This window comes from Veillonella parvula, assembly GCF_032577575.1.
Taxonomy (GTDB): Bacteria; Bacillota; Negativicutes; order Veillonellales; family Veillonellaceae; genus Veillonella.
Genome location: NZ_JAWFVO010000002.1, coordinates 57672 through 173014, shown reverse-complemented (window position 1 = coordinate 173014; position 115343 = coordinate 57672). Strand labels below are relative to the sequence as shown.

At 38.4% G+C, this 115343-nt stretch carries 110 protein-coding genes, 4 tRNA genes and 2 riboswitches (2 of these 116 cut by a window edge); of the genes, 89 read left to right on the top strand and 25 right to left on the bottom strand.

Going from position 1 to position 115343, the window contains the following annotated elements:
- Positions 1–1086, bottom strand: the 5' portion of a protein-coding gene (locus E7K77_RS04745; protein ID WP_325306334.1) for a hypothetical protein. 312 nt of this gene lie to the left of the window's left edge; only the first 1086 of its 1398 coding nucleotides appear in the window; it begins with the start codon at positions 1084–1086; the stop codon falls past the left edge of the window.
- A gap of 524 nt (positions 1087–1610) precedes the next feature.
- Between E7K77_RS04745 and glmS the strand changes: the two genes are divergently transcribed.
- The 9 genes from glmS (at position 1611) to E7K77_RS04700 (ending at position 10140) form a co-directional block, all read left to right on the top strand.
- The gene (glmS, locus tag E7K77_RS04740) at positions 1611–3443 is read left to right on the top strand and encodes a glutamine--fructose-6-phosphate transaminase (isomerizing) (RefSeq protein ID WP_325306332.1); all 1833 of its coding nucleotides are present in this window, start codon (positions 1611–1613) and stop codon (positions 3441–3443) included.
- A 56-nt stretch (positions 3444–3499) separates the two neighbouring features.
- On the top strand, positions 3500–4486 hold the full coding sequence (gene trpS / locus E7K77_RS04735; protein ID WP_227065540.1) for a tryptophan--tRNA ligase: 987 nt from the start codon (positions 3500–3502) through the stop codon (positions 4484–4486).
- 36 nt (positions 4487–4522) lie between these two features.
- Positions 4523–4999: a hypothetical protein gene (locus E7K77_RS04730; protein WP_008602920.1), complete on the top strand. Its 477-nt coding sequence runs from the start codon at positions 4523–4525 to the stop codon at positions 4997–4999.
- Between the two features lie 261 nt (positions 5000–5260).
- Positions 5261–6073, top strand: coding sequence for an amino acid ABC transporter substrate-binding protein (locus E7K77_RS04725; protein WP_227065538.1), 813 nt, complete (start codon positions 5261–5263; stop codon positions 6071–6073).
- 123 nt (positions 6074–6196) lie between these two features.
- Positions 6197–6853, top strand: a complete 657-nt coding sequence (locus tag E7K77_RS04720; protein WP_004693858.1) for an amino acid ABC transporter permease — start codon at positions 6197–6199, stop codon at positions 6851–6853.
- A gap of 152 nt (positions 6854–7005) precedes the next feature.
- Positions 7006–7761 carry an amino acid ABC transporter ATP-binding protein gene (locus E7K77_RS04715; protein WP_004693856.1) on the top strand — a complete coding sequence of 252 codons (756 nt, stop codon included), beginning with the start codon at positions 7006–7008 and terminating at the stop codon, positions 7759–7761.
- Positions 7762–7769: 8 nt separating this feature from the next.
- Complete coding sequence (locus E7K77_RS04710; RefSeq protein WP_325306330.1) at positions 7770–9041, top strand: hypothetical protein; 1272 nt, start codon at positions 7770–7772, stop codon at positions 9039–9041.
- Positions 9042–9210: 169 nt separating this feature from the next.
- A complete protein-coding gene (locus E7K77_RS04705; protein WP_004693853.1) occupies positions 9211–9657 on the top strand; it encodes a universal stress protein in 447 nt (148 codons plus the stop codon).
- A 192-nt stretch (positions 9658–9849) separates the two neighbouring features.
- Positions 9850–10140, top strand: coding sequence for an ArsR/SmtB family transcription factor (locus E7K77_RS04700; RefSeq protein WP_060919415.1), 291 nt, complete (start codon positions 9850–9852; stop codon positions 10138–10140).
- 59 nt (positions 10141–10199) lie between these two features.
- Here the strand turns inward: E7K77_RS04700 and E7K77_RS04695 are convergent, their stop codons facing one another.
- Complete coding sequence (locus E7K77_RS04695; RefSeq protein WP_325306329.1) at positions 10200–11189, bottom strand: AEC family transporter; 990 nt, start codon at positions 11187–11189, stop codon at positions 10200–10202.
- A gap of 382 nt (positions 11190–11571) precedes the next feature.
- On the opposite strand from E7K77_RS04695, the gene modA reads away from it, so the two are divergent.
- The 3 genes from modA (at position 11572) to E7K77_RS04680 (ending at position 13906) form a co-directional block, all read left to right on the top strand.
- Complete coding sequence (gene modA / locus E7K77_RS04690) at positions 11572–12360, top strand: molybdate ABC transporter substrate-binding protein (protein ID WP_012863881.1); 789 nt, start codon at positions 11572–11574, stop codon at positions 12358–12360.
- 239 nt (positions 12361–12599) lie between these two features.
- Positions 12600–13268, top strand: coding sequence for a molybdate ABC transporter permease subunit (gene modB / locus E7K77_RS04685; RefSeq protein WP_316138735.1), 669 nt, complete (start codon positions 12600–12602; stop codon positions 13266–13268).
- 8 nt (positions 13269–13276) lie between these two features.
- Positions 13277–13906 (top strand): ATP-binding cassette domain-containing protein, encoded by a 630-nt coding sequence (locus tag E7K77_RS04680; RefSeq protein ID WP_101928935.1) that lies wholly within the window; start codon positions 13277–13279, stop codon positions 13904–13906.
- A 135-nt stretch (positions 13907–14041) separates the two neighbouring features.
- On the opposite strand, the gene cytX is transcribed toward E7K77_RS04680, so the two are convergent.
- Positions 14042–15241: a putative hydroxymethylpyrimidine transporter CytX gene (cytX, locus tag E7K77_RS04675; protein ID WP_316138734.1), complete on the bottom strand. Its 1200-nt coding sequence runs from the start codon at positions 15239–15241 to the stop codon at positions 14042–14044.
- Between the two features lie 52 nt (positions 15242–15293).
- Positions 15294–15399, bottom strand: a riboswitch (TPP riboswitch).
- Positions 15400–15480: 81 nt separating this feature from the next.
- Positions 15481–15575: riboswitch (TPP riboswitch) on the top strand.
- A gap of 63 nt (positions 15576–15638) precedes the next feature.
- Here cytX and thiW point away from each other — a divergent pair.
- Genes thiW through thiM form a run of 3 tightly spaced genes read left to right on the top strand, consistent with a single transcriptional unit; the run spans position 15639 to position 18482 of the window.
- Positions 15639–16118: an energy coupling factor transporter S component ThiW gene (thiW, locus tag E7K77_RS04670; protein WP_038125779.1), complete on the top strand. Its 480-nt coding sequence runs from the start codon at positions 15639–15641 to the stop codon at positions 16116–16118.
- Positions 16118–16951, top strand: coding sequence for a bifunctional hydroxymethylpyrimidine kinase/phosphomethylpyrimidine kinase (gene thiD, locus E7K77_RS04665; RefSeq protein ID WP_316138733.1), 834 nt, complete (start codon positions 16118–16120; stop codon positions 16949–16951). Before thiW ends, thiD begins: the two co-directional genes overlap by 1 nt.
- Before the next feature lie 13 nt (positions 16952–16964).
- Positions 16965–18482: a hydroxyethylthiazole kinase gene (thiM, locus tag E7K77_RS04660; RefSeq protein WP_316138732.1), complete on the top strand. Its 1518-nt coding sequence runs from the start codon at positions 16965–16967 to the stop codon at positions 18480–18482.
- Between the two features lie 266 nt (positions 18483–18748).
- Here thiM and rbr read toward each other — a convergent pair whose 3' ends face one another.
- Positions 18749–19294, bottom strand: coding sequence for a rubrerythrin (gene rbr, locus E7K77_RS04655; RefSeq protein ID WP_004693830.1), 546 nt, complete (start codon positions 19292–19294; stop codon positions 18749–18751).
- A gap of 751 nt (positions 19295–20045) precedes the next feature.
- Here rbr and E7K77_RS04650 point away from each other — a divergent pair.
- The 7 genes from E7K77_RS04650 to E7K77_RS04620 all read left to right on the top strand — a co-directional run bounded on the left by E7K77_RS04650 (position 20046) and on the right by E7K77_RS04620 (position 23945).
- Positions 20046–20249: a DUF951 domain-containing protein gene (locus E7K77_RS04650; RefSeq protein ID WP_004693828.1), complete on the top strand. Its 204-nt coding sequence runs from the start codon at positions 20046–20048 to the stop codon at positions 20247–20249.
- Between the two features lie 9 nt (positions 20250–20258).
- Complete coding sequence (gene selD / locus E7K77_RS04645; RefSeq protein WP_316138730.1) at positions 20259–21290, top strand: selenide, water dikinase SelD; 1032 nt, start codon at positions 20259–20261, stop codon at positions 21288–21290.
- Between the two features lie 160 nt (positions 21291–21450).
- Positions 21451–22050, top strand: a complete 600-nt coding sequence (yedF, locus tag E7K77_RS04640) for a sulfurtransferase-like selenium metabolism protein YedF (protein WP_316138751.1) — start codon at positions 21451–21453, stop codon at positions 22048–22050.
- Between the two features lie 115 nt (positions 22051–22165).
- Positions 22166–22423, top strand: a complete 258-nt coding sequence (locus E7K77_RS04635; RefSeq protein ID WP_316138729.1) for a DUF3343 domain-containing protein — start codon at positions 22166–22168, stop codon at positions 22421–22423.
- A gap of 118 nt (positions 22424–22541) precedes the next feature.
- The gene (locus tag E7K77_RS04630) at positions 22542–23249 is read left to right on the top strand and encodes an NAD(P)H-dependent oxidoreductase (RefSeq protein WP_316138728.1); all 708 of its coding nucleotides are present in this window, start codon (positions 22542–22544) and stop codon (positions 23247–23249) included.
- 155 nt (positions 23250–23404) lie between these two features.
- Positions 23405–23644 carry a GlsB/YeaQ/YmgE family stress response membrane protein gene (locus E7K77_RS04625; RefSeq protein WP_004693817.1) on the top strand — a complete coding sequence of 80 codons (240 nt, stop codon included), beginning with the start codon at positions 23405–23407 and terminating at the stop codon, positions 23642–23644.
- A 64-nt stretch (positions 23645–23708) separates the two neighbouring features.
- Positions 23709–23945 (top strand): CsbD family protein, encoded by a 237-nt coding sequence (locus E7K77_RS04620; RefSeq protein ID WP_325306324.1) that lies wholly within the window; start codon positions 23709–23711, stop codon positions 23943–23945.
- 78 nt (positions 23946–24023) lie between these two features.
- On the opposite strand, the gene ychF is transcribed toward E7K77_RS04620, so the two are convergent.
- On the bottom strand, positions 24024–25130 hold the full coding sequence (gene ychF / locus E7K77_RS04615) for a redox-regulated ATPase YchF (RefSeq protein ID WP_287531019.1): 1107 nt from the start codon (positions 25128–25130) through the stop codon (positions 24024–24026).
- 353 nt (positions 25131–25483) lie between these two features.
- Here ychF and E7K77_RS04610 point away from each other — a divergent pair, with 353 nt between their 5' ends.
- Complete coding sequence (locus E7K77_RS04610) at positions 25484–26656, top strand: class I SAM-dependent methyltransferase (protein WP_316597890.1); 1173 nt, start codon at positions 25484–25486, stop codon at positions 26654–26656.
- Between the two features lie 170 nt (positions 26657–26826).
- On the opposite strand, the gene E7K77_RS04605 is transcribed toward E7K77_RS04610, so the two are convergent.
- The 4 genes from E7K77_RS04605 to E7K77_RS04590 all read right to left on the bottom strand — a co-directional run bounded on the left by E7K77_RS04605 (position 26827) and on the right by E7K77_RS04590 (position 30898).
- Entirely contained in the window at positions 26827–27603 is a 777-nt protein-coding gene (locus E7K77_RS04605) for an ABC transporter ATP-binding protein (protein ID WP_287520489.1), read from the bottom strand.
- On the bottom strand, positions 27600–28607 hold the full coding sequence (locus E7K77_RS04600) for a FecCD family ABC transporter permease (protein ID WP_008602881.1): 1008 nt from the start codon (positions 28605–28607) through the stop codon (positions 27600–27602). The genes E7K77_RS04605 and E7K77_RS04600 overlap by 4 nt, the downstream gene beginning before the upstream one ends.
- Positions 28608–28620: 13 nt before the next feature.
- Positions 28621–29721 carry an ABC transporter substrate-binding protein gene (locus E7K77_RS04595; protein WP_325306323.1) on the bottom strand — a complete coding sequence of 367 codons (1101 nt, stop codon included), beginning with the start codon at positions 29719–29721 and terminating at the stop codon, positions 28621–28623.
- Positions 29722–29926: 205 nt separating this feature from the next.
- Positions 29927–30898, bottom strand: coding sequence for a diaminopimelate dehydrogenase (locus E7K77_RS04590; RefSeq protein ID WP_279008271.1), 972 nt, complete (start codon positions 30896–30898; stop codon positions 29927–29929).
- 291 nt (positions 30899–31189) lie between these two features.
- On the opposite strand from E7K77_RS04590, the gene E7K77_RS04585 reads away from it, so the two are divergent.
- The gene (locus tag E7K77_RS04585) at positions 31190–33412 is read left to right on the top strand and encodes an autotransporter outer membrane beta-barrel domain-containing protein (protein ID WP_316581476.1); all 2223 of its coding nucleotides are present in this window, start codon (positions 31190–31192) and stop codon (positions 33410–33412) included.
- A 255-nt stretch (positions 33413–33667) separates the two neighbouring features.
- Here E7K77_RS04585 and E7K77_RS04580 read toward each other — a convergent pair whose 3' ends face one another.
- Positions 33668–34897 carry an LL-diaminopimelate aminotransferase gene (locus tag E7K77_RS04580; protein ID WP_287531014.1) on the bottom strand — a complete coding sequence of 410 codons (1230 nt, stop codon included), beginning with the start codon at positions 34895–34897 and terminating at the stop codon, positions 33668–33670.
- 337 nt (positions 34898–35234) lie between these two features.
- Between E7K77_RS04580 and E7K77_RS04575 the strand changes: the two genes are divergently transcribed.
- The 6 genes from E7K77_RS04575 to rpsR all read left to right on the top strand — a co-directional run bounded on the left by E7K77_RS04575 (position 35235) and on the right by rpsR (position 40124).
- Positions 35235–36317: a hypothetical protein gene (locus E7K77_RS04575; protein ID WP_105086964.1), complete on the top strand. Its 1083-nt coding sequence runs from the start codon at positions 35235–35237 to the stop codon at positions 36315–36317.
- A gap of 9 nt (positions 36318–36326) precedes the next feature.
- Complete coding sequence (locus tag E7K77_RS04570; protein ID WP_120055580.1) at positions 36327–37502, top strand: MBL fold metallo-hydrolase; 1176 nt, start codon at positions 36327–36329, stop codon at positions 37500–37502.
- Between the two features lie 322 nt (positions 37503–37824).
- On the top strand, positions 37825–39009 hold the full coding sequence (locus E7K77_RS04565) for a multidrug effflux MFS transporter (protein WP_325306321.1): 1185 nt from the start codon (positions 37825–37827) through the stop codon (positions 39007–39009).
- Between the two features lie 142 nt (positions 39010–39151).
- Entirely contained in the window at positions 39152–39436 is a 285-nt protein-coding gene (gene rpsF / locus E7K77_RS04560; protein WP_004693799.1) for a 30S ribosomal protein S6, read from the top strand.
- 19 nt (positions 39437–39455) lie between these two features.
- Positions 39456–39854 (top strand): single-stranded DNA-binding protein, encoded by a 399-nt coding sequence (locus E7K77_RS04555; protein WP_004693797.1) that lies wholly within the window; start codon positions 39456–39458, stop codon positions 39852–39854.
- A 39-nt stretch (positions 39855–39893) separates the two neighbouring features.
- The gene (gene rpsR, locus E7K77_RS04550; RefSeq protein ID WP_004693795.1) at positions 39894–40124 is read left to right on the top strand and encodes a 30S ribosomal protein S18; all 231 of its coding nucleotides are present in this window, start codon (positions 39894–39896) and stop codon (positions 40122–40124) included.
- Between the two features lie 88 nt (positions 40125–40212).
- Here the strand turns inward: rpsR and E7K77_RS04545 are convergent, their stop codons facing one another.
- Positions 40213–40629: a MerR family transcriptional regulator gene (locus tag E7K77_RS04545; RefSeq protein ID WP_008602858.1), complete on the bottom strand. Its 417-nt coding sequence runs from the start codon at positions 40627–40629 to the stop codon at positions 40213–40215.
- 293 nt (positions 40630–40922) lie between these two features.
- Between E7K77_RS04545 and E7K77_RS04540 the strand changes: the two genes are divergently transcribed.
- The 12 genes from E7K77_RS04540 (at position 40923) to E7K77_RS04485 (ending at position 53847) form a co-directional block, all read left to right on the top strand.
- Positions 40923–42680 carry a 1-deoxy-D-xylulose-5-phosphate synthase gene (locus tag E7K77_RS04540; protein WP_024062106.1) on the top strand — a complete coding sequence of 586 codons (1758 nt, stop codon included), beginning with the start codon at positions 40923–40925 and terminating at the stop codon, positions 42678–42680.
- Between the two features lie 329 nt (positions 42681–43009).
- Positions 43010–43696, top strand: coding sequence for a carboxymuconolactone decarboxylase family protein (locus E7K77_RS04535; RefSeq protein ID WP_038125785.1), 687 nt, complete (start codon positions 43010–43012; stop codon positions 43694–43696).
- Between the two features lie 201 nt (positions 43697–43897).
- Entirely contained in the window at positions 43898–44557 is a 660-nt protein-coding gene (gene trmB / locus E7K77_RS04530) for a tRNA (guanosine(46)-N7)-methyltransferase TrmB (RefSeq protein ID WP_287526471.1), read from the top strand.
- A gap of 1 nt (position 44558) precedes the next feature.
- Complete coding sequence (locus E7K77_RS04525; protein WP_287526473.1) at positions 44559–45902, top strand: FtsW/RodA/SpoVE family cell cycle protein; 1344 nt, start codon at positions 44559–44561, stop codon at positions 45900–45902.
- 110 nt (positions 45903–46012) lie between these two features.
- Entirely contained in the window at positions 46013–47296 is a 1284-nt protein-coding gene (gene uraA, locus E7K77_RS04520) for a uracil permease (protein ID WP_278604930.1), read from the top strand.
- Positions 47297–47495: 199 nt separating this feature from the next.
- On the top strand, positions 47496–47960 hold the full coding sequence (locus E7K77_RS04515; RefSeq protein WP_287526477.1) for an NfeD family protein: 465 nt from the start codon (positions 47496–47498) through the stop codon (positions 47958–47960).
- A 36-nt stretch (positions 47961–47996) separates the two neighbouring features.
- The gene (gene floA / locus E7K77_RS04510) at positions 47997–48953 is read left to right on the top strand and encodes a flotillin-like protein FloA (protein WP_004693762.1); all 957 of its coding nucleotides are present in this window, start codon (positions 47997–47999) and stop codon (positions 48951–48953) included.
- Between the two features lie 8 nt (positions 48954–48961).
- The gene (locus E7K77_RS04505) at positions 48962–49618 is read left to right on the top strand and encodes a hypothetical protein (protein ID WP_105087136.1); all 657 of its coding nucleotides are present in this window, start codon (positions 48962–48964) and stop codon (positions 49616–49618) included.
- Between the two features lie 252 nt (positions 49619–49870).
- Complete coding sequence (locus E7K77_RS04500; protein WP_287509537.1) at positions 49871–50602, top strand: sortase; 732 nt, start codon at positions 49871–49873, stop codon at positions 50600–50602.
- A gap of 54 nt (positions 50603–50656) precedes the next feature.
- Positions 50657–51595, top strand: a complete 939-nt coding sequence (locus E7K77_RS04495) for a hypothetical protein (RefSeq protein WP_021147757.1) — start codon at positions 50657–50659, stop codon at positions 51593–51595.
- Positions 51596–51743: 148 nt separating this feature from the next.
- Positions 51744–52337 (top strand): DNA glycosylase, encoded by a 594-nt coding sequence (locus tag E7K77_RS04490; protein ID WP_008602839.1) that lies wholly within the window; start codon positions 51744–51746, stop codon positions 52335–52337.
- Positions 52338–52596: 259 nt separating this feature from the next.
- Positions 52597–53847 carry an MFS transporter gene (locus tag E7K77_RS04485; RefSeq protein WP_287526483.1) on the top strand — a complete coding sequence of 417 codons (1251 nt, stop codon included), beginning with the start codon at positions 52597–52599 and terminating at the stop codon, positions 53845–53847.
- A 77-nt stretch (positions 53848–53924) separates the two neighbouring features.
- On the opposite strand, the gene pepT is transcribed toward E7K77_RS04485, so the two are convergent.
- Positions 53925–55148, bottom strand: a complete 1224-nt coding sequence (gene pepT / locus E7K77_RS04480; protein WP_287526485.1) for a peptidase T — start codon at positions 55146–55148, stop codon at positions 53925–53927.
- A gap of 249 nt (positions 55149–55397) precedes the next feature.
- Between pepT and E7K77_RS04475 the strand changes: the two genes are divergently transcribed.
- From E7K77_RS04475 to mmuM, 3 genes are all read left to right on the top strand, one after another.
- Positions 55398–57335: an OPT family oligopeptide transporter gene (locus tag E7K77_RS04475; RefSeq protein ID WP_004697976.1), complete on the top strand. Its 1938-nt coding sequence runs from the start codon at positions 55398–55400 to the stop codon at positions 57333–57335.
- A gap of 351 nt (positions 57336–57686) precedes the next feature.
- Positions 57687–58472, top strand: a complete 786-nt coding sequence (locus tag E7K77_RS04470; protein ID WP_155086386.1) for a basic amino acid ABC transporter substrate-binding protein — start codon at positions 57687–57689, stop codon at positions 58470–58472.
- 76 nt (positions 58473–58548) lie between these two features.
- Positions 58549–59574: a homocysteine S-methyltransferase gene (mmuM, locus tag E7K77_RS04465; RefSeq protein ID WP_155086419.1), complete on the top strand. Its 1026-nt coding sequence runs from the start codon at positions 58549–58551 to the stop codon at positions 59572–59574.
- A 96-nt stretch (positions 59575–59670) separates the two neighbouring features.
- Here mmuM and E7K77_RS04460 read toward each other — a convergent pair.
- The 3 genes from E7K77_RS04460 to E7K77_RS04450 all read right to left on the bottom strand — a co-directional run bounded on the left by E7K77_RS04460 (position 59671) and on the right by E7K77_RS04450 (position 65119).
- Positions 59671–59761: transfer RNA gene (locus E7K77_RS04460), tRNA-Ser, on the bottom strand.
- A gap of 216 nt (positions 59762–59977) precedes the next feature.
- Complete coding sequence (locus E7K77_RS04455) at positions 59978–61213, bottom strand: FprA family A-type flavoprotein (RefSeq protein WP_004697979.1); 1236 nt, start codon at positions 61211–61213, stop codon at positions 59978–59980.
- A gap of 165 nt (positions 61214–61378) precedes the next feature.
- Positions 61379–65119: a phosphoribosylformylglycinamidine synthase gene (locus E7K77_RS04450; RefSeq protein WP_325306315.1), complete on the bottom strand. Its 3741-nt coding sequence runs from the start codon at positions 65117–65119 to the stop codon at positions 61379–61381.
- A gap of 267 nt (positions 65120–65386) precedes the next feature.
- On the opposite strand from E7K77_RS04450, the gene E7K77_RS04445 reads away from it, so the two are divergent.
- The 18 genes from E7K77_RS04445 (at position 65387) to E7K77_RS04360 (ending at position 83917) form a co-directional block, all read left to right on the top strand.
- A complete protein-coding gene (locus tag E7K77_RS04445) occupies positions 65387–66292 on the top strand; it encodes a LysR family transcriptional regulator (RefSeq protein ID WP_004693739.1) in 906 nt (301 codons plus the stop codon).
- 254 nt (positions 66293–66546) lie between these two features.
- Positions 66547–67122 (top strand): xanthine phosphoribosyltransferase, encoded by a 576-nt coding sequence (locus E7K77_RS04440; protein WP_004693737.1) that lies wholly within the window; start codon positions 66547–66549, stop codon positions 67120–67122.
- 27 nt (positions 67123–67149) lie between these two features.
- Positions 67150–67596, top strand: a complete 447-nt coding sequence (locus E7K77_RS04435) for a hypothetical protein (RefSeq protein WP_287509532.1) — start codon at positions 67150–67152, stop codon at positions 67594–67596.
- An 11-nt stretch (positions 67597–67607) separates the two neighbouring features.
- A complete protein-coding gene (locus tag E7K77_RS04430) occupies positions 67608–68048 on the top strand; it encodes a hypothetical protein (protein ID WP_287509530.1) in 441 nt (146 codons plus the stop codon).
- 433 nt (positions 68049–68481) lie between these two features.
- Positions 68482–68973 (top strand): 5-(carboxyamino)imidazole ribonucleotide mutase, encoded by a 492-nt coding sequence (purE, locus tag E7K77_RS04425; protein WP_101928953.1) that lies wholly within the window; start codon positions 68482–68484, stop codon positions 68971–68973.
- A 101-nt stretch (positions 68974–69074) separates the two neighbouring features.
- Positions 69075–69803, top strand: a complete 729-nt coding sequence (gene purC / locus E7K77_RS04420) for a phosphoribosylaminoimidazolesuccinocarboxamide synthase (RefSeq protein WP_021147770.1) — start codon at positions 69075–69077, stop codon at positions 69801–69803.
- A gap of 11 nt (positions 69804–69814) precedes the next feature.
- A complete protein-coding gene (purF, locus tag E7K77_RS04415; protein ID WP_287526491.1) occupies positions 69815–71233 on the top strand; it encodes an amidophosphoribosyltransferase in 1419 nt (472 codons plus the stop codon).
- Positions 71220–72281 carry a phosphoribosylformylglycinamidine cyclo-ligase gene (gene purM / locus E7K77_RS04410; protein ID WP_287526495.1) on the top strand — a complete coding sequence of 354 codons (1062 nt, stop codon included), beginning with the start codon at positions 71220–71222 and terminating at the stop codon, positions 72279–72281. Before purF ends, purM begins: the two co-directional genes overlap by 14 nt.
- Positions 72274–72897, top strand: coding sequence for a phosphoribosylglycinamide formyltransferase (gene purN / locus E7K77_RS04405; RefSeq protein WP_278470626.1), 624 nt, complete (start codon positions 72274–72276; stop codon positions 72895–72897). Before purM ends, purN begins: the two co-directional genes overlap by 8 nt.
- 24 nt (positions 72898–72921) lie before the next feature.
- The gene (purH, locus tag E7K77_RS04400; protein WP_287511236.1) at positions 72922–74451 is read left to right on the top strand and encodes a bifunctional phosphoribosylaminoimidazolecarboxamide formyltransferase/IMP cyclohydrolase; all 1530 of its coding nucleotides are present in this window, start codon (positions 72922–72924) and stop codon (positions 74449–74451) included.
- A gap of 145 nt (positions 74452–74596) precedes the next feature.
- Complete coding sequence (purD, locus tag E7K77_RS04395) at positions 74597–75859, top strand: phosphoribosylamine--glycine ligase (RefSeq protein WP_287511235.1); 1263 nt, start codon at positions 74597–74599, stop codon at positions 75857–75859.
- Positions 75860–76121: 262 nt separating this feature from the next.
- Complete coding sequence (locus E7K77_RS04390) at positions 76122–77264, top strand: isochorismate synthase (protein ID WP_287511233.1); 1143 nt, start codon at positions 76122–76124, stop codon at positions 77262–77264.
- 40 nt (positions 77265–77304) lie between these two features.
- Positions 77305–79068, top strand: a complete 1764-nt coding sequence (menD, locus tag E7K77_RS04385; RefSeq protein ID WP_325306310.1) for a 2-succinyl-5-enolpyruvyl-6-hydroxy-3-cyclohexene-1-carboxylic-acid synthase — start codon at positions 77305–77307, stop codon at positions 79066–79068.
- A complete protein-coding gene (gene menH, locus E7K77_RS04380; RefSeq protein WP_004693711.1) occupies positions 79065–79925 on the top strand; it encodes a 2-succinyl-6-hydroxy-2,4-cyclohexadiene-1-carboxylate synthase in 861 nt (286 codons plus the stop codon). Before menD ends, menH begins: the two co-directional genes overlap by 4 nt.
- A gap of 4 nt (positions 79926–79929) precedes the next feature.
- Positions 79930–80772, top strand: a complete 843-nt coding sequence (menB, locus tag E7K77_RS04375) for a 1,4-dihydroxy-2-naphthoyl-CoA synthase (protein WP_024061373.1) — start codon at positions 79930–79932, stop codon at positions 80770–80772.
- Positions 80773–80971: 199 nt separating this feature from the next.
- The gene (gene menE / locus E7K77_RS04370) at positions 80972–82378 is read left to right on the top strand and encodes an o-succinylbenzoate--CoA ligase (protein ID WP_128113994.1); all 1407 of its coding nucleotides are present in this window, start codon (positions 80972–80974) and stop codon (positions 82376–82378) included.
- Between the two features lie 13 nt (positions 82379–82391).
- Positions 82392–83543, top strand: a complete 1152-nt coding sequence (gene menC / locus E7K77_RS04365) for an o-succinylbenzoate synthase (protein WP_128113995.1) — start codon at positions 82392–82394, stop codon at positions 83541–83543.
- On the top strand, positions 83540–83917 hold the full coding sequence (locus E7K77_RS04360) for a PaaI family thioesterase (protein WP_024061370.1): 378 nt from the start codon (positions 83540–83542) through the stop codon (positions 83915–83917). Before menC ends, E7K77_RS04360 begins: the two co-directional genes overlap by 4 nt.
- Positions 83918–84154: 237 nt before the next feature.
- Here E7K77_RS04360 and E7K77_RS04355 read toward each other — a convergent pair whose 3' ends face one another.
- Positions 84155–84790, bottom strand: coding sequence for a hypothetical protein (locus E7K77_RS04355; protein ID WP_008602793.1), 636 nt, complete (start codon positions 84788–84790; stop codon positions 84155–84157).
- Between the two features lie 320 nt (positions 84791–85110).
- On the opposite strand from E7K77_RS04355, the gene E7K77_RS04350 reads away from it, so the two are divergent.
- From E7K77_RS04350 to E7K77_RS04340, 3 genes are all read left to right on the top strand, one after another.
- Positions 85111–85186: transfer RNA gene (locus E7K77_RS04350), tRNA-Asp, on the top strand.
- 21 nt (positions 85187–85207) lie between these two features.
- Positions 85208–85283, top strand: a tRNA-Phe gene (locus E7K77_RS04345).
- A gap of 12 nt (positions 85284–85295) precedes the next feature.
- Positions 85296–85381 (top strand) — tRNA-Leu (locus tag E7K77_RS04340).
- 404 nt (positions 85382–85785) lie between these two features.
- Here E7K77_RS04340 and E7K77_RS04335 read toward each other — a convergent pair.
- Positions 85786–86682 (bottom strand): hypothetical protein, encoded by an 897-nt coding sequence (locus E7K77_RS04335; protein WP_278466893.1) that lies wholly within the window; start codon positions 86680–86682, stop codon positions 85786–85788.
- Positions 86683–86950: 268 nt separating this feature from the next.
- Positions 86951–87688 (bottom strand): DUF4145 domain-containing protein, encoded by a 738-nt coding sequence (locus E7K77_RS04330; RefSeq protein ID WP_278466890.1) that lies wholly within the window; start codon positions 87686–87688, stop codon positions 86951–86953.
- Between the two features lie 205 nt (positions 87689–87893).
- Between E7K77_RS04330 and E7K77_RS04325 the strand changes: the two genes are divergently transcribed.
- Positions 87894–88535 carry a hypothetical protein gene (locus E7K77_RS04325; RefSeq protein WP_325306307.1) on the top strand — a complete coding sequence of 214 codons (642 nt, stop codon included), beginning with the start codon at positions 87894–87896 and terminating at the stop codon, positions 88533–88535.
- A 109-nt stretch (positions 88536–88644) separates the two neighbouring features.
- Here E7K77_RS04325 and pgtP read toward each other — a convergent pair whose 3' ends face one another.
- Complete coding sequence (pgtP, locus tag E7K77_RS04320) at positions 88645–90018, bottom strand: phosphoglycerate transporter PgtP (protein ID WP_325306306.1); 1374 nt, start codon at positions 90016–90018, stop codon at positions 88645–88647.
- Positions 90019–90230: 212 nt separating this feature from the next.
- On the opposite strand from pgtP, the gene E7K77_RS04315 reads away from it, so the two are divergent.
- Positions 90231–90443, top strand: coding sequence for a hypothetical protein (locus E7K77_RS04315; protein ID WP_278466883.1), 213 nt, complete (start codon positions 90231–90233; stop codon positions 90441–90443).
- A 101-nt stretch (positions 90444–90544) separates the two neighbouring features.
- Here the strand turns inward: E7K77_RS04315 and E7K77_RS04310 are convergent, their stop codons facing one another.
- Entirely contained in the window at positions 90545–91336 is a 792-nt protein-coding gene (locus tag E7K77_RS04310) for a carbon-nitrogen family hydrolase (RefSeq protein ID WP_278466881.1), read from the bottom strand.
- A 204-nt stretch (positions 91337–91540) separates the two neighbouring features.
- On the opposite strand from E7K77_RS04310, the gene E7K77_RS04305 reads away from it, so the two are divergent.
- The 13 genes from E7K77_RS04305 (at position 91541) to E7K77_RS04245 (ending at position 104269) form a co-directional block, all read left to right on the top strand.
- The gene (locus tag E7K77_RS04305; RefSeq protein ID WP_278466878.1) at positions 91541–92104 is read left to right on the top strand and encodes a nitroreductase family protein; all 564 of its coding nucleotides are present in this window, start codon (positions 91541–91543) and stop codon (positions 92102–92104) included.
- A 68-nt stretch (positions 92105–92172) separates the two neighbouring features.
- Positions 92173–92976 carry a polysaccharide deacetylase family protein gene (locus E7K77_RS04300; RefSeq protein ID WP_278466875.1) on the top strand — a complete coding sequence of 268 codons (804 nt, stop codon included), beginning with the start codon at positions 92173–92175 and terminating at the stop codon, positions 92974–92976.
- An 11-nt stretch (positions 92977–92987) separates the two neighbouring features.
- Positions 92988–93926, top strand: a complete 939-nt coding sequence (locus E7K77_RS04295; protein ID WP_004693677.1) for a phosphodiester glycosidase family protein — start codon at positions 92988–92990, stop codon at positions 93924–93926.
- Between the two features lie 8 nt (positions 93927–93934).
- Positions 93935–94882: a hypothetical protein gene (locus E7K77_RS04290; RefSeq protein WP_278466872.1), complete on the top strand. Its 948-nt coding sequence runs from the start codon at positions 93935–93937 to the stop codon at positions 94880–94882.
- A gap of 72 nt (positions 94883–94954) precedes the next feature.
- Complete coding sequence (locus E7K77_RS04285) at positions 94955–96130, top strand: glycosyltransferase family 9 protein (protein ID WP_278466870.1); 1176 nt, start codon at positions 94955–94957, stop codon at positions 96128–96130.
- Complete coding sequence (locus E7K77_RS04280; protein WP_004698343.1) at positions 96117–96443, top strand: hypothetical protein; 327 nt, start codon at positions 96117–96119, stop codon at positions 96441–96443. The genes E7K77_RS04285 and E7K77_RS04280 overlap by 14 nt, the downstream gene beginning before the upstream one ends.
- 543 nt (positions 96444–96986) lie before the next feature.
- Positions 96987–98339: a pyruvate carboxylase subunit B gene (locus E7K77_RS04275; RefSeq protein WP_008602782.1), complete on the top strand. Its 1353-nt coding sequence runs from the start codon at positions 96987–96989 to the stop codon at positions 98337–98339.
- 449 nt (positions 98340–98788) lie between these two features.
- The gene (locus E7K77_RS04270) at positions 98789–100129 is read left to right on the top strand and encodes a sensor histidine kinase (RefSeq protein WP_325306305.1); all 1341 of its coding nucleotides are present in this window, start codon (positions 98789–98791) and stop codon (positions 100127–100129) included.
- Complete coding sequence (locus E7K77_RS04265; protein ID WP_004693664.1) at positions 100126–100815, top strand: response regulator transcription factor; 690 nt, start codon at positions 100126–100128, stop codon at positions 100813–100815. The genes E7K77_RS04270 and E7K77_RS04265 overlap by 4 nt, the downstream gene beginning before the upstream one ends.
- 668 nt (positions 100816–101483) lie before the next feature.
- A complete protein-coding gene (locus E7K77_RS04260; RefSeq protein WP_004698370.1) occupies positions 101484–102581 on the top strand; it encodes a S1C family serine protease in 1098 nt (365 codons plus the stop codon).
- 358 nt (positions 102582–102939) lie between these two features.
- Positions 102940–103269, top strand: coding sequence for a PadR family transcriptional regulator (locus tag E7K77_RS04255; RefSeq protein ID WP_004693657.1), 330 nt, complete (start codon positions 102940–102942; stop codon positions 103267–103269).
- Positions 103256–103831, top strand: coding sequence for a DUF1700 domain-containing protein (locus E7K77_RS04250; protein ID WP_008602778.1), 576 nt, complete (start codon positions 103256–103258; stop codon positions 103829–103831). Before E7K77_RS04255 ends, E7K77_RS04250 begins: the two co-directional genes overlap by 14 nt.
- Before the next feature lie 9 nt (positions 103832–103840).
- On the top strand, positions 103841–104269 hold the full coding sequence (locus E7K77_RS04245; RefSeq protein ID WP_278466868.1) for a transcriptional regulator: 429 nt from the start codon (positions 103841–103843) through the stop codon (positions 104267–104269).
- Between the two features lie 276 nt (positions 104270–104545).
- Here the strand turns inward: E7K77_RS04245 and pyrE are convergent, their stop codons facing one another.
- Positions 104546–105133, bottom strand: a complete 588-nt coding sequence (gene pyrE / locus E7K77_RS04240) for an orotate phosphoribosyltransferase (protein WP_008602774.1) — start codon at positions 105131–105133, stop codon at positions 104546–104548.
- Complete coding sequence (pyrF, locus tag E7K77_RS04235; RefSeq protein WP_195213459.1) at positions 105130–105849, bottom strand: orotidine-5'-phosphate decarboxylase; 720 nt, start codon at positions 105847–105849, stop codon at positions 105130–105132. Before pyrF ends, pyrE begins: the two co-directional genes overlap by 4 nt.
- 188 nt (positions 105850–106037) lie before the next feature.
- On the opposite strand from pyrF, the gene E7K77_RS04230 reads away from it, so the two are divergent.
- Genes E7K77_RS04230 through E7K77_RS04215 form a run of 4 tightly spaced genes read left to right on the top strand, consistent with a single transcriptional unit; the run spans position 106038 to position 109105 of the window.
- The gene (locus tag E7K77_RS04230; protein ID WP_012863964.1) at positions 106038–106667 is read left to right on the top strand and encodes a 3'-5' exonuclease; all 630 of its coding nucleotides are present in this window, start codon (positions 106038–106040) and stop codon (positions 106665–106667) included.
- A gap of 14 nt (positions 106668–106681) precedes the next feature.
- Positions 106682–107344, top strand: coding sequence for a deoxyribose-phosphate aldolase (gene deoC, locus E7K77_RS04225; protein ID WP_278470455.1), 663 nt, complete (start codon positions 106682–106684; stop codon positions 107342–107344).
- A 53-nt stretch (positions 107345–107397) separates the two neighbouring features.
- Positions 107398–108699, top strand: a complete 1302-nt coding sequence (locus E7K77_RS04220; RefSeq protein ID WP_278470458.1) for a pyrimidine-nucleoside phosphorylase — start codon at positions 107398–107400, stop codon at positions 108697–108699.
- A gap of 10 nt (positions 108700–108709) precedes the next feature.
- On the top strand, positions 108710–109105 hold the full coding sequence (locus E7K77_RS04215; protein ID WP_004698320.1) for a cytidine deaminase: 396 nt from the start codon (positions 108710–108712) through the stop codon (positions 109103–109105).
- Positions 109106–109144: 39 nt separating this feature from the next.
- On the opposite strand, the gene E7K77_RS04210 is transcribed toward E7K77_RS04215, so the two are convergent.
- Positions 109145–109963, bottom strand: a complete 819-nt coding sequence (locus E7K77_RS04210) for a MetQ/NlpA family ABC transporter substrate-binding protein (protein WP_004698373.1) — start codon at positions 109961–109963, stop codon at positions 109145–109147.
- A 142-nt stretch (positions 109964–110105) separates the two neighbouring features.
- Positions 110106–111008: a 1,4-dihydroxy-2-naphthoate octaprenyltransferase gene (menA, locus tag E7K77_RS04205; RefSeq protein ID WP_278470461.1), complete on the bottom strand. Its 903-nt coding sequence runs from the start codon at positions 111006–111008 to the stop codon at positions 110106–110108.
- A gap of 242 nt (positions 111009–111250) precedes the next feature.
- Here menA and E7K77_RS04200 point away from each other — a divergent pair, with 242 nt between their 5' ends.
- The 4 genes from E7K77_RS04200 to E7K77_RS04185 all read left to right on the top strand — a co-directional run bounded on the left by E7K77_RS04200 (position 111251) and on the right by E7K77_RS04185 (position 114726).
- Positions 111251–112195 (top strand): hypothetical protein, encoded by a 945-nt coding sequence (locus tag E7K77_RS04200; RefSeq protein WP_278470464.1) that lies wholly within the window; start codon positions 111251–111253, stop codon positions 112193–112195.
- Position 112196: 1 nt separating this feature from the next.
- Positions 112197–112976 carry a hypothetical protein gene (locus E7K77_RS04195; protein WP_287526866.1) on the top strand — a complete coding sequence of 260 codons (780 nt, stop codon included), beginning with the start codon at positions 112197–112199 and terminating at the stop codon, positions 112974–112976.
- Positions 112977–113108: 132 nt separating this feature from the next.
- Positions 113109–113480: a RidA family protein gene (locus tag E7K77_RS04190; protein WP_004698345.1), complete on the top strand. Its 372-nt coding sequence runs from the start codon at positions 113109–113111 to the stop codon at positions 113478–113480.
- Position 113481: 1 nt separating this feature from the next.
- Positions 113482–114726, top strand: coding sequence for an L-cysteine desulfidase family protein (locus E7K77_RS04185; protein ID WP_325306304.1), 1245 nt, complete (start codon positions 113482–113484; stop codon positions 114724–114726).
- Positions 114727–114837: 111 nt separating this feature from the next.
- Here E7K77_RS04185 and E7K77_RS04180 read toward each other — a convergent pair whose 3' ends face one another.
- Positions 114838–115343: the final stretch of an MFS transporter gene (locus E7K77_RS04180; RefSeq protein WP_325306303.1), read on the bottom strand. The gene runs 682 nt beyond the window's last position; 506 of the gene's 1188 nt are visible here — the last part of the coding sequence; its start codon lies off the right edge, out of view; its stop codon occupies positions 114838–114840.

The window sequence follows — 115343 nt, the reverse complement described above, 5'->3', positions numbered from 1 at the left end:
TGCTTTCACTAGGGTAGATGTGTTCGGCATAGAGATTGCATTGTTAGAAAAGTCTACTTCAGCAGTGGTGTTGTTTACATAGAGGAACGCACCTGTAGCGTGAGTTGTGAGTGTGTTATTCTCTGCTTTCAGACGAGCAATACCGCTTTCAGCATCACCAGAGAAGCTTTGATATAGCATAAAACCATTGTCTTTGTAGCCAGTTACATTGGAGTTTGTAAGGGTTATGGAGTTTTTACCTTCTACGACGCCAATTTCACTGTTATTCGCTATGCCGTTGACATTGTTTACCATAATATTACCCGTGGAGTAGATAACAGGACTGCCTTCGCCAGATGTGGTGAGTTTTGCTGCTTCTGCGGTGATAGTGCCTTCTCCGCGATCTGTAGCAAGTGTAGCGGAGTGAGCCCCTTCAGTGGTGATAGTTAGATTTTTGCCATTTACAGTACCTTTGTAAGTAGCATCTAAACCACGAGAGGAATCGCTTTTTGTGTGAATATTAGTATTTTCTACGTTGATAACCGAGTTTTCACCAGTGGCAAAGACTGCATTAGAACCTTTAGAGTTAGATGTAATATTGCTACCCTTGATGTTGATTTGACTGCCGTCAATGCTGAGGACTACTGCATTTTGACCACGAAAATTGCTGTTATCATCGCTTGTAGTGTTACCAGTTTTATCAAATACGCTATTTTCGATGTTTACGACTGCTTTATTTTTACCGATAAAAGCATTCTGATCGGCTGTTGTGTTTGTCATCGACTCATGAGCAATAGATTTGTTTTCTGTAACGATAGTTGTGCCTTTGAAAGTATTAGGATCTACTTCGGCTTGTGGTTCCATACCATTAGGAGCACCGTTTGGAGGTGTGCTTCCTTGTGCGGAGGGTACTGTTTTAGTTTGTTCTGTTGAGGTTACAACTGCTACGTTAGTACTAGTTTGAGTCTCTACGGCTAAGGTTGGGATAACCGCTAATGTCGACAGAGCTGCACCAAGGACTGCAGGTAATACCCAACGACGCAATTTTCTATATGACAAACTATTCTTTTTAATTTTATGTTGCTTCTTTATAGTTGTTTTATTCATGATTATCATCTCCCAAATTATATACATACATTTTGAAAATACAACAAAATCTAATTGTGTAAAATTTAGAATGATAGAAGTATAATTTCTTACAATGAAAAGGACGTGAAGCATAGAATCAATCTTTTTTATTCCTTTTGAATTATCTGTGGTGGTTTACTTTTTATCGATTTTTTTAGTATAATATACGTCAGTACATATTTTATTTTGTACTGATTCTGCCGTATATCATAGAAAGGAATTCCAAATTCGTAAAGGCGAATAGCGCAAGTACCCGCGAAGGCAGTCGTTAGGGTAGACGAGGTGAAGAGTGATCGAGTCATCAGCGGATGCTCTTCCGGCATATTCATGTCGTAACAGGTATTAAAAAGCCCATCGGTAACGATGGGGACAAAGTATATCTGAATGAATTGTATTGAACTAATATTTAATTCATTAAATAGAATATTAATCTAGAACATTAATTAGTTAGCCTTAGTTTTTGCTGGGGCTAGAAATACCCCCAGTTATAGGAGGATATACGTATGTGCGGTATCGTAGGATACATTGGCTTTAATCAAGCATCTGATTTCTTGTTGGACGGTATGGCAAAGTTAGAATACCGTGGTTATGACTCTGCAGGTATTGCTGTTATCGGCCCTGAAAATGTAATTAAAATTCAAAAGAAGGTTGGCCGTCTTGCTAATCTTGAGGCAGTTGTGAAAGCAGATCCTAATGAAGGAACTGTAGGCATTGGTCATACACGTTGGGCTACACATGGTCGTCCATCCGATATGAACGCCCACCCTCATGCATCTGAAGATGGTAAATTTGCTGTTGTACACAACGGCATTATTGAAAACTACATGCCTTTGAAAGAAGAGCTCCTTGCAAAAGGGTACCATTTCAAATCTGAAACTGATACAGAAGTTGTAGCTCATTTGTTAGAGGATATGTACGATGGCGATTTCGTGGGCACCGTACGTCGCATGCTAGCTCGTGTTGATGGTGCGTATGCTCTTGAAATCATCTGCTCCGATGAGCCAGATAAAATCATCTGTACTAAAAAAGAAAACCCATTGGTTATCGGCCTTGGCAAAGGTGAAAACTTTGTAGCATCCGATATTCCAGCTATCATTAACTACACACGTGATACATACATCTTGAGCGATGGTGAATTAGCTATCGTAACTCGTGATAATGTATCCGTATTCGACCGTGAAGCTAACCCTGTTGATAAAGAGGTATTCCATGTAAATTGGAACGCTGAAGCAGCAGAAAAAGGCGGTTATGAGCATTTCATGTTGAAAGAGATTCATGATCAACCTAAAGCTGTTCGCGATACATTCGGTACACATATCGCTGAAGATGGTAAAACAGCAATCTTCGATGAGCTAAATTGGACTGCTGAAGATGTAGAAGCTTTCAATAAAATTCTCATCGTTGCATGCGGTACTGCATACCATGCAGGGCTTGTAACAAAACAATATATTGAAAACTTGGCGCGTATTCCGGTTGATGTGGAAATAGCATCTGAATACCGTTACAGCAACCCATTGACTGATGATAAAACATTATGTATCGTTATCAGTCAATCTGGTGAAACATCCGATACATTGGCGGCTTTGAAAGAAGCTAAACGCCTTGGTGCCAAATCATTGGCCATTACCAATGTTGTTGGTTCCAGTATTTCTCGTGAAGCAGATAACAAAGTTTACACATGGGCTGGCCCTGAAATTTCTGTAGCGTCCACAAAAGCGTACACTACTCAATTAGTAGCGGGCTTATTGTTCGCTGTATACCTTGGTCAATTGAATGGCAAGTTGAATCCAGCCTTAGCCGAAGAAATTCTTAGCGGCGTTAAAAACTTACCATCCTTGATTCATGAAATCTTTGAAGTAGACGAAGATATGAAAGCCTTTGCTAAACATTATGGCTTCAAATCTGATGCATTCTTCTTGGGCCGTGCTATCGACTATGCAGTAGCGATGGAAGGTGCTTTGAAGTTGAAAGAAATTTCTTACATCCACGCTGAAGCATATGCTGGTGGCGAATTGAAACATGGTACATTGGCTCTTATCGAAGAGGGCGTACCTGTTATCGCATTGGCTACACAAGAGGATGTTTACGATAAGATGATCAGTAATATCCGAGAGGTAAAAGCTCGTGAAGCTATTGTAATCGGTATTGGAATGAAAGGTGACGAAGAATTATCTAAACATGTAGACCACACAATTTATGTGCCTCGTGCGAATAAATTTATCGCTCCAATCTTAGCAGTTGTACCATTGCAACTATTGGCGTATTATGCAGCAATTACACGCGGTGCAGACGTAGATAAGCCACGTAATTTGGCTAAATCTGTAACCGTAGAATAATATATAACCAACAGTGCTTTGGCACTGTTGGTTTATTTCAATATAGGGAGACTATTATGGCAGTTATATTTTCCGGCATCCAACCAAGTGGGGAGTTAACACTTGGTAACTATTTGGGGGCTTTACGTAATTTCTTAGACTATCAAGATACTGATGAATGTTACTATTGTATCGTTAACCAACATGCGATTACGGTACCGCAAGATCCAAAAGAATTATTTCAAAACACTCGTAATTTGGCTGCATTGTACCTTGCGGTTGGACTTGATCCTAAAAAGGTAACATTGTTTGTTCAATCCGAAGTACCTGAGCATGTTAAGCTCGGTTGGGTTATGCAATCTATTAGCTATGTTGGCGAATTAGAGCGTATGACTCAGTACAAGGATAAGTCTCAAAAGCAAGGGGATTCTATTCCAACTGCATTGCTTACGTATCCACCGTTGATGGCGGCAGATATTTTGCTATATGGTACGAATTATGTTCCTGTAGGGGAAGACCAAAAGCAACATCTCGAGTTGACTCGTAATTTAGCAGAGCGTTTTAACCGTAGATTCGGTGAAACTTTCGTAGTACCTGATATCAAGGTCGGCGAAGGTGGTGCTCGCGTTATGAGCTTGCAAGAACCAACTAAGAAAATGAGTAAATCTGATGATAACCAAAATGCTACAATCCGTCTTTTGGATGCACCAGATTTAATCGTGAAAAAGTTGAAACGAGCTCAAACTGATTCTGATAATGCGGTTCGCTACGATAAAGAAAATAAACCTGGCATCTCTAACTTGATGGGAATTTACCGTGCTATTACAAAAGACAGCTACGAAGCTATCGAAGAAATGTACGCGGGTAAAGGTTACGGTGTATTTAAATCCGACATTGCTGATCTATTAGTAGCAACCCTTGAACCAATTCAACAACGTTACAATGAATTGATTACAAGCCCTGAACTGGATGTAATTCTTGATGAAGGGGCTGCTAAGGCGCATGCTAAAGCAAGTGTAATGTACCGAAAGGTAGAACAAGCTATGGGCTTGTGTCGTAAATAAAATCATATAGTAGACTTTCAATTTGTGAGGTAAACCATGACGAAACAAGAGGCGATGGAACGCTTTTCATCAGGTGCCGTACAACAGAGCTTAGAAATACATCGCGGTATACAGTGGACCGGTCGCATCATCGGTCTAGTTGCGTGTGCGTTGATTGTAAAATATATGCCCTCAGACTGGGCGGAACGTGTATGGTATTATCTGTTGTTGCTCGTGATATTATGGACCCTTCATAGATTAGGTGAAAGTCAAGCTTTTATCTGTGAAAAGGGCCTCGTGTTAAAACGTAGGCCCTTTTCTGTGAAAGAATACTTTCACAGTTTATTCTATGGGGATGAATATTTTGTCTTTGTTGATTATGAGCATATTATTGGATTCACTGAGGAATGGCGTGAGTTGCAAGCGATGAATGGTCATGGTGGGATCTATGTGATACCACTTGATCTGCATCAGGTGGCGTACAAGGATAAAATGGCGATGATTGAGGCCATTCATAAACATACGCAGTCATAACGTATATAAGTACGTAGCGTCATACAATATAGTCATACAGAAATATAAATATAGGACTACAGAAACATAAAGCAAATGAATCTAGAATCATAAACTATATATGTGGAGAGTCTGTAAAATAAAAAATGTAAAATTCATCGAATTAACTATTTACAACTTTAATGAACTAAAGTATAATACAATCATTAAGTACGGAATCTAAATCTGTATTGAACATATTATTAAGTAGTAAATAGGCGATAATTGCCGTGGAGGATAGTTATGAATTGGAAAAAGATGATGGCCGTTGGCCTTGCAACCGTGTCTATGATGGCATTTGTAACAGGTTGTGGTGGTGACGCTAAAAAAGCTAATACAGAATTGCCTAAGAAAGTTGTTATCGGTTTAGATGATAGTTTCCCTCCAATGGGCTTTAAAGATGAAAAAGGTGAAATCGTTGGCTTTGATATCGACATGGCTAAAGAAGCAGCTAAACGTGCTGGCATGGATGTAGAGTTCAAAGCTATCGACTGGTCTAGTAAAGAAGCGGAATTAAAATCAAAAAAAATTGATGCGTTGTGGAATGGCTTAACAGTTTCTCCTGAGCGGGAGAAAAATATTTTGTTCTCCAATACATATATGAAGGATAAACAATATGTCATTGTTCGTAATGACGATGATTCCATTAAAGGTAAAGCCGATTTAGCTGGTAAGGTAGTAGGCGTGCAACAAGCTAGTACTGGTGAAGCAGCATTGCAAAACGACCCAAGCGGTAAGACGGTTAAAGAGACAAAATCTTATGCGGATTTTGTAAGTGCCTTCATGGATCTTGGTATTGGTCGTGTTGATGCGGTTATTGCTGATGGTGTAATCGCTCGTTATCTCATGACAAAAGAACCTGGTAAATACAAAATCGTAGAAGGTACTGACTACGGTGTTGATAATTTCGCTGTTGGCTTCCGCAAAGATGATACTGCTTTGCGTGACAAAATTAATGGTATCTTAGCTGAAATGAAAAAAGACGGTACTGCTGATAAAATCGCTGAAAAATGGTTAGGCTCAGGCGCAGACTTAGATAAGAGCGATGCTAAATAGTACAATTCGTGATATACTAATAGTACTATGGTCAGTAGGTACAACTGATAATTAAAGAACGAAATGTACACTAGAGAAGCGGCCAGATGGCCCTTCTCTAGTCGTGTTTTGAAGGAGTCTTTCATGTTAGATTATTTATTGCAGATTATCCCAACTATCGCTGATGGTTTAAAGGTAACCGTATCGCTATTCTGTATTGTATGGATTTTATCTATTCCTGGTGGCATTTTAATGGCTATGTTACGCCTATCTAAATTGCCTTTAGTAGATAAGCTTGTCGATGCTTTCGTATATTTAATGCGGGGCACGCCGTTGATGCTACAAATCTTATTCGTCTATTATGCATTACCAATCATCACAGACGGTGCCATTCAAATGGATGATGCCACGGCAGCAGTTCTTACCTTCGTATTAAACTATGCAGCTTATTTATGTGAGATTTTCCGTGGGGGCATTCAATCTATCTCTCGAGGTCAGTACGAAGGGGCGAAAGTGCTTGGTTTTACCTATGCACAAACTATGCGTAAGATCATCTTGCCACAAATGTTTAAACGTGTATTGCCTCCTCTTGCGAATGAGACGATTAACTTATTGAAAGATACATCTCTTGTATATGTATTAGCGATGAATGATATTTTGCGTATTACAAAATCTATCGTACAACGTGACTTTGATATTTCTGCATTCCTCGTGGCAGCATTATTCTACTTGATCTTTACCTTTATTTTAACGAATATCTTCAACTACTTAGAACGAAGATTTGCTGTATACGAAGATTAATCTAATTCTATGATAGTTTGTCGTATGTAATGATGTAGCTAGTTTTATAGTTGAGATACTTTTATTTGATGCTATAGATGTGATTTTGTAGATGAGATATCTTTACTTGAGGTGTTGGTTATATACTTAATATGACGACGTAAGAGGTACTTATGACATTTGTAAATATGGAGCGTATTGAAAAACGCTTTAATAATCAATCAGTATTACGCGATGTGTCGCTCAAAATGAATAGAGGAGAAATCGTTTCTATTATCGGACCTTCTGGTTCTGGTAAATCCACATTTTTACGCTGTTTGGGCCAGTTAGAAACGATTGATGGAGGCTCTATTACCGTTGATGGTACAGTTCTTGCTAGTACTGAAAATGGGGTTGTAAAATACGCTTCTCCTCAAACTCAGCATGAATTATTGCTTCGTATGGGGATGGTATTCCAATCTTTCAACTTGTTCCCGCATATGACGGTATTAGATAATATTATGATTGCTCCACGTATGGTAAAAGGTATGAAAGATGATGAAATCTCACCGATTGCAGAGCAATTACTCAATAAAGTAGGGTTATGGGAAAAGCGTAATATGTATCCATCTCGCTTGTCTGGTGGTCAGCAACAGCGTGTAGCTATTGCCCGTGCGCTAGCGATGAATCCTGAAATTATGCTCTTTGATGAACCTACATCTGCTCTCGACCCAGAGCTTACTGGTGAGGTTCTTAAGACGATTAAACAATTGGCAGACGATCACATGACAATGATTATCGTAACCCATGAAATGAACTTTGCTCGAGAAGTATCGGATCGTGTTATCTTTATGGCTGATGGTGTTATCCAAGAAGAAGGAACACCAGAACAAATTTTTAATCATCCGCAGAACGAAAGAACGAAAGCGTTTTTGGATAATATGTTATAGGAGGTTCTATGAAGTTACGTTTATTTGCGGCAACCTTAGCTGTCATGGCTTTGGGAACGACTTCTATTATGGCGGAAGGTTTACAGAAGACGCCTGATACACCTTTATCTATTGTGGAATCTCAGAAGGATTCCGCATCTATTTTGCCAGAACAATACAAATCCTATGCTACTAAGATGAACACGGTGGTAAAGGATTACAAAAATGGTTATATGTTCTCGATTCCTTGGCGTGTAGCTGATGGTGTTATGATAGATATGGATGTGCGTAGTGAAAGCGAACATATTCAAGGGTATTCCTTCAATTTAGCGGGCCCTACGCAAGAGGATTCCTATACAGTATCTTTTACTAAGCGTAATAATACACCACAAGAAGGGGTGTCTCAAAAAGAATGGAATACAACTTGGTATGGTGTACCTATTAAGGGCATGTCTAATGAGGAGTATTTGAATATTTGGCGCCAACATAGCAATAACTTTGAGCATAACGATATTGTTGGTGGGTTCTTTACTAAGAAAGGTGCAGTTTCCGCACGCTGGGATAAGAGTACACCAAAATCTTATGCAGACATGACATCTACAGAGCCGGTTCAGTCTGTATTTGAAGCAGAATTTATCATGGAGAAAGATCCAACTCATCGGTACAATTTGTCTAGTACCTATGCTCCTGTTCGTGCAGAGTTTATGGAGCTAGGTTTGATGGAGCATACAATTCCATCCTTTGAATTGATCAATAAGCGTGGCTCTAATGCTATTAAAGGGGTAAAAAAAATATTAACCGGCACAAGCGATATCAGTGTTGCAGAAGGCATCAAATTTACCTATCCGAAAGGCTTTACCCGTCTTAATGAAAAGGGGAAGATTGCTTTCACTAAACATAATGTACGCCTCGATATTGAGTCCTTTACAATCCCAGTACAAGCTGTTAGCTCCGGCATGCCAACTATGATGGCTAAGCAGATGCTTGGTGATTATTATCTTAAACAATTGGTTGATGTGAACAAGGCCACGATTACTCGTTATGAAACGCATATCATTGACGGTAATGTGATGTTCTATTTGGCGGGCCATATGAAAAATCCAAATACATCTGATACATCTGTAGCGGAACCAGTATCCTTTGGTGCAACAATTATTCTTGGCAATGAAGGTAATGTAGCAGTAGCTCGAATGATTGGTCCATCCACTAGCAATCTTGCTACTCAGGAACTTATAGATATATTAGATGGTTTTAAATTGACTACTACACTTAATACAAATCAATCGTCTCAGGTTCTTTAATATACGCATAATATTCTTTTATTTGTATAATTCTGTACGATTTGTGCTATAATGTAATAAATCCTCAGAAAAAAGAGGAGTTTTCCTTGATGGTCTAGAATATATTAGTATAGGCTAAACGATATTTGATCATATCCCCTTTGAGGGATTAGGAATAGGAGGGGTTATTATGGTTACCTACAAAACTATTGTCGTACCTACTGATGGTTCTGAAAATGCTAAACGTGCGTTGGAACATGCTCTCGCTGTAGCGGATCGCAACCAAGCTGAATTGATTGTTGTTCACGTTGCAAATATTGTGTCTGCTATTTCCAATTTTGATCAAACACCAATTTCTGGTGGATATGTATCTGAGCAAATTGCTGAGGATATGGAAGAAACTGGTAAGGAAATTCTTAATGATGTAGTGAAAGAAATTCCTGCAGGCGTAAAAGTTAAAAGCGTATTTGAAGTTGGCTCCCCTGGACCTGCACTACTTGCAGTGGCAAAAAAATATAATGCTGATCTCATCGTAATGGGTAGCCGTGGTCTTGGCCCTTTGAAAGGCTTATTCATGGGTAGCGTAAGTAGCTATGTAACTAGCCACTCCACTTGCCCTGTATTAATCATTAAATAATTTATATCTTATATCTTATATAGATATGATAAAAAAAGAGACTTTGGTTTCTCAAAGTCTCTTTTTTATGTTAAAAATGATATAATGTCTATATGTATGCCATACATATTGGTGTTATACGTTAAGACGTATCGATTAGTGACATAGAAGAGCTACAAAAAAGAATGGATAGGATTAAAAAAGGGGGATTATATGACCGACAAACAAGAATCATTGCTGAAGCTAGCAGAACTCTTTAAAATCTTGGGTGATCCTACACGCCTTAAAATAGTAGAGCTATTATTAGAAAGTGAAATGTGTGTTAATCACATTGCAGAAACCATGGAGATGGGACAATCTGCTATTTCTCATCAATTGCGTGTATTGCGCCAAGCACGCCTTGTTACATATCGTAAAGATGGGAAAACAGCATACTATTCTCTAAACGATGATCATGTTGAATGTTTAGTTCGCATGGGGATGGAACACGTAGCTCATCAATAATTACATTTTAGTATCATGAACACATTTCGTCCTATTTAGGAGGGAATGTGTTTTTATATTTAATATAATGGGAAAAGATAGTAAGCAATTGTAACAAATAATGGCATAGTTATAGCGGATAAAATGGTTGTGCCCATAACGATTTGTGTTGCATATTCTGGATTATTCTTCATTTCAATGGCAATAAGAGACATATTGATAGCGGTAGGTACGCTGTAGGTTATAATGATAGTTTGTGCCGCTATTGGATGCATAGGGCCGTAGAACATAATGAATAGTATGGTAATACCGGCGGCTATGAGTGGACTTACAATGAGTCGTAATGTAGTAGCAAGCATAACATCCATCTTGAAGAAGTTTAGCGGTGTTCTGTTAATTTGAACACCCAAGGCAATCATAGCGACGCCAACGAAGGCATTGGCAAATATATTGAGCGGTGCAAAGAAGAAGAGGCCGTGTAAATCAAAAGGGAGTAGGTGGCAAAGTAGTGCCAGTGGAATGGCATATACCATGGGCATGTGAAATACGACTTTTAGTGCATCCCTAGGGGTTAATCGTCCTGCTCCCGCTTGGTAGAAACCGTAGGTATTACTGCTAATAGTTTGTATGATCATGATAGATACAACACTCACTAAACCTAGATTAGCATAGGGGGTAGTACCATCGATGACGTATGGAATGTTAGTAAATACAAAGATAGCAAGGGCGACACCCATATTCCCAACGTTATTAAACATAACGCAGTTTTTTAAGGTTGCAATCTTAGCCACATCATATCCTTGTATCTTACCTATCACATTTGAAAGGATAGAGTTTAGTATGAGTACACAGAGCGCACAGAATACAATTTCCAAAGTACCTGAGTTAAGTTTAGCTTCATACATCGCTCGAAATATAAAGGTAGGTAACAATATATAAAAGTTTAGTTTACTCAGCGTATATAGATCGAGTTTAAATTTTCTATCTAATATAAATCCCACGCCTATAAGTACTAAGATAGGGACCATAGAATTCATAAAAATATGGCCTACTAATTCGAATAGATTCATCATCTCACCTAGAGTTTTTCTTTAATATATTAGTTAATATATAAGGCATAGTTTTAGTTTATCGTATAACTATATGTAGTAAATATACAGTTGTTTTATATAAGCTGTAAGTGAATAAGTTTTCTAAAATATTTTTATCCTTTATAGTATTATCATACCATAGTATCTATTGTTTGGGGCTTAAAAATTTATTGATTATTATTACTTATCATAATCATCAGAAATATCTATGTCGAATGTGATTTTAGTATACGATTTCAACCATCGATTTATAGTATAATATGTATATATTGTATATTTCGATTTGTTAGTACGCGAAGTGTCTCTAGGTATTACCATGGCGTTTACAGTATGGCGTTTTAAGGGATGCACAGGAGGAATTATGAAACGAATTTTATTAGTATTAATGAGCGTTTTCATGCTTGCTTTTTTAGTCGGTTGTGGTAATGATGCAAGTAAACCAACTGAGTCAGCTAAACCAAGCACATCTGAAAAGATTACTGTACAAGCTGCAGCAAGCCTTAAAGGTGCTCTTACAGAATTGGCTGATGCTTACAAAAAAAGCCATAACTTAGCGGATGATCAAATCGCTATTAACTTCGCTGGTTCTGGTACATTACGTCAACAAATCGAACAAGGTGCACCAGCTAGTTTATTTATTTCTGCTGACGAGAAAAATATGAAAATGTTACAAGAAAAAGATTTGGTAACTGATGTAAAACCATTCGTAACTAATGAACTCGTTCTCGTAGTTCCAAAAGGTCAACCTAAGGTTGAGCTAAATCAAATCGCTACAGTAAAGCGTATCGTATTGGGCAATCCTGAAACAGTACCAGCTGGTAACTATGGTAAACAAGTATTAACAAAACTAGGCGTTTGGGAACAGGTAGAACCTAATGTAGTATACGCTAAAGATGTAAAAGCTGTAACAGCTTCCATTAGCCAAGGTGCTGGAGATGCTGGTTTCATCTATAAAACTGATGCTATCGCAGCGGGCGATGCAGTTGAAATTTCTGCAGTAACACCGGCTGATTCCCATGATCCAGTTATCTATCCAATTGGTATTATTAAAAAATATGACAACGCATTGGCAAAAGACTTCTACCAATACGTAATGAGCCCAGAAGGCCAAAAAGTATTAGAAAAATACGGTTTCTCTACTTCTAAATAAGAGTAAAGCGCTAGCTTTCAGGGCTAGCGTTTTCTTATGATACAATAGAGATATTATTGATATTACTAATCTTATGATTGCTCACTGTATGCTTTTTCTTTTACTCATTTGTAGTGAGGAGTGCTTAATAATCTAACATATGATATGATTTTGGGCATATAATTTGTTTGAAAAGTATTTTTGAATTAATAGATATAGCACATACTTTAGAGTTGTTGTGTATAGAAAGGGGGCGTGACATGAGTCCATTATGGCTGTCGCTATGGGTGGCAAGTATAGCTCTTATTATAGTTATTTTAAGTGGCTTAGCGACTTGTTACTGGATGAACCGTTGCAAGTGGGGTGGTATTGCCATTCTTGATGCACTTATTACCTTGCCACTTGTACTGCCTCCGGTAGTTGTTGGTTTTGCGTTACTTATGGTATTTACTCCAGGTTATGCGTTTGGTGCTTGGCTTGAAGCTCATGGTATGAGTGTTGTTTTTGCTACATCCGGTGCCGTGATAGCCTCTTCTGTAATTGCATTTCCGCTGTTTTATCAAACGGTGCGTTCAGCATTGCAATCCGTTGATCATAATATGGAGGACGTAGCGCGTACATTAGGTGCTTCAGAGTTACGTATCTTTTTTACTATCTCCGTACCACTCGCTTGGAAAGGCATTTTGACGGGCAGTATCTTAGCCTTCTGTCGTGCTATGGGCGAGTTCGGTGCTACCATTTTGATTGCAGGCAATATTCCAAAGGTAACGCGCACCATGCCACTTGCTATCTACTCTTACGTAGAGGCAGGACAGTACATGGATGCTTTTGAATTAGTTATCTATATTTGTGTGCTCACATTGGCATTGTTGAGTGGGATTCACCTCATCACAAAGGGGTCCTTGTTCCGTCACATTGATAATAATTAGGAGGTCCGATGATTACATTTTCCTTTACCGTAGCTAGACCTTCTGTGACTGTGAAAGCCGATGGGGTACTTCCTTCTGGTATTACCGTTTTGACAGGTCAATCTGGCAGTGGTAAAAGTACTTTCATTAAATGCATTGCAGGACTGGTAAAACCCACTACAGGTAGTATTCACTGTAATGAAACAACGTGGGTGGATCGAGATAATAAGATTTGGGTTCCCGCTCAAAAACGTCAGGTAGGCTATATGCCACAAGGCAATATCGTATTCCCGCATTTGTCTGTGGAACATAATATTACCTATAGCAAACGAGGCACACCTGACATGTGCAATAGTTTATTGCAGCGTTTAGGCCTTGAGAAATATCGCAAAACGAAGGCTGGCAGTCTGTCTGGTGGCGAACAGCAACGAGTTGCTTTGGGACGTGCGCTCTACTCTAAACCGACTATCTTGCTTCTTGATGAGCCTTTATCTGCTTTAGATTGGAACTTGCGAAAGCATGTGCGCGAAGATTTGGTGTCCATTATTCGCGAGTGGGATGTACCTTGCGTATGGGTTACCCATGATGAAAGCGAAGCCGAAATGGTTGGAGATCGGCACTGGACCTGTGAAGAAGGCCAAATTCAAATATCTAAATAACAATAATGTAAATAAAAGAATCTAAATAACAAAACCCCTTCATACGAGTTATTGCTCCTAAAGGGGTTTTATTGTTTATATAGCCGTTCCTATTTAGTTAGTCTTCTATCTTGGATGCTTGTTGTATATATCCTATTATGGTTGTTTAACTTCTGTAGAGACCTTTACTGCTTTACTTACGAAACCAATGATAGTAGTTATGATAAAGGCCATTGTAAAGGCTGGTAATGTAGCACCTACGGTGCTTTCACTGTGTAACATATAGTGATATAAACCGACCGATACAGCCCAAATTGTGCCGCGTACTAAAAAAGCCGATAGAGTTTGCACTTGTTGACGATTCATAAAGTAGTCCGCTAGCAAGATGGCAATCATTGGGGTAAAGACGGATCCGATGAGGTATAAGAAGTCTGTAATATCGTCCATCGGATACAAGATAGCTGCAATAGTGCCAATGATGGTAACAATAACTGCAATGCCCTTACTAGATGCACTATTATAGATTGTGGTGCTAGAAACACCTGCAGAGTAAGCGTCCATAAAGGTTGTAGTGACAGTAGAGAAGATAATTACGAGGAGCCCTGCTAGGCCAAGGCCTGCATTCATCATAATGGTAATAATAGAGTCTCCACCACCAAAGATGGCCGCACTAAGACCTAAGGTATACATGACGATACTCGTTACCGTGTAGACTGTAGCACTTGTAAGTGATGCGGTGAAAGGATGTTTACTTTCACGCGTATAGTCACTGATGAGGGGCAGCCAAGATAATGGCATAGCAATCGATAATTCGAGGGCGGCTATAAAGCTCATTGAGCCATCTGAAACAAGGTTGCTTTCACTAGGCCATTGAGCGATCATATGCATCCCCATATAAAAGGTAAGACTTAGTAATAAAAGAGATACGATGGCTTGCACATAACCCGTATTATGGAGGCCGATGAAGAGCCACAAAATGACGAGGGCCCCGATGGCAATGGTCCAAATCATAGGTGATAGAGGTGCCAGTGTTTGTAAGGCTAACATGGCATCGTAAATCATGATGCTGGTCCAACCGATGAGCTGGAGCATATTTAAAAAGGCAAAGCCCTTTGCTCCTAATGGTCCAAAGCTAAAAGCGGTAGTATTCATACTACCTTGCCGGAGCCGACCACCGATGAGACCAGCCCCAAAGAGTAGTATACCGCCGATAATATGACCTAAGATGATGGCATAGAGACCTTGTGTAAGTCCTAAGGGGGCCAGATAGGTACCGGTCATAATTTCCGCAATCGATAGAGCGGCACCGAACCATATCATGGCAAATTGTGGTTGCGTGATGTGTGTATTTTTCATACGTCCTCCTTGCCAGGAAGTCATAGAAAAAGCCGAGCTCACAGGAACTCGGCTATTAATCCTCTATGTTCCCTACGTTGGCATTATCCAAATCAGGTTATGGGTTAAAGCTTTAGCTTACTCTCAGCCCACTTGTGTGAGCACCCCATTATGGCTTCATTATACGAGGTGCTACGGGAACCGTCAATTATTTTGTTGCATAGATTGTATAATAATGTTATAACTAGATTATAAAAATATATTGCCACTAGGGGTGCTTTTGCTGAGATTGACCATTCAAAACCCTAGACCTGATCCAGATAATACTGGCGTAGGGAAGTGGAATGAAACATGATACCAAACTATTACGAGACCATTCCATTTGAGGTGGTCTCATTTTTATTTACTTGGAGGTATTATGAAAAAAATGATTATTGCTAGCATATGTGTGGCCTTAGGTGTCGTCTTATCGACTACGTCGATACCTATTGGCCCTGCTCGTATTTTTCCATTTCAACATATGATAAATGTAATCTTAGCCGTTATAGTTGGGGCGAGATTCTCTGTAGGCGCTGCCTTTAGTACTTCTTGCTTACGTAATGTACTAGCACTAGGTTCTCCCTTAGCCTTTCCAGGCAGTATGATTGGCGCTTGGTTATCTGCGTATTTATATAAAAAATACAACGCCATCTGGGCAGCGGCTTTAGGCGAAATCATTGGCACTGGACTTATTGGTGCTCTTGTAAGCTATCCAATTGCTCATTTCCTACTAGGCAAACCATTGGCATTGTTGACCTTGATTACATCCTTTTCCATGAGCTCTATTGCAGGTGCTTGCATTGGCTTCGTAGTATTACAAATCTTATCTCGACGTAATCTGTTACACAAGGAGGCATAATGAAACTACATACTGCATTAACAATTGCCGGTACTGACCCTAGTGGTGGCGCTGGCATTATGGCTGATTTAAAATCCTTCCAAAGTCGAAATGTATACGGAATGGCCGTTGTTACTTCTGTGGTGGCTCAAAATACAACGGGTGTACATCACGTAGAACACCTATCGCTAGAAAGCATAGAAAAACAGTTACACGATGTATATTCAGATATTACACCACAAGCCGTTAAGACGGGCATGATTGCTTTACCAGAGATGATGGATCTCATTTATCCTTATGTGAGTAAGAACATCCCTTATGTGATGGATCCAGTTATGATTGCCACCAGCGGTGATCGACTTGTATCGGATGAGGCTGTCGATTTCTTAAAATCTAAACTCATTCCGGTCGCCACAGTCATTACACCTAATCGTAGCGAGGCAGAGGTGTTAGCGGACATGTCTATCTCTTGTAAAAGTGACATCACAACAGCTGCTAACCGTATTTTACGTGAATTAGGACCTCAAGTGGTCATCATTAAAGGTGGGCATATTGGAGATGATGCAACGGATTATGCTTTCACCAAAGATGGAGATATGCATACGTGGACAAGCCCTAAATATGATACTGTTCATACTCACGGTACGGGTTGTACCTTCTCGGCGGTTATTACGGCAGAGCTCGCGAAAGGGCGTGATGTAATGGAAGCCATAGGTATTGCAAAGAACTATATTGCATTGGCTATTAAGCATAATCCAGCGCTTGGAAATGGCTGCGGACCTGTTAATCACATGGCTTATGGTTTATTGACAAATGGCCCTCAAACGATGGATGAACTCTTGAAAAATGAGTAGAGGAGATAGTTATATGACCTATGAAAATCCATATATAAATAGCTCAACTTGGACCGAACTGAATATATTAGAGACTCTACGCAAAAGAAATCCGCTTATTATTTGTATTACAAATGATGTAGTGCGAACCTTTACGGCTAACGGTTTACTAGCCATCGGAGCATCACCCGTGATGAGTGAGTGTAGCGAAGATTTGAAAGACCTCATCGCCCATGCATCGGCGCTACTCATCAATATTGGCACTCTTACCCCAGACAAGGTTAGTTACTATAAAGATGCCATAGCACTGGCGAAGAAACATGAGGTTCCTATTGTTTTAGATCCAGTGGGCTGTCATGCTGGGGTTTATCGATTATCTGTAGTTTTAGACTTGATTAAAACTGATGCTATTTCGTTGCTACGGGGCAACCAAAGTGAAATCAAAGCCATCTATGATGCTCTTAATACAAATCATAAGGTTAATAATTCTCTCTCTGGTAAGGGCGTAGATGGGGAACAAGTTGAGGATAGCGCAATTATAACGTATCGTCTTGCACGCCAAATTAACTGTCCTGTTGTCGCAACGGGGGAAGAGGACTATGTTTCTGACGGAACCCGTGTATTTGCAGTTCCTCATGGTCATCCAATCATGACAGCCGTAACTGGGACTGGTTGTTTATTAGGTGCTGTGTTAGCTGCATTCTTTAGTTCCTATTGTCCATTCATGTATAACATGTCTATAGGTGAGTTTCTTGCGTATGCACTGGCTTACTATGGACTTGCTGGTGAAAGTGCGGTTAATGTGAGCGGTGTAAAACCTGGTAGTTTTAGTATGGCATTTATGGATGCCTTATATGAATTCGATGATGCGATGCTTTTATCCGAAAACCGAATACGGCCTGTAGTTGTGCCCGATCAATTAAAGGTATATTTTATTAGTGGTACACAGGATGTAGGTTTTAATGAAAGCCATTTACTGGACATTGTTGAAGCTGCTTGTCGAGGTGGTGCGACCTGCTTTCAATTTAGAGAGAAGGGCATAGGAACATTAGAAGGACAACAAAAATTAGAATTAGCTCAGCAGTTAAAAGAAATCTGTGCCATGTATAATGTGCTTTATATTATTAACGATGATGTAGACTTAGCAGTGGCTGTTAACGCTGATGGTGTTCACGTAGGACAAGAAGATATGCGTTTAGAAGACGTTCGTAATCTTGTAGGGAATAAGGTTGTTGGTATATCCATTCATTCTGTGGAGGAACTTCATAAGACCAATGTAGTTTATGCGGATTGTGTTGGTGTAGGCCCTATGTATACTACAAGTAGTAAACCTGATGCTCAATTGCCGTGCGGACCTGAGCGCATTGCTGAGTTACGAGCAGAAGGTTTAACATTACCATGCGTTGGTATCGGGGGTATTACCTTAAATAACGCAAAGCCTGTTTTGGAAGCAGGTGCTAGTGGAGTAGCCGTGATATCTGCTATTGCTCATGCAGATAATCCATATGAAGCAACACAACAATTTAAATGCTTGGTAGATAATATTAAGTGATATGTCTTTATAATCTTAAAATAGTAAATAATAAGCACTATACAAAGGAAATAAAAAACATATTATAGTGAATAGAATAAAATATAGTAGACAAAATAAAAATCTAGCAAAAGAATGCAAAAAAAGACGATGACAAACAAATGTCATCGTCTTTTTGTTAAGGAAGTTGTCAGTACTTACTGTAAGTTTAGATTGTACTTACAGGTATAGTTTCATTAAAATCTGTACTTACAGGCTATTAATCTAGTTGGTGTCGCACTTACAGATTAGATGGATTCAACGAAACGGTGGAAGAAAGCTTGTGGGTGTGCACATACAGGACAAACTTTTGGAGCTTCTTCACCAACGTGTACATAACCGCAGTTAGCACAGATCCAAGCTACTGGTTCGTCATTGTGGAATACTTTGTTACCGGATACTTGAGCGGCTAATGCAAGGTAACGAGCTTCATGACGAGCTTCAATTTTACCAACTTCGCGCATTTGGAAAGCGATTTTAGCAAAGCCTTCTTTTTCGGCTTCGTCAGCGAATTCTTTGTACATTGTAGTATGTTCGTAGTTTTCACCAGCTGCTGCATCGCGAAGGTTAGCTTCGATATCAGCGGAAATATCGCCACCATGAAGAGCTTTGAACCACAATTTAGCATGTGCAGATTCGTTGTGAGCTGTTTCTTCGAAATAGTCAGCGATTTCGTTCATGCCAGCTTTACGAGCTGCACTAGCGTAGAATGTATATTTTTGAAATGCTTGGGATTCGCCAGCAAATGCTGCTTGAAGATTTTTTTCAGTGTTAGAACCTTTTAATTCTGCCATTTTAATACTCCTTTGTACTTACGATAATTTTCAAAATTGTTACTTAACGTATATATTCATAACCACTTGGTTGTGAATGCAATGGAATAGAATACTTATTCTATCAATTTCGAGGGCGACTTCGCCTTAGTAAGAAAACTTATTCTTAGATCAAATAGACACTTGCCTAACTCTTAAAATAGTACTTACTTATTTGTGTGTTTCGGCACTTGCCGTCTTAACAGTTTTATATACAATGTGTTATCCGTATACTTAACGAATAATCATTGTTGACTATATTGTAACATACTAAATGAGAAATGCAAGTCTTTTTGTAAAATTTATTTCGAAAATTTTCTAAATGATAAATATTATCAATGCAGTAAAAATGTGGGTTTATAAAGATTGAATAGTATGGGATTTATAAAAAATCTATATTTTGATATTGAGAATGATAACTAAATGAAAAATCATTATTGTTTAGTTGTTAATGTTAATTTCGTTGTATGCACTAATATTTCCCCATAAAATATAATGATTAAGTGCAAAGTTTCTGTAACCTTTTGGTGGTTATAAAATAATAATTCTCTTGATTTATGGTTTAATTATAAGAACAGTAGATATATTAAAATTGTACATTATATATTTAGGGTGAAAATTTTATGGTTATATATAATAGAGGATTGAACTATAGAATTAGGGTATATTTATAGAAGTAACTATTTTATGTATAATAAATATATAAATACTGACAGAAGTTAAAGGAGGCGCTATGGCATTTGTTAGATATTACGTAGGCGATGTAGTGAAAATGAAAAAATCGCATCCTTGTGGCAGTGACGAGTGGGAAGTTAAGCGAATCGGCACAGACTTTCTCATCGTATGTAATGGCTGCGGTCATCAACTCTTGATGCCGCGCCCTAAATTTGAAAAGGCTGTTAAGAAAATCGTCTCTCGATTGCCGGAAAATGAGTAAGGAGGAGTTATGGTACGACTTACTGATTATGTTACAAGTGGAGGCTGTGCGTGTAAGATTGGGCCTCATATATTGAACCGTGTGCTAAAAGCTGTAACACCCGTTACTAACAAGCATGTTCTCGCGGATATGACTGGTGCCGATGATGCTGGAGTATATCAAATCTCTGATACCTTTGCATTGGTGCAAACCTTAGATTTCTTTACCCCTATGGTTAATGATCCTGTTTTATTTGGTAAAATTGCAGCTGCCAATGCATTAAGCGATGTATATGCTATGGGTGGCACCCCTTTAACAGCGATGAATATCGTAGGCTTTCCGGTTCCTCTTGTCGAGCAAGGTGTTTTGACGGATGTGTTAAATGGGGCTGGTTCGATTGTAGCCGAGGCTGGTGCAGCCATCGTAGGTGGACACAGCATTGAAAATAAGGAACCTATCTTTGGGATGTCTGTGACAGGACAAGTAAATCCAAATCAGATTTGGAAAAATAAAGGTGCTCAAGTAGGGGACGTGTTGGTGCTAACAAAACGCATTGGCACAGGTATTATGAATAATGCTCTGAAAGCAGGTTTATTTCCTGTAGGTACGGAACAGGCTGTTACTAGTATGAGTACTTTAAACCGTGTAGCGGCTGAGGTGGCACATAACTTTACAGTTCATGCTTGTACAGATGTAACAGGCTTTAGCCTTATGGGGCACTCCGTAGAAATGGCAAGTGCTTCTGATGTGACGATTCATATCAAAGCTTACGATATCCCTCTTTTTGATGATGTTATCGAGGCGGCTCAAATGGGCTTAATTCCGGCTGCATCTTATGGTAATCGCAAGGCTATAACTGAAGTACAAGTTGATGAGGACTTGGATCCTGTATGGACGGATATTGTATTTGATCCTCAAACCTCTGGCGGGTTACTATTTTCTGTTCCTGCTAGCGAAAGTGAGACACTTGTCGAGGCCTTTTATAAGGCGGGGATTGACTGTGCTGCTATTGTGGGCACTGTTGAAAGCTTCAGCGGTCTTGCCGTACGAGTAACAAAATAAACTCATAAAAGATAAGTACTGTATGGTATTGATTTAGCTATTTAAATAAAATATTATTAGCTGATAGCTGATAGCTGATAGCTGATAGCTGATAGCTGATAGCTGATAGCTGATAGCTGATACTTTCATAAAACATATAATGTATATAAAGAGGTGTATGATGAGCAATACAAAGAAATTAACTGTAGATGTGCGCGGTAGCTTATGTCCAAAACCTGTTATCGAGACCAAGAAGGTAAGTGATGCGAATCCAAGTGCTATTATTACAACTATTGTAGATAATGAAGTGAGTCGCGATAATGTGGCGAAGTTTGGGAAGTCTCGTGGTTATGGTGTAGAAGTTCGCCAAGATGTCAAGGATTTCTATCTTACACTGACCCCTAATTCAAATCTAGTTACTGCAGCCCGTTGTGAGCCTATGAATTATGGAAATCGGATTATTTTGATGACGAAGGATTACCTTGGTGAAGGTAGTGAAGAGCTTGGTCGAAATTTAATGAAAACCTTCTGGGTATGCTTGCTTGAAGCCGATGTAAAACCTTCTAAGATTTATTTCATCAATAGCAGTGTTAAGATGGTAGTCAATGATTCGGTTCATTTGGAAAATATAAAGAAACTAGCTGAGCTTGGTGTAGAGATTGCAGCATGCGGTATTTGCCTTGATTTTTTTGGCGTGAAAGATGAGCTGGGAGTAGGTAGTATTACTAATATGTATGCCATTACAGACTCTATTATAGGGGATAATATTATTAAGCTATAATTTCTAGTAGTATAGTATCTTTTTTTATCAATTTCGATGTATTTTTTTATATCTCCAAGCTTTATATTTAATGTATGAGCAATTTAATCTTGCTAGTTATCAGAGAGGTGAGGTATTGGAACAAAAAAAATTACTTATAGTTTTTACCTCTTATTATTTTGGAGATAAGGCGGATAAGGTATTAACAGAATTAGAGGTGCCTCATCAGTTGATGGCCACACCCCCAGAGCTTTACGATATGTGTGGTTTATCTATCGCAATAGATTCAAGTATAGTGGATCAAGTAAAGACCATTTTAAAAGAACATAAAATTAGTACATCTGGCTTCTTTTGGTATGAAAAAGGAGAGCTAGCCGTACCGTATAAAGTCTAGACGTTGTCTAGGCTTTTTTTACTTTAGTGTCCATCTTCATATAACTTGAACGATGAGTGTGGTACTATAGAAACATGATATATTTTATCAATTACAGATATTAATTATGGAGGTATATATGAGTAAATATGAAATAGAAAATGTAAAATTAATAGCCCCTAAATTTGATCGTAAAGATTTAGAGTACGCTATGACATATCGTTATGCATGTAAGAAATTTGATAGTACTAAAAAGATTTCTGATGATGATTGGCAAGGTATCTTAACAGCGGCGCGCTTGTCTCCAACCTCCTTAGGTTTTGAGGCTTACCAATTATTAGTTATTCAAAATCCTGAAATCCGTGAAAAGATGAAAGCTTATGGTTGGGGTATTCAAGCTGGTCTTGAAGCGAGTCATTTCGTAGTGTTCTTAACACGTAAAAAGGTGGATTTGGAATTTGATTCTCCTTATGTACGCTATATTCAAGAAGAGGTGAAACAATTACCTGCTGAAGTTGATGCTATTTATAAAGAAAAATATGCTCAGTTCACAACTGAAGACTATAAAACATTTGAGTCTGATCGTGCTGCCTTTGATTGGTCTTCTAAGCAAGCGTATATTGTAATGGCTAATATGATGACTATGGCTGCTTATGAAGGTCTTGATTCCTGTGCATTGGAAGGCTTTAATCAAGATAAGATGACCGCTTTTTTAGGTGATGAACTAGGGCTCTTTGATACAAAACATTTTGGCATTGCTGTGATGGCTGCCTTTGGATATCGAGATGAAGAACCGCATCGCAATAAAACACGTCGCACAATGGATGAAATTGTTACAGTAGTTTAATCGATTGCGACTTTTATAACTATATCGAATTTCTTCATTTAATCTTTAGAAATGAATGTTATATTATAAATATACATATTATTTATAATATTTATAAAGTTCGTTTTTTTGTAGGATATTATAAATATATTGATTAAATAGGAAGGAGTGATCGTATGTTATGGTCAATTATTGTTGGTGGTTTTATCGGTTTTCTTGCAGGAGCCATCACTAACAAAGGTGGAGCAATGGGCGTTATTGCCAATGTTGTTGCTGGTTTAGTTGGTTCGTCTGTGGGTCAAGCAATATTTGGCACATGGGGTCCTAGCTTAGCTGGCATGGCATTAATTCCTTCTGTTCTTGGTGCTGTAATTGTTGTTGCTGTTGTTTCGTTTTTCTTCGGGAAAAAGGGATAGTAATCTTTTTTTAAAAGTATAGCTAACATAGCTATAAATGATTTTATATGAAAGGATCATAATTATGGCATTAGAAGATAAATTAAATCAAGCTAAAGGTGCATTAAAAGAAAATGCCGGTAAATTAACTGGTGACAAAGAATTGCAAGCAGAAGGCGCTGTAGAAAATACAGCTGCAAAAGTTAAAGACGCTGCACATGATGTTGCTGAAGATCTCAAAAAAGCAGCTGAAGATGTTAAAGATGCTGTAGATGGTGCGATTAGTGGCGTCAAAAATGTTCTTCATAAAGACGATAAATAATATTATATAAAGGTTATAATTAGTAATAAAAAAAACAGTAAATCCTGAGATTTACTGGTTTTTGTTATATAAGTTTATTTATACATTGAAGCGGAAATGGGTTACATCGCCGTCTTTCATAACGTAGTCTTTACCTTCAAGGCGTACGAGGCCTTTTTCTTTAGCTGCATTTTGGCTACCACAAGCTTGTAAGTCATCAAAGGATACAATTTCAGCGCGGATAAAGCCTTTTTCAATATCCGAGTGAATTTTACCAGCAGCTTGAGGTGCTTTGGTGCCATTTACGATTGTCCAAGCACGAGCTTCCATTTCACCAGCTGTGAAGTAATTGATAAGACCTAAGAGTGCATAACTTGCTTTGATCAGTTTTGTTAAGCCTGATTCGTCAAGCCCTAGATCTTCGAGGAAGGCCGCGGATTCTTCGTCGGATAATTCAGCGATTTCAGACTCGATGCGTGCGGAAACCACAACGATACCTGCACCCTCGTTTTTAGCGTATTCTTCGACACGTTTAACGTATTCGTTGGCAGAGTAATCGGCTACTTCATCTTCAGAAATATTGGCTACATAAAGAGATGGTTTAGCGGTAAGCAATGTCAACTCTTTGATCATTTCCAATTCGTCTTCATCAAGACCTTGTGCACGAACGGGTTTTGCTTCACCTAAACCTTCGATGATGCGTTCTAACAATGGTAATTCAGCACGTGCATCTTTGTCGCCAGATTTAGCAATTTTTTCAATACGTTGTTTTCGTTTTTCTACGGATTCAAGGTCAGCTAGGCAGAGCTCAGTATTAATGATTTCAATGTCGCGAATTGGATCAATAGAGCCAGAAACGTGAGTGATGTTAGGGTCATCGAAACAACGAATAACTTGTGCTATCGCATCTACTTGGCGGATATGGCTAAGGAATTTATTACCCAAACCTTCGCCCTTGGATGCACCTTCTACGAGGCCAGCAATATCTACGAAGCGCATAGCAGCAGGGAGGATGCGTTTGGAACCGAACATTTCAGCCAATACAGCTAAACGATTATCTGGAACGTCAACGACACCTACATTAGGTTCAATTGTACAGAATGGATAATTGGCAGCTTCAGCGCCCGCTTTTGTGATAGCGTTGAATAATGTACTTTTACCAACATTTGGAAGGCCTACGATGCCTACTTCTAAATTTGTGCTCATGGTACCACCTTTTATTAACAAATTGATTTCGTTCTTTGTGAAAGTTTATAGCAATAGTTTGTTATAAACCTTATCAAATAAATATTATACCATACTAATAGGATGGAATTACTCAATAAATATAAAATAGATTATTTCAAAGTGCTATAATATAAATAGAGTTAAATATATTACTTAAATAATGTGATAAGTTCATATTAAAATATAGGATTAATATAGATTTTTATTCGCCGTAACTATATAGATATAATTTATAGGTGTATATATTAATAGGGTATGGGATGTATCCAATCATGTTAATGAATATATTTTTAAACCTATATAGTGAAAGCTAATAGGAAAGGAAGTTCAGTATGTTTCCCAAGCTATTTGATAGTTTCTTAGTCCATTATTTAGAACGTTTCAATGATCATTGTTTTACCGTAAAAATTGGAGATAATGAATATACAATCGGTGACGGAGAATCCGAGTTTACCGTCATCGTTAATCGCGATATTCCCAAGAAGGATTTGTTAATATCCGCAGAACTCGCCCTCGGTGAAGCGTATATGCGTAAAGATATCGAAATTGAAGGGGATTTGTTTAAAGCCCTTTGTGTAGTCCTTGGTCATGTAGGTAAGGACTCTATCAATCGTAAGGTACTTAGCTCGCTCTTTAATGCAGGTCTTAAAAAGAAAGATCAAAAACAACAAGTATCTTCCCATTATGATTTAGGCAATGAATTCTATAAATTGTGGCTCGATGAAACCATGAGCTATTCCTGTGCGTATTTTAAGCATGAGAATGATAGTCTCAAAGATGCGCAATATCAAAAGGTTCATCATATTCTCGATAAATTGTACTTAAAAGAGGGTATGACTTTACTTGATATTGGTTGCGGATGGGGATTCCTTCTCATTGAAGCGGCTCGTAAATATGGGGTTAAGGGCTATGGGTGTACTCTTTCCGAAGAACAATGGAAAAAAGGACAGGAACGCATTAAAGAATATGGTTTTGAAGGACAGGTTGAGATTGAACTTATAGATTATCGCGACGTAGCAGCTTCCAGGCGTACCTTTGACCGTATTGTCAGCATCGGCATGCTTGAACATGTAGGTCGGCCTAATTTTCCTCTGTATATGGAGGACGCATCGGATATGCTTAAAGACGGTGGTTTGTTCCTGCTTCACTACATCAGTGATCCTTCTGAAAAGGAAACAAGTGCCTGGATTCGTAAATATATCTTCCCGGGCGGATGTTTGCCGTCCCTTCGCGAAATGGTCAGCCTCGCTTATGACTATGATATGAATGTCATCGATGTTGAAAGTTTGCGGTATCACTATTATAAGACTTTAATGCATTGGTATAACAATTTCCAAGGCGTCCGTGAGCAAGTAGAAGCGAAACGAGGCAGTGAATTCGTACGCATGTGGGATTTGTATCTTTGTGGATGTGCGGCAGGTTTCTACATCGGTAATATGGACTTGCATCAAATTTTGATGACAAAAGGTGTTACGAACGAATTGCCGTTAACACGTTGGTATTAAGTAAGTGTAAAAAAAGTTTATAGGACAAAAAAGAGACCATCTTAAGATGGTCTCTTTTAATTAGCGGCATTGTAACTATTTTATATTTGTAGATTACCGAAAGCACGTTCTGTAAGTTTCGTTAAAAATTTTATTGAATGAATATCATATATAATTGTAAAAGAACTTTATCATTCTTTAGTGCCAAGTACTATAAACCCTGAATAGGATTTATTATCCTCTTTTCCTACAATGATTTTGGTATGAACATCAAAGAAATCATTCAGATTATTTTCTGTTACAGTATTCTTGGTGGTACCTAAAATATAGTTATTAGGTTTTAGCATTAAAGTTTTATCAGATATTTGAAGTGCATGATCAGGATAATGTGTGTTCATAATGCAAGCAAGATTAGATTCATCTACGATGTTTCGAATAAGTGAAAGCATGGTATACTGATTTTTAAAATCTAAATGTGATTCTGGTTCGTCCATAATGAGTAGTTGCGGTTCACTCGCTAGTGCTCTGGCAATAAATGCCAATTGCAACTGACCTCCACTTAAGCTTGATGCTATTTTGGAAGCGAGTGAGGAAATACCTATTCTTTTTAGGACAGAGTGGACTATTTCATAGTCTTTATCTGTAGGTACAGAAAACATACCAATATGTCTACTGCGTCCCATTAATACGATTTCTTCTACCGTATAAGGAAATGATAACTCTCTTGCTTGCGGAACATAGCCAATAGGAGCATTATCATGGGGACTAACTAGTTTATTATTTATGTATATGTTGCCTTCTTGCAACTGCTGTATACGGGAGATACATTTTACTAATGTTGTTTTTCCAATCCCGTTCCTGCCTAAAATAGTCAATATTTCGCCCGATTTTATTGTGAAAGAAATGTCTTTGAAAATATAATCTTTTTTATTATAAGCAAATGAGCCGTTTCTCAATTCAAAAATCATTTCCAATCACCTCGTGTACGGTAAAAAAGACAAGCAAAGAATGGGGCCCCTACTAAGGCGGTGATTATTCCTATTGGTATTTCTGCAGCAATAGCTGAGCGTGCGATTAAATCCACGATAATCATGAAAATAGCTCCGACAATGATGGAGATAGGAAGTAGTTTCTGATGATCTACACCTATTAACATGCGACAAATATGTGGAATGACAAGTCCTACCCAACCGATAATTCCTGTGATGGTTACGCAAGCTGCAGTTATTAACGTGGCCATAGCAATGATAATTAGGCGTAACTTAAAAGGATTTACCCCGAGTGCTGTAGCTTCTTCATCTCCCATAGAGAGAATATTGATTTTCCAACGTAGGAAGTATAGTACAGCGCATCCAAAGATGATAGGAATAGAGACGAGTGAAACATTTTCGTAGGAAGCTGTAGAAAAACTACCCATTAACCAATATGTAATTGCTGGTAATTTGTCATACGGGTCAGCTACATATTTAATTAGAGCTATTAATGCTCCGAAAATAGCAGAAACAATCATTCCTGATAAAACCAGTGATAATGACGTGATTTGGTTCCTTAGTCGAGCTAGACTATATGTGAGGCAAACACTGACAATACCAAAGATAAGTGCAAATCCCGTAGCATATATATTTATTCCAGAAATTAATATTCCCAGTGCAGCGCCAAAGGCTGCACCGGAACTAACACCTAATATATCCGGACTGACTAATGGATTTCTGAAAATACCTTGAAAAACGGTACCAGCAATTGCAAGGGCCCCACCAACAAGTATGTTTAGTAAAATTCGAGGAATACGAAGATTCCAAATTACGGCGGATTCCATATCAAATGCAGCGGCAGAGTTTCCGTTTGATAAAATATTTATAACTTGTGTAGGCATTAGCATATATCGTCCAGTCATCAAGGATACTAATACAGTAAGAGCGAGAAATACTAAAAGGCAGAAAAATATAACTAGATATTTATTTTGAGAGCTCATGAGTACTCCTTAGTTAAAATGTGGGAGTGTTATTTATAGAAGTATTTAAGATGGTATTAATTTCACTATCTGTGAGATTATAGTGGTAGAAGGTATTGTAAAATTGTTTTAAATCGTCACGTAATATATAGTCATTAAAAGTGTCAGGTTGAATGAGTTGTCCCATCCATTTCATCATTAATGGTGTTTCTACATTAGGTGCATCCCAACGATAGATTCCCATAGGTGCTTTATAAACTCGATGCGTTTTTACAGCTTTTATGTTACTCCAATTTTGACCTTCAAGCTTATCCTGATAAATATCATCAGGTGTAATAGAATCAAAGTTGCTTAATATAATTATATCGGGATCCCAGGTCATGATTTCTTCCATTGAGACTTTAGTCCAGCTACCTTTTGTATCTTTTGCAGCATTTTCACCACCTGTCATAGTAATCATGAGTTGGTTGACAGATTTGTTCCCTGCGACAGTTAAATTCTTATTTTGTAAATATAATACTTTGGGCTTATTTGGTAACGCAGAAGCATTTTTTTGTTTAAAATATGCTTCTGAATCTTTATGGTATGAGATTAAGGCTTCAGCTTGTTCCGGCTTATCTAGAATCTTCCCTAATAGACGAATTCCGTTTTGAATATCTTCCAATGTTCCATACTTTATGGATACAGCAGGTATACCTAGCTCTTTAAGTTTTTTTGCTACTTCTGGTTGATAATCCCAAATGATGACAACATCAGGCTTTAGCTTAGCAACTTCTTCAAAATTAACATTGAAATTGTTGTCTACAAATGATGAGTTAACATTTTCTAAATCAGGCGCTAACGTCTTAAATATACTGGCTTCATATGATTTTTTAGCTGATGGATGGATACCTACTATTTTTTTATTGCTACCATCAACTGCATATACAATAGAGGTCCAAGGGATAGGGACGATAGCGATACGATTAATTTCTTTCTTCATAGATACGTCTGTACCGGTTAAATCTGTAACGACTTTTATATTATCGTTGGGTTTATCGTTTGGACCAACAGAATTGGTACAACCGGCAAATAGTAGAGGACATATTAATAATCCTGCTATAAGACTATTGTGTATAAAATTTTTCAGTTTCATACGGCACCTCCATGATGGATATAAATTAAATAAATTTATCTTAGCATTTAAAAAAATAAACTTCTAATTCCTAATTTTTATATACATATAGAAGAATATTATAAAGTTAAAATATGTAGAAAATATCCGGTAATAGAGTTTCTAATAGTATTTTTTGGGTATAAAAAAGGCCCTCATCTATTAAGTCGATGAGGACCTCACTCTATTATAGAGAATGTGCTCTTAATTCTTCAGCAGATTGTGTGGAAATCCAAGCCGGTGGAATGTCGAATACTGTATAGCAACCTGTGCCGCCGTGTTTAGCAAGTCGGTAGAGACCACGAGCGTAAGCAACAAGTGCAGAGCCTGTGAATTCAGGGTTAGAGTCAAGTTTCAAGGAGTACTCAATAACGTGACGTGTGCCTTCTGTACTTTCACCAGAGCGAAGAACGAAGCCACCATGTGGAATGCCTTTGTGGTCGCGATCAAGTTCTTCTTGGGAAATGAAGTTGACTACAGTTTTATAGCCTACGAAGTAGTTTTCCATAGTTTTGATTTCGTTTTCGATTTTAGCTTTGTCCGCATCAGGAGCCGCTACTACATAGCACTCACGAAGGTGACCTTTATAGCCATCAACATCTGGAGTTTCGCCGTTACGGATAGCTTCTAGGTATTGTTCTTTAGGCACAGTATATTGACGAGCATCAAGAACACCATCGATACGGCGAATGGCATCGGAATGACCTTGGGATACACCGCGGCCCCAGAATGTGTAGGATTTACCTTTTGGTAAGATTGCTTCCGCGTAAACGCGTTGCAAAGAGAACATGCCTGGATCCCAACCACAAGAAATTAATGTAGCAGTTTTGGCCTCTTTAGCTACTTTGTCTACATTAGCGAAGTGTTCAGGAATACGTGCATGTGTATCGAAGGAATCGATACAGTTAAAGTATTTTGTTACCATCGGTGTTTGTTCGATAAGATCTGTTGCAGAACCACCGCAAAGAACCATTACATCGATTTTGCCTTTAAAGTTAGGAATATCTTCCATCGTGTAAGTAGGTACACCAGATACAGTTTCAATACCTTGACGGCGAGAGAATACGCCGATGAGCTCCATATCAGGTTGTAACTGAACAGATGCTTCTACGCCACGAGCTAAGTTGCCGTAACCAACGATACCAATACGAATATTCATATTAGCCTCCTATATAAGTTGAAATTTAATAATTAATATATTTATTATAGCATAAAATTAATAGCTTTTAATATTTTTCTATAGAATTTATTAGATGGTATAGAAAATAATTAATATCTAATTTAAACAAGTAATTTGTGCACAATTATATCGATACATAGCGTGTTGTTATAGGGGACAAATAAAAAATCATATGAGTAGAAATTGACACATATACCCTGAATCTAGATACAATTAAATTGGTTATGTTAGTTAGTTATGTTCATAGTTGAAGTGTTAAGGAGGTATAACATGAGAAGAAATGTAAAAGCTGCTGTTATTGCTGCATTAATCGTAACAGGTGCTAATGCTTTTACCATGGTATCAGCCACAACTGTGGAAAGTCATACAGACGGAAAATCCATTGGCCTTAATTTGTGGGGGGAAAAGAGACATTATACAGATGACTTAACTGTTAATGTATCAGGTTTAGGTGTAAATGGAACAAAATATCATAATAATGTTACAGGTATTTATGCCCTTGATGGGACACAAGTTGCTATCGATAAAAATGTAACTGTAACAGTTAAAAATCCAGCACCAGCAGAAAGTGGCGCGAAACGTAGACCTGATTTGGCACATTATTACATGAGCGGTATCTATGCTGGTTATGGTGGACTTACTAATGATGGAAATAACGATGATACTCGAATTACCGTAAAGGGTAATGCTAAAGTCGATGCTGTTGGCGTTGGTTTGCAAGCTAATAAAGATGGATATATTCGCATACTAGGTGGGGCTGATATAAAAACATATCCTTTAGATACCTCTGATACCTATTCTGCATTATCTGAAGAAGGTTTTGTTTATGTAAATACGGGTATGGATGGCTTACATCCGGGAACGAATGATGTGAAGATGTATGGTAATATAGGATTTTTAGATAAAAACTATGGTATCGACAAGAATCCACATAACCATGGATCTGAAATTTCTTTAGGTTTAACAACACCAAATTCTAAATTGGTAGGTGGTGTGCTGAATGAATTTGATGAAAGCAACAACAATCCGTACCATGGTGGTTTGCGATTGTACTTACAAAATGGTGCGACTTGGCGCAATGAATGGCTAGGAGCTGAGCGCGTATATCCTACACAAGGTCGTCCTAATAATGCAAACTATTTATATACTGGTAGTCGTGTAGAACATTTTATTGGTGGTAAAGATATAAATAGTCAAGGTATTATTCAAGCCGTAGACTCAAGACCTATTACTATTAACAACTATGCTGGTCATGCAGCTATCGACTATGAAAAGGGAGCCCCTGCAGTGGCACAAGGTAAGGGTGAAGTCGTTATCAATCATGCTGATAAGGGTTCTTCTGTGACTATGCGCAGTTCGGCAGATGCACTTAAAGGGTATGCAAATATAGACAACCCACGAGGCACTTTGCAGCAGTTGGCTAATAAATTAACATATGCTGGCTTTACTAAGGGTGAGCGTAATTTAGATGTAAATGTTCAAGTCGATTCAGGCCTTATTAGTCCTGCATTTGCTACTAAGCTTGGTACAGATAGCTTTACTGTTGATGGGAAACCTAGTATTACTGACCAAGCGGTTGTGACAGCTCGTGAAAGCGAAGTTGTTTCTGGTGCTAAGAGTGCGTTAGCCTCCTCTGTGATGCAAATGAGAGCCGATACGAATGATTTACAACGTCGCCTTGGTGATGTGCGACTCAACTCCAATAAGCATGGTGTATGGGGGAAATACATCGGTGGTAAATCTAAAATTACAGACAGCGCCTATGTAAACCAAACCTATAACATGGCGCAAGTAGGCTATGACACATTGCGTGGCGATTGGACTATAGGTGGTGCCTTACTATACGGTACAAGCAGTAGTGATTACGCACTAGGTTCTGGCTCTGGTAAAACTGCGGGTTTAGCATTATACGGTGCAAAACAATATAATGATGGTCGTTATTTAGATGTGATTGGTAAAGTAAGTCGTTTGAAAAATGATTTCACTGTACGCAATAGCTTGGGTACAAGCTTGAGCGGAGATTACCGCAATACAGGTACCTCTTTGAGCGTTGAATATGGTAAACGAATCAAGAAAGACAATGGTTTCTACATCGATCCTAACGCAGAATTGACGCTTAGTCGATTGTCTAGTGTAAACTTTGATGCTCGTACAAATACAGGTAGCACAGTGCATATTAACTCTGATGCGGTAAACTCCGTTATTGGTCGTATTGGTGTAGGCATTGGCAAGGAAAGTAAGAATAGCAACCTTTTCCTCAAAGCAGCATTAGCGCATGAATTCTCTGGTAAAATGAAAGCTACTTATAGCATGACCGGTGAGCCAACTACAGGCAGTGAAGTGAATCTTAAGGATACATGGCTAGATGTTGAGTTAGGTGGTTCATGGAGCGTACGTCCTAATACATATATTTATGGGACTTTCACTAAAAACTTTGGTGCTATCGTAGACAATTCCTATCGCATTGACGCAGGGATTCGTCATAACTTCTAATTAATAGTAAATATAGCGGACACAAATAATATGGGGATGTTATTTGTTAGTACTATGGAGTTAAGGAATACTTGAATTAAATATTCATATATGTAAGGGTATATAAAAAAAGACCGACTACATTCCTATTGAAGGATTGTAATCGGTCTTTTGGTTTTATAGATATAAACTATTTTAAATCACATAATCCAGATTTAATGTAATCTAAATATAAATCAAGATATAAATCTAAACCTAAATATAGACATAATCATATTAGAATTGTAATGTTTTGATTCTTTCAACGGCGCGAATTGTATTTTCACGACTGCCGAATGCTGTCAAACGAAGGTAACCTTCACCATGAGGGCCAAAGCCAGAGCCTGGTGTAGATACGATTTGAACTTGTTCGAGCAAGATGTCGAATAATTCCCAGCTAGTCATATTGCCAGGTGTTTTTAGCCAAATGTATGGAGCGTCAACGCCACCGTATACCGTAAGGCCGATAGATTCAAGACCTTCTTTGATGATGAGGGCATTTTCTTTATAGTACGCAATGTTTGCACGTGTTTGTTCACGTCCTTCTTTTGTGTATACTGCTTCTGCACCACGTTGGATGATGTAAGGAACACCATTGAATTTAGTACATTGACGACGGTTCCACATAGGGTTTAGCGGTTGGCGTTCACCAGATTTAGTTTTGCCAGTTACCTCTTTAGGTACTACGGCGTAAGCACAACGTGTACCAGTGAAACCTGCAGTTTTGGAGAAGGACCGGAACTCGATAGCTACTTCACGAGCACCTTCGATTTCATAGATGGATTTTACAGTGTCTTCTGTGCTGATGAAAGCTTCGTAAGCGGAGTCAAACATCAAAATGGCATCATTATCTTTACACCATTTGATCCATTCTGCTAAACGAGCACGGCTCAAAACAGTACCGGTTGGATTGTTAGGTGAGCAAAGGTATACGATGTCTACACGTTCAGAAGGGAATTCTGGAGAGAAGTTATTTTCTGCGTAAGTAGGGAGGTATACAACCTTTTGGAAGATGCCATCTACAGCTTCGCCAGTACGACCACCCATAACGTTGGAGTCTAAGTATACTGGGTACACAGGATCTGTGATAGCAATGATGTTATCTTCGCTGAATAACTCTTGGATATTACCAACGTCAGATTTTGCACCATCGGAAACGAATACTTCGTCAATAGCTATATCTACGCCTAATGGTTTGTAATCGCCATCAACAATAGCTTGACGTAAGAAATCATATCCTTGTTCAGGACCATAACCTCGGAATGTTTCTGCTTTTCCCATTTCTTGAACAGCTTTACTCATAGCATCGATAATTGCTGGAGCAAGAGGTAATGTAACATCGCCGATACCAAGACGAATAATATCTGCATCTGGATGAGCAGTTTGGTACTCATTTACCTTTTTAGCAATATTAGCGAATAAATAAGAACCTTGTAGGTTTAAGTAGTTTTCATTGATATTAGCCATGATGACTCCTTTTTATAATCAGATTTCTCTATATATAGTAAATTATATAGAATAATGACGCAAGGATTTTCTATAGAATTTTTGCTTAATCTAAATAGTGTAAATATTTTTAATATAAAAGACTATAATATGAGGAAATTATTACTCGTTGATTGTATTAAAGTAAAAATATAGGAAGATAATATTCGCATAGAATTTTATTTCTTCATTATTTACTCATAAAAAGTCCACTGATATAATGAATTTATAATAATACATTGATCTATTGTGTATGATATGGGGTAATTTTAGTAGTTATGTGCAGTGAGGTAAATTGCTATTAAGGGAGGCATTTATAATGTTAAAGTCTAAAGAAGTATATGAATTTATTTGCAAAGGTATTAATCGAAAAGATAAAATTGATGAGTTTGAAACCCTTTTTGGGCAACCTAAGAACGATACAATAGAAGATACTGTTAATATAAAAAAAGTAAAGCCAAAAGATAACGATGGGGATATAAAAAGATTTGCAGCAAATTTTTATAAGGCATCTATTGTAAATTATAAAGGCTATGTACAAGGCGCGTCGCAAACGGACAAAAACCGCTATAGTGAAGCTATTGCCAGTACTCTTTTATCAAAAAATCTTTTAAAGACATGGACAGACTTAACGCCTGTACGATCTAATCATTTTGATACAAAGCATTCTCCTTCTGAAATAGTAGATATGAAAAAGCTGCAAGGCACAAATCGTAAAGAAGAAATTTTAGCGAAATTGTTGTTTTATCAACGTAAGGTTGATGGATTAGGTTATATTTTTGATTATCAAACACCATTAAAGGAAACACAAAATGATTCTTATGGAAAAATAGATTTATTAGGCTATAACACTGATGACGAATGTTATTCTGTAATTGAATTAAAATATCGTCCATCTGGTAGTGAGGAAACTTTACTACGCTGTATTTTAGAAGCTTATACATATTATAAGTTGCTTGATTTAAAACAGATTAAGGCTGATGTTGCTCACGAGGGTATAAATAACTTAAAGAAATTATCTGAATATAAACATACAAATGAAGCCGAGTTAGTTGTTTTGTTTGACGAAAAGTCTTGTATAAAAGAAGATGGTGGGGATAAAACAAATTTGATGCTTCGTATCGTTTCAAATGAACCAAATGAACCTAACTATCCATCTAAAACTGTTGTGTCAGAACAGTATAAAGAGTGCCAGGAATTAATTAATCCAAGTAAAAGAAAAGAATTACGAGCTTTATGTGAGGCTATATTAAAACAAGAGTCTAAATTGAAACAAATTCGATTTGTTGTATTACAAGCTCAAAAAGTAAGTAAATCGCCTTATAAAAATAAAGTAGATAATTGGTCAGAAAATTTGGATCGTTTATATCGAGCAGAAACATTGCTTACCATTTCTAAGTAAAGGTTGAATATGAATATTGTTGTTCATCGTGGCACACATCAGATTGGTGGTAGTGCTATAGAAATTAGTACAGCATCTACTCGCATTATGTTAGATTTTGGTAATGAATTAAGTTTAGATGAAAAGTACACACCTATAAATCTTGATATAGAAGGCGTTACAAAAGGAAAGTTGGATTGTGACGGTATTGTGATTTCTCATTATCATATGGATCACTTAGGCCAACTAACCTCTGCACTATCAGAAATTCCATTATATATGGGTGAATTAAGTAAGGAAATCGCGCTAATAGGTGCTGAGTATCAAGATAGAGGTTTATACTTGCGCTTATTAGGTGCTAATACATTTCGTGGGGGAGAGGCTTTCACTATTGGTGATATACGGATTAGGCCTTTGGTTATTGACCATAGTGCCGCTGATAGTTATATGTTTGTTATTGAGGCTGAAGGTAAACACATTTTATATACAGGTGATTTCCGGATGCATGGGCTGCGTCAACATGTATTAGAGAAGTTAGTTAAGACCTATATAGGTGAGGTTGATGTATTAATTACAGAAGGAACTTCATTATCTAGAGATGCCAATGACCCTATAGCTGAAGTAGCTGTATTAGATGATATTTCTTCTTATATTCAAGACGGAAAATATGTTTTTGTTATGTGTTCTTCTACGAATATTGACCGTATTATGGGGATTTGGCAGAATATGCCAACTGATAAAGTACTCATTTGTGATGCTTATCAGAAAAGAATATTAGATACTGTGATTAATAATGTATATTATGAAAGTTCTTTGTATCGTAGACATGATAGCCCATTAGTTATTGATAAAGGAAGGTATCCTAAATACTATATGGAACATGGATTTGTATCTTTAGTAAGAGGGACAGAAAATTTTATTTCTAAAATTAAAGAGTTCCCTAAAGATGATGTACGTATTATATATTCCATGTGGACAGGATATATTGAGGAGAATTTAGCATTGAAAGAATTGTTAGATATATATACATCTTATATATGTCATGCCAGTGGTCATGTCTCAAAGGACGATTTAGTTCAGTTCATAGAAATGGTTGATCCTGATATTGTTATTCCGGTTCATACTGATATCCCTGAAAAACTAAAGAGAATACTACCTAATAGAAATGTTTATGTCGTTAATGATAAAGAGCCATTTATCATATAATTCCTTTAAGAAATTCTATTTATGTTGTATAATAAGTAAAAAGAGAGCCATCAACGTGTGGTAGCGTTAGGCTCATCTTATAAACAGTTTTAAGAGGATTGCCTAGCGTGCGAGTATTTTGAATACTCTGTTGCGTTAGGCTTTTGTCTTTACACTATTTGAATAGTGCAAAGAGTGATATTGCTATAGACCAATTTTTGCGTAGTATTTTACTACGCTTTTTTGTTGAAAAATATCAAAACTATATAGGATTAACTTTGTTTTTGATATAATCTAAATAAATACATATTATAGTGCGATTTTATATGAAAGTGGTGTCTTTATGCTGACGATTAGCAATAAGGGATGGCTTTTTACTTCTATATTAAGTGCTTTGATGGCGTTTACATCGTTATCAACGGATATTTATTTGCCTGCTATGCCTGAGATGGGGCGTGACCTTAATGGTGATGCGGAGCTTACGTTGACCGGGTTCTTAATTGGCTTTGCGCTAGCCCAGCTTTTTTGGGGCGCCGTTAGCGATAAAATTGGTCGTAAGAAGCCACTGATTATAGGGATAGTTTTATTTATTATTGGTTCTGTAGGTTGTGCCTTGAGTTCCTCTATGATGGAGTTATTGGCTTGGCGTGTGTTTCAGGCCTTTGGTGCCTGTGTAGGACCGATGCTATCGCGGGCTATGATTCGGGATTTATATGGTCGGACTGAGGCGGCTAAAATGTTGTCTACATTGGCCATTGTTATGGCCATAGCGCCTATAGCAGGCCCAATGTTAGCCGGACATTTACTTGTATGGTATACATGGCATTCTATATTCTGGTTGCTTGTTGGTATAGGGCTTTTAATGCTCGTTGCCGTATTAGTGCTTCCGGAAACACATCCCGTAGAGAAGAGGAGCAAAAAGTCCATAGGTCATACCTACAATAACTATTGGATTTTATTGCGCAATAAGGGCTTTATGAAATATACCCTATGTGTGAGTTCCTTTTATATTGCCATTTATGCGTTCTTAACGGGATCGCCTTATGTATATATAGATGTGTATGAAGTGCCCAAAGAATATTTTGGTTATCTCTTTTCTGTTAATATTATTGGTGTTATGTTGTTAAGTGCCATTAATCGTCGTATTGTTAGTGCTATACGCCTTGATAGACTATTGAAATATGCCACACTATTTGCTGCTGTTTGTGTATCCGTTGTTATGGGCTTGATGTTCTTAGGTTACCATTCATTGTGGTTAATCGTTATTGGCTGTTTTTTATTCTTCTCCATGAATGGTATCATTGCCGCTGTAACTAATGCATTAGCTTTAGATAGAGCAGGTAGAATGGCTGGATCTGGGGCGGCACTATTAGGTGCCATGCAATATGGTAGTGGTATTGTGTCATCGTTGATACTTACCTTTTTACCAAATGATACGGCCTATCCTATGATGGGGGTAATAGCCATATTTGTAATTATCTGCGCTATTATCGCCTTTCCTGAGGATGAAAAATATAATCGTATATAATATTGGTAAAAGCGAGGGTTTTAATTTGAATCCTTGCTTTCATCATTTTTTTAGGTTATAATAGTAAGGCTTATTGATGGTAAGCACTTCCTACCCCTATGTGTCGATAGGGGCATTAGTCCGAAAGAGGAGGTGATTTTGTATGAACAAATACGAAGTCATGTTTATTGTGAAACCAGCTGAAGAGGAAGCAACTAACGCTGTTATTGAAAAAGTAGAAGCTTTAATTGCTCGTGTAGGCGGCACAGTAGAAAAGGTAGATCGTTGGGGCAAGCGTCGTCTTGCTTACGCGGTGAAGAAATTCACTGACGGTTTCTATGTATTGATCAACTTTGAAGCAGCACCTGCTGAAATCAAAGAAATCGATCGTGTATTGAAAATCAACGATGAAGTCCTAAGACATCTAATTGTTAAACACGAAGCATAATTAAAGCCTGGAGGAAAACATGAACTCTGTACAAATTCTAGGTAATTTAGCTCGTGATCCTGAAGTACGCTATACCAAAACTGGTCGTGCGGTAGCAACTTTCACAGTAGCTGCCACAAATACCTATATTGATTCCACAACAAATGAGACGAAAGAACAAACTGCTTTCATCAACTGCGTTGCTTGGGGTAAACTTGGTGAAGCGGCAGGCAATCTTCGTAAAGGCAGTCGTTGCTTTGTAGAAGGTCGTTTGCAAACTCGTTCTTACGAGACTCAGGACGGTCAAAAACGGTACGTTACTGAAGTGGTAGCGAACTTTGTGGGCCAATCCCTTGATATGAATACTAATTCTTTCGAAGGTGGGTCCAATTTTGATAGTTTCAGTACAGGCGGCGATGACGAAAACATCCCGTTCTAGTGTCAGGGACTCCTACTAATTCGAAAAGGAGGATTCGCAATGAGAAGAGATAGAGGCAGAAAGCCAAGAAGAAAAGTATGCGTTTTCTGTGCAGACCATATCGATCAAATCGACTATAAAGATGTTGCTAAACTTCGTCGTTTTACGACTGAACGCGGTAAAATCTTACCTCGTCGTATTTCCGGTACTTGCGCAAAACATCAACGCAAATTGACTACATCTATCAAACGTGCACGTGCAATTGCTTTATTGCCATTCACTGCTGAATAATTGATGAATCAAGGCGGTACAACCATTTGGTTGTGCCGCCTTTTTGCTATACAAAAAAAGAAGCTATCCGTTGGATAGCTCCTCTTTGTTATACAGCTTTATATTTTTTAGGTGGTTCACCATTTTCGGCGGCTTCTTTATCGGCGCGCCACTTGCGTTCGAAATATTTATGATACTCAAGTGGGATATCATTAGGGGTTGCTGTTTCATAAAAGCTGCAAGTGCCTCGACGTTGTGCTTCTTCATAGAACCAGGTTTTAAACTCTAGCATAGATAAGCGAGCTTGTAGGTGCTCAATTTCTGCTAGCACACGATCTCGTTGATTTTTAATAATAGATAATCGATCGTTGATGCGGCTATCGCCTTCAACGCAGCAGTCGATAAAATGTTTGATTTCTTTTATAGGCATACCCGTACGTTTCATACATTCGATTAATTCTAGCCAATCCATATCTTCTTCGCGGAATATACGGATACCTCCACTAGAACGTTCTACGAAGGGCAATAAGCCCTCCTTGTCGTAATAACGCAAAGCAGAAGGTGCTATATTTAGTTTTTCTTGCGATTTCGCCAACAGTATATGTCATTGAATCTCCTAATATATATGGCATTTATAGATGGATATAAAAATTGTAAATGTAAGGTGTATTGACTTAAACCTAACTTTAAGTTTTATACTTGGTACATACTTGAAGTATAAAACTAGTTATTTTTAGTGACAATCTTTATAATCTTTATACTATTTGATGTATAGTGATTGTAGTTGAAGTAATTAGAATTTGTATTGAAAGGATTACCATGAACTTAATTGATGTAAAATCTCCAGCCGATTTAAAAGGCTTATCTATTTCTGAATTAACAGATTTGACAGCACAAGCTCGTCAAGCTCTCATGACAAAGGTTTCTGAGCACGGCGGCCATTTTGGGCCACCTATGGGTGCAGCAGAAATGATTATGGCCTTGCACTATGTATTTAATTCTCCTGTAGATAAAATCGTATATGATGTATCCCATCAATCGTATGTACATAAAATGGTTACAGGACGTGCCTTAGCATTTTTAGATCACGACCATTATGATGATGTAACAGGCTATACGGATCCAACTGAAAGTGAGCATGATTTCTTTAACATTGGTCATACCTCTACATCGATCTCGTTAGCATCTGGTCTGGCTACTGCTCGAAATCTAAAGGGAGACTCTGAAAATATTATTGCCATCATTGGTGATGGTTCTTTATCTGGTGGGGAAGCCTTTGAAGGTCTTGATTATGCCGCAACATTAAACAGTAATATGATTATTATCGCCAACGATAATGACCAATCCATTGCAGAAAATCATGGTGGTTTGTATCGTGGCCTTCGTGAATTGCGCGAGTCTAATGGTGAAAGCCCTAACAATATTTTCAAGGCTCTTGGTTTAGATTATCGCTTCGTAGCAGATGGCAATGATTTGGAAACCTTGATTGATGTATTTAAGGACGTAAAAGATATTGATCATCCAATCGTGTTACATATAGTTACGCAAAAAGGTAAGGGCTATGCTATTGCAGAGCAAAATAAAGAAGCTTTCCATTGGACAATGCCCTTTGATTTAGAAACAGGCAAACCAAAAGAGGAAGATCATGGCCCAACTTATGCTGGTACCATTGCTAATTACTTGATGGAACAAATTAAAGTAGATCCAACTGTGGTAGCTATTAATGCAGGCACACCAGGTGGCTTTGGTTTTACTCCAGAATGGCGCAAGGTGGCAGGAAAACAATACATCGACGTAGGTATTGCAGAAGAACATGCCATCGCTATGAGTTCTGGTATCGCTAAAAATGGTGGTAAACCAGTATTTAATGTATATAGTACCTTTCTACAACGTACCTATGACCAATTGGTACAAGATCTTTGTGTAAATAACAATAGTGCTGTTATTATCAATCACTATGCCTCCGTGTATGGTATGAACGATGTAACTCATTTAGGGTTCTTTGATATTCCTATGCTTACTAGCATTCCTAATTTAGTATACTTAGCACCTACTAATAATGAAGAATTGTTAGCTATGACCGAGTATGCAGTTCATCAACATGAGCATCCTGTAGCAATTCGTGTTCCTGTAGGTGAATTTACATCTACTGGTGTAGCCGATACGACTGATTACAGTATTTTAAATAAATCTGAAGTGACTCGTCGTGGTGAACGCATTGCCTTATTAGGTCTTGGTAATTTCTATCATCTAGCTAATCAAGTGGCCGATGAATTGGCTAAAGACGGTATCAATGCAACTGTAGTAAACCCTAAATTTGCATCTGGCCTTGATGAAGAACTACTAGAAGAATTGAAAGCAAATCATTCTGTAGTATTTACGTTAGAAGATGGTGTAGTTGAAGGCGGTTGGGGCCAGCGTGTAGCTAGTTTTTATGGACCATCTAACATGCGTGTTAAGAACTATGGTATTGCTAAAGAATTTCACGATCGTTATGATGCAACTGAATTGTTACGAGAAAATGGCGTTTCTTTAGAACAAATTGTGACTGATGCAAAACAAGTTTTATCTGTTTAGTTTGATAAAATATTAAATAAATAATTCTTTGTAAATACAGTAGAAATCTGGAATTGGCAGATTTCTACTGTGTTATTTTTTTATTTGTTCAATTTCATTCTATAATTAAGTGTGGTTTATAAATATATAATTTTTATAGATAAATATATATAATTTATTAAAAGATTATAGATTTTTTTCGAATAGGACTATAAAAATTAGATGAAGTATTATATAATAATATCTACAGTATGTATTACAGTAGAACAGTAAAATAAATCCATTGATAATATACGCTACTATTGCAGTATTATACAATTAGTATTAATGATAAGGGAGATTGTAAGACTTTGAAAAGAGTATTAACCTTAACATTAGCCGTGGCCATCGTTGCCGGTGGCTATATGTTTGAGGCTAATGGGGCGGGAGAACAACCTTCTAAACAGGCACCATCTATATCTGAGATAAATATATATACGCCAAAAGAGCTTAATGCACGTCAGAAAGACTTGGTTGAAATCGGCCGCTATACTGCGTCTGGTGATCAAGGTGCATTAAAGAGTGTAATTGCATCTGCTATTGAGCGAGGCACGTTGACGCCGCAAGAGGTGAGTATTGCCATTCGTCAGCTTTACTCTGCTGCGGGCTTGAAACAAATGAATGCTGCTTTAGCTACATTTGATCAATTACGTGATGAACGCCCTGAGTTTGGCGATGAGTACGAAAAATTGGTTCCAAAGCAAACAGGACTTAGTGCTTTATTGGGGAATGGCACTAATGGGGCACCTTTAACAAAGCCGAAAGCTGAGGAAACAAAAGAGGGGGTTCAATATAATACGTTCCGTATGAAAAAACCAAAACCTCAAAATCGTAATCGTTCACGTTTAGGTAAATTGGACCGTGAATTGGTCGCTGCGGCAGCACTAGGTACTCGAGTTGGTAAAAATAATCTTTTTACTGCAGCTGAAAAGAGTTTATCTGAACTTGGCTTAAGTCAATATCAAATTGAAAATTTAGAAGCTATGATTTTCCAATAAAATGTAGACCTACTTCTTTCGGAAGTAGGTTTTTTTTTATGGCTTCTACTTTCACAGTTTTAATGATTAGGGTTAAATCCATAGAATGTAATTGACGTTTAAGGTCCCCTTTTCTATAATTAATAAGATAGGTATATGACCTGTAATAATAAATATAAACAAATATAAATATATTATTAAAAATAGATGTAAGGAGAAAGTATGCGCCTTCGTAGAAAACCATGGATTGATGAAGCTATCCACGAATATGACTCTCATATTATTTTGTCTGGCCAAGAAGCATATAAAGGCAAGTGGTGTGAATTATTTGAACATCCTGAGTACCCATTATATATGGAACTAGGGACGGGGAAAGGTCGCTTTATTGCGGGGATGTCTGAAGTGTATCCAAATGCTAACTTCGTAGGTTTTGAAGTGCAGCTGGGGGTTATTTATTATGCAGCACAAAAAATCTTTGAAGGGGAGCGGAACAATGCAAAGGTATCTTTATTTGATATCGCAGGTATTGAAGAGATAGTAGCACCAGGTGAAGTTGATCGTTTCTATATTAACTTCTGTGATCCCTGGCCTAAGGCGAAACATGCAAAACGCCGCCTTACATATCACACATTTCTCGACCGTTATGCTCGTCTTTTGAAAGATGGTGGTGAAGTCCACTTCAAGACGGATAATGAAGGATTGTTTATGTTTTCTCTCGAAGAATTCAAAGAATGCGGTTGGGAGCTTAAAAATGTAACGTATGATTTACATAGTACGGATCTTCCAAATGTAAAGACTGAATATGAAGAAAAATTTAGTGAAAAAGGTCAACCTATTTTCCGCTTAGAAGCAATTAAGCCAAAAGTACAAAAGGAGGCTTAACATGGAAACACCGAATAAGGGGGATAGTCGGTGGGGCTCACTCTTTAAAAATGACTTACAAGGTATGCTCTTACCTATTCTTCTCATTACAATTATAGGTAGTGTAAATATCTTTAGTGCTACTTATATCAGCTCTATCTATGAAAATACAGGATTATTAGGCTACTTTTTAAAGCACATGACATTCTTGCTTTTGTCTATGGCAGCTGGTGTCATATTGTATCGTTATGATTACCGTCAGTTACAGAAGCCTCACATGTTGCAAAGAATTATGATTGCTACACTAATTGGGATGATCTTGGTTCTTGTGATTGGTGCAGTCATTAATGGTGCACGTCGTTGGATTGTTATTGGGCCTGTATCGATTCAACCTTCAGAATTTGCGAAATTGGCTGCCTTGATATGGACGTCGGCTAAATTGAGCACCATGCGGAAATGGGGAAAACCAAAGCATACTAACCCTCTCATTAATTTACAAGGTTATTTTAGTGAACGTATAAGTTATATGTTGCCAATGTTAATATGGCCAATTATATTTGCAGGCTTAACAATCTTGCAACCAGATATGGGCACGACCGTATTGATTTTTGGCTTTTCCTTTGTGCTCATTTACTTAGCGGGCTTTGATGGAAAATTCTTTGGCGGAGCTTTTGTGATAGCTGGATTTCTTGGCTTTATTGCAGCTCGTATGTCGCCATATCGTTGGGAACGTATTCAATCTTGGTTTGATCCTTGGCCTCATGCACAGGATATGGGGTATCAAACAGTTCAAGGCTTGTTGGCTGTAGGTTCTGGTGGCATTTTAGGCGAAGGCTTTATGCAAGGTACATCAAAGTATTTCTACTTACCAGAAGCACACACGGACTTTGCTTTTGCTGTATGGGCGCAAGAAATGGGCTTCATTGGTGCAGTGTTTGTTGTCGTTCTGATTGCAGCTTTTACCTATTTTGGGTTCCGCATTTCTAATAAGGCTCGTGATGAATTCGGGAAATGGTTAGCAATGGGAATAACATTGCTTATCAGTGGTCAGGCCTTGTTTAACATCGCCATGGTATGTGGTATCATGCCTGTAACGGGGGTACCATTACCGTTTGTTAGTTATGGCGGCTCTTCATTACTGATGAATTTCATGGCTATTGGGTTGCTGGCAAGTATTGGCCGTCGTAATGTAGAAGGGGTGAAACCAGTTGGTACAGCTGAACCATTACCATCTTTGCGTGAAGAAACACAAAGTCGTTTCAAGCCTGCTGCTACGACGCGTACTAATAAGACAAATATGCCTGGACCGTTTAAACCACGGTCTTCTAAAAAGTCGACTCGTAGACAGACTAAATTTGAACGTTAATATTTAACTTATGTATCATAAGATGAATCTGTTTGTGTAAATTCATAGAGTATATTTAAGGACTGTACTATATGAACTTAGCATCGTTATATTGTGTGTGAGGAGAAACGATGAAAGATTATATTGATATTCAAGAACGCCCATCATGGGGCCGAATGTTACCACTTAGTTTTCAACATTTATTTGCCATGTTTGGCTCTACTGTATTAGTACCGTATTTATTAAAAGTAGACCCAGCAACGGCATTGTTTATGAATGGTATTGGTACATTATTGTACTTATTTGTGTGTAAGGGCAAGATCCCTGCATATCTTGGTTCTAGCTTTGCCTTTATTGCGCCTGTAGCAGGTGTGTTATCTGCAGGTCTTGGTTATGAAGCTGCAAAAGGGGCCTTCGTTGTATTTGGTCTATCTTTTGTTATTTTATCTATTCTCGTTCGTTATATTGGTACGCGTTGGATTGATAAATTATTCCCGCCCGCAGCTATGGGTGCTATCGTAGCTATTATCGGCTTAGAATTAGCGCCAGTAGCGATGAGTATGTCTGGACTTATCGGCAATCAAGATTTAGGTATGAGCCATAGCCAAGCTGTTATTATCTCCATGTTTTCCTTAGTTGTTACCTTGCTTGGAACTGTTGTGTTCCGTGGTTTCTTAGCTGTTATTCCTGTTCTTATTGGTGTTGTCTCCGGTTATGTATTGTCTGCTGTGATGGGAGTTGTTGACTTCTCTGGTGTAGAAGCTGCTCCTTGGCTTTCTTTGCCTCAGTTCTACGGCATGCCTGTATTTGATATCAATGCAATTATCATGATTATGCCAGCACTCTTTGTAGTATTTGCTGAGCACGTTGGTCACTTGGTTGTAACTAGTAACATCGTTGCCAGAGACTTGATGAAAGAGCCTGGTCTACAAAGATCCTTGCTTGGTGATGGCCTTGCAAATATTCTTTCTGGTTTCTTTGGTGCGACACCAAATACGACGTATGGTGAAAACATCGGCGTACTTGCAATTACTCGTTGCTTCAGCGTATGGGTAATCGGTGGTGCTGCAGTTTTAGCAATGATTGTGTCCTTTGTAGGTAAAGTGGCAGCTCTTATTCATGCTATTCCGGTACCTGTTATGGGTGGTGTATCTATTCTATTGTTCGGTATCATCGCAGCATCTGGCTTGCGTATGCTTGTAGAACGTAAAGTAGACTACACAAACCCTGTTAATATGATTCTTACATCCGTTATCCTTGTGGTAGGTCTTAGCGGTGCAGAACTCGCAGTTGGTCCTGTTGTATTAAAAGGGATGGGCCTTGCCACTGTAGTAGGTATGGCTATGAGCATTAGCTTGTTAATCCTTCAAAAAACAGGCGTTGGCAATGACCAATTGAAAAAAACAGAAGTATAATATCATGGCTCTTTAAAATCTTGGAATATAACCTTGAGATCATAAAGTAAATTGATTTGTACTCAGTATAATAAACGACTACTGAACTAGGTTGAACCTGAGTAAGTAGTCGTTTTTATTTAGTGTCTTTATAATTTATCCTCAATATTGTATAATGAACATATAAGTTGTATAAAATTAATTTTAGAGAGGAGGGCCTATGGAGTTTTTAATATGGATGGCTATCGGTGTTTCTTTGATGGCTGTAGAACTCGTAGTACCAGGCGGTATTTTAGGTCTTATCGGTTATTGCGCATTCCTATGGGGCGTTTATGTAGCTCTTGGGGAAGGTACGGTAGCATTGTATGCCGTGCTAGGATTAACAGCCTTGTTAATTGTCCTTATCATCGTGTTCTTTAATCACTTTGAAAAGACATGGATAGGCAAATTGTTTACCTTAGGGCAACGGTCTACGACAAAAGCTGGTTATGTATCTAATGATGTATTAGAAGATTTGGCTGGCAAGGAAGGTGTAGCTCATACAACACTACGCCCTGCAGGTATTGCTAAGATTAATGGTAATTTGGTAGATGTTGTAACCGAAGGTGACTTCATCGATGCCGGTTCACCTATTGTGGTCCTTCGAGTTGTAGGTGGCCGCAATATTGTTAGAAAGCGAGATTAAGCTTTCACAACATCGTCGTAAATCATGGAGGTTATTATGGATGTAGGTATTTTAATTTTGATTCCCATTCTGCTGATTGGTATTATGGTATTCTTATATGTTGTGCCATTAGGCCTTTGGGTATCTGCTTTAGCAGCGGGCGTTAATGTTGGTATTTTTACACTTGTAGGTATGCGCTTACGTCGCGTAAATCCGTCTCAAATTGTAATGCCGTTGATTAAAGCTAATAAAGCGGGGCTTGATGTGAATGTAAATCAGTTGGAAGCGCATTACCTTGCAGGTGGTGACGTTGACCGCGTTGTGGATGCTTTGATTGCCGCTGAACGGGCATCTATTCCGTTGACCTTTGAACGTTCCGCAGCTATCGACCTCGCCGGTCGTGATGTATTGGAAGCGGTTCAAATGTCCGTTAATCCTAAAGTGATTGAAACTCCAATTATTTCTGCGGTAGCAAAAAATGGTATCGAATTGAAAGTTCGTGCTCGTGTTACTGTACGTGCGAATATCGATCGCCTCGTTGGTGGTGCTGGTGAAGCCACAATTATTGCCCGTGTAGGTGAAGGTATCGTAACGACTGTAGGTTCCTCTGAAGAACATACAGATGTATTGGAAAATCCAGATCACATTTCCCGTACTGTATTGGGTAAAGGCCTTGATGCGGGTACTGCATTCGAAATCTTGTCCATCGATATCGCTGACGTAGACGTGGGACGTAACATTGGCGCTCAATTGCAAACTGACCAAGCGGAAGCGGATAAGAAAATCGCTCAAGCTCGTGCGGAAGAACGTCGTGCAATGGCTGTTGCTACAGAACAAGAAATGCGTGCTAAAACACAAGACATGCAAGCTAAGGTTGTGGAAGCACAAGCTGAAGTCCCTAAAGCATTGGCAGAAGCTTTCAGAAATGGTAATCTTGGCGTTATGGATTACTACAATATGAACAATATTATTGCAGACACTAAAATGCGTGAAAACTTAGCAGATGGTGAATAGGAGTAGCTATGGACTCTATTTTGTCTTCAGTGCTATCCATCTTTTCGCATAATCCAATCTTTGTTTTAGGTATCATAGCGTACATTGCTTTTTCCATTATAAAAAATAAGAATACTGAAGAGTCTGAAGAGTATGATGAGTATGAAAGCTCTGGTGGCGGAACTTGGGAAGATATGGAGCGCGAATATGGCATCTCCATAGAACGCAAGGTAGATGAACCGTCTATGGAAGATTTGTCTAAGGTTGATGACTTTTATCGGGACTCTTATGAAGATAAACCGATTGTCAATCAGCAACCAGAACCCCCATCGCAAACTATGGAGGACATACATTTCAATGAAGAGGCTGCAGCAGCTCAACGAGATATTGAAGCCTTATCAATGAAAAGTTCCAGTAGCACTCCAAGTTATACTACCAGTAAGACTCGCTTAGATAGAGAAGCTGTTACGGGGCCGACCTTAAGTGAAAGACTAGCTGAGTTTAAACGAGATAAAGCAGCTAAAGAGGGACAAGTTCTTGTTGAAAATGTAGGCATTACAACTGCGCCTACTGCTCTAGCTGCGACTTCAACTTGTGGGCGTAGATCTAATCATGCTTTAAAAGAGGGCATGAAATGGTCCATCATTTTAAGTAAACCTAAAGCTCTTGAACGTAGATACCGCTAATGAAGCAATCTATTTATAAGCGTATAAACTAATTATGGTTTTATTAGAACATAAATAATAACGGATTGTGCACTGATGTGGTATAGCAACCATACTGTCACATATCATAATGTGGGGCATATAATTACATATTGAAAGAGGTTCCTATTGGTCACCTATGTGACTATTAGGAACCTCTTTTTTATTGTTTTTTCCTAGTGAAACTTTCACAATAATAGGGGAAGGAGTTCGTTTATAAGGAAAGGTAAAATTATGTATCGAAATGTGCGTGTTATACCAAAACAGCTGTTGCACCAATTATATATAGAGAAGCAATGGAGCGTTCGCGATGTGGCGGATTATTTTCAATGTAGTGTTGATACCATCATGCGCCGTATGAAAGCGTACGATATCGAACGGAGGCCTCTGAAGAAAGAAATCAATATGGTCCATGTACAAGCTTTGTATGAGACCGGTAAGTGGTCGCTCCATTCATTAGCAAAGCGTTATGATGTGTCTATTACGACGATGGCGAATCGCTTGAAGGAATATGGATTGGTTTGTCAGCAATCAAATAAAAACGTCTCTATAGATGTAGTACGTATATGTAGGGCTTATAAAAGTGGAAATAGTACAGATGCTATTGCTCGTATGTATGGTATATCGCGATGGAAAGTTCACCATGTATTGCGGCATATGGGAAATTGCTTACTTCCTAAAGCGCGAAAGCCTATGCGCGTAGAGGAGATGGCTTATTTATATATTCATCATCACATGAGTACAGATGACATTGGATTGGCTTATGGGATACGTGGTTCTACAGTGGCGATGTATTTGCGAGAGCAAGGTATAGAAATAAGGGCAAATACTCTTGATCTAGACGAAAATAAGATTAAAAAACTCCGTGCACAAGGTTATGGAGTTGCAAAGATTGCACAGGTGATGGGATGCTCTACCTCTGCTGTGCGAAAGCGTCTAGCTATGAAAAAATATATCTCTCCTTGATGTAGTGTGGTAGATACTATATACTTAAATTTATACAATGATGGGAGGAATATTATGCTCGAAATTATATCTGCTTTAACACCGTTTTTATTACTGGGCTTAGTGGCTGCTGGCTTATCTCGCCTTTCTGGAGTAGCCTTATCAATGGTTGTAGTACCAACCTTATTGATTTGGGGTGCCACTGCGGTTGACGTAATCGCTTTTATGTTGCTTTTTGTGGTGTACAACAACTTCACTATGGAAACACAAGATATTCGTTTAGATTATAAAGATCTTGTCTTATTCCCTAAATGGCGCCTGTGCATTCCCTTTATTTTGAGTTTGGTAAGCGCCTTCTTTGTTCCTGCTGCAGGCATTGCCGTTTTTATGGCTTGCTTTGTTTTAGAGTTATTGGCTACTGTGTATAAACGCATTCCTGAAAATAAACGGCCTCGTTTACAGCGCGTAATAGTAGCATCGATTTTGAGTGCCGTTGTAACAGCTGTAGGCGCCTATATAGGTCCTAAAATTCCTAGTGAATTCTACTTTGTCTGTGTAGGCTTAGCCATTTTAATCGTTACGGACTTTGCATGGTATGCCGGCAAGCATAGAGATGCTTTTAGAAGCGCATGGGATAGCATTTGGGCTGGTTTTAATATATTCTTAGGCATGTTTGGCGTAGAGGCTTCATATTATCCAGCTGCACTAACGCGATCTATTCCAAATCCAATGGATCGCATGTTGCCTATGGTTACTGTAGTAGGTGGCTATGCAGGCCTTATGGTAGTATTCGGCTTTTATAACATTTTTTCTATACCGTCTTTGATTACAGCTATTGGTGCTGCTATAGGGATACGCCTCTTTGGTATGTATGAATTTCCTCGGAATGGCAGTTTCTCTTATTTGGCAATCGGTTTTGCCGTGGCTGCTGTAATTTGCTTGTATCTCGTATCTCCGACACCAGTTGGTTTTGATCATATTAATACCTTAGTTTCTCAACCAATTGGCCAATAATAATAGATAATGTAAGTCTATTGATATATTTTAATAAGTTCTTTAGTTGCTTTCACCTAGGAGCTAATTGGATTATAATGTGTGATATATCTCATATATTGTATTGAAAATTAAGTTCATATTAGAATGTGAAAGGAGTTGATGCTATATGGCAGAAACAATTGAAACAAGACCATTCCCTCCATTCTTACCAAAGAAGGCAACAGTCATGATGATGGGCACATTTCCTCCAGAACAATCAAAACGTGCTATGGAATTCCATTATCCAAATTTCCAAAATGATATGTGGCGTGTTTTTGGCCTCGTATTCTTTGATGAAAAGGATCATTTTAGAAATGGTGAGGAAAAAGCGATGGATCCTGAGAAGATTAAAGCCTTTTTGTCTGAAGCTGGAATTGCATCTTGTCCTACTGTTTTGAAAGCTATTCGCGAAAAAGGGAATGCATCTGATGCATTTCTTAAGGTCGTTGAACCAGTTCCACTTGCGGACGTACTGGAGCAAATCCCTGACTGTAAGCATATTGGTACAACAGGCGGCAAGGCTACGGAGATTTTATTGAGCCTTTTACCAGAAAAGGTTAAATTACCTAAAACTGGTGAAACAATTCCTTTTGTATTTAATGGTCGGGAATTGACATTGACACGTTTGCCATCTACATCACGTGCCTATCCGTTGAGCCTACCGAAAAAGGCTGAAGCGTACAAGAATTTCTTCAAAGCTTGTGGTCTAAAAACAAAATAAATATTTAAAGTAGCACCTTTAATAGTTGGCTTTGAGTCTTTTGGTCTCATCTGTCGCTATTGAAGGTGTTTTTATATCGTAAAAATATATGAGATATTAAAATGGAAATTAATGCATATTTATTGTGAATATGTAGTTTGTTATAAATAAAATTGATAAGATATATAATATTTTAATTCTTGTTTTTTAAAATGAGAGGTTTATAATTAACCGTTGTCGCAAACTGGTTGACAATAATTTAAAAAATGGAGTTGATATTATGGATAAGGCTAAGGAGGCCTTGTGGACAAAATCCTTTGTCCTTGATACTTTGATTAATTTCTTGGTATTTTTAATTTATTATTTATTAATCGTTATTATTGCGGTTGTAGCAAAAGATAATCTTCATGCTACGGCTAGTCAAGCGGGACTTGCTGTTGGTATATATATTATTGGCACCGTTGTAGCCCGTTTGTTGGCAGGACGGTTTATCAGTATCCTAGGGTGTCGCAAGATGCTCTATTTAGGGTTATTGATTTACTTGATTTCAACGGCTATGTATTTCTACACACCTAATTTACTAATGCTTGATAGTGTTCGTTTCTTAAATGGTTTTGCTTATGGTATTACATCTACTGCTACAAGTACTATCATAGCTGCTATTATTCCTATGTCACGCCGTGGGGAAGGGATTAACTATTATGGCTTATCTACCTCTCTCGCCGCTGCAGTAGGGCCATTCTTAGGTATCTTGATGCTTCATAGTCTTGGTTATGATTTTATCATTGCATTCTGTGTTGCACTTATCATCCTTTGCGGTATTGGCTCTGTCATCATGAAATTTAATGAACCTAAACTTGGTATTGAATCTGAAGCACATAAGGGCATTAGAATCTCGGACTACATTGAACCACGGATGAATTCAATCAGTCTTGTTTCCATTCTAGTCGGCTTTGCCTACTCTGGTGTTATTGGCTTTATGGCAGCCTACACAAAAGATCTAGATCTTATTATGGCAGGTACCTTCTTCTTTGTTGTATATGCTGTAGTTATTACTATAACAAGACCATTGCTTGGCATTGTGTTTGATATGAAGGGTGAAAACTTCGTTCTTTATCCTTGTTTTGTATCCTTAGCACTTGGTATTTTCTTATTATCCATCGCCCACTCTACATGGCTTGTGCTTTTATCGGCTGTGTTTGTTGGCCTTGGATATGGTACATTTATGTCCAACGGACAAGCTGTTACTGTTAAAATAGTACCTGTTCATCGTATTGGTGTTGCCACATCCACATACTTCATTGCCTTGGACATGGGGCTAGGCTTTGGCCCCTATATTTTAGGCGCTGTTAAAGAGGTTGTAGGTTATACTAGTATGTTCCATGTAACCGTTGTTGTGGCGCTCCTTGCACTAGTTGCTTATTATTTATTATATGGTCGTTATGTGGGGACTGAAAGAGATCTTTCTTTAAAAGCTCGCGCTGAAGAGGAAGAAATTATAAATCGTAAGCGTAATAATAAGCTTGCGTAATATGTAAATTAAAAGGACTATACGAACCTAGGCTCGTATAGTCCTTTTTGTTATCTACTACTGCTTTGCTAATGCTATTATTTTTCAATATTTACAATATTAACGATAACTTCAACCGCTTTTTTCATATCATCGATACATGCAAATTCATGACGGCCATGTAGGTTTTCTACACCTGTAAAAATATTGGGTGTAGGAATGCCCATGAAGGAGATTTTGGATCCATCTGTGCCACCGCGAATAGGATCACAAATAGGTGTAATCCCAGCTTTTTCCATAGCTGCTTTGGCTACATTTACACATTCCATATTATCTTTGATGATATCGTACATGTTGTAGTATTGGTCTTTTACAGATACTTCACATACTTCACGACCATATATTTCGTTCAATGTTTGACCTGCTTGTAAGAAGAATGCTTTTTTGGCTTCGAATAGTTCTTTGTCATGGTCGCGGATAATGTAGTTCATTTTACCGGTATCTACTTGTGTTTCCATGCTCATGAGCATAAAGAAACCTTGGCGCCCACATGTGTACTCAGGAACAGCTGCTCCTGGTAATAAAGCGTCAAATTGCATAGCTAGTTTAGCACAGTTAATCATAATGCCCTTGGCTGTGCCTGTGTGAACAGAAACACCTTTCAGGATAACGGTACCGCCTGCGGCATTAAAGGTTTCGTATTCGAGTTGACCTAGGCTTTCACCATCAATAGTGTAAGCATAGTCTACAGGGAATTGTTTAACATCGAAGTGGTCTGCGCCAGTACCGATTTCTTCGTCTGGACCGAAAGCACACATGATTCTACCATGTTTAATTTCTGGATGAGCTACGAGGTAGGCGAGAGCTTCCATGATTTCACAGATTCCAGCCTTGTCGTCACCACCGAGGAGTGTTAAACCGTCAGTTACAACTAAGGACTTTCCAATGTAATTTTTTAGATTTGGAAAGTCGGCACGTCGGGTGAAGATTTGGTGTTCTTCGTTGAGGCAAATATCACTACCATCATAGTTTTCTACGATACGAGGTTTAGTATTTTCTGCATTATAATCAGCTGTATCCATATGGGCAATGAAGCCGATGGAAGGAGCTTTCTCATCAGTGTTAGCATGTAATGTGCCGATGATAAAACCATTTTCACGATTATAAATAACCTCATCTAAACCTATTGCCTTTAAATCGGGAACGAGCACATTCGTAGCAAAGTCTACTTGAGTTTGAGTACTAGGAATGGTTGTACTTTCCTCATTAGACCGTGTATTTATGCTCGTATAGCGTACAAAACGTTCGACCATTGATTCCATAATGAGCCTCCTCGTAAGTAAACATACGTGTTATACAGGGCAGTATACGATACCGTTACATAATAATAGAGATTCTTAATATACTTTCATTGTAGAACAGGGACGCCAAAAATGCAAAATAATTATTTATAGGGGGTGTATTGTTTTATTCGCATAGTGCATAGAAAACCATTGAACCATGTGTAGTACCGTGTTAGTATAAAGGTGAATAGTTATACGTTTGTACTTTTTCTGTGAGGAGGTTTTACTATGTCGGACGAGGTTCGTTCCATTCCACCCATAGAACCGGTGTTAGATCCTAAGAAAGATTACGTAGAGATTAATTCATATGTAGTATTCTGGGGCTTGTTCTATGCGGCAGTTTTCACACTGGCTGTTGGCTATTTATGTTTGAAAATCGGTCAAACAGTAGATGCCTTTGCACCAGTATCTGTACTTGCTATGGGTACAGCAGTTATTCTAAAGCGGCAAAATGCTTTTGCCGAAACGGTACACATTCAAGCTATCGCTAGTTCTAGTACGAACACATTAGCAGGGGCTATGTTCTTCTTGCCAGCTCTTTACATCTGGAATGTAACAGATGTATCATTCGTACAAATGGCGATTCCTATCATTCTTGGCGGCGTTTTAGGTGTTTTATTATGCGTTATGTTCCGTCGCTATTTCGTTGAGGAAATGCACTATGTGTATCCGTTCCCAAGTGGTCGTGCTGCAGCGGAAGTATTGATGAGTAATGAAGGTAGCAAAGCAAAACTTATGCTTGGCTCTGGTTTAATTGCTCTCGTGTATGACTTTATTCTTAATAGTTTAGGGTGGTGGCAAGAGGTTATTCGCACTGCTACCTTTAAGTGGGGGGCAGCCCTTGCAGATCAAACTAAGCTAACCGCAGCGGTAGATACTGATGCAGCATTGCTTGGCCTTGGTTATTTCACGGGCCTTCGCTATGCGGCTATCATTGCAGCGGGTTCCTTCTTCTCTTGGTTTGTATGTATTCCGATTGTGTACTATTTAGCGCCTGAACATATCATGCAAATTGGCGGCCATGCAGTTCCATTAGGGGAGGCCCCAATTCGCAAGGTATTCCTTGATTATGTTCGTCATATTGGTATCGGCATGCTCGCTATGGCAGGCATCATCGGTCTAATTACAATGTCTAAAGTCGTAGCAAATGTTGTTAAAAATGCAGTGCTTGACATCTTTAGTTCTAAAACTGTAGATGTTAATTTGCTTCGTACACAACGTGATGTACCTACATCTTGGATTGGTGCTGGCATCTTGTTATGTACAGTTTTATTTGCAGCATATTTCCATTTTATGTATGCTGAAAGCTTCGGACAAACAATTGTAGCGTTCTTAATCGTTCTTATTATGTCTTTCCTATTGTCTGTAGTGGGGATTAGCTCCATCGCTTATACAGGTACGGAACCAGTTTCAGGTATGACAATCTTTATGATTATCATCTCCGCTGTATGCTTAACCGCAGCAGGTATGACTGGTAAGGTCGGCATGATTGCGGTCCTCATGATGGCATCTTTTATCGGTACTACTATTGGGATGGCTGGTAACTTCATGTCTGAGCTTAAGGTGGCACATATGACAGGTGCTACACCTAAGAAAATGGAACAATGGCAAATCGTTGGTACTATTCTTTGTGCCGTACTTTCTGTAGGTGTTATGATTCTTTTGAATGATGCTTATGGATTTGTAGGAGATCATGCATTAAATGCACCTCAAGCGAACGCTATGGCTGCCATCATTGAGCCAATGATGACTGGTGGTAGTGCTCAATGGCCTCTATACATGGCTGGCGCATTATTTGCAATCATCTTGTGGATGGTAAGAGTTCCACCGTTGGCATTTGCCTTGGGCACATACTTGCCAATGGAAATTAATACACCATTACTTATCGGAGGTTTGATTGCGTATCTTGTACAAAATAGTACAAAAGACAAAGAATTGGCAGATCTTCGCTTCTCCAAAGGTAGTACAATTGCCTCTGGTCTCGTAGCTGGTGGTGCTATTGGCTCCTTGTTTAGTGCAGTGCTTCGTATTGCAGGTGTTGATGTATTTGCTCAAGCTTGGGTAGAAACACCTGAAGCGACATATCTCAGTATCGTAATGTATTTATTACTCTGTACGTTCTTGTACAAGGTAGCTATGTATATAAAAGCTAAACATGCTAAATAAATTACATACTATATATCCTAAATGAATTGAATAGCTTATTTATTCTATAAATAACCAGGAATCCTCCATTTTGGAGATGGCCGCCTTTATCAAGTTTCATCTATGCTTGGTAAAGGCGGTCTTTTTATATACTTAGGAATGTTATTTTCGATATAGCTAAAAACTATATCAATTCAATACCTATTGGTATAGTTGGATTTGTTGACCCTTACTATATCGAATGTTATCATAAAACTATAATACCTTTAGAGGTATTATTTTTATTATGCTCATAAGTGTAAGTATAAATATATTAGTTAATTAAGGAAAAATCTGTTTCTAGATAGAACGGAGAGAAGTAAGGGTAATAATATGAAATTTAAGAAAATAGCAGCTCTATTAGGGGCTTTCACTATTGCTAGTAGTTTATTAATCGCTGGCTGTGGTAATGCGGGTAATAGTCAGAAGACATGGCGCGTAGGTACTGATGCGACCTATGCACCATTTGGTTTTAAAGACAAAGATAGTGGTAAATTAGCTGGATTTGATATTGATATTATCAATGCGATTGCAAACGAAGAGGGCATAGAAGCAGATATTCAAAATCTAAACTTTGATGCGCTTTTACCAGCATTACAAAGTAACACCATCGACATCGCTATTTCGGATATGACTATTTCTGAAGAACGTGCAAAATCCGTTGATTTTAGTAAACCGTACTATATTGCAGGTAATGGTCTCGTTGTAAACATTGATAACACCAATATTAATAGCTTTAAGGATCTAGAAGGTAAACGCATTGGTGTATCCATCGGCTCTACTGGTGCAGAGATTGCTAGCAAGATTCCCAATGCCGATGTACGTCAGTTTAATATTATTGTCGATGCGTTCTTAGAATTGCAAAATAAAGGCGTCGATGTAGTTATCAATGATACACCAGTAAACGAATATTATGTTAATGGTAAGGGCAAAGGTATCGCAAAGGTTACTGGAGAGGACTATGATGCGGCACCACTAGGTATTGCTGTGAAAAAAGGCAATACAGAGTTGCTTAACAAAATCAATGATGGTTTGGCTAAGATCAAAGCAAACGGTAAATATGCAGAAATTTATAAGAAATGGTTTGGTAAGGAGCCTCCAGCAGAGGTATTAAAATAGTTTGTAGATAGTACCAGAATGTATTATTTGATATAATATGCTAGGTAAGCCTCGTGTTATAAGAGGTATGTATAGAATGGGTGGTATGATGGCTAAACGAAGTGCATTTTTAGATATTATTAAGGAAAAGGGCGCCCTCGTCTTAGATGGGGCTTTAGGGACCGAATTAGAGCGTTATGGCTGTGATATTCAACATAAGTTGTGGTCTGCTAAGGTTCTCATGGATCAGCCAGATATCATCAAGAAAATACATATTTCTTATTTAGCTGCGGGTGCCGATATCATTCAAAGCTCTGGCTATCAAGCGACGGTAGCAGGCTTTAAAGGTTTAGGTTATGGAACGGAAGAAGCGATAGAGCTCGTTAAACTATCTGTTCGTTTAGCCGTGCAAGCTCGTAATGAGTTTTTAGAAGCAAAGGCGAGTGGGGCGCTTACATTGCGTGGTATTAAACTTGGCGAAGAGACTCCTGAGGGGGGTAGATATTTTTCTGAAGGTGCTTTACCTAAACCGTTGGTGGCAGCCTCTGTAGGACCTTATGGCGCTTTCTTGGCTGATGGCTCTGAATACCGTGGTTATCCTGATGTGCAAACAGAATATCTAGAGATATTCCATATTCCACGGCTAGCATTATTCTGCGAAGAACATCCAGACATATTATCCTTTGAAACTATACCGTCTTATGCTGAAGCGATTGCTATTGCGAGAGCTATGTCTGATCCATTTACATCAAAAGGTATTCCCGGGTGGATTGCTTTTTCCTGTAAAGATGGGCACCATGTTTCTAGTGGCGAAACCATTATTAAATGTGCACAAATGATCGACAAGGTACATCCTATTACGGGGATTGGCATTAATTGTACTAAACCGGAATATGTAGAATCCTTGATAAAAGATATCCGTACCGTTACAGATAAACCGATTGCTGTATATCCTAATCTTGGTGAAAGCTATGATAGTAAAACTAAAACTTGGTATGGCGATGCTGCATCATTTGTAGACTACGTTGAGGTATGGCGAAAAGCTGGAGCTGAAATCATTGGTGGCTGTTGTAGAACAACACCTGAAATTATCGGTGATATTGCAAAGAAAATTCACAACTAATATAGTGTGATATACAAAAAGCTATTCGAGTATAATTCGAATAGCTTTTTCTTTATATGCAAATAAAAAAGCAGTGCGAAAGCACTGCTTTTACTATGGCGGAGAGACAGGGATTTGAACCCTGGGTACGGGATAACCGCACACATGATTTCCAATCATGCTCCTTCAGCCGCTCGGACACCTCTCCATGTATTTTGTTGTGTAACAGGTACTTGTATAGTATATGAAAAAGTTAGATTTATGTCAAGCAAAAAAATAGTAGAATTATTGCATATTTACAAGGCTTTTAAAATATAGTATTTGATCTCAATAAATGGATATAAACCAAAAATCATAGCTTAGTTTTAGGCGTATAAATCTGGTATATAAAAAGAAAAAGCCGCCTAAATAGGCGGCTCTTGTATTAGAATACGTCTTTAATTTCAGCAGCTTCAATGGATGCTTTAATATCGTCTGCCATTTTTTCGATTAATGGAAGATCTTCTTCTTTCAAAGAGGATTTGATATCTAGTGGTTCGGAAACGATTTCAATGTCTTTGAAGTCATTTTCGAAATGGGAAACCATTGTTTTCATCGCAGCGGAAGCCCAAGAGTGGTTACCAATGATGGATACTTTATGGTTTTGGAAGTTAAGGGCTTTTAATTCATGAATAAAGTTTTCCATAGTAAGGTATAGATTCAAGTTATATGTAGGTGCGATAGTTACCAAGTTAGTATATTTCCAAGCATCGGAGATGATGTAGGAAGCATTAGTTTTGGAAACATCGTAAATTTTGATATCTGTAACGCCACGTTTGGAGAGTTGTTTAGCCAATTGTTGAGCAATAGCACGAGTATTGCCATACATGGAACCAAAAGCGATAACAACACCTTTTTTCTCAGCTGTATAGCTGGACCAATGTAAGTATTTGTGTGTGATATATTGGATAGATTCAGGGGTGCGCCAGATTGGACCATGAAGTGGAGCAATCCGTTTGATATCAAGGCTAGAAATTTTGCGAAGCGCATTTTGTACTTGTGGTCCATATTTACCAACGATATTTGTATAGTAACGGCGAGCTTCTTCTTCGTATGTAGCTACGAAATCGGTTTGATCAGCAAAGATATTACCATTAACTGTACCGAATGTACCAAAAGCATCTGCAGAGAACAATGTGCCTGTAGATTTTTCGTATGTACAAGTTACTTCAGGCCAGTGAACCATAGGCATAGTGTAAGAAACCAAAGTATGTTTACCTAAACAGATTTCATCGCCTTCTTTAATTTGATGGTATTGTTCTGGTTTTGGAGTGTTATAGAATTGCTCAAACATGCGGAATGTTGTAGCATTACCTACCATTTTACAATTTGGATACCGTTCCAATGTTTCCAATAATGTTTGGCAATGATCAGGCTCCATATGGTTTACGACGATGTAATCAAGTTCACGACCATTTAAGAGGTGAGTCAAGTTGTCGAAGTACTCTTCACGAATTTCAGCATCTACAGAGTCTACCACACAAGTCTTTTCATCGTCGATGAAATAGCTGTTATAGCTAACACCATTTGGAATAGGAAATAAGTTTTCGAAACGTTCTGTTGTCCAGTCATTACTACCAATCCAGTAGATATTATGAGTCATTTTCTGAGCACAATGCATAATAAAATCCTTTCTTAACCCACACTAGGTATGTATAGCTTTACATGAGAACTCATGTCTGTAAATATAGTATCAATTTATAATACTAATATTTTCGAAAAAAATCAATATTGAAAAAGCCTACTTGAAGAAGTAGGCTTTCACATGAAAGTTCATAGTGACCAATTATTTGAAGTATTTTACACCAGATGTAAAGATTGGCATTTCTAATTGGCCAGGAATATTTTTGCTGATGCCTGCACCACAGCGTTCGGAGTGTGCCATTTTGCCGAATACGCGACCATCAGGGCTATAAATACCTTCGATAGCAGCTACAGATTGGTTAGGATTGAAGCAACTATCCATGGAGGCGATACCATCAAAGTCTACATATTGTGTAGCGATTTGGCCAGTTTTATTGAACTCTAACACTTGTTGAGGAGACGCTATAAAGCGACCTTCGCCGTGAGAAATTGGTACCGTGTAAATTTCTCCCGCTTTAGCATCACTCATCCAAGGGGACTTTGTGGAAATAACTTTCGTATTGACCATGCGAGATAAGTGACGACCAATGGTATTGTATGTCAATGTAGGATGATCTGCAGTTAACGTTTCAATATGTCCACCAGGTAATAAGCCTAACTTGATGAGCGCTTGGAAGCCGTTACAAATACCTAATACAAGGCCATCTTGTTTGTACAAGAGGTTTTCTAAACCTTCTGCAAGGTATGGGTTGCGGAAGAGGGTGGCTATGAATTTACCAGAACCATCTGGCTCATCACCAGCACTGAAACCTCCTGGGAACATAAGAATTTGAGACTCTGCTAATTTAGCTTTGATTACGTCGATAGATTCTTTTAATTGTTCTGGAGTTTGGTTGCGGATAAGCACGATATCTGTTTCTGCACCAGCCCGTTCAAAGGCGCGAGCAGAGTCAAATTCACAGTTTGTGCCAGGGAATACTGGAATAAGAACTTTTGGTTTGGCACCTAGGGAGGTGCTGCGAGGTTTAGCGTGTTGATCATGAATGTAAGCGACTGCTTCACCAAAGCCGTTTGGTGCATGCATAGGGAAGATATCGTTTAGAGGTGCTTCATAAGCAGCTTGTATTTCTTTGAGAGAAACAGATTGTCCTTCCCATTCGATAACAGGTGTGGCTTGGGTTACACCGATAACCTTCACATCAGGTAATTCTAAAAGATAATTAACAGCCGTAATATCTACTTCAACGATGAAGGAACCAAGGGCTGGTTGGAAGATACCACGTTCAGCGTATTTATCGAATTTAACACCAATATTGTTGCCAAGGGCCATTTTAGTGACTGCTTCAGGAATGCCGCCTTGATCAACTACATAAGCAGAGTATACGCGACCTTTTTCAATTTGTTCTTGTAGTATATCGCAGTTTTCTTTGAATCGATCCCAATCAGGGGTGTCATCGTATGTACGAGGTACATCGAAGAATACGAGTCGGTGATCTACGCCTTTAAGGTCTTGGCTCACAATATTATCTACATGAGCTGTACCAACCGCAAAGGATACGAGAGTAGGGGGAACGGTAAGATCCATAAATGTACCGCTCATAGAGTCCTTGCCGCCGATAGCGCCGATTTCAAGTTCTTTTTGTGCTTTATAAGCACCAAGTAAAGCTGCTACTGGCTTACCCCAAGATTCTTTGGAGTTGAGGCGTTCAAAATATTCTTGTAATGTTAAGTATGCGTCTTCTCGGCGACCGCCAAGAGCTACTAATTTTGCTACAGATAAAAGCACTGCATATTGCGCACCATGATAAGGGCTCCATGTAGATAACTCAGGCACAAAACCGTGAGTCATAATACTAGCCGTTGTAGTTTCACCGTTTAGAACCGGTAATTTAGCAACCATGCCTTGGGTAGGCGTTTTTTGGAATTTGCCACCGAATGGCATGAGAACCGTATTGGCGCCCACAGTGCTGTCAAAGCGTTCCGCTAAGCCTTGTTGGGATGCTGCATTTAAATCGGATACGGCTGCGAGCCATTTTTCCTTGAAGTTATCTGCACTAGCAGAACCGCGCAAGAAGTAAGAACGATCTGTAGGAGCTTTTACGATAGCTTCTTGTTGTTGACTTGCACCATTTGTATTTAAAAAGTCGCGGCTAATATCTACAATTGTTTCGCCATTCCAGTTCATAACAAGGCGATTTGTATCAGTTACCTTAGCTACAACTGTGCACTCCAAGTTTTCTTCGTCGCAGTATGCTTTGAATGCCTCTACATCAGAAGCAGCGATAACACAGGCCATGCGCTCTTGGGATTCAGAGATGGCTAACTCTGTACCATCGAGGCCAGCATATTTTTTAGGGACTAAGTCGAGATTGATTGATACACCATCAGTTAGTTCACCGATAGCGACAGATACACCGCCTGCACCAAAGTCATTACAACGTTTGATAAGTGTCGTTACTTCGCCACGACGGAATAAACGTTGGATTTTACGCTCTGTAAGAGCATTGCCTTTTTGGACTTCTGCACCGCATGTGGATAGAGAGTCAACGGTATGTTCTTTAGAGGAACCTGTAGCGCCACCACAGCCATCACGGCCAGTTTTACCACCTAGCAATACTACCACATCGCCTGCAACTGGTACCTCACGGCGAACTTGGTTGCGAGGTGCAGCACCGATAACTGCGCCGATTTCCATGCGCTTTGCTACGTAGCCAGGATGGTAATATTCTTTTACTTCACCTGTAGCAAGGCCGATTTGGTTGCCGTAAGAGGAGTAACCACGAGCTGCTTCTTGGGTGATCTTTCTTTGTGGTAATTTGCCTTCCAATGTATCTTCAAGTTTTGTATGTGGATCGCCAGAGCCTGTGATGCGCATAGCTTGGTATACATAAGCGCGACCGCTCAATGGGTCGCGAATACAGCCACCTAAACAGGTAGCTGCGCCACCAAATGGTTCGATTTCGGTAGGGTGGTTATGGGTTTCGTTTTTGAACAATAATAACCATTCTTCGGCTTTGCCGTTTACATCGACAGGTACGATAATGGTACATGCATTGATTTCATCGGATTCATCGAGATTTGTTAGGCTGCCAGCGTGGCGTAATTCTTTTACCGCCGATGTAGCCATGTCCATGAGGGAGCGAGCTTTTTTCTTAGTCGTGTAGAGCTCAGCACGGCCTTCCATATATTCTTCGAAGGCTCCCTTTATAGAACCGGTGAAGCGGCTGTCTTCAATGGTAATATCTGTTAACTCAGTCATAAAGGTAGTGTGACGGCAATGGTCAGACCAATATGTATCGAAGAGGCGAATTTCTGTAATCGTAGGATCGCGGTGCTCCACCTCTGCGTATTGATGTCTAATCATTTGAAGGTCTGCCAATGTCATAGCAAGACCGTAGTTCTTGATGAGAGCTTCTAAATCATCATTGCTCATCATAGTAAAGCCATTGATTGTTGCCACCGGTTTTGGATCTTCTAAATCGAGAGCTAAGGTGTTTGGTACGTCAAGGCTCGCTTCTCGGGAATCAACAGGGTTAATGTAGTAGGCCTTGATGGTATTTTCTTGTTCTTTTGTAAAGGTGCCGTCGATAGCATATACGCGAGCACAACGCACGATGTGGCCGGATGTAAGGGTGAGCATAGAAATACATTGCTCTGCGCTATCAGCACGTTGATCGTATTGACCTGGCACATATTCAACAGCAAATACAAAGCCTTGTACATTTGGAATTTCTTCTAATACAGTATCTACAGGAGGTTCAGAAAAAATTAAATTTTTAGCAGACTCTAGATCTTTTGCATCTAAATTTTCGATGTCGTATCGCTCATAGATAGTCACAGCTGTAGCAGGCATAGATAATTCCTGTTGTAAGGTTTGTAACATGCGTTGCGCTTCTAGGTTGAAAGATTCTCGTTTTGTTACGAATAATCGTTGTATAGCCATTGTAGCCTCCTGTAATGTATATAATTCCCTATGGGATATTGACAAATTAAGTATAGTCGGTCTAGACTTATAAGTAAAGATAATCTTACTAATGAAAAGATTAGAAATACTAATAAATATGAAAAGTTCATGAAGGTCATAAGACCTAACTTTCATGAAGATTTCTACATATTCATTATATATTGAGAGTCTATAGTTATAATAGGGTAATGATATGTGTATTTAAAAGTAAGAAGTTACTATTAGTATATAACAGAGGTGAATAAAATGGCAGTATCTGCAGATTTATATAGAACCTTTCTAGGGGTAGGCTTATATTTATCTTTTTCCCGTGCCGCAAAAGAATTAGGCGTGTCCCAATCCGCCATCAGTCAAAGTATTAAACAATTAGAAGGAGAACTTAATATGCCTCTCTTCGTGCGTACTACAAAATCTGTAGGGTTCACGCCAGAAGGTAAAGAATTGTTTGATACGGTAGCTAAAGCTTTCTCCATTCTTGATAATGGTGTTACCCAATTACAAGAACGGGTTAGTCAAGCTTATGAAAGTTTAAATTTGGCTGCCACAGATACTTTGTGTCGCCATTTCCTATTGCCTTATTTCCACAAATGGCAATTACAAGAAAGTGAAATTGGCTTACATATCATTAATCGTCCGTCTCCTGATTGTGTAGAATTAGTACTCAATAAAGAGGCGCAATTAGCTGTGGTTAATGATTATGAGGGCTTGAGAGATAATCCTCAGCTAGAGGTAACTACGCTAGCTACCATTCAAGACGTCTTTGTTGGGGGCCCTGACTATAAAGGGGCAGGATTCTTTGATCAAGGGCGCCTTCTTAACGAGCCTATTTTACTCTTGCATAAAGGCTCTGCTAGTCGTACATTCTTTGACGATGTAACACATGGTGCTTGTCGTAAGCCTCGCTTTGAATTGGGTAGCGTCGATGTATTACTAGATCTTGTAGAAATCAATATGGGTATTTCCATGTTGCCTAATCATGTGGTACAACAAAAAATGCAAGAAGGGACTATTGTGCGCATCGATACAGATATTCCGGTACCAACACGCGACATTGTGCTTGTGCGTTCTCGCTTGGTTCCTCAATCTGAAGGGGCTGCAAGATTTACGTCCTTGCTAGTTAATCGTGAAAGTACTCGAGATAAAGTTTTATAAGAAAAAGACATGTTTAAAGACATACTTTAGGAAAATTTCTTAAAGTGTGTCTTTTTATATATTAGTGTGAGTTTTACCGTGCTATATTATATTCCTATAAAGCAGTTGAGTTATATAATTCATATATGAAATATTTAAGTCTTATTTGCAATGATATTTATGGGGTATATTATAAGACTTTTACTAGATATAGGTTGACCCTAAGGGGTTGTTTACGTTAAAATTTAAAGATAGTTATGCGGAGGTATGAGCACATGGAATTATTAAAAGAACGCATTCGTGAAGAGGGGATTGTCCTCAATAATCGAGTGCTGAAAGTAGATGGGTTCTTAAACCATCAAATCGATCCACAATTGTTTAAGGCGATTGGTAAAGAAATCGCGGATCGTTACCGTGATGCAGGTGTACAACGTATTGTTACCATCGAAGCATCTGGTATTGCGTTGGCGTTGATGGCCGCGCTTGAACTAGACGTACCATTGGTATTTGCGCGTAAGAAAAAATCCATCCTTATGGTAGATGATGTATATCATAGTGTTGTGTACTCTTATACAAAAGAAGAGAATTATGATATCACTATTTCTAAAAAATTCTTGCCAGCTGGTGAAAAAGTGTTGATTATCGACGATTTCTTGGCGTCTGGTGAGGCGGCTATGGGCCTTGCTAAGTTGGTTCAAGACGCAGGTGATGAAGTAGTTGGCATGGCGATTGCTATCGAAAAGTCCTTCCAACCTGGTCGTGAACGCTTGGAAAATGCGGGCTACCGTGTAGAGTCTTTAGTTCGCATTAAAGAATTCAAAGATAATGGTTGTGTGTTTATCGAAGACTAATTTGTCTGATTATTGTTAGAGGAGATTATGAATAAAAAAGCAGAAAAATTCGACTTACTTGTTGCTGACCTTAACAAAGGCGGTAACACTTGGTTTACAAAGGAAGAAATGACAGACGATCTTAACACAGTTGTATATCATGGTCGTTTGGATGTTCATGAGCATAGCTTGCCTGTGTTCATCGTTGTAGACGATTCTGCGTTCACCTATGTACGCATCGCTATCACAACAACATCTATTGATAAAAAAGTGATTCCTGCGGTATTGAAAGAACTTAACACGTTAAATCAAGATTACAAGATATCTAAATATTACGTGAGCAATGAAGACAATAACATTTATATGGATGTGTCTATACCATGTTTGAATGAACAATTTGATCCTACTGTAGTAGTGAATCTTATGCTTGAAGTTATTCAACCGCATTTAGATGCTGTACATAAAGATATTCTTAAAGTAACTGGCTTAGCTTAATAGAGGTTGTTATGAATCCTAAATCCTTATTATTTGATAAGTTTTTGAAAGAAGAAGAAATCATATCTTTTGAACGGAAGGATTTTGATGATGAAGACGGTACAGTAGTATATCGTTCTTATATCAAGTCTCCTTTATGGGATATGCCTTTATTCGTCATTCTCGATAACACTATTTATAGTGTAGTTCGTTTAGTGTTAGGACCTGAAAAGGTAACAGCACAAAATATGAATGCCTTAAATGCATTAATTAATCGTGACAATGCGACATATAAAAATTATAAACTATATATTGATGAACAAGATTCTAGTCTGTACTTGGATTGCGTATATATGTGTGGTGATGATGCGTTCGAGCCTGCATTGATGTATGCGTTGATGTCTTCTATCGTAGATTATATTCCAGAATCTGTAGGTGAATTAAAAACTGCCTTTGAAAGTGGTACTCACTAATCAATAATAGATACAAGTTGAGTGGTCTAATGTTCGGAATTATGAAAAGAGGATAACCTGTTTATAAACGGGTTATCCTCTTTTTGTATGGATAAGAAAAAACATATAAATATTTTGATCGATAGAATAAGTTTGTGTTGTTATAAGATTGAAAAGGCAGTATTTTATTTTTCAGATTTATTTAAAATTAATTTATATGATGCAATCTATATTTTTGTAATAGTTCGGAATATAACGAATAATAAAAATATTTAATAAAAAAATATTCGAAAATAGTATTGATTTTGTAAATGTTAGGTGTTACAATTTGAGTACAAGAAGGAGGTAGCACCGTGAACTATGCAAATCAACAAACTCAAAGCAAGTCTACGGAGGCTATTTGCGCGTATTTGTCCCAGTCTGTTTTGGCTGGGCTTTTTTATTAGGAGGATCTATGAAGGTCGGTATTATCATGGGCAGCAAGTCTGACCTGGACACAATGAAAAAAGCATCTGCCGTACTTGATGAATTTAACATTCCCTATGAAATGGTTATTGCCTCAGCTCATCGTACCCCAGAGGCTGTAAAGAATTTTGTTACACGACTTGAAGGTGAAGGAGCTATTGCTTTTATTGCTGGTGCAGGCGCAGCGGCTCACCTACCTGGTGTAGTGGCGAGCTTTACTACACTACCAGTTATCGGCATCCCACTTAATGCAACCGCATTAAAAGGTATTGATTCTCTACTTGCTATTGTACAAATGCCATCTGGCATGCCTGTAGCAACCATGGCTGTAGATGGTGCTAAAAATGCGGCTCTCTTTGCAGTACAAATTGGAGCAGCTTTCAATAAAGACCTGAAAGAACAATATCAACAATATCGTAAAGATATGGCTGAAAAAGTCTTGGCAGACAATGCAGAATTACAAGGTGCTATTCAAATTTAATCATGTAAATCATCGGTGATTAAATGTTGGTTAAGAAAAACAGTTTATTTAGATATCTATTATATAGTTTGTATCATTAATTATGATAAAGGAGAAAGATCATGGCTAACATCGATTTGGAAAAATTAACATTATTGTATGAAGGAAAAGCAAAACAAGTATATGCAACAGATAACAAAGATGAGTACATCGTTCATTACAAAGATGATGCCACTGCATTTAATGGTGAAAAACATGACACCATTCTTGGTAAAGGCGTGTTGAACAATAAAATTTCCTCTTTCTTCTTTGAATTGTTGAAAAAAGAAGGCGTACCAACTCATTTTGTTCGTCGTGAAGATGATCGCAACCAAACAGTACTTACATTGAAAATAGTTCCTCTTGAAGTTATCGTTCGTAATATTGCGGCTGGCTCTATGGCTAAACGCTTTGGCATTGAAGAAGGTACACCACTTAAACATCCAATTCTTGAATTCTGCTATAAAAACGATGAACTAGGCGATCCGTTTGCCAACGAATCCCAAATCACTGCACTTGGTTGGGCCACTCAAGAGCAACTTGACGTAATTTCTACAATTACTTTAAAGGTAAACGATATTTTGAAAAAATTCTTGGCTACTAAAAATGTAACCCTTGTAGATTTTAAATTAGAATTTGGTACCCATAATGGTGAAATTTTATTGGGTGATGAAATTTCTCCTGATACATGCCGTTTCTGGGATGCTACAACTGGTGAAAAACTCGATAAAGATCGTTTCCGTCGGGATCTTGGTAATATTGAAGAAGCATATAAGGAAATGTTATTCCGCCTTACAGGTGAGCGTGCCTAATAGGGGGGAAGATGAACTACGATTCTGTTTTTGATAAATGGCACGAAGAGTGTGGTGTGTTCGGCATCTATGATAGGACCGTTGATGTAGCACGCTATGTATATTGGGGGCTATTTGCTCTCCAACATCGTGGTCAAGAAAGTGCGGGTATTGCTGTTACCGATGGTCATGATGTAGAACTGAAAAAAGGCATGGGCTTGTTGACTGAGGCTATCAAAGAATTACCAGCATTGCCAAGCTATATGGGGACTGGACATGTGCGGTACTCTACGACAGGGTCTAATAATCCGCGTAATATTCAACCTTTGGTTATTCACTACCAAGGCGGTCAAATTGCGGTGGCTCACAATGGCAATTTAACGAATGCCTTATCTATTCGAAAACGCCTAGAAGCCGATGGTTCCATCTTTCAAACGACGATGGATTCTGAGGTTATCGTAAACTTGATAGCTCGTTCTAAAGTAGAAACACAAGCGGAACGCATTGCCGATGCGGCGCGTCAAATTGAAGGGGCGTTCTCTTTAGTCATTACTACGAACGACTCTTTAGTAGGTGTACGAGACCCTCAAGGATTTAGACCACTTTGTTTAGGTAAAACTGAAAATGGTTATGTGCTCTCTAGTGAAAGTTGTGCTTTTGATGCGATTAAGGCAGAGTTTATTCGTCATATAGATCCTGGTGAAATGGTTATCATCGATGACTCTGGTGTGCGTAGTACTATGTATGCGGAACCAGAAAAAATCGACAAAAAACTTTGCGTCTTTGAATACATCTATTTTGCACGTGGCGATAGTCATATCGATGGTCAATCCGTATATCAATCTCGGCTAAATATGGGCCGCGAACTATATAACGAAACTAAGTATGATGCAGACATCGTAATGTCCATTCCGGATTCCGGTACAACAGCTGCATTAGGTTATGCTCGTGCATCGGGTATCCCTTTTGCGGAAGGTTTAGTTAAGAACCGTTATAGCGGCCGTACCTTTATTAAACCAAATCAAGAGGAACGAGAATTAGCTGTTCGTATGAAGCTAAATGCATTGCCACATATTGTTGGAGGTAAGCGTATCGTCCTTATTGATGATTCTATTGTGCGCGGTACTACGAGTGGTATCATTGTAAAAATGCTAAAAGAAGCTGGTGCTAAAGAGATTTATATGTGTATTAGTTCTCCAACTATTGAGTATTCCTGTCACTATGGCATTGATACATCAGTGCGTAAAGAACTTATAGCAGCTACTCATACAGTGGATGAAATTAGAGATTTTATCAAGGCTGATAAATTACATTACTTGTCTCGTGAAGGCCTATGTCGTGCTGTATCTGATGTAAAGCCAGATGATTTATGTTTTGCATGTTTCAATGGTGATTATAGTGTAGCGGTTCCTGCGGACCAAGAGGAAGGGGTCAAATATGTGCTCGAATAAAACTAGTTTAACCTATCGCGATGCAGGTGTTGATATCGATGCAGGTAATCGCGCCGTAGAATTGATGAAAGAATCTGTTAAACGGACGTATACACCAGGTGTTGTTGGTGATTTAGGTGGTTTTGGAGGACTCTATTCTTTAGCTGGTCATGCTATGTCTGATCCTATGCTCGTATCTGGTACAGATGGGGTGGGCACCAAATTACGTCTCGCTATCATGATGGATAAACATGATACTATCGGTCAAGACTGTGTAGCTATGAGTGTTAATGATATCCTCGTACAAGGTGCTACACCTTTATTTTTCCTCGATTATATTGCGGTTGGCAAACTAGAGCCTGTAAAAGTGGCAGATATCGTACGCGGTGTAGCTGAGGCGTGCGAAGAATCAGGCTGCGCCTTACTAGGCGGTGAAACTGCTGAGATGGCAGGTTTCTACGATGATGAGGATTATGATGTAGCTGGTTTTGCCGTTGGTATCGTAGATCGTCCTAAATTGATTACTGGTGAAAGTATCAAGGCAAGAGATGTTATCCTTGGGTTACCATCTTCTGGGGTTCATTCTAATGGTTTCTCGTTAGTTCGTAAAATTGTATTTGATCATAAGGGTTTCTCCATTGATCAAGATATTCCTGAATTTGGCAAAACACTGGGAGAAGAATTATTAACGCCAACGCACTTATATCCTAAAGCTGTATTACCGTTGATTAAAGAAGATTTAATTAGAGGTATGGTTCATATTACGGGCGGCGGTTTCTATGAAAATATTCCTCGCGTCTTACCTACGGGAGTAACGGCAGAGATCGATTGTGATACATGGCCTCGCCTTCCAGTTTTTGAAAAGCTACAAGAATGGGGCAATGTAGATTGGCATGAAATGTACCGTACTTTTAACATGGGCATTGGCATGATCCTCATAGTGGACGCTGCGGATGTGGATCGAGTAAAGGCAAATCTTGAAAGTCGTAATGAAGCGGTTTATGAAATTGGTCATATCGTTAAAGGCGAAGGTCCAGTTGTTGTAAAAGGGGCGGTATTTAATGACTAGTTCCGTAGTTAAAAAACGTCTAGCTCTATTCGCAAGCGGTAGAGGCTCCAATGGGGAAGCCCTCTATAAAGCCATGCAAGAAGGATATATTAATGGTGAGTTTGTAGTTATCATTACAGATCACGGTGATGCAGGGATTGTTAAACGTTCTAAACCTTGGAATATCCCACTCATTGTCATCGAGCGTAGCGACTATGATTCTAAAGCTAGCTTTGAACAGGCTCAGTTAGATGCGTTAGAGCCCTATAAGGTAGATGGTATCGTTTTGGCCGGATATATGCGCATTGTAGGGGCTCCATTGATTGAGCACTATGAGCATAGAATTTTAAATATCCATCCTGCCTTGTTGCCATCCTTTCCGGGACTACATGGACATCAACAAGCTATTGATGCGGGCGTAAAGGTAACCGGTTGTACGGTACACTTTGTTGATGCCGGAATGGATACAGGACCTATCATTATGCAGAATACGGTTCCTTTATTACCGGAGGATACAGAGGATACTCTGAGTGATAGATTATTGCCTATTGAACATAAAACATATAAAGAGGTATTACGACTATTTTGTGAGGATAAGCTCACTATAAAAGGTCGTGTTGTATATATTGAAGATTGATGTGTAAGCAAAGGAAGACGTTAGATGATTAAAAATGCATTACTTAGTGTTTCTGATAAAACAGGTATTGTAGACTTTGCGAAAGGTTTAGTTGATTTAGGGGTAACCATTTATTCCACAGGTGGGACCCTTAAAGCCATAACCGAAGCAGGTATTCCGGCAAAATCGGTAGAGTCTTTGACTGATTTTCCTGAAATGATGGATGGCCGCGTAAAGACATTACATCCTAAGGTGCATGGTGGTATTTTGGCGATCCGTGATAATGCGGAGCATCAACAAGCTATGGCAGAACATGGTATTGAACCAATCGACCTTGTTGTAGTCAATCTTTACCCGTTCCGCGAAACCATTGCAAAACCTAATGTATCCTTAGAAGAGGCCATCGAAAATATCGATATTGGTGGTCCTACGATGGTTCGTTCTGCAGCAAAGAATCATGCCTTTGTGGGTATCGTAGTAAATCCAAATCATTACGATGAAATCTTAGAGATGCTCAAGGATCAAGGTGAATTGACTAAGGAATATCGCTTTGGACTTGCCAAAGAAGCCTTTGCTCATACGGCGGCTTACGATGTGGCCATCGCTAATTATATGAGTGGAATCTTGAATGAAGGCCCTACACCTCCAGAATATTTGAGTGCTTATGAGAAGGTAACAGATCTTAGATATGGGGAAAATCCGCATCAACAAGCCGCATTCTATAAAGAAATTGGTACAGCTCATGGCATGGGGGCCTTGAAACAATTACATGGCAAAGAGCTTTCCTATAATAATATTGTAGACATGGAAGCGGCATGGAATATGGTATGGGAATTTACTGATCCAGCTGCATGTATCATTAAGCATACGAACCCATGTGGTGCAGCTACTGCAGCTACATTACATGATGCATATGTAAATGCTTATGAAGCGGACTCCGTATCTGCCTTTGGTGGCATCGTAGCCTTAAATCGTGAAGTAGATGCAAGTACAGCGGAGGAAATGAGCAAAATTTTCTTAGAAGTTATTATGGCACCTGCTTTCACAAAAGAAGCATTAGAAATCCTTGAAGCTAAGAAGAATATTCGCCTCATCGAGCTATCTAAGCCGGAATCTGGCCAAGTGACAGTGAAAAAGGTGTCTGGTGGTTTATTAGTGCAAACAGAAGACGATCTGGTAGAAGACCGCGCCAATTATAAAGTTGTTACGAAGGTACAACCGACAGAGGAACAATGGAAAGCTCTTGAATTTGCATGGAAACTCGTAAAACATGTAAAATCCAATGCGATTTTGATTTCTAATGAAAAGCGTACTCTTGGAGTTGGGGCCGGTCAAATGAATCGCGTAGGTTCTGCAAAAATTGCTCTTGAACAAGCCGGGGAAGCCGCTAAAGGCGCTGTATTAGCATCCGATGCATTCTTCCCATTTGGAGATACCGTAGAAACAGCGGCAAAGCATGGCATTGCAGCTATTATTCAACCAGGTGGCTCTATTCGCGACGAAGAGTCCATCAAAGCGGCTGATGAAGCGGGCATCGCTATGGTATTTACAAACATTCGTCACTTTAAACATTAACTAGTTAAGAATTTTAGCGGATTGTTAAGCACGATTAGGGCAAAATATCTATTGAACGGTCAACAATTATTGATGTTTGGAGTGGCCCCGTTATGTGTTTATATTATTATGAATTTGATGGCGTTTAGGCGCCGATGGAGGACTTATGAAAGTATGTGTAATCGGTAGCGGCGGCCGTGAACATGCATTGGCGTGGCGATTGTCCATCAGCCCTAGCGTAACAAAGGTATATGCTATTCCTGGTAGTGCGGCTATGTCAGATTGTGCAGAGCTAGTTGGCATCGATTGGCAACAAAGCGATCATTTAATTAGCTTTTTGAAAGATAATCAAGTTGATTTAGTTGTTGTTGGGCCTGAGGCTCCTTTAGTAGCGGGCTTAGCAGATGTACTTACTAAGGCGGGGATTCCAGTTTTTGGTCCATCCAAAGCAGCAGCTCAACTAGAGGGATCAAAGGTGTTTGCTAAAGACCTCATGAAAAAATACAATATTCCCACTGCTGCGTATGGTGTATTCCATAAGGTAGATGAAGCGAAAGCTTTTATTGCTCAAACAGGAGCTCCTATTGTTGTTAAAGCTGACGGATTGGCGGCAGGGAAGGGTGTTGTAGTAGCCATGACCATCGATGAAGCGAATGCAGCCGTAGAAGATATGCTCAGTGGTAATCGATTCGGTGATGCAGGCAGCACCGTTGTTATCGAAGAGTTTATGGAAGGCGAAGAGGCTAGTTTATTAGCTTTTGTAGATGGCAAGACCGTAGTTCCTATGATTGCCTCTCAAGATCATAAACGTATCTTTGATGGTGATAAAGGGCCTAATACAGGTGGCATGGGGACCTATGCACCGGCCCCCGTTCTTACAGATGCATTGCGGGACGCAGCGATGAAAACCATCTTAGAACCTATGGTAGCGGCTATGGAAAAAGAAGGCATGCCGTATGTAGGCTGCCTTTACGCGGGGCTTATGATTACTGACGAAGGTCCTAAGGTGGTAGAATTCAATGCGCGCTTTGGTGATCCTGAAACACAAGTTGTATTGCCGCTGCTCGATAGTGATTTAGGTGAGATTATGATGGCCTGTGCTAAGGGCACATTAACCTCTAATATGGTGAAATGGAAAGATTCCTCAGCGGCTTGCGTTATCCTTGCTTCTAAGGGCTATCCTGAAACTTCATCTAAGGGCGATGTCATCAGTGGGGATATTAAACAATATGACACAACCATTGTATTCCACTCTGGTACAAAGCTTGTTGGTGAAAATTATGTCACTAATGGCGGTCGTGTGCTTGGTGTTGTCGGACTTGGCAAAGACCTTAGAACGGCACTTGATAGAGCCTATGAACGTATAGAGCATATCGACTTTGAAGGCATGCAATATCGTACAGATATTGGGGCTAAGGCTTTTAAATAAAGTAACAACATTTTGAATATAATGAAAACCTCTACATTCATGCACGACGCATGCGGTGTAGAGGTTTTATTTTCTACCTTTTAACTGTTACCTATGATATAATAAATTAGATATAAAGAGGGCCCATCGACGTGTGATGGCGTTAGGCTCATCTCAAAAATTTGGAAACTTATTGATGACGCCTGACGTGTAGAAGTAAATCTTCTACACGTTAGGTGTTTTTACTATAGTCTATTTTATTTCTTAATAGTGATATACAACTATGATATATAATAAAGAACCGTTAGAACTGAATAGTCCGGTAGCCTTTTGGCTGAATTTTCCAAACGAAGAACGCGTATTTTGGGTGGATCGTCAAAGTGACCGCATCGTTGTAGGCGCTAAACGTTTGGCGACGGTCAAAGATGATGAAGCTCGCCATAATTACGCTTACGTGTTTTATGGAGATACTTTTTTTGAGAACTCTAAGGACCCTAAATGGGCTGGCATGGGTCATGAAATGATTGCTTTCACCCATTATTACATCGTAGAAAATGGGGAGTCTTTCTACTTGCACGCTGGTGAAAGCGTCCCTATTACGGATTTCGAGGTGCCTCGAGTTCGCCATAACTACAAGGAAACCAGTGATGATAAGGCTGCTTGGAATAGATTGATGAATGCTATTTCTGAAAGCATTAGTAGTGGTGAAATGACGAAGGTCGTTTCTTCTCGAGAGGTACAGTTTACTAGTAAAACACCATACAATGTAGCAAGTATTTTGGCAAATTTAGTAGATAATAATCCCAATTGCTTTATCTTTGGTTACGAAAAGAATGGACGTACCTTTGTGGGCGCATCGCCAGAGATTCTAGTTCGCCATCGAGGTAGTGAAATTCTTAGTTATGCTTTAGCGGGTACAGCTCCTAAACATGGACCAAATGCGTGGACTAAGGAACAACTGTTAACAGATAAGAAAAATCTCTTTGAACATAATATTGTGCGCGATCGTATCGTGAAAACAATGGAGACTATAACACCTGATGTTACCATAGGTGAAACGGGCATCATGGAGTTAGCTCATCTCTATCACTTGCGCACCATTATTACTGCTAAGGATAGCACAAAATCCCTCGTAGAATGGGCAAAGTTGCTCCATCCTACACCGGCTCTCGGTGGTGAACCGCGAGAAAAGGCGTTGGCATTGCTACAAAAGTACGAAGCTCATGAACGCGGCATGTATGCAGCACCTTTTGGCTTTATGAAAGATATGGGGGACGGCATTGTCATCGTTGCTATTCGATCTGCCCTCATTATGGATAATGTTCTTTATGCCTATGCAGGATGTGGCGTCGTAGCCGATTCTGATGCGGATGAAGAATATGCAGAAACTAATAATAAAATGCGCACCATTTTGGATGCGTTATGATAAATTTCCAAACCCTTAGAAGTTGTTGAAAGGGAATATAATGAACGAATATATTGCTGCCTTGGTAGATGAGTTTTACCAACTCGGCGTCCGGCATGCTGTGTTTAGCCCTGGTTCTCGTTCCACGACGATGGCTATGCTTTTCACGGAGTATGAAGGCTTTGAAACATATATGAATATAGATGAGCGCTCTGCTAGCTTTATGGCACTTGGCATTGCAAAGGCTCATAAAGAACCAACTGTGTTAGTTTGTACATCCGGTTCCGCAGTGGCTCATTATTTGCCCGCTATTTTAGAGGCTCAATATAGTGGGGTACCTCTTATCGTATTGTCTGCCGATAGACCTTATACCTTGCTACATACAGGGGCTCCACAAACAGTAGATCAACAAAAAATCTTTGGTACAGCTGTAAACTATTATGAAGAATTATCGGTGCCCCAAGATGAGCATTACTACACATATCCACGACAAGTAGCACGCAAGGCGTATATGAAAGCTATAGATACTAAAAAAGGACCCGTGCATATCAATATACCTCTCTTTGAGCCATTAGTGCCTGAACTGGACCGTAAGCACTTTGAAGCGGGACGTAGCCCTTACAAAGTATTTAAACCTAATTACGGTGATGTGTTTAGCTATCAGAATAGAAGTCTATTGCTTACACAGTATAAGAGAGTCCTTATTTTAGCTGGCCCACAAATTGATATAGATGAAGTTGAGTCTATTCATTCCTTTGCGGAGAATTTACAAGCTCCTATCTTGGCGGATCCATTGTCCAATGTAAGACGTTGTCATAAGACTGGTACTATTGATGACAATCATGAAGTTGCTAGCAATCGTAACAATGATACAGATATGATTCAGAAAAAACATTTCTCTGATGTTGTCATTTCTACGTATGATGCGTTTTTAGCGGATAAAGACCTATGGCCTGTACTAAAGCCAGATTGCGTGATTCAGTTTGGACAAATCGTTGTATCGAAACGGGTACAGCAAATGGTGGCAAGTTGGGATAATGTGGAGTATATTGAGGTAAATCCCACGATGGACTCCATGAACCCTATGGGGAAAACCACCATACACATGCAAGCAAGCATCGATATGTTTACGCATTTGTTCGCTGTAAAGAACGAATCTAATGCATATCTTAATAGATGGCAACGTTTAGAAGTAGCTGGTAAAGCTCAACTAAGTACAGCTATAGAAGAACCAAGTTGCTTTGAAGGACGCACGATACGCGAGTTGCAACAGCATATTCCTGACAATAGCCAAGTACTTGTGGCGAATAGCATGACCGTTCGCGACTTTGATTACTTTTGGCTTTCTGGGGAGTCCGATGCCGTTCTTTACGGTAATCGTGGTGTTAATGGTATCGATGGTACAGTTTCCACTGCGCTTGGACTTGCAACGAATCATCAGCCTACATATCTCGTAACGGGTGATTTGTCTTTATTCCATGATCTAAACGGTTTAGCGGTTGCTAAAACGCACAATCTCAATTTGACGATTATTTTGCATAATAACGATGGAGGCGGTATTTTTGAATATTTACCGCAAAAGGGAACGAAATATTTTGATTATTTGTTCTCTACGTCACAAGGTTTAGATTATAGTGGGGTTGCTAAACTCTATGGCTGTGGGTACACTAAAATCTCTAGTCCTGATGAATTGGTCCCTGTATTAGCTAAAGTTAGCGAGGAATCTGGCGTTCATATTATTGAAATACCAACAGACCGGGAATATAGTCGTCAGTTACATAGGAAATATACAAAAGTTTCAGTTGATATGGAGGCATTACTATGAGTCAGTATTTTTGCAGTATTGTAGATAATGCTTTGTGTAATCCAGCTCAGCGCATGTATTTTGACTTGGGAGAGTATCGCTACGGTTTGACTGTGGTAGGTGAAGGGGAACCTATTGTATGTTTCCACGGCTTCTCTGAATCAAGCTATACTTGGGATGCTATTAATCTGCCGGGGTATCGAGTGGTTCGTATTGATTTAATCGGACATGGCGATTCAGATATTCCTGATGAGAATCAGGCTTACACCATTCCTCAAATGATAAAGGACTTACACACAGTTATCTATTACATGGTTGGTGAAAGCTATTACCTCATGGGCTATTCTATGGGGGCTCGTATTGCACTTTCCTATGCGTTGGAGTATGAACGTGAAATCAAAGGTCTTATTCTTGAAAGTGGCTCGGTAGGCATCGCTTCTGACGCTGAGCGAGCAGCACGCCGCAAGGCGGATGAAGACTTAGCAGTTCATATCGAAGAGCATGATGGTGCTTGGTTTGCTGCACGATGGGCGGAAGTACCTATTTTTGAGAGTCAAAAACAGCTTTCAGAGGGGGTAGAAGAATTAATCTATCTACGTCGTTCCAATAATAGCCCATATGCATTAGCTTGTACATTGCGTGGGTCAGGGCAGGGCGTGATGCCTTATGTAGGGGATAAATTAGAAAAATTCTCTGTTAAAGGTTTATATGTGAGTGGCGCATTAGATACAAAATATACTACAATAGGAAGAGACGTATTTGGCAAGTTGCCAAGTTTTAATCATGTCATCGTCGACGGGGCGGGGCATAATGTACATATAGAGAAACCGCAGATTTTTGAACAAGCGGTATTGGATTTTTTACAGAAGAAAGGTTAAGTCCATGAGCAAATTTGATTGGAAAATATTGGATCGTAATTATGAAGATGTAATTTACGAAACATATAATGGCATTGCAAAGATTACTATTAACCGTCCAGAAGTGCGCAACGCATTCCGTCCTAAAACGGTAATGGAGTTAATTGATGCTTTCACAGTAGCTCGTGAAGATAACGAAGTAGGCGTAATCGTATTGACTGGTGCTAACCACGGTAAGGGCGAAGATAAAGAGGCATTCTGCTCCGGCGGTGACCAAAGCGTACGTGGTCACGGTGGTTATGTAGGTGAAGATAATGTGCCTCGCTTGAACGTTCTCGATTTACAACGCTTAATTCGCGTCATCCCTAAACCTGTTATTGCAATGGTTAATGGTTATGCTATCGGTGGCGGTCATGTATTGCACATCGTATGTGACCTTACAATCGCTTCTGAAAATGCTAAATTCGGTCAAACTGGTCCTCGTGTAGGCTCCTTCGACGCTGGTTATGGCGCAGGTTACTTGGCTCGTATGATCGGTCACAAACGCGCTCGCGAAGTATGGTTCTTGTGCCGTCAATACACAGCAGCTCAAGCGTATGAAATGGGCATGGTTAATACTGTGGTACCATTTGACAAATTGGAAGAAGAAACAGTTCAATGGTGTAGCGAAATCCTTGAATTATCTCCAATGGCATTGCGCATGTTGAAAGGCGCTTTCAATGCCGACACAGATGGCCTTGCAGGTTTACAACAATTCGCAGGGGACGCTACATTGATGTACTATACAATTGATGAAGCGAAAGAAGGTCGCGATGCGTTCAAAGAAAAACGGAAACCTAACTTCAAACAATTCCCTAAATTCCCTTAATCGGGAGTCGATACAGTCCTATATGACGGACTATATTAACGGTTAAAACGACAAGTGCGCCTCTATAGGAGGCGCCTTTCTTGTAATATCTCTTTATTTATCATATTTCAATTATTATTTTTTAGTTTTTACTTATTATTTACTATTTATTGGTAATTAGTGATTACTTATTAGTGATTAGGTTTAGATACGAGGTGAGATGATGGAGTGGTTACGTTATGGTGCACAGCACTACCCTAATCGTAAATGTATAAATGAATATACCTATAACGATATATACCGTGGTGTACTCCATGTAGCTCGTAATTTAGTGCCTTTAGACGCATCTCGTGTGGCTATCTTGTCTGATAACTCTGTGACCATGGCAATGTATGTGTTGGCTGCTATGCTAGTTCATAAAGAGGTACTTTTACTTAATGTACATCTTAAGCCAAAGGAAATAGAAAACCAATTGGATCAACTAGGTGTTACCACCGTATTACATAGTAAAGAACGACGTAATCAATTATCTCATTTCGTTGATTCGAAGGCCTCTAATTCAATTGTTACAAATGAGTTTGAAGCTCTAGAAGATATTCTATCGGATTTAGCGGTCGAGGACTCCTTTGATTGGGTCTTTGTAGACACAGACATAGCTGCTATCATGAATACGAGCGCTACTACGGGGCAATTTAAGTCTGTACCGCTTCGATGGGGGCAGATTAAAGCTCATGTACAAGCTTCCCAAGAGGTACTAGGAAAAACGGATCAGGATAATTGGCTAATGGTACTGCCTCTGTTTCATGTGAGTGGTTTATCTATCTTGATGAGGTCTCTTTATAACGGGACGGCTGTCACTATTTTGCCTAAATATGATGAAGCTCAAGTTCTCAAACTTATAGAATCTGAGCAAATCAATATGATGTCCTTAGTGCCCACTATTTTGACTCAATTAGAGCCACATATTACGCACCATGTATTACGTGTTATATTGCTCGGTGGAGAATTCATTCCTATGGCTCTCATCGAAGCTTGTGAAAAGAAATCTTTGCCTATCTATAAGACCTACGGCATGACGGAAACCTTTAGTCAAAGCGTGACCTTCTCTGTATTGGAGTATCCTCATAAACGAGAATCTGTAGGTAAGCCATTGCCTGGCATGCAGGTTCGTATCGATAATCCTGATACAGATGGGGTAGGCGAAATTCATTTGACGGGCCCTATGGTTATGACTGGTTACATCAACAAGAAACCTATCGATGGAGACTTTAATACAGATGATATTGGTTACATCGATGAGGAGGGGTTCGTTTATATTTTGAATCGTCGTAAGGATCTCATCATTTCTGGGGGTGAAAATATTTATCCTAAGGAACTAGAGGATTTGGTCTATACGTTGCCATTGGTAAAGGAATGTGCCGTTGTGCCTGTGTCCGATGTTAAATGGGGACAAGTGCCAGCCCTCTTTGTGGCCTTTCATGATGGTAAAAGTTTGCCACCAGAGGATATTATAGTCTTTATGAAAGACTCTTTAGCAAAATATAAGATTCCGAAATATGTAAAAGTATTAACCGCATTGCCTCGAAATGGAACTGGCAAAATATTGCGTAATGAATTGAAATTATAAAATTGAGGCGCCTATGAATAATATTTTAAACTTTAAAAGTATAACTACATATCGCCTTAAATTGCCACTGAAGTTCAATTTTAAGACTGCCAAGGGCGAGGTGAAAGAAAGAGAGACTATCGTTGTTCGCATTGAAGACCAACAAGGGTATGTAGGATATGGGGAATGCGTAGCTTTCACAGAGCCATTCTATACATTTGAGACCGTAGAAACCTGTTGGAAAGCTATGGTAGACGATTATATCTTTAATTTGCGCTTGATGCGGCCTAAATCACTGATGACCTATGTACGACAATTACAATTTTGGCGCAATCGAGACAATATGCCTATGGCTATTGCGGCTCTAGAAAATGCGCTTATTCATCTTCATTGTGAACGGATAGGTGTAAATTCTGTTTCCTACATTATGGATCAACCTTTACAAGAGACAATTGAAAGTGGTATCGTCGTCGGTGATGTGCCAATAGACCAATTACTTGATGTTGTAGCGCATCATGTAGTAAATGGTTGTAAGCGGATTAAATTAAAGGTAAATCCTATAGATGGTTATGAACGCGTAGCTTTAGTTCGCAAACATTATCCGGATTTGGTCTTAGCGGCTGATGCAAATCGAAGCTATTCATATCAAGAAATAGATAAGGTCCGTCAGTATGATGATTTAGGTCTAGCTTGTATTGAAGAGCCCTTTGCGATGGCAAACCTTCAATCTTATAAAGATTGGAAGTGGGAGCGTCTTAATCATGGTGATTGGAAAATCTATACGCCAATTTGTTTGGATGAGTCCATTTTAGGATATGATGATTTGTCCTATGCTATCGAATATGGTTTGATTGATGTGCTTAATATAAAAGTAGGGCGCATGGGGGGGCTTATTCCAACAAAAGCAGCTATTAATCTATGTAGAGAACGTCATATTCCATATTGGATTGGTAGCATGGTAGAATCAGGGGTTTCTAAAATGCTTCATGTTCAGTTAGCCGCATTAGGAGATTCCTATATGGCAGGGGATTTGTCCGATTCAAATCGATATTTTGAACAAGATCTTATTTTCCCAGATTTAACCTTTAATGAGGGTGTTATGCAGGTCCCTGATGGTGATGGACTAGGTGTAACAGTTTTTGATGACCGGCTAGAAACTTATTGTATGGAGAAACGAACACTATGAATCTAATTGAATCCTTACAAATCGATGTACCTCGTATGACGAGCGATACTACATGTATTGCAAAAATGAATTTAAATGAATTTCATAAACAACCGCAAGGCTATTTAAATGGTGGTGCTACATTAGCTTTTGCAGAAATTATTGCAGGTATGATGAGCAATGAGCTGGTAGGCTCTCATAAATTTGGAGTAGGTCAGTCTATAACTGCGAATCACTTGCGTCCTGTGAAATGCGAAGGAACATTAACAGCCTTAGGAACATTACTAGTGAAAGGCAAAACATCCCATGTATGGCGCTTTGATATGATAGATGATGCACAACGCCTTATTTCACAAGTGACTGTAACCTTGGCTATTGTAGATTTTGATAGATAAAATCCCATTTTTAAAGGATTTAGTTATATTTGCTAATTAAGTTATGTATAATTTCGTCTTACATGAGAACTTACGATTGTTAAGATTATAGGATAATAAAAGGACAGTATCTACTTTTCAGTAGATACTGTCCTTTGTTGGATTTACAATGTAAATGGCTCGTCTAGAAAAAAGACATAGCTCTTTTTTACGTTTTTTAAGATCTGCAATTTAAAATGTTAGGAAAGACAAAGATATTTATTTTCTAGTGATAGTATATAGGTCTTCAATATCAGGAATATCGTAAATTACCCATGTTCCATCTCCTAAATGACGCATCAAAACTTTTATATCTTTTGTCATATTCTTTTTATTATTTTGTATCGTTACAGTCACAGTAGCCTTATCACCATTATCTTCTGACTTTAGGTTTTTAACCTCTACATCATGTTCCTTAAATAGGCGACCTTCTACAAGACGATCTACCATAGACTTATTATCATCATTTGCTGTAGTGGTATTATTGGTAGGTGATTCAGATTTAAAGCTGTCAGGATCTTCGATATATGTTCGTATTACGTCTTCGATAAGAGCTGGTCCAAATGTTTTGGTAGCTGCTATTGTAGCTTTACCAAGTGGGGTAGATGTATCGACATATTTATTGCCTTCTCGTTCTACAATGTTTTTTACAATGGATTTTATATCTATGTGGCGTAATGCTTCGTCTGCATCTTTATCTTGTACTGCTTGGTGAATGATTTTTAATGTGTAGGCTGGTGTATGTGGTACATACCATAAGAAATACCATGCTGCGGCCATCGCTCCTACAATAGCTATGATAAGAGCGATAATAACACCTTTTGAATTGAACTTATTCACAGCGAATCCTTTCATGTTTCTATAGAGGCATTTTCATACTGAATATATACATATTGTAGCATATTGAGTAAAGAATAGGATGATTTCTAGTAAAGGGTATACCTATTATAGCTTAGAGAGAAAATTGTACTATTACGAAAACTGACGAATTATGACGATAAAGGGTGGATTCCTGTAATATAATATAGAGATACTTTTATAAAAGCTATAAAATAACGATTATCAAATATAATCAATTATTTTCATAGATTTGTAATAATATTTTTTAAAAAAATAGTTGCATTGCTCTAAAATCCATGATATTATGTACAAGTAGTCAACGCGAGTTGATACGCGGCCCCGTGGTGTAGCGGTTAACATGTCGCCCTGTCACGGCGAAGATCGTCAGTTCAAATCTGATCGGGGTCGCCATTTTTTTTTACAAAAAATCATGCCTCGGTAGCTCAGTTGGTAGAGCAACGGACTGAAAATCCGTGTGTCGACAGTTCGATTCTGTCCTGAGGCACCATTTGTATTCCATGCGGTTGTGGTGGAATGGCAGACACGCCATCTTGAGGGGGTGGTGAGCTAACGCTCGTGCGGGTTCAAGTCCCGCCAACCGCACCATTTCTATTTACTGATTAACAGATTGTAACACAAGCAGTAATTATCTAGCAATTTAGAAAAGGAACAATAGCAAATCGTAACCCATTGTAACGATAATTTGCCCCTTTTTTGCCCCTTTAAATAATAAATATTTGCCCGTTTTATATGAGGGTTATAATAGTCACTGCATATGATGCGGTGGCTTATTTTATTGTCTTTAGACTTGTTCGCGACGTAGTAGCGAATCATAAAACCACCCGCTATGCGGGTGCGGCAACGAAAGTTATACAAAAAATCACCTTGCTTAAGTATAATGTAGGTGTTCAAGCCGCATTGTACTTAAGCAAGGTGATTTCTAAGTATTATATAGTATATGCTTTTTACTAAGTATTTAACTATAATACATTAAGTTTTTATAAAATCAATTAAAGGTGCTCAGTTGTTACCAAAGATATTATTTGTAAACGAGTTATTTTGGGTTTTAATGAAGCATATGAGATTTCTCGTATACAGTTCATAGATATTTCATCTCTATTCATCGCTGCTATATAAGGAGAACTATCTTGATTACCAATGATTTGGAAGGGTAATTCGGAATTAATATCTCCACAGTTATTATCTAATAGTCTAAGTTTTCCCGTACGGGTTTCTTTGTCAAAACGAATTATATTGCATTGAATTATTTCTGGTGTTTCGTCGACCATTGTTTGCTCATTATAAAGGTCTGCAGATTCACTGCTAAAAAATATTGGAGGAGCATTATTTGACTCATTGTGTGCTTTAAATTCTGAGAATGAACCATTTACCATGGTTTGTGAAAGTTTTCTATATGTAGGGATAGATTTATTAGCAATCTCATACGTTTCTTGAGGGTATTCTATTTTAGCTCCGGTATTATCCGTATAAATAACCGTGTTATTATTTCCATTAATTTCTATTTTGGGTTGCGTGTTAGATTTTAAACCATTAAAGAAGCGTGAAGCTAATTCACATGCGTAACAAGTGTATGTCCAGATTGACTCAGGAGTAGATAACCCTAATAGAGGAAGGGTAAGTCTTGCACCTTCAACAATTAGCATCAAATCAGATGATAAAGAACCAACTGTGAAGTCTTTTACAACAACCTTATATACATTATTTTTGTTTGGTCGGATACGATCGATATTATTAATAGTACAATAACTTTTATCTATTAAATGTTGGAAATAGAGTAAAAATGATGCAGTTGCGCGTAAATCCAAAGGATATTCGCTGTTTAGTCCACCTTTTAGGTTAAAAGAAATTTTTTGTGGTAATAAAGGATTGTTTATTATTTTGTTCATTATAATATCCTCCTATTTAATTGACTATATCAAATAGATTTTATAATTATAAAAATTTATAAAAAACTAAATGACAAAGGATAGGTTTTAATGAAGATTGTATATGATAAAGAGATACAGAATCTCCTTTTAAGATAGATATGCAAATTAAGTCTGAAGTGCACTAAGGGGACAGATATTAGTATATTTATAGAATTGTTTGTAGTTTTGTAGGTATGGAAAATGAAAATTATCCATTTGTAGTCTAAGTTGAAATAATCTCACAATTTTATTGATTAGATTTTTTTGATTCACCTAAGCTTTTTACATCTTTTAAAAGCTTAGTTTGTTCATATTTTGCAATGTACCATTCTTTAATAAAATACTCTATTAGCTTTATTAGTTTTTCCGCATCTTCAGGATTAATGTCGATGATGGTGTTAATATCTTTATTTGGATGGGCACCAATATTTCCTATCTCTCGTAAAACATCTATAGCTTCAGTCTGAAGTGTATTTAAATTAGGTTTTATTGCCTCAATTTCTTGATATAGTGTTTTCTTTGTAACCTTCCAGTAATCACGGATCATGCTCTGTATGCAACGTCTAGATAAGGTAGCAGAAGCTTTAGGACTAAGATGTAATATAGCATATGCTTCGCTATAGTCTTCTTGGATATGAGAGGGAACTACATTACTATAGTCTCTTGCCAAAGAATTTGGAATTATAGGTATAGTATTAGAAGAATTACCATCGTTATTTTTGGCTATTAATTTATAAGTTTCTTTATCACAATTAGGGCATTTATAAGCCAATATAGTTATGATAGGAGTTGCTAGGTTATCTAAATAACTTGGTTTCACGTAATTATTATAGATTGTTAAATATTGTTTTTCGTTAATATTTGGAAAAGTAAGTGTAACTTGTTTTGCTATATAAGCATTTTTATGAGTTATTTTGTATTCTGTAAACGTTTCTTCAGTTAAGGCCACAGCATTATTACAGTATGGACAAATAAATTTAGACATTTTTACTACCTTCTTTATCATATATCCAGATTGACTTTAATATATTTATTATATAATGAAAAAATTATGAAATCAAAAATCATTTTGAGAGCTCCTTGATGTTGAACTATAAGAGTCTTTATTGGCATACTTTCATATTATGTGTACAATCATAGTAATTAGTAATATACATTTATATATATAGTTTTCAATATGAGAGAAGATTATGGTTTTTAATTATGGCGAGACATTACGTATCCGAAGGGATCTATATACGATTTTAGGTAAAATACGCTACATTGATACTCATGGAAAAATTGGGTATGAGTATAAGTTAGTTAAACATAAGAATAATGCAGAGTTTTGGCTCAGTTGGGATAAGAGGCGCGATGCGTACCAGTTTTCCAAGTTGTGTGGAAAAGCACTACCAGCCGATATGAAACTCGTAGATAGTGGTTATGAGATGGTAACGGGCACTTGGGGTGAGGTAGACGTAGGTACTACTGATACTGCTAAATATAAAGAGTATGAAAATGTTGATGGTACTGCTACGTTTTCTGTTCAAGAGTGGGCTTTTGAAACGGAATATTCAAAAGGCTTTTACATTAATAAAGAATACGTATCTGTCGAAAAGGACTCAGAGGTAACTGAGTCTATTCTAGATAAAATGGATACGATTAAGAAGCTAAAGTTCATAGGACCAATCGGTTGGATTTTGGGGAACTTACTACTTTATATGCCAATCTTTGATATAAAAATATTGAATGATGTACGGGATGTACTTACCTGGCCTTATATAGTAGCTGGGAGTATAGTCCTTGGTATCATTGTGGTTTGTGCTTTCATTATTTCCAGAACTATGCGTTGATGAAAACACATCGGTTATATAGGAGTCCCTTTCGTGGGGTAAATAAAAGGTCGTAACATGTATTAATACATATTACGACCTTTTTACTATAGGATTTATTTGTTAGGGGTTAGTTATTAGCTTCAGCTGGTTGAAGTTGTTCAAGTTCAGCTTCTTTAGCATCTAATTCTTTGGCGCCAAAATGAGCCAATACACAGAATGTAATACAAAGAACACATGCTATCAATAAAAGATAGAAACCTGCATTCCAACCAAATTTATCTGCTAAAACACCAAATAGTGTTGTACCTAAGTTTGCACCAACAATGTAACTCATGAATCCACGAAGACCAACAGCAGAACCTACTGCAAATGGTGGTACAATATCCATAGTTTGTACTGAAGCTAAGAATTGAGGAATGTAGATTAAACAACCTACAATAGCAGCGAAGAAAGTAACCCATAAGAGAGACTCGCTTTGCCAATAACCAAATATACAGAAGAAGATAATACTTATAGCAATGATTGCAGGTGGCATGCGATAACCTTTAAAGAATTTATCGGAAATATAGCCAGCAAAAATAGTAGAAGGAATAGCTGCCCATTCAAAGAATAAAAAGGCAACAGACATTTCTGCTTTGGAGAAACCCTTTACTTGTAATAAATAAATTGGAAGCCAAGTAAGCATACCAAAGCGAATCATGTAAACGAAGGTGTCAACTAATGATACATACCAAGCGTTTTTATTTTTCAATACGTATTTTACAAAGATTTCTCTTGTGCTCATATGAGGTGCTTCAGAACTTCTGTGTGCCTTATGAGCTGTGTCGGCGATGATTTCACTTGTTGGTGGTAAGCCTTCACGTTCAGGGCTTTCTTTGATTAAGAAAGAAATGGCAATTGCTATGATAACTGCAATAAGAGCTGGTACACCATAACTCCCTAATTGCCAGTGATCTGTAGTAGTGAAATATAATGCGGCGGCTACGATTGGTGCTACGATACCACCACCGAGATTGTGTGAAATATTCCAGATAGCTCCATAACGGCCACGTTCCTGTTTTGGGTACCATTTAGCTAAGGTGATAAAGGATGGTCCTACACCAAATCCTTGGAAAAAGCCATTTAGTACTACTAAAACTAAGAAGAAGGCGAGACTATCGGCAAAGCTCATAAAGATATTGATAATTGCACAGCAAATGAGACCGAAAGCCATAAACTTGGCAGGACTTGCTTTGTCCGCAAGACTACTCATAAAGCCTTTACTTAAACCATAAGCGATAAGCATACCACTAGATAGCAAACCAATTTCTGTTTTGCTCATATGGAGGATATCTGATAAAAAGTGTGTTGATAAGGCAAAGTTATTACGAACAATATAGTACGCAGCATAACCTATAAAAATACCAATTAATGATTGCAATCTATATTTATAATATAGATTCATAATCATGCTTTGTGGAACTAATGATTTTGCCTCTTTAGGTTGTAAAAATGAAAACATAGTTATTACCTTTCTTTCTTAATAACTAAATCCTATTGCATTGTTAATACTACCATTTCTATAGAATTCATGTAAATGATTTATGAGATAAAAATATTAATTTGCAACTTTAAATTGTTTATTATTAGCTGAAGATGCGTATAGAAAATATTTGAAATATAGACAAGTACTTCTTAATATATTAGATTAAATATATTGGGAGGTTATTATCTATGAAATATTTACGCCGTGAACTTAATCAAGTGGAAAAAGAGTATTTAAAACAATTTGGTGAAGACTCTTTAATTCGTGTCATCCTTCATGATCCTAATACAAAGGATAAACAAGATGTGCAGGATACTATTGATATTCTAAAAGAAGCAATTGCAAAAAATAAACCTCTAGAACAGGTTCCAGAGGATATGTGGAAGCTTATTGAGTTTTAATGTATATGAATTCCATACAATAAAAAGGCACATTGTTTTATGCGCAGACCATCTATAAATGAATTGTTTAAGATGGTAGTTCAAAACAATGTGCCTTTATGTTATAGGTTATAGAGTTCAGGTTTGCGATCTCTAAAAATATTGATTTTATTGCGAATATCCTCTACTACGGTGAGGTCGATATCTACAGATGAGATGCCCTCCCTAGTGTCCATTTCGAGTAGATTTGTGCCCCATGGATCATATACAGCGGAGTGACCAGTGCTTTGAACTCGACCTACTGTACCACAGCCGTTGACAGCACATAAGAAGAGTTGGTTTTCAATGGCACGTACTTCGTTTAGTACTTGCCAGTGGCGTAAACGCATAGTAGGCCATTGAGCAGGTACAAATAATAACTCTGTATTTGATAATGCAGCCATTCTTACGAGCTCAGGGAAGCGAATGTCGTAACAGATAACTGTACTACAAGGAATACCATCCAATTCAAAATGAGTGGTATGCGTACCGCTAGCAAAGTATTGGTCCTCTTTAGCAGGGCTAAATCCGTGCATTTTAGAATATTCCCCTACGAGCGTGCCTTCACGGTTGTAAGCATAGGAGGTATTAAATACTAAATCCTCTTTTGCTACAGCTACAGAACCGCCCACAATGTTTACATTGTGCTCTTTTGCGAATGTACTTAATAAAGCTTTTGTTCTTTCTCCATTTCTGTCAGAAATATTGATTAAATCCTTAGATGGATGAAATCCTGTATTCCATGTTTCGGGCAAGACGATAATGTCAGGCTTTTCTGATAGGGCTTGTGAAAGTAATTCTTGGACGCGCGCATAATTGTATTCCACTTCGTTTACATGGACGTCCATTTGTATAAGGCTTAAGCGTTTTTTCATAGAGAATCCTTTATCTATTAGATGAATATAATTCTAGTAATGTGTATTATAATTAGAATATTAAAGCATTATTGAGTGTATTACAATATAAGAGTCGATAAAGCTAGTTTAATTTTTTACAATCTTTTGATAATAATAGTTTGCATACTATTTATGGAGATATAGGTTATTACTTTAGATAATGTTAGATCTTTTGGTGAAAATATGGAAATAATAGATGTTATAAATGCGCGAACTAGTGTACGTCGGTATAAAAAATCTTCTTCGGTTGGAGAAGACATAATTCAAAATTTGGTAACCCTCGGAATGCGAGCTCCATCGCCTAAAAATCGTCAGCCCTGGCAGGTTATTCATGTGACGGCAGTGGAGAAAGAACATTTTGTGAATTTAGGCTTTCAGGTGTTAGAGCAATATAAAGAGCGAAAAGAACATTTTGGCAGCTTAGAAATTAGCCTTAAGGCTATGCAAACAGCTAGCGATTTACTCTTTGTAGTTAATCCTTATGATCACTTGCCTGACTATACTCGCGTGTGGGAGAAAAGTGATCTACAAGCTATTGGCGCTTTTATAGAACATATTTTATTGGGGGCAAAAGCAATTGGGTTAGGTACACTGTGGATGAATGATGTGTATTTTATGCAAAGTGAAAGTAAAGCCTTTTTAAATATTCCTCACGATGTACAGGCAATCATTGCTATAGGTATTCCAGATGAAACTATGTATCCTAGACCTCGAAAATCGATTGATGAAGTACTAATAAAGCGTTAATTTTTACTATTCTTCATGGAAATGTTATAATATTCTGTATATAATTGTGTTCTAATAGAGGAGGACCTATGAAACGGATTCCGTTGGTAACACTGTTAGTTTTGGTATTGGCAATGGTTGTGGCAGGTTGTGGATTGCTTTCACAAAAAACAGAACCTACTAGTTCAGTACCGCCTGCAAAAGAAGTTAAGATGGTACATCCAACGGGTATTCCTGTTCTTATGTATCATAAAGTCGGCGACGACAAAGATAATGATGCAGTTATTCGGGAGGATTTGTTTAGAGAACAAATGAAGTTCCTCAAGGATAATGGCTATAATCCATTGACGATGGATCAATTGTATGATTATGTTGTAAATGGTGCTGCGGTGCCTGAAAAACCTGTTGTGTTAACCTTTGATGACGGTTATGCAGATACATATTCTATCGTATATCCAATTATGAAAGAATATGGATTCCCGGCGACTGTATTTATTAATCCTGGCGATGTTGGGACGCGTCTAACTTGGGATCAAGTGCGTGAAATGCACAAAAATGGTATTACTATTTCAAACCATGGTTTCCAACACATAGAAATGGGCCAATTGTCAGAGGCAAAACAAATTGAAAATATTACAAAGGCCCAAGAGGCACTTTCTAAAGAAGTAGGCATTAAGGATAATCCTTGGTTCTGCTATCCATATGGAGATAAAAATGAATTCACCGACTCAGCATCTAAGAAAGCTGGCATTAAAATGGGGATGGCTATGAAATCTGGCTGGGCTCATACTGGTGATAATCCATATAATATTTTGCGTGTTTGGGTAGGCAATGCGGTGGATATCAAGCATTTTGAAGAACGCATTAGCACCGAACATTTCACTGATTTATAAGGAGAAATACATTGTTCAAAAAGAATTGGGTAAAGTTCATCATTATGGTGTTCTTATTTACCGTTGTCACATCACCCTTCGTGGTGCTCTTTGGACCATTTAATAATGTAAAGCGCGCTGTAATTGGTGCTATCTTACAATCTCGCCATCCTCATTACATTACATGGTTGTTTAATGAAGACGAGTTACAATCTATTTTGGGGACTGTAGGGGTCGTTAAAAGCCAAGATTTGTTCAAGTTTAATGCTCGTGAAGATAAGACTTTAAATCTTGAAAAAATCCAGTCTGCTCGTTATGTAGGCTATATTTTAGAAATTCCAGATCCTCGTCGTATCCAAGTAGGCACAGCGGCTAATATTCAAGAAAAAGGCGATACTACAAGTAATATTGCAAAAATGAATAATGCTGTAGCAGCGATTAATGGCGGTGGTTTCCACGACCCTAATGGTACTGGTACAGGCCGTTTGCCATATGGTTTCATCTTGCATGATGGTGAGTACGTTATCGGTAAGGATGTAGGCCCTGATGAAGACGTAGACTTTGTAGGTTTCTCTAAATCTGGTAATCTTATCGCTGGTAACTATGATAAAACTCAGCTCAGTGATATGAAAGCCATGGAAGGTATTACCTTTGGTCCACCTCTTATCGTTGATGGTAAGAAGATGATTACCGAAGGTGATGGTGGCTGGGGCGTAGGTCCTCGTACTGCTATCGGTCAAAAGAAAGATGGTACAGTTCTATTCCTCGTAATCGATGGTCGCCAACCAGGGTATTCTATTGGGGCTACCTTGCGTGACGTACAAGATATTCTATTTGAAAAAGGTTGCTACATTGCAGCAAATTTAGATGGCGGTTCTAGTTCAACTTTGTACCTAAATGGTAAAGTCGTAAATAAACCTGCCGATTTGTTAGGGGAACGCATGATCCCAACGGCGTTTATCGTGAAATAGGAGGACAGATGAAACCTTTTACGCGTGTACTGAGCGCCTTTGCGGTAGGTATTCTTCTGCAAGGTGGGGTATACCTATACCTTGATCAATATATGTTTGCACCGACTACAGAATTTAACGTAGCAGGCGCATCAAAAGATGATACGAAAAACTTCCCTGATGTGAAGGAAGGCACTAAGTATGTATCCTATGACCGTCAATTTATGGCTGTTGTTACAGAGAACTCTCTAAAAATTTACAAGGCTAATGAAAGTAAGCCCACAAATATCGATTTGAAGGGCCGTTCGATTAGTTACTTCAACTGGATGCCAGACCGTAACTATGCTGTCATGGGTTTATATGACTCAAGAGATGTTGTCATGGCTCGTCTTAATGCGGATGACCCCGAACACGAAGTTGATACAAAACTTGAAGACTTGCCTCGGGGCAGTAAAATCGTAGATGCTGCGTACTCTGAAGCGACAAATGTGGTGTATATGAAGGTAAAAGTTCAAGAACACACATATCGCATTTATCGTACCGATGCTAACTACGATACACGTCGCGTTTACATGCAAGCTACTGATATCGGTCATATCGGTGTATTCTACGATGAAGATAACTTCTTCTACGATAATGTGAGAACTGGGGATGTATTCATGTTCAACGGCATTGAAGGGGGATGGCGTGTTATCAACCCTGAAGGGCGTTTCCGCTTTATCGGTGTTGATATGGACAAAACCATCTACATCGCCCGTGTTGATGAGGACAATAATGCATTGACTGTTTACACTGGTAAATTAGGTGTAGGCTTCAATCCAGTTTACAAATACAACCACCCTACTACATTTAATGAGTTGACATTATCAGATGTAAAAAACATCATTAAGAATGGTAGTGAAGAAACTACTAAGGTAACAGAAGATACTACATCTTCTAAATCATTAAATAGTAGTGGTAGTAAAAAGAAATCTTAAGAAAAAGCCTTTATAATGTTCTTTCATTATAAAGGCTTTATTCCTATAATAGTATGTACCCTAAGGATATCTATGAATATATTATTTGTACGCCTTAGTTACATAGGTGATGTTTTGCATGCTACACCTGCTGCGCGGTGGATTAAGGAACAGTATCCTGATGCTAAGTTGCATTGGATTGTAACGCCTAGTATGGCAGAGCTTTTACAGGGTAATCCCTATGTAGATAAAATTATTCCCTGGGAACGGGATATATATGAGGCACATTCTAAAAAACTACATATTCCTACAATGTGGCGCATGTGGTGGGATCTTAAGGCCAAATTAGAGCCTTATAAATTTGATGTAGCCGTTGATGTGCAAGGGCGACTCATAACAGGGCTAGTACTATTAGCTTCAGGAGCCCCCATTAGACTTGGCCTTGGTGGCACAAAAGAGTTGAATTGGCTGTTTACTAACTATAAAACGAAGCCTAGCTCGGAACACGTGATTAAACGTTATGTAGAGGTAGCTCAGTTGTTAACAAAGGCTGTTACTGAACATACAAATTTAGATACATCGCTTAGCATTGTTAAAGACGGTGTTGAGAGTAGTTGTTCACTAAATGAATCTAATGTTAATACGTTGTACCACATGGACTTTCAGGTGCCATCAAATTTGCATAGTTGGGCAGAAAAACAATGGAAATCGATTAATAAAGATATTTCTTTAAATAGAGGAGTAGTAGATACACCTTTACGTGTTGGACTAGTATTAGGTACCTCTTGGGCAACGAAAGAGTGGCCTCAGGAAAAATGGTACTCCCTCATTAAATCCCTTCAATATAGAGCGAATTTTGTTTGCTTAGGTGGTCCTAAAGAGGCTGCTCAATACAAACCCTTGCTAGACTCTTTGACAGATGAGGGTATTGATAAAATTGTTCTGAATATGTTAGGGAAAACGACACTTCAAGAATTAGGGGCTTTAATTGAAAGTTGTGATGTAGTAGTTACTGCTGATACGGGAGCTCTGCATATTGCATTAGCTTTAAATAAGCCTGTAGTAGCACTCTTTGGCCCTACGGACCCTAAATTATGGGGCCCTCTGACGGGGACCTTTAAGGTGCTCGTAAATGACGAATTAGATTGCTTGGGCTGCCGAAAACGACGTTGTCCTAAGCCTAATCAATATTGTATGTCTGGTATTGATCCAGTACGCGTAAAAAAAACAATTTTTGAACTGATAGGAGATACACATGGCAAAGTTTAAAATTCAAAAAGGTTTATCTGATGCGGATATGATGAAAAATTTTAAGGATACAGAAAATTTCGAAGATACTATGCTCAATATGGAGCGAGATGCTAAGAAACCAGTAGTTCATCAAAGTCCAAAGCAAAAAGAAGATGCTTTTTACCGTGAGTTCTTAACTGAAAAAGTAGAGACTATGATTGGTAAAATGCTCCTTGATATCAAGATGGAGTATTTTAAAGAAGGGGAAGGGGCTTTCTCTATTCAGGTGAAACGGGAAGGTAAAAATATTGTCCTTGAAACTGCGCCTAAAAAGGTTAAGCCTGAGAAGTAAGCCGTATAATGGAGACTATCAAATTTTAAAGATTAGGTCAGAACCTGTCCGTAAATGGGCAGGTTCTTTTGCATGTTTATGCATTTAAAAATATCGGCTTAGTTATTAATAAAATTGATGAGCTTATAAACATACCGACGTTTATCGAATTACTACATTTATAAATACCGATATATTTTGAAAAGTATTTAATAATAACCAAAAATTATTACGATATAATTTTTAGTTTCTCATTAAAATGAGCAATTACAGAAAATTTAATTTGATTAAACATACATGCTAAACTCTAGTTCCTCTGCAGTTTTTTGTGATATTCATCACGAAAAAATCATCTTTGAATACATGAGATTATGAGTAAATAGCATAATGTGGTTGTTGACAAAGAATTTTATAAGTAGTCTAATATAAGTATGTATTACGATTTTAGCGCGTTTGGCTAGTGTGAGCAGACATCGAAAAAATCGTAAAAAAATAGGTATGAGATAGTTGTTTAATGAGTGTATAAAGTTACATACACAGACTATTTCGATTTGGAGGATTAACATGGCTAAAAAATTAAGAATTTGCGAAACCGTTCTTCGTGACGGTCATCAATCTATTTTGGCAACACGTATGCGCTACGAACAAATGGAACCAGTGCTCGGCCTTTTAGATGATATTGGTTATGAAGCTCTTGAATGTTGGGGCGGCGCTACTTATGACAGCTGTCTTCGTTTCTTGAATGAAGATCCATGGGAACGCCTTCGCAAATTGAAAGCTAATTTGAAAAATACCCCATTGCAAATGTTGCTTCGCGGTCAAAATTTGTTGGGCTATAAACACTACTCCGACGACGTAGTAGAAGCATTCTGTAATGCGGCTGTAAAAAATGGTATCGACCGTATCCGTATTTTCGACGCATTGAATGACCCACGCAATATGGAAGCTGCTATTAAGTACTCCAAAAAAGCTGGTGCACACGTTCAATCCGCTATGGTATACACAATTTCTCCAGTTCACACAACTGAAAGCTTCTTGAAAGTAGCTGAAACTTTGGTAGAAATGGGTACTGATTCCCTTTGTATCAAAGATATGTCCGGTTTGTTAGGACCTGCTGATGCATATGATTTGGTTTCTACTTTCAAAAAACGTTTTGGCGAATTGCCAATCGATTTGCATAGCCATTTCACTTGCGGTCTTGCTAGTACTACATACTGGGAAGCTGCTAAAGCTGGCGTAGATATCATCGATACTGCTATCTCTCCATTTGCTCATGCAACTAGCCAACCAGCTACTGAAACTATGATTGAAATGTTCAAAGGTACTGAATGGGATCTTGGTCTTGACCTTGATAAATACATTCCATTAGTTGACCACTTCCGTAAAGTAAAACAACAAATCGCTGAAGAATTCAACTTGAAACCAGCTAGTGATGTAATCCCTGCTGTTCGTCGTTACCAAATTCCTGGCGGTATGTTGTCCAATACTCAAAACCAATTGAACGAAATGGGTATGGGCGATCGCTTCTTTGACGTTATGGATGAAATGCCACGCGTTCGTGAAGACTTGGGTTACCCTCCATTGGTAACTCCAACATCCCAAATCGTTGGTACAATGGCTATGATGAACGTTATGATGGGCGACCGTTACAAAATGGTTCCTAACGAAGTTAAAGATCTTGTTCGTGGTAAATATGGTCAATTACCTGGTACAATTTCTGATGAAATTCGTCAAACTATCATTGGTGATGAACAACCTATTACTTGCCGTCCAGCAGATCTTATCGAACCTGAATTGGAAGGTTACCGTCAAGATTTAGCTTCTAAAGGCTACAATGGCATCACTGACGAAGACGTATTGACTTACGCTATGTTCCCAGAAGTTGCTATTAACTTCTTCGATGCAAATCGTCGTTAATCCAAATTTTAAAAGAGGATTCTTAGGAATCCTCTTTTTTTTGACCATATTTAAACTATCCTCATAGAGAAATAGTATAATTCAGTATATATTTTGTTTTATTAAATGAAGAGATTCAATAGTTGTTTCATTTTTTATATTTTAGCTTTTTTATAAACAGTATAGACAAGTTCCTATTAAAAGGGGAGACTAAGGAACTATGAAATATCAGATATTACCAATTTTCATATCGCCATAAGATACATGGGTGCGTGTGAAAATATAATTTTTACGAAAAGTATTAGATATTAAAAGGGTCGAGATACCTTTGAATAATCGGTCAATTATAAACTACGTATGAAAGAATAGTGAAAAATATGTTGGATATTTGCGTGTTTTACTTGCGTTAAGTATTAAAAATAGCGTAAACTATAGAGAGTATCTACTATTTATGATATTGAGGTAATCCTGTGAATTTACAAATACGAATTTGGATATCCAATGTTGTGCTGTTTGTTGTACCTATTTTAATAGCAATCATCTTATTTTTGCTATATTTTACAGGTTTGCGCATATTGGCCAATGCCGGTTACTATTTGCGTATTGAGCAGGAACAACAGTTTAAAAGTGTCAGTCGAATAACTGAAACCATTACCTTTTATGGGTTAGAAAATGATCTAATTAATAGCTTGGTTAAGCCTAGCTATAGCTTACTTGATCCAAAGGAAGTATATGTTGAAGTACTTGATCAAGGAAGTATGGTGTATAACTACGGTAATCCACAAATCTATAGTGCTTCTGCCATTGTTGGTCTTATTGATGTTAACCCTGAATTACAGGGCATCGTATATCAATCCAATAATACTTTCGTTTACGAAATAAGAAAGTACGATGGACGTCATTCCTATGTATACCATATTGCGATTAGGCGTGCTACTCATGGTAGTGATAGCTTAATGGAATCCGTATCTTTCTATATTATCGTAGTTTCCATATTGCTCTTTATTGTTACATTTTTTGCTATTAACCGATTTGTTACACGATTTATCATGATTCACGTTAAGAACATGACAAAGTCGTTAGAAATGGCAAATCGTCAGATTGAAATGGAACAGGAGCAACAAAAAGAGTTACTCGCTGGTATATCCCATGATATACGAACTCCGTTGACGGCTATTAAAGCGTATGCTGAAGGCGTTCGTGATGGTATTGCACCAACGGAAGAGCAACAAAAAAGATACATGGGAATTATTTTGAAACGGGCCAATGATTTAGATTCTATGTTAGAGGAACTATTCCTCATAACAACATTGAACTATAAAAAAGAATCTCGTCCATCTGAACGAATTGAATTAGGTCAGTTTGTACGTGACTTTGTAGAAGATCATTTAGCTCCGTATCAATCGAAGGGACTTGAGATTAAGGCCCGTATAGCTACGGAAACACCTTTTATCAATGCTAACCCACAATTGTTACAACGTGTTTTGCAGAATGTGTTGAACAATAGTGCTAAATATAAAATGACCGATATTGGTCACTGCGTCATAGATGTAACGAGTGATGATGATTTTGTATACTGTGTCATCAGTGATGATGGACCAGGTGTGCCGCCAGAATCTCTAGAGCGTCTGATGCGCCCATTCTATCGTGTAGATTCGTCTCGTACGAATCCTCAAGAAGGTAGTGGCCTAGGATTGTCGATTATCCGTCGAATTATGGAAATCTTTGAAGGCCGAGTTATGATTGAAAATGTAAGGCCACATGGTCTACGTATTATATTAGAGTTTCCTAAGCAAGGAGAAGAATCATGAGTGAACATATCTTAATTATTGAAGACGATTTGGATATTGCCAATATTGAGCGTGATTATTTAATGGTGGCGGGCTATGATGTAACGATTATGACTAATGGTACAGATGGCATTGAAGCAGCATTAAATACTCCTGTAGACCTTATTATCCTTGATGTTATGTTGCCAGAAATGGATGGCTTTGAAGTTTGTCGTCAAATTCGTGACAAAGTTCGTGTACCAATCGTTATGGTAACTGCGCGTCTTGATGATATCGACAAAATCCGTGGCTTAGGCGTAGGCGCTGATGATTATATTGAAAAGCCATTCTCTCCATCTGTATTGATTGCGAAGATAAAAGCTATGTTGGCGCAATATAAACGTTTAACAGAACGCGATGCAATGGAAACTAATGCTATTCAATCCGGTGAAATTCGTCTCGATCCTAAGATGATGAAAGTATGGGTGAATGAAAAAGAGGTTCATCTCAAAAAGAAAGAATTCCAATTGTTGGAGTTCTTGATGCGTAACCGTGATATTGTATTTAGCAAAGAAGAATTGTATTCTCGTGTATGGGGACTTGACTCCTATGGTGATTATGCAACTGTAGCGGTTCATATTAATCGTTTACGTGAAGAAATTGAGGATAATCCATCCGATAGTAAGCATATTATTACAGTGTGGGGTGTAGGGTATAAATTCGTTTAGTATCGAGAATATGCATTCACATTATACTCACGTTGTTCGTGGCTGTTGATTAGATATGACTTTATAGAGATTTTATTATAGAGATATAATCAAAGGTTTAAGAATTGTTTATATAGTTACTTTGATAGTTTAGATATTCCATGTATACTTATTTAAGTAAGGCTGACTATGACTCTAGATAAGTAATATTTTAACTTCTCTCTCTTAATAAGTTCTCTCTAAAGCTTATCTAGATCACATATACTCTCTCTCTCAACAGTCCTTACACTCTCAAACTATATGCATAAAGGGCATTTGCTAGCGACGGCTAGTAAATGCCCTTTATGTTTTTTAGATTTTAGATATTTGAATACATTCTATACAGCTTCTTTCAGAATTATAGGTATTTATCTAGTGGAGGATATACGGTTATAATAATTATACTTTCATAAGAAAAGTTATAAATTGATATCTTGCATTGTAAAAGCAGGCGTACTATAATAGGTTCATCAAAATCAATTTTATAAAATTAATTTTGAGATAATTTGAATTAGTGTGAGACGTGGCGTATTTATAAAGTATCATAATTATATGATTTATGATTTGGTTCTTATTTTACCTTTTATAATCATCATTAAGACGTTATGGGTGATGTAGAAGAATATTAAGAAGAATATAAGGAGATCTACATGACATTTTCAAAATATAAGAAAACAGTAATTGCGTGTATTCTTGCTTTGGGTATTGGGGTAGGCGGAGGATACTATTTCTTTGGCAGCCCTGTTAATACGCAACCAACAAACGTGAGAGAACAAACTAAACAGACTAAGCCTATTACTGAAACGCGTAATACCTATGTAGTACAAGCGGCTAAAGAATCTGGGCCAGCTGTAGTAGGGATTACAACACAAGTATTTCAAAAGGATATTTTTAACCGTACTATCTATGCTGGAGAAGGTGTCGGATCTGGTGTGCTTATCGATAATGACGGACATATTATAACCAATAAACATGTGGTAGCGGGGGCTAGAAATGGGGAGGTTACAGTATCATTGTCTGATGGCAGTACGGTGACGGGGACTGTTATAGGTTCAGATTCACAGACGGACTTAGCAGTTGTAAAAATTAAACCTCCAAAAGATATTAAACCTATCAAAATTGGTGACTCTGACTCCTTGCAAGTAGGGGAGCCAGCTATTGCTATTGGCAATCCTTTAGGCCTTGAGTTTAAAGGTTCAGTTACTTCTGGTGTTATTAGTGCCTTAGCACGTACAATTGATGATCAAGGTCAACGATTCCCATTGATTCAAACTGATGCAGCCATTAATCCAGGTAACTCAGGTGGTGCACTTATTAATGCAGATGGCGAGTTAATTGGTATTAACAGCTCTAAAATCTCTAAAGAGGGAATTGAAGGTATGGGCTTTGCTATTCCAATTAATTCTGCGATGACAATTGTTGATTCTATTATTAAAAATGGTAAGGTCATTCGCCCTTATATTGGTGTGTGGGCTGTAGACCGTCAAACTGCAGCGCGCAATAATGTAACCTATGAAGGTGATGGACTTCTTGTTGTTCAACTTGATCCTAATGGTCCTGCTGCACAAGCTGGTCTCGTAGAAGGGGATACGATTGCACAAATTGATGGTAAAGATATTACTACATTACTTGAATTAAAAGAACAAATTGATGCTAAGAGCCCGGGAGATACAATTTTGGTATCCTATACTCATAACGGCAAAATGAAGAGTACACAGCTTAAATTAGGGGAAGCGTCTTCAAATTAGAATCTAGTAAATAAAACTTAATTAAGTATTCCAATAATGCACTAATTTCTTTTGTAGTGTTAGAAAATCCTCATCTTTTAGATGAGGATTTTTAGTTATAATAGGGTGCTTTAATAGATTTTGTATAAAAAATACCATAAATAAGAAAATTTTTTTGAAAAAATTTTTCCTATAAATGCAGAAATTAACTGTGTTTATAGATTAGAAATAGGAAAAAATATATTAAGTTCTAATATTTTTTTACAAGGTACCTTGTGTTCCAAGGTACCTTATGTTATTATGTATTTGTCAGTACATGATAGTGACCGTAAGAGAGCTTTCACATTGGCAGGCAAGCACAGCCTAAAAGGGAGGAACTATGCAAGTTCAATTAAAAAAAGGTGTTATGGACATGCTGGTGCTAGCATTATTAACACAAAATGATCGCTACGGATACGAAATCGTAAGCACCATTTCGGAATATATTGAAATATCTGAAGGAACGATATATCCATTGTTTAACAGACTGAAAAAAGAAAAGTATGTTGAAACGTATTTAAAGGAGTCTTCTACAGGCCCATCACGGAAATACTATCATATCACGAACGAAGGCCGTGCAGCATATAACAAGATGCGTCAAGAATGGGATGATTTTTCTGGTGTTATCAATATGCTGTTGAAAGGAGTCGATAATAATGAACAAAAATAGCTTTTTGGATGCATTGCGTAATATATTTAAAAAAGCGCGTGTTGCAGATGTGGAGAGTATTATAGAGGTTTATGAAGAGCATTTTGCGGTAGGTTATGAAAAAGGGCTTACCGATAGTGAGATCATTAAATCCTTAGGGACTCCAGAGGAGATATATGCATCCTACGTAGATGCAGGTATTATAACTGACACAATGAATCAAGATGGTAGTGAAAGTAAATCCGTTAATATGCAGGAAATTTATGCACGATTTGATGATTATAAAGAGCGTCTTTTACCTCAATTACCGGGGATGGCTAAAAAAGCATCTAAGACTTTGCTCTCTATTGGAAGTGCCTTATCCTATATTGTAGGTGCTCTTATATTCATTATTACACCGGCTATCTTGTTCTTGCTAGGTAGCTCATGGCAACCATTTGAGAATGTTACTGCATTTCCAGTATTGTCCATTGTAACTTTAGTGGCACTTGGTGGTGTAGGTTTATTTGGTGGACTTACATGCGTCTTTGTTGGTACAGAGCTTCGTGGTGTGCGTGAACGTTACTTCCGCAATGTGGACTAAGGGGGATTTATGAGACGAATTATAATAACAGCGATTTTAACCGTAATTTGTGCTGTTGGGGCATGTACATCTTTTGCCGTTAATGATTTACCTAATTTTGGTGAATGGATGAAAACAAATGAACAACAGTTTAGAAAACCACATAGACATGATGGTCCTAATCAGTATATGGATAAACATATGATGGATGGAAATAATCATATGATGCCTCAAGATGGTATGGGGCCAAATAATGGTCAACATATGCACCAAAATGGTCAAAATCAAATGATGCCTCAAGATGGTATGGGACCAAATAATGGTCAGCATATGCACTCAAATGGTCAAATGCCTCCGCAAGGTCAAATGCCTATGCAAGGCCAACCACCTCAACAACCTAATGGCAATGCACCACAACAACAAACTGATCAAGGTGCACCACAAACTACACAAAACTAACGATACTTTATGAGTCCATTTCTCTCATAAGATATAGAGAACGTGGTCATGAAAGTGCATTCATGGCCACCATAGAGTCACACACTCTATGTGATACATTCGTATCAGAATCTCTCTCTTACACACAATAACTACACACAAACAAAAAGAGCTCCTTAGCGAAGGAGCTCTTTTTGTATCTATTTATAAATATTAGATAGTACTTGATGGGCTGGGAATATTTTATTAACTTCTTAATGAAAAACGACCTATGCATGCATATAGGTCGTTAAAAAATTATTTGATGTGTTTAGAACCGCGTTCTGTCATAGCTACACCGTCTTTGCAAAGAGGGCATTCTTCAGGTTTATAAGTTGGAACTTCAAGGTTAAGTAATGCTTGTACCTTTTCGTGAGGTACACCGAATTCTGCTTTACCCCCAGAACGGTTAACAAGAAGGCCTACACCTACGATTTCACCACCGGATTGGTTTACCACATTTACTACTTCTTGTACAGAACCACCAGTAGTTACGATATCTTCAACGATAAGTACTCTTGTGCCTGGCTCGATTTTAAAACCACGACGTAATGTCATAACGCCTTTTTCGCGTTCTGTGAAGATAGCACGGGTGCCAAGCGCTTTACCTACTTCGTGAGCAAGTAAGATGCCGCCGGTCATAGGTCCAATAACAAGTTCCACATTTTGATCGCGGAAGCGTTCAGCTAATTCTTTACAAAGTTTTTCTGTATATTTTGGATGTTGTAATACATTAAATTTTTCAACGTACATTGGACTATGGAGACCAGATGTCAAAAGGAAGTGACCTTCTAAAATAGCTTGAGTGTCGATCAGTAATTGTTTTACTTCTTGTTCTGTCATCATTTGGATACTTTCTCCATTTCTTCAATAATTAAACGAACTGCTTCACGAGGGCTTTCGGCTTGTGTAATAGGTCGACCGATAACAAGGCGAGATGCTCCATCTTGTAATGCACTAGCTGGTGTAGCAACCCGTTTTTGGTCGTCTGTTGTTGCAAAGGAAGGGCGAATACCAGGGGTAACGATGAGGAAGTCATCGCCACATGCTTCACGAATCATTTTAGCTTCTAATGCGGAACATACAACACCATCCATACCACAGTCTTTAGCGAGTTTTGCAAGGCGAATGACTTGGTCGGAAATTGGTAGCTGACCACCAATAGCAGTCCAAGATTCATCGTCAAAGCTAGTTAATGCGGTGATGGCTAATAATTTTGGGCGTTCTACGCCTAGTTCTTTGCCACTCTCACGAGCCGCCTCAACAGCAGCTTTCATCATGACAGGACCACCTTGACCATGTAAAGTAATTAAACTAGCGCCGAGACGTGTTAAGGAAGCTACGCCATGGGCTACGGTATTTGGAATGTCGTGCAATTTCAAATCAAGAAATACTTGTTTGTTTTGCTCCTGTAAAAAACGAATTGTTTTTGCTCCTTCGGCGTAGAATAGCTCCATGCCGACCTTGTAAAAGCTAACCGAATCACCGAGGGATAATACGATTTCTTTCACTGCATCCATCGTGGATACGTCAAGGGCAACGATTAATCTGTCATCTGCCATGTTGCAACCTCCATACTACATACATATCTAAATAATTTTCACATACTGAGGGCCTATCTGTCAATTAGAATTGGTGTGAATGAGGTGATTATTGGTCACCTTTGAACAGTAGATTATAGTCTATTTCATGCTATAATAAGTAGAGTAAATGAATATAATTCTTATATATAGATTTTGAAAGGAGTCCTATGTTAGATTTTGTTGCATTAGACTTTGAAACAGCAAATAAATTTAAAAATAGTGCGTGCTCCTTGGCGGTTATTACCGTAAAGGACGGACAAATTACCAAAAAGGCATATAGCCTCATCAAGCCTCCGTTTATGAGTTTTGATGATGAATGTATTGAAATTCATGGTATCCAACCGAAGGATGTTCTTCATGAAAAGACCTTTGATCAGTTGTGGAATGCCATTTATGAAAACCATTTAAAAGGGAATATTATGGTGGCTCACAATGCGAAATTTGATATGAACGTATTGCGTGCTACTTTAGATTATTATAAAATCCCTTGGCCAGAACTAGATTATGCATGTACAGTTAAACTTTCACGTGCGGTATGGCCTGATTTAGTTAATCATAAGTTGAATACAATGGCCGCATACATTGGAGTTGAGTTTAAACATCACTATGCACTGGATGATGCAGAGACTTGTGCAAAGGTTGTATTAGAAGCTGCTAAGTTAAAAGGCGTTAATAGTTTACCAGATTTATTAAAGATTACAGGCGTACCATTAGAACCATTCATTGATGATAAAAATCGCTCTGCTCAAGATGCATTACATAAAGAGCCAGAACCAGAACAAATGTCGTTCTTTTAGTAAGGAGAGGTACTATGTTGGGGAAAGAATTATTAGCTTATGTAGATCATACATTATTGCGTCCTATAGCCACATGGGATGATATTAAAGAAGTTTGTGAGGATGGTTTAAGGTATAAAACTGCATCTGTTTGTATTCCTCCAGATTTTGTAGCATCCGCCCATGAAGCATATCCAGAACTTAACATATGTACCGTTATCGGGTTCCCTTTAGGATATGAAACAACAGAGGTAAAGGTGGCCGAAACGAAACAGGCTATTGAAGAGGGCGCTTCTGAAATTGATATGGTTATTAATCTTGGAGATGTAAAGCAAGGTGATTTTGAAGCGGTAACTAGCGAAATTGAGGCGCTTAAGAAGGCTTGTGGTGATAAGATTTTAAAAGTTATCATTGAAACTTGTTATCTTACAGATTCTGAAAAGGTAGCGCTTTGCAAATGTATTACAAATGGTGGCGCAGACTATATTAAAACATCTACTGGATTTGGTAGCGGCGGTGCAAGCCTTGAAGATATTAGACTCTTTAAAAAGCATATTGGTCCTAATGTACAGATTAAGGCCGCAGGGGGTATTCGCTCTATTACGGATATGAAAGCCTATATTGCAGAAGGTTGTAGCCGAATTGGAGCCAGTGCAGCTGTAGAGTTATTAAAGAATCACTTGAACGAAGAAGTATAATAGAAAACCACCTAGGCTATGCTTAGGTGGTTTCTTAGAATGGCGGTGTAACTATGCGTATGTATGATATTATTCTGAAGAAAAGGGCGGACTTGCCGTTATCAGATAAAGAAATCCGCTTTGTCATAGATGGCTATGTAAAGGGGGAAATCCCTGATTACCAAGTGAGTGCGCTCTTGATGACCATAGTTTTTAATGGTATGAATGCTCGCGAACTAGGAACTTTGACCTTGGCTATGGCTCAATCAGGTAATATGGTAGACTTATCGAATATTGATGGGATCACCGTAGATAAACATAGTACAGGTGGCGTAGGAGATAAGACCACACTTATTATTGCGCCTCTCGTAGCCGCTTGTGGAGGCAAGGTGGCTAAGATGTCTGGACGTGGACTTGGTCATACAGGTGGCACTATTGATAAGATGGAATCTATTCCAAATTTAAAGGTATCTTTAGAGCAAGATGCTTTTATCAATCAAGTTAATAAAATTGGTCTTGCTGTTATTGGTCAGTCGGAAGGGCTTGCACCTGCTGATAAAAAGCTATATGCTTTGCGCGATGTGACGGGAACTGTTGATAGTATCCCTCTTATTGCATCCTCTGTTATGAGCAAAAAATTGGCTTCTGGTGCTCAAGCAATTTTGTTAGATGTAAAGGTTGGCAGTGGTGCCTTTATGAAAAACATAGAGGATGCTAGTGAATTGGCTAAAGCAATGGTAGATATTGGAAAGGAAAATGGTCGTTCAGTTAAGGCTATTTTGACGGATATGGATCGACCGCTAGGCCATGCTATTGGAAATGCTTTGGAGATTCGCGAGGTTATTGATACGTTGAAAGGTCATGGTCCAGAGGATTTAACGCATGAATGTATTATCATGGCTGCTCATATGCTCGTATTGAGTCATATGTGTGATTATGAAACTGCTCTTAATCGTGTGCAACAAGCATTAGATTCTGGCGTAGCCCTAGAACGATTACGTTTAATGGTTGATGCTCAAGGAGGAGATAGCCGCGTTATCGATGATGAAAGTATATTGACAATCGGCCAGTTTACCTATGATGTGATAGCGCCTCAAGACGGTTATATTACCCATATGAATACAGAACAATGCGGGATTGCATCCGTTATGCTTGGAGCTGGTCGGACCGTTAAAGATGGCCCCATCGATTATAGTGCAGGTATTGTAATGCACAAAAAAACTGGGGACGCTGTCAGAATGGGTGAAAGGATAGCTACACTATATGCTTCTGATGAAAGCTTATTCACTAATGCGGCCCAGACCTATTTAGCGGCGATTACTATTGGTAATACTGCACCTAAAGTAGTGGATACTATACTAGATGTTGTAGAGTGAGGAGTGCAATATGAAAGAAAAGGATATTCAAAAGCTCATCAATCGTGCTATTGTGGCTCGCGACAAAACCTATAGTCCTTATTCACATTTTGGTGTGGGCGCAGCCCTTCTTTGCGAAGATGGAACCATCTATGAAGGGTGTAATATAGAAAACGCTTCTTATGGATTAACTAATTGTGCGGAGAGAACTGCTATATTTAAGGCTGTGTCGGAAGGGCAAACAAAATTTAAAGCCCTTGCCGTAGTTGCTGATACGGAAGGGCCTTGTGCACCATGTGGTGCTTGTCGTCAGGTGATTTCTGAATTTGAAATACCTCGTATTATAATGGCGAATTTAAGAGGGGACTATACAGTTGTTGAATTAGAAGGTTTATTACCTTTTAGATTTGGGGCCGATAACATATAAAAAAGAGACCACGTTGATGTGGTCTCTTTTTGGTATACCTTAGAATGCAGGAACAATAGCACCTTGGTATTTTTCTTGGATGAATTTGATAATTTCAGGACTATGAAGTGCAGCCATCAATTTTTTGATGCGAGGGTCATTTTCATTGCCTTTAAGTACAGTTACGATATTTACGTAAGGGGAATCGTTATTTTCAATTGCCAATGCATCTTTGCCAGGGTTAAGACCTGCGTTTAATGCAAAGTTAGTGTTGATAGCGGCTAAGGCTACATCGTCAAGGGAACGAGGTACTTGTGCTGCTTCTAATTCTACGAATTGATATTCGTTAGGGTTCGCAGTAATATCTTGCACTGTAGATAAGATGTTTGTAGAGTCTTTTAATGTAATTAGACCTTGTTTTTGTAATAACAATAATGCACGGCCACCGTTTGTAGGGTCATTAGGAATAGCGATTTTAGCGCCTTTTGGAAGATCTTTCAAATCTTTGATTTTACGGGAGTATAAACCCATTGGCTCAAGATGAACACCACCGGCAGATACTAAGTCAAGTTTGTGAGCTTTTGCGAATTCCTCCATGTAAGGTACGTGTTGGAAGAAGTTGGCATCAATTTCTTTGTCCCCTAAAGCCAAGTTAGGTGTGTTGTAATCAGTAAATTCAGTGATTTTTAATTCGATACCATCTTTTGCTAAGATTGGTTTAACTTGTTCCAAAATTTCTGCGTGAGGTACTGCTGTTGCCCCAATTTTTAATACTTGTTTGCCATCGCTAGCAGCTTGTTTGTTGTCGTTACCACAGCCTGCGATTAATAAAGCGCCGCCAAGGATTACAGTAGCTGCCAATGCTAAAAATTTTCTCATTAGACACACTCCTTATACAATAATTACATATAAAACATTAAATCTATAGTACTAAATAATTTCCTATCTATCAAGAAGGAATTATTATAGGTTCTCCATAACTAAAAACTATGGAGAACCTATAATATAAGTATGTTCATTTTTAAAATAATTTGCCCATGATAAGTCCAATCGCCCACATTAGTTGATAAATCATAGCTGCCCCAGCGGTAGTACCCATAGCCTTATCTAGTTGGAACTCATCTGTATTGGTAGATAATGTATGAATTGTTTTGAAAGCTAGTGGTGCTGCAAGGAATGCTAATAAGGCGAACCATGTCATATGGCCTACTATAATCCAAGCAATGATCCAAATAAAATTGAAAATATATGAGATACTCATTAAGCTGAGTGCTCTTTCACGACCAAGCACGATTGGCAACGTGTGACGTCCATGGCTTTCATCATTACGAATATCTCGGATATTATTCGTCAACATGATGGAACCAACTAGCAATGTAGATGAAATTGCAGGAATTAACAGGGCTAAGGATAATTCTCGTGTCCAAGCATAGCCTGTAATGAGTACGATAGCAAAACCCATGGCGATACCAGAGGAAATTTCTCCAAATGGTGTTCGAGAAATTGGTTTTGGACCGCCAGAGTAAAGGAAACTAATTAGAATACATAGGAAGCCTACCGGGATGTAGTACCAAGTTATAGTAGCAGATAAATAAAGACCAATAATAATGGGTACAAACATGAGTACTTTAATCATCGTTATAATGAGCTCTGGTGTTATAACGCCACGTGTGATAGAACCAGCATTACCTACCTTTTGACCAGCATCGAGTCCAGATTTAAAGTCTTTATATTCATTCCATAAATTAGCTACAATTTGGGCTGTTACAACAGCTAAAAATATGAGCATTGTATGGAAAATGGCAAGACCTGTACCCTGAGCAGCACCAAATGCATAATAACTAAAGGCGGCACCTAAAATGGTAGGCCCCAATGCAGCAGCTAATGTGCGAGGCCTAGTGAGAGGAATTAATTCTTGTATCATGTTAAAAGCACACCGAGTGTGCACTCCTTTCCATTTCTCATACATATATCATCTTTACATGTCTATTTATGTATTGTATAGCAGAAAGGTAAGCTTGTAAATTATACTATACAGTTATATATGTCGATATAGTATAATAATTAATATATGCAGTATAGATTCTCCTTTAAACTCTTAATATATACTGCATAGATTATCTAACAATCTATATATAGTGTATTGTTAAAAAGGTGAGGTGTCTTATGAGAACTCTCAATAAAAAGTTGATGACATTGGCTTGTGCCACCTGTTTAACTGTGGGTATGGGGGCAGTGGCATGTGCTGATACGGTAGATTTAGGTTATGGTATGTACGGCACAACTTCCCCAACTGTGAAAGCTGTAGAAGTTGTGCATATTTCTACTGATGCAAGATTGCGTAATCAAGAACAAGATAAATTTCTCAAAGTAGCAAATAAATCTGCTGTTGATACTATTAATAATGTTGTGAAAGTACAGACTGGTGTAGCTGTTGAACCAGTGAAGGGGGATTTTCTTGATGGTTACTCCTTCTATCAACTGCAAGGTACTGATAAACAAGGACATCATATAGGTGGTTTAATTGTTATTAACTATTCTAAAAATGCAATTGATCAAGTTATAGGTATGAATAAGACTATTTTAGAGAAGGGGTCAGATGCGGAAAAAGCTGCATTAAAGCATTCTATCTCTAAATATGTAGAATCTTACTCCAAAGAGACGGCCCAACAACAATTACAAGGCCTGAAGAGCAATACTATTGAAGGTGCTAAATTATCTAAAGATCTAAAAACGATAAATGATAAGTTACCTTCTCAAATTATAGGTGTCTTTGATAAAATGCTTGCCACAGATAAGAAATCATCTCCTAAAAGTATAGAAGAGGTCCGTTCTTATGTAGACTTTATGGCAAAACAAGTAAGCCTAGATGCAACGCATGTGGCCTATAAACCTGTTCAAACACGCTATGGTACAGCTGTGACAGGCGATTTACGCGGTAGTCTAAAATATGATGGCTTTAGAAATACCTATTCCTTAATTGGTTATGCTGTTCCTACAGATAAAGGTGTATCTTTACAGCTTTTAATGTCTGATGACTCTAGCCATGATTATTGGGCTAATGAGTTGAATCATATGTATCAAACACAATCTCTCAAGGGAGGAAAATAATATGAAATCTTTGAAAGTATTGGCTTGTGCAGCTTGCCTAATGGGTACTGTATCTGGCGTAGGTTTTGCTAAGGATGTACAAACAATTGCAGGATCCATGATAGTGCCTAACAATGTAACTGTTGTTTCTGCATCCAAAACAAATACACGTGATTTTGTAGAAAAACAATTAAATGAAGAACCTTCAAAATCTACGATGTCGAATATGATGGCAAAGGAATTTTTCCAAAACTTTGGTACTAATTTTGATATATACCAATTGCAAGGGGCAGATAAAACTGGTCAAAAAGATGCATTCGTAGTGGCTGTAGATGTTAAACAAATAGCGCAACAAGTGGCTAAAGAAAAGGCTAATGACCCTATGTTTATAGCGGCAATGGCCGCTATTGATAAAGGTCAAATTGATCCTGTAACAGAGCAACTTCTATTAGGAACAATAAATAAACAGATTCCCACTAGCACAACGGTAGTTCCTTTAAATGGACCTATTAATGTATCTAGTCGTGATCCCCAAAAAGCAACGATTATGCCTAAAACACTTAAAACTCTAACCGTAGAAAATGCAGAACAAGTACATCCGGTGGCTGGTACAAAATATCAAACATATGCAGCAAGCTCTCGCTTGTTATATGCAGATGGAAATGTACAAACTCCACTCTATGCAAATGCTGCATTTGTGTTGAAGCCAGGAAAACCAGTGTTGTATGTAGGTATAACAACTGATGTACAACGTGATTATTTCAAACCAATATTTGACAATGCATTCAAATCAATTAAATAATTGGTTATATACGTACTTTTATTTTATATGTGATATATTGAGGTAAGTCATATATATTGAGGCATCAACATGAGTTTCTCGCCTTAAATATAGTCATATTAATTTATATTTATTTATAAAAGGAGATTTATCATGAAAACAATTTCTACAGACAAAGCACCAGCAGCAGTAGGCCCTTACTCTCAAGCTAAAGTGGTTGGCGGTTTATTATTTGCTTCTGGTCAAATTCCACTCAATCCTGCAACTGGTACAGTTGTTGAAGGGGGCATTGTAGAGCAAACTGAACAAGTATGCAAAAATATTGAAGCCGTATTGACTGAAGCTGGTACAGACTTTTCCAAGGTTGTTAAAACAACTTGCTTCTTAGCTGATATTGGTGATTTCAAAGCATTTAATGAAGTGTATGCTAAATATTTCACTTCTAAACCAGCTCGTTCATGTGTAGCAGTAAAAGACCTTCCATTAGGCGTTATTGTAGAAGTGGAAATTATTGCGGAAGTATAAGATGGATTATATTTCTTTGTTACAGTCAGAGATGCGTCCTGCCTTCGGTTGTACTGAGCCAATTGCATTGGCTTATGCGGCTGCGAAGGCAGTCTCTGTTTTAGATGAGTTTCCTAACCATATTCACGCAAGATGCAGCGCGAATATTATCAAAAATGTAAAATCTGTAGTCATTCCAAATTCTGGGGGGCGAAAAGGACTAACGGCGGCCGCTACACTGGGTGCTATTGTAGGTCATCCAGAGCGTGAACTTGAGGTGTTGGAATCTGCTACAGACGAAGATCGCAAATGGCTTGGTACATTGCTTGATGCTAACTTCTGTACCGTTTCACTTGCTGAAGGCGTAGATAATCTATATATAGAAATCACTGCAGAAACAGATGAACATACAGCGGTTGTTCGCATTGAAAATGACCATACGAATGTAACATATGTATCAGTAGATGGCGAGATTGTCTCTGAAACAGTCAATGAAATCAAGAAAGCGGCTAAAACAGAATATGCCATGACTTTCGATAGCATTTATAAATTTGCCTTAACCGGTGATATTTCTGGTATCCTTCCCCAAATAAAACAACAAGTTGAGTATAATACTGCTATATCTAAGGAAGGTCTGTCCAATGATTACGGTGCTAACATTGGTCAATTATTATTGGACGATGAAAATCCATCTCTTGAAACAAAATGCAAGGCTCGTGCCGCGGCCGGCTCTGATGCGCGTATGAGTGGATGTCCATTGCCTGTAGTTATTTGCTCTGGCTCTGGTAATCAAGGTTTAACCGTGTCTGTACCAATCATTACGACTGCCGAGGAACTTGGTAAAAGTGAAGATGAATTGTATCGCGCTCTCGTCTTTGCTAACTTGCTAACTCTTTACGTTAAATCTGGTATTGGTAAATTGTCTGCATACTGTGGCGTTGTATCTGCCGGTGTGGTAAGCGTAGCAGGCATAGCCTTTTTGAAAGGTGATAGTAAAGATATCATTGAGAATACCCTTGTAAATGGTCTTGCAAGTCTATCTGGTATCGTATGTGATGGTGCGAAACCATCCTGTGCAGGTAAAATTGCAATTTCCCTTGATGGCGCCTTTATGGGATATAAACAAGCTCGCCTTAACAAAAACTACCAAAAAGGCGATGGCCTTGTAGCATACTCCGTTGATGAAACTATCCGCAGTATTGGTGCTGTGGCACAAGGTATGAAAGAAACGGACGTAGTTATATTGAATGAAATGCTAAAACACTAAACTGCAAGTGACGTGGTTAGCTGAATATAAAAAGAACCCTTCGTTGGTCTGTACCTTCAAAAATTGTGTCCAATTTTTGGGGTACAGTTCACGTGAAGGGTTCTTTTTTGTTTATTGTAATTTTTTAGGATCTTTAAGTATCAATGAAGCCCCAAGACCTACTACTAGGAATGGTACGAGTGTCATCATAGCGGCAGGTAAAGAATAGGTATCCGCAAGGTTACCTACTACAGGTGCGATGATACCGCCGATAGTTTGGCTCACCCCGAGGGTAATACCGGACGCAAAGCCGATGCTTTTAGCAAGGTAGGTTTGACCTAGTACGATAACTGGGCTGTAGCTAAGAGCTTTAGCCGCGCCAATCATGAGTAGTAACATATAGGCTATAGGCATCATGATAACAGGGGAGAAGGTTGGCACTTCTGTTAATAGGAACATGGCTGGCAACCAAATCAATAGGGATAGTCTAATGATTTTGATGGGACCATATTTGTCGCCTAATAGACCGCCAATATATGTCATGAAGATGCCGATACTAAAGAATATGGTTAATGCAAAGCTACCTTGCTCTGGGCTAGTGCCGAGTTCACGAGTCCAGAAGATAGGAATGAATGCAT

Bases quoted from the DNA above. Each gene is read 5' to 3' on its own strand.
- glmS (WP_325306332.1), top strand. From the start codon at position 1,611: ATGTGCGGTATCGTAGGATACATTGGCTTTAATCAAGCATCTGATTTC.
- trpS (WP_227065540.1), top strand. From the start codon at position 3,500: ATGGCAGTTATATTTTCCGGCATCCAACCAAGTGGGGAGTTAACACTT.
- E7K77_RS04730 (WP_008602920.1), top strand. From the start codon at position 4,523: ATGACGAAACAAGAGGCGATGGAACGCTTTTCATCAGGTGCCGTACAA.
- E7K77_RS04725 (WP_227065538.1), top strand. From the start codon at position 5,261: ATGAATTGGAAAAAGATGATGGCCGTTGGCCTTGCAACCGTGTCTATG.
- E7K77_RS04720 (WP_004693858.1), top strand. From the start codon at position 6,197: ATGTTAGATTATTTATTGCAGATTATCCCAACTATCGCTGATGGTTTA.
- E7K77_RS04715 (WP_004693856.1), top strand. From the start codon at position 7,006: ATGACATTTGTAAATATGGAGCGTATTGAAAAACGCTTTAATAATCAA.
- E7K77_RS04710 (WP_325306330.1), top strand. From the start codon at position 7,770: ATGAAGTTACGTTTATTTGCGGCAACCTTAGCTGTCATGGCTTTGGGA.
- E7K77_RS04705 (WP_004693853.1), top strand. From the start codon at position 9,211: ATGGTTACCTACAAAACTATTGTCGTACCTACTGATGGTTCTGAAAAT.
- E7K77_RS04700 (WP_060919415.1), top strand. From the start codon at position 9,850: ATGACCGACAAACAAGAATCATTGCTGAAGCTAGCAGAACTCTTTAAA.
- E7K77_RS04695 (WP_325306329.1), bottom strand. From the start codon at position 11,189: ATGAATCTATTCGAATTAGTAGGCCATATTTTTATGAATTCTATGGTC.
- modA (WP_012863881.1), top strand. From the start codon at position 11,572: ATGAAACGAATTTTATTAGTATTAATGAGCGTTTTCATGCTTGCTTTT.
- modB (WP_316138735.1), top strand. From the start codon at position 12,600: ATGAGTCCATTATGGCTGTCGCTATGGGTGGCAAGTATAGCTCTTATT.
- E7K77_RS04680 (WP_101928935.1), top strand. From the start codon at position 13,277: ATGATTACATTTTCCTTTACCGTAGCTAGACCTTCTGTGACTGTGAAA.
- cytX (WP_316138734.1), bottom strand. From the start codon at position 15,241: ATGAAAAATACACACATCACGCAACCACAATTTGCCATGATATGGTTC.
- thiW (WP_038125779.1), top strand. From the start codon at position 15,639: ATGAAAAAAATGATTATTGCTAGCATATGTGTGGCCTTAGGTGTCGTC.
- thiD (WP_316138733.1), top strand. From the start codon at position 16,118: ATGAAACTACATACTGCATTAACAATTGCCGGTACTGACCCTAGTGGT.
- thiM (WP_316138732.1), top strand. From the start codon at position 16,965: ATGACCTATGAAAATCCATATATAAATAGCTCAACTTGGACCGAACTG.
- rbr (WP_004693830.1), bottom strand. From the start codon at position 19,294: ATGGCAGAATTAAAAGGTTCTAACACTGAAAAAAATCTTCAAGCAGCA.
- E7K77_RS04650 (WP_004693828.1), top strand. From the start codon at position 20,046: ATGGCATTTGTTAGATATTACGTAGGCGATGTAGTGAAAATGAAAAAA.
- selD (WP_316138730.1), top strand. From the start codon at position 20,259: ATGGTACGACTTACTGATTATGTTACAAGTGGAGGCTGTGCGTGTAAG.
- yedF (WP_316138751.1), top strand. From the start codon at position 21,451: ATGAGCAATACAAAGAAATTAACTGTAGATGTGCGCGGTAGCTTATGT.
- E7K77_RS04630 (WP_316138728.1), top strand. From the start codon at position 22,542: ATGAGTAAATATGAAATAGAAAATGTAAAATTAATAGCCCCTAAATTT.
- E7K77_RS04625 (WP_004693817.1), top strand. From the start codon at position 23,405: ATGTTATGGTCAATTATTGTTGGTGGTTTTATCGGTTTTCTTGCAGGA.
- E7K77_RS04620 (WP_325306324.1), top strand. From the start codon at position 23,709: ATGGCATTAGAAGATAAATTAAATCAAGCTAAAGGTGCATTAAAAGAA.
- ychF (WP_287531019.1), bottom strand. From the start codon at position 25,130: ATGAGCACAAATTTAGAAGTAGGCATCGTAGGCCTTCCAAATGTTGGT.
- E7K77_RS04610 (WP_316597890.1), top strand. From the start codon at position 25,484: ATGTTTCCCAAGCTATTTGATAGTTTCTTAGTCCATTATTTAGAACGT.
- E7K77_RS04605 (WP_287520489.1), bottom strand. From the start codon at position 27,603: ATGATTTTTGAATTGAGAAACGGCTCATTTGCTTATAATAAAAAAGAT.
- E7K77_RS04600 (WP_008602881.1), bottom strand. From the start codon at position 28,607: ATGAGCTCTCAAAATAAATATCTAGTTATATTTTTCTGCCTTTTAGTA.
- E7K77_RS04595 (WP_325306323.1), bottom strand. From the start codon at position 29,721: ATGAAACTGAAAAATTTTATACACAATAGTCTTATAGCAGGATTATTA.
- E7K77_RS04590 (WP_279008271.1), bottom strand. From the start codon at position 30,898: ATGAATATTCGTATTGGTATCGTTGGTTACGGCAACTTAGCTCGTGGC.
- E7K77_RS04585 (WP_316581476.1), top strand. From the start codon at position 31,190: ATGAGAAGAAATGTAAAAGCTGCTGTTATTGCTGCATTAATCGTAACA.
- E7K77_RS04580 (WP_287531014.1), bottom strand. From the start codon at position 34,897: ATGGCTAATATCAATGAAAACTACTTAAACCTACAAGGTTCTTATTTA.
- E7K77_RS04575 (WP_105086964.1), top strand. From the start codon at position 35,235: ATGTTAAAGTCTAAAGAAGTATATGAATTTATTTGCAAAGGTATTAAT.
- E7K77_RS04570 (WP_120055580.1), top strand. From the start codon at position 36,327: ATGAATATTGTTGTTCATCGTGGCACACATCAGATTGGTGGTAGTGCT.
- E7K77_RS04565 (WP_325306321.1), top strand. From the start codon at position 37,825: ATGCTGACGATTAGCAATAAGGGATGGCTTTTTACTTCTATATTAAGT.
- rpsF (WP_004693799.1), top strand. From the start codon at position 39,152: ATGAACAAATACGAAGTCATGTTTATTGTGAAACCAGCTGAAGAGGAA.
- E7K77_RS04555 (WP_004693797.1), top strand. From the start codon at position 39,456: ATGAACTCTGTACAAATTCTAGGTAATTTAGCTCGTGATCCTGAAGTA.
- rpsR (WP_004693795.1), top strand. From the start codon at position 39,894: ATGAGAAGAGATAGAGGCAGAAAGCCAAGAAGAAAAGTATGCGTTTTC.
- E7K77_RS04540 (WP_024062106.1), top strand. From the start codon at position 40,923: ATGAACTTAATTGATGTAAAATCTCCAGCCGATTTAAAAGGCTTATCT.
- trmB (WP_287526471.1), top strand. From the start codon at position 43,898: ATGCGCCTTCGTAGAAAACCATGGATTGATGAAGCTATCCACGAATAT.
- E7K77_RS04525 (WP_287526473.1), top strand. From the start codon at position 44,559: ATGGAAACACCGAATAAGGGGGATAGTCGGTGGGGCTCACTCTTTAAA.
- uraA (WP_278604930.1), top strand. From the start codon at position 46,013: ATGAAAGATTATATTGATATTCAAGAACGCCCATCATGGGGCCGAATG.
- E7K77_RS04515 (WP_287526477.1), top strand. From the start codon at position 47,496: ATGGAGTTTTTAATATGGATGGCTATCGGTGTTTCTTTGATGGCTGTA.
- floA (WP_004693762.1), top strand. From the start codon at position 47,997: ATGGATGTAGGTATTTTAATTTTGATTCCCATTCTGCTGATTGGTATT.
- E7K77_RS04505 (WP_105087136.1), top strand. From the start codon at position 48,962: ATGGACTCTATTTTGTCTTCAGTGCTATCCATCTTTTCGCATAATCCA.
- E7K77_RS04500 (WP_287509537.1), top strand. From the start codon at position 49,871: ATGTATCGAAATGTGCGTGTTATACCAAAACAGCTGTTGCACCAATTA.
- E7K77_RS04495 (WP_021147757.1), top strand. From the start codon at position 50,657: ATGCTCGAAATTATATCTGCTTTAACACCGTTTTTATTACTGGGCTTA.
- E7K77_RS04490 (WP_008602839.1), top strand. From the start codon at position 51,744: ATGGCAGAAACAATTGAAACAAGACCATTCCCTCCATTCTTACCAAAG.
- E7K77_RS04485 (WP_287526483.1), top strand. From the start codon at position 52,597: ATGGATAAGGCTAAGGAGGCCTTGTGGACAAAATCCTTTGTCCTTGAT.
- pepT (WP_287526485.1), bottom strand. From the start codon at position 55,148: ATGGAATCAATGGTCGAACGTTTTGTACGCTATACGAGCATAAATACA.
- E7K77_RS04475 (WP_004697976.1), top strand. From the start codon at position 55,398: ATGTCGGACGAGGTTCGTTCCATTCCACCCATAGAACCGGTGTTAGAT.
- E7K77_RS04470 (WP_155086386.1), top strand. From the start codon at position 57,687: ATGAAATTTAAGAAAATAGCAGCTCTATTAGGGGCTTTCACTATTGCT.
- mmuM (WP_155086419.1), top strand. From the start codon at position 58,549: ATGGGTGGTATGATGGCTAAACGAAGTGCATTTTTAGATATTATTAAG.
- E7K77_RS04455 (WP_004697979.1), bottom strand. From the start codon at position 61,213: ATGCATTGTGCTCAGAAAATGACTCATAATATCTACTGGATTGGTAGT.
- E7K77_RS04450 (WP_325306315.1), bottom strand. From the start codon at position 65,119: ATGGCTATACAACGATTATTCGTAACAAAACGAGAATCTTTCAACCTA.
- E7K77_RS04445 (WP_004693739.1), top strand. From the start codon at position 65,387: ATGGCAGTATCTGCAGATTTATATAGAACCTTTCTAGGGGTAGGCTTA.
- E7K77_RS04440 (WP_004693737.1), top strand. From the start codon at position 66,547: ATGGAATTATTAAAAGAACGCATTCGTGAAGAGGGGATTGTCCTCAAT.
- E7K77_RS04435 (WP_287509532.1), top strand. From the start codon at position 67,150: ATGAATAAAAAAGCAGAAAAATTCGACTTACTTGTTGCTGACCTTAAC.
- E7K77_RS04430 (WP_287509530.1), top strand. From the start codon at position 67,608: ATGAATCCTAAATCCTTATTATTTGATAAGTTTTTGAAAGAAGAAGAA.
- purE (WP_101928953.1), top strand. From the start codon at position 68,482: ATGAAGGTCGGTATTATCATGGGCAGCAAGTCTGACCTGGACACAATG.
- purC (WP_021147770.1), top strand. From the start codon at position 69,075: ATGGCTAACATCGATTTGGAAAAATTAACATTATTGTATGAAGGAAAA.
- purF (WP_287526491.1), top strand. From the start codon at position 69,815: ATGAACTACGATTCTGTTTTTGATAAATGGCACGAAGAGTGTGGTGTG.
- purM (WP_287526495.1), top strand. From the start codon at position 71,220: ATGTGCTCGAATAAAACTAGTTTAACCTATCGCGATGCAGGTGTTGAT.
- purN (WP_278470626.1), top strand. From the start codon at position 72,274: ATGACTAGTTCCGTAGTTAAAAAACGTCTAGCTCTATTCGCAAGCGGT.
- purH (WP_287511236.1), top strand. From the start codon at position 72,922: ATGATTAAAAATGCATTACTTAGTGTTTCTGATAAAACAGGTATTGTA.
- purD (WP_287511235.1), top strand. From the start codon at position 74,597: ATGAAAGTATGTGTAATCGGTAGCGGCGGCCGTGAACATGCATTGGCG.
- E7K77_RS04390 (WP_287511233.1), top strand. From the start codon at position 76,122: ATGATATATAATAAAGAACCGTTAGAACTGAATAGTCCGGTAGCCTTT.
- menD (WP_325306310.1), top strand. From the start codon at position 77,305: ATGAACGAATATATTGCTGCCTTGGTAGATGAGTTTTACCAACTCGGC.
- menH (WP_004693711.1), top strand. From the start codon at position 79,065: ATGAGTCAGTATTTTTGCAGTATTGTAGATAATGCTTTGTGTAATCCA.
- menB (WP_024061373.1), top strand. From the start codon at position 79,930: ATGAGCAAATTTGATTGGAAAATATTGGATCGTAATTATGAAGATGTA.
- menE (WP_128113994.1), top strand. From the start codon at position 80,972: ATGATGGAGTGGTTACGTTATGGTGCACAGCACTACCCTAATCGTAAA.
- menC (WP_128113995.1), top strand. From the start codon at position 82,392: ATGAATAATATTTTAAACTTTAAAAGTATAACTACATATCGCCTTAAA.
- E7K77_RS04360 (WP_024061370.1), top strand. From the start codon at position 83,540: ATGAATCTAATTGAATCCTTACAAATCGATGTACCTCGTATGACGAGC.
- E7K77_RS04355 (WP_008602793.1), bottom strand. From the start codon at position 84,790: ATGAAAGGATTCGCTGTGAATAAGTTCAATTCAAAAGGTGTTATTATC.
- E7K77_RS04335 (WP_278466893.1), bottom strand. From the start codon at position 86,682: ATGAACAAAATAATAAACAATCCTTTATTACCACAAAAAATTTCTTTT.
- E7K77_RS04330 (WP_278466890.1), bottom strand. From the start codon at position 87,688: ATGTCTAAATTTATTTGTCCATACTGTAATAATGCTGTGGCCTTAACT.
- E7K77_RS04325 (WP_325306307.1), top strand. From the start codon at position 87,894: ATGGTTTTTAATTATGGCGAGACATTACGTATCCGAAGGGATCTATAT.
- pgtP (WP_325306306.1), bottom strand. From the start codon at position 90,018: ATGTTTTCATTTTTACAACCTAAAGAGGCAAAATCATTAGTTCCACAA.
- E7K77_RS04315 (WP_278466883.1), top strand. From the start codon at position 90,231: ATGAAATATTTACGCCGTGAACTTAATCAAGTGGAAAAAGAGTATTTA.
- E7K77_RS04310 (WP_278466881.1), bottom strand. From the start codon at position 91,336: ATGAAAAAACGCTTAAGCCTTATACAAATGGACGTCCATGTAAACGAA.
- E7K77_RS04305 (WP_278466878.1), top strand. From the start codon at position 91,541: ATGGAAATAATAGATGTTATAAATGCGCGAACTAGTGTACGTCGGTAT.
- E7K77_RS04300 (WP_278466875.1), top strand. From the start codon at position 92,173: ATGAAACGGATTCCGTTGGTAACACTGTTAGTTTTGGTATTGGCAATG.
- E7K77_RS04290 (WP_278466872.1), top strand. From the start codon at position 93,935: ATGAAACCTTTTACGCGTGTACTGAGCGCCTTTGCGGTAGGTATTCTT.
- E7K77_RS04285 (WP_278466870.1), top strand. From the start codon at position 94,955: ATGAATATATTATTTGTACGCCTTAGTTACATAGGTGATGTTTTGCAT.
- E7K77_RS04280 (WP_004698343.1), top strand. From the start codon at position 96,117: ATGGCAAAGTTTAAAATTCAAAAAGGTTTATCTGATGCGGATATGATG.
- E7K77_RS04275 (WP_008602782.1), top strand. From the start codon at position 96,987: ATGGCTAAAAAATTAAGAATTTGCGAAACCGTTCTTCGTGACGGTCAT.
- E7K77_RS04265 (WP_004693664.1), top strand. From the start codon at position 100,126: ATGAGTGAACATATCTTAATTATTGAAGACGATTTGGATATTGCCAAT.
- E7K77_RS04260 (WP_004698370.1), top strand. From the start codon at position 101,484: ATGACATTTTCAAAATATAAGAAAACAGTAATTGCGTGTATTCTTGCT.
- E7K77_RS04255 (WP_004693657.1), top strand. From the start codon at position 102,940: ATGCAAGTTCAATTAAAAAAAGGTGTTATGGACATGCTGGTGCTAGCA.
- E7K77_RS04250 (WP_008602778.1), top strand. From the start codon at position 103,256: ATGAACAAAAATAGCTTTTTGGATGCATTGCGTAATATATTTAAAAAA.
- E7K77_RS04245 (WP_278466868.1), top strand. From the start codon at position 103,841: ATGAGACGAATTATAATAACAGCGATTTTAACCGTAATTTGTGCTGTT.
- pyrE (WP_008602774.1), bottom strand. From the start codon at position 105,133: ATGATGACAGAACAAGAAGTAAAACAATTACTGATCGACACTCAAGCT.
- pyrF (WP_195213459.1), bottom strand. From the start codon at position 105,849: ATGGCAGATGACAGATTAATCGTTGCCCTTGACGTATCCACGATGGAT.
- E7K77_RS04230 (WP_012863964.1), top strand. From the start codon at position 106,038: ATGTTAGATTTTGTTGCATTAGACTTTGAAACAGCAAATAAATTTAAA.
- deoC (WP_278470455.1), top strand. From the start codon at position 106,682: ATGTTGGGGAAAGAATTATTAGCTTATGTAGATCATACATTATTGCGT.
- E7K77_RS04220 (WP_278470458.1), top strand. From the start codon at position 107,398: ATGCGTATGTATGATATTATTCTGAAGAAAAGGGCGGACTTGCCGTTA.
- E7K77_RS04215 (WP_004698320.1), top strand. From the start codon at position 108,710: ATGAAAGAAAAGGATATTCAAAAGCTCATCAATCGTGCTATTGTGGCT.
- E7K77_RS04210 (WP_004698373.1), bottom strand. From the start codon at position 109,963: ATGAGAAAATTTTTAGCATTGGCAGCTACTGTAATCCTTGGCGGCGCT.
- menA (WP_278470461.1), bottom strand. From the start codon at position 111,008: ATGATACAAGAATTAATTCCTCTCACTAGGCCTCGCACATTAGCTGCT.
- E7K77_RS04200 (WP_278470464.1), top strand. From the start codon at position 111,251: ATGAGAACTCTCAATAAAAAGTTGATGACATTGGCTTGTGCCACCTGT.
- E7K77_RS04195 (WP_287526866.1), top strand. From the start codon at position 112,197: ATGAAATCTTTGAAAGTATTGGCTTGTGCAGCTTGCCTAATGGGTACT.
- E7K77_RS04190 (WP_004698345.1), top strand. From the start codon at position 113,109: ATGAAAACAATTTCTACAGACAAAGCACCAGCAGCAGTAGGCCCTTAC.
- E7K77_RS04185 (WP_325306304.1), top strand. From the start codon at position 113,482: ATGGATTATATTTCTTTGTTACAGTCAGAGATGCGTCCTGCCTTCGGT.